This window comes from Neiella holothuriorum, from assembly GCF_019457915.1.
Lineage (GTDB): Bacteria > Pseudomonadota > Gammaproteobacteria > Enterobacterales > Neiellaceae > Neiella > Neiella holothuriorum.
Genome location: NZ_JAHZSS010000022.1, coordinates 1 through 82,782 on the forward strand (window position 1 = coordinate 1; position 82,782 = coordinate 82,782).

Consider the following 82,782-nt stretch of genomic DNA (forward strand, 5'->3'; position numbering starts at 1 on the left):
AACAAGTGCACAAAAAAGCCAGCGTTGAAGGAACGCTGGCTTAATAAAAACCGTCAACTTATTTTAGGACGGCACACGCGTTAAAGAGGATGAACCCGTCCTTGGGAACGATCCAAAACGCTAGTTGCAATAGCGTCAAAGGTTGAGCACATACTGTTCCAATTTAACTAAGCCACTCATTTAAAATGGTTATTTTTCCGGCAAGTGCGAGAAATCAGCCCAATTTAAAATTTAGCGAACGCTAATGTAAAAATTACTGACAAGTTTTCATCTACATAAGCTACGACTTACGACGCCTTCCCTGCCAGAAACTATCATCGTTAAGCACCTTGTATTCATCTACTTCAACATCAAAGGTTTCATCCACAATCAGCGCACCATTCAATTCAATGGTCATACGCCAGTTCCCGCCTTTGTCATCGATCGGCGCCCAAATACAATCGCCAAGATAAAAGTGCCAGTCATTGTCACTAATAAACTCCTCACCTTCGAATGGTGGCATTACGTCACCTTCGTCATTAACTAGGTTGGGATGTTCAATGCGCCACACGATGCGGTGTCCTTTCGCTTTGCTGATATTGACGATTAGGCCAAACTCGACGTCAAGCTCAGCCAATACATGGCGGGTGAAGGACTTAATTTTAGGCAGCTGCTTGCTGGATGCATCAAATCCGTCATAAATTCCAGCGCTAACAATTCGAGAGGAGAACTTTGTCTTAGCCATAACACCGTGCCACAAGAAGAAAACCCGGCAATTATAGCGATCACAGCGCCAATATGGCAGCTATCAAGAGTAAACGCGCAACAACTAAAAATCCCCTGCAAGGCCGATACAGGAAAATATTCTGTGTAACCAAAAGGTAATTTAACGAAGAACTATGGCGGGGTTAATGACCACGTAGAACAGCTAATGTTTGGAGTCCGTTTAATATATTGATAGCAAACCGAACTGCTTCTGCCGCTTGCTCCAATCAATTCAGGCCGACAACACCAAGGTAAACACCCCGGTGAGTAATACCCAAGCTGCAAACAATAACTTAACCAGCCGTATCGACAGGCGACTCACTAACGAACGAGCAAGCAACCCGCCAATAACTGCACAAGGGCCAGCAAATAATACGACACCCCATTGAATTTCTTGGCTAACAAGTACGTGGTACGGTATTGCGCTCCAAACCGTAATGGCCGAAACGATCACGGCTGCGGCAATCGACATCGCTAAGTGGTAGCCGCGCAATATCAAATAAACAGCTAACAATTCCCCAACGCCAACGGACAGCCAAGCGGTGACCATCCCGCCGGCCAAACCAATCCAACTAATCATCCAACAATCGACGGCATTAATTTGGTTTCGCCACACCCCAGCCCCCCGCTTACAGCTGTAGAGGGTCATTAAGCCAAGGATGATAGAAAAAACGCTGAAGACTAAATGGGTAGCGGCCGGAGCTCGTATATGGGCGTATTGGCTAATTAAGGCGCCACTCACCGACCCAACTATGCATAAACCAATGATTTTTCCGAAGCTCTGCCAGTTGGCATGTGTGCGTTGGTGCCGTTGATACCCTAACCACCAAGACAGTGCACCTGCGGTCATACCAAAGCATTGAATAGCGAAACTTGTTGCCACTGACTGCGCTCCGGAAAATCCCAATTGATGGAACGCCGGAATAAATACCACCCCGCCACCGGCCCCAGTTGCGTTGGCAAAGACGGCTCCAATCAGGCCAAGTAAACTGAACTTTATGTGCTCGGTGACAAGAACGATTGGTTCAGGCAGCAATGCAACGCAAATTAACCACAGCACAGTGAATGCGGCGGCAAGCCATTTACGATTAATGTGTGCCAGAGCAGCTATCATCCAAAACCAATGAAAACGTTTTCTTTGATGTCGAATCTATCAACTGGTAATCATTGCGCAAAGCGAACATTGGCTTTTTGCCGTTAAACTGTGACACTCAGCAAGCAGCTAACAACCCACCATTTGCTCAACTGGAACGAACCGTTTGTCAAAATTGCCGCTATTTAACCCGCCTCGCCTGCTGCGAAATCGCCACCTACAAACGCTGTGGACACGGATAAGAGCACGCCGAAACAGACTCAATTATCGACAACAAACCTTGCTCGCCAGCGATGGTGAGCAACTGTTGTTGCATTGGGCTGCAAACATCACGGCACAAACAAAGACTATCGTCCTTCTACTCCATGGCCTTGAAGGCTCAGCAGAGTCCGATTACATCAAAGGCATGGTGGCCAATTTAGCGTCGCCAGAGCGCGTGCCTGTGGTGTTTGAATTTCGCGGTTGTGGTCAAGCGCCCAATCAGACTGAGCGCAGCTACCATTCTGGTGAAATATCAGACCTAAGCTGTGTACTCAGTTTCTTGCAACAGCACTATCCCACAGCAGCCATTCATGCGGTTGGCTTCAGTTTGGGTGGTAATGTATTGGTGCGTTATTTAGGAACTACCGGTAGCAAGAGCTTGGTTGAGCGTGCTGCTGTCATTTCAGCGCCACTTGAATTAGCCGCTTGTGCCAAGCAACTGAGCCATTGGTCTGCCTATATCTACAAACGATATTTGCTTAACTCGTTGGTGAATAAAACCATAGCGGCCTATCAGCACAAAAGCTGGCAGCATTTTCGCCCGCCTCACCCCAATCAGGTTCGTCGAGTTCGTAGCTTTTGGCATTTTGATAATCTTGTCACTGCACCACTTCATGGCTTTGATGGTGCCGATCACTACTATCAGCAATGTAGCGGCAAGCAATATTTGAAAGGCATACAACGGCCAACCTTAATTCTGCACGCTCAAGACGATCCGTTTATGAACAACGAAGTCATCCCTACTGCGGCGGAATTATCGAATCATGTTGATTATGTTTTGACCCGTCACGGCGGTCATGTGGGGTTTATTCAAGGAAGTTTGCTCAAGCCGGAGCATTGGCTTGAGCAAGTAGTACCCGATTGGTTGGCACGCTAGGCCACACCAATCGGAGCTGTGAGCGCGTTACTCTGCGCCGTCCATCGAATAGATGCGGCTGATGTCGTCAACGCCAGAAACAGTCACTTTCATATCGCGAATCAGGCCATTATCAAGGCCATAAATCCAGCCATGAACCGATAGCTCTTGGCCTGAGCGCCAGGCATTTTGCACAATGGTGGTATGGCAAACATTGGCTACTTGCTCACGCACGTTTAGTTCACACATTAGATTGAAGCGCTTATCCGTGTCTTCAATAGCTTCAATTCGAGCCTTGTGCGCGCGGTACACGTCTTTAATGTGGCGCAGCCAATTGTCAATTAAGCCGAATGACTCATTGCCCATTGCAGCCTTCACGCCGCCACAACCATAATGTCCAACCACCATGATGTGCTTCACCTTCAACACTTCAACGGCATATTGAATCACCGACAGACAGTTCAGATCAGTGTGCACAACCACATTAGCAATATTGCGGTGAACAAACACTTCGCCTGGCAGCAAGCCGACAATTTGGTTCGCCGGTACGCGCGAGTCAGAGCAACCAATCCACAGGTACTCTGGGCTCTGTTGCTCAGACAAGTTATCAAAAAACTCAGGATCTGCGTCGCTAGTACGCGCTGCCCACTCTTCATTTTGTTTAAATAATTGTTTGATTACTGGCATAAATCACCTGTTTCTAGTGCGACACTCAGTATATTCTGCAAGCCGGTTAAGTCACGTAAATTCAGACTGGTCAGTGCTCCCGCTAATTATAAGGATAATTGCGCTAAGCAATGCCGATATATTTATGGGTTTGGACCGACAAGCGCCAATTTCGTGCGATGCACGTATCCATGCACAAGCGCGTCGCTCTGGCTTTTTGGCTGATCGGCTGCAAACAAATAAAAACGTCTGAGTCAGAAAGCTCCACTTGTGCCAGCAGTTCGTCAAGATTATCTACATCTTGCTGACGAGCGACTGGGTGCTTGATTTCGTCTGCGCGATGCATTGCTTCTGCTAACACCGGCATACCGCCTTTCATAGCGATTTTAGGCGAAACGGTCACCCAGCTTTGCTCTGCCACTTGCACAGCAAAGGTACCACTGGTTTCGATTTGTACCGAATAGCCCTGCTCGATCAGTTGCGTGGTGAGCGCGGTCAAATCATACATGCAAGGCTCACCGCCGGTGATCACCACATGACGAGCAGCATACTGTTGCTCGTTGAATAAGCTTATGAGCTGTTCGGCATCAAGCCGACTAAACTGCGGCGAATCGAGCTTTTTAGTGAAAATGACATCATGAGCCACTTCATCGTCAGGTTCGACATCCCACGTGTGCTTGGTATCGCACCAGGCGCATCCAACCGGGCAACCTTGTAGGCGAACAAAGATTGCAGGCACACCAGCATGCACACCTTCGCCTTGAATGGTCTGAAAAACTTCGTTGACGGGATACTTCATGCTGCCGTTGGCTCCGCTTTTATGTAGAATGCGCGTCTTGTACAGGATCCTAGCAGCTCAGGCAAGAATATGAGTAACAAAGTCGTTGTGATTTATTCCGGTGGGATGGACTCATACACCGTATTGAACCGTGCCATCAAAGATGGCAAAGAAGTCCATGCGCTGACCTTTAATTACGGTCAACGGCATGTAAAAGAAATTGACGTTGCCAGCGCGGTCTGCAAACGTCTTAATGTGCCTCACCAAGTCATCGATATTCGTGCAATCAATGCATTGCTCGCCGGCAGTTCGCTGACCGATGATATTGAGATCCCTGAAGGCCATTATGAAGAACAAAGCATGATGTCGACAGTGGTGCCAAATCGCAACATGGTGCTGTTATCGCTGGCTATAGCTTACGCCGTATCGATGAAGGCAGAGGCGGTATATTACGGTGCCCACAGTGGCGATCATGCCATTTACCCAGATTGTCGTCCTGAGTTCGTCCACAAGATGAATGAAGTATCGCTGCTGGCCAATTATGAGCCGGTGGCTATTGTTACCCCTTACTTAAATAACTCTAAGATCGAAATCTTAACGGACGGTTTAAGCATGGGGTTAGATTACTCAGAGACTTGGACTTGCTATAACGGCCGCGAAAAGGCCTGTGGTAAGTGTGGCGCCTGTGTCGAGCGATTAGAGGCCTTTACCGAAAATAAGGCCACCGATCCACTTAGCTACGAAGCATAACCAGCAAACTAATCTAGTTTGCTAGTCTAATTTACTGACCAATGGCAAGGCTTGTTCGCCTTGCCATTGAAACATTTCCACCCCAGCACTGCTGCAGCAACCACCATCACATGCATCTGCTGATAATCGCTTTATTCGCCCGCGTTTAACCAGCAAATTCAGCATATCAGCAACCGCAGGCTCACTGGCTTTCAGCTCGCGCGCGATCATGGCTTGGCTAAGCGGCCCTTTGTCTTGCAGCAAAGCAACAAGATCATGCAGCATGAGCCAACACCTTCTGTTGACCAAACCAAGCTTTAATCGCGCTTGTCCGCATCAACAAGAAACTCAGCGCAGGTACCACTAAGGCGAACACACACAACAAAACAGAGCCGGAGCCATCAAGGATCCAATAAGCGCCCTGATAGAAGGCTGTAGCGCTACAATACGCCAACAACGTACTCCAAACACCGATAAACACCGCCCACTTCAGGCCAATTTCGCGTGCAATAGTACCGGTAGCGCTGGCACACGGAATATACATCAGCACAAACAGTAAATAAGCGAAGGCGCCAATCGCACCATTGAAACGTTCTTGCATTGCGGTATAGGTAGACTTGCTAACCTCTTGTTCTTCGGCCGCTAATTCGATGTCTTCGACATGGCCAATATCAATACCGAGAGGATCGAGCAAGGCGCCGCTAATCGCAACTAAGTTGCCAGTCACCGAGCCAACCGCTTCTTCCAAAGACTCCATCAAGGTAGCGGCTTCTTCATCACCGGCTTCGGCTTGATACAAGTTATTGAGCGTGCCGACCACAACTTCTTTTGCAAACACGCCGGTAAAAATACCAACGGTTGCTTGCCAGTTATCGTCTTCAATACCCATTGGGTAAAACAGTGGCGTGATGGTTTGGCTGACTTTAGAGAGCAGCGATTTATTCGTATCTTGATTGCCGAGCGTACCGTCTGTTCCCAACGAGTTGAGCAGCCCGATACAGGTAACCATGATGACAATAATCTTACCGGCACCAACCACAAAGCCTTTCAGCTTTTGCCAGGTTTTAAGCAGTACTGGCTTTAAATGTGGCCGTTCATAATTTGGTAGCTCAAGCACTACGCTAGAACTCTCTCCCGGCAGCAATGAGTGACGCAGCGCCAACCCAGTGAGGATCGCCATTAAGATACCGAGGAGGTACAACAGAAACACCATGTTCTGGCCGGTGCTAGGAAAGAAAGCGGCGGCAAATAGTGCATAAACAGGTAAACGTGCGCCACATGACATGAAATGCGACATGGCACTGGTGATCACTCGCTCAGAGCTTTGCTCCAAGGTGCGGGTTGCCATTACCGCAGGCACAGAGCAACCAAAGCCCATGATCATAGGAACAAAAGCCTGCCCCGGCAGGCCAAGTCGATTCATTAAACGATCGACCACCACCGCGGCACGCGCTAAATAGCCCGATTGCTCGAGCACGGTTAAGAACAAGTACAAACAGCCAATAATCGGAATAAAAGTACTGACGGTCTGAATACCGGCACCAACACCATCGGCCAGTAATGCGATAACAATCGCCGGAGCGCCAATAGACTCAAGCACTGATGCGGTACCATCGACAGCAATTGCGCCAACTGCAATGTCAAAGAAATCAATAAATGCGCCACCAACGTGAATGGTGAACATAAACATCAAATACATCACGCCTAAAAATACAGGCAGCGCTAACCAAGGATTTAGTACCCAGCGATCAAGTTTGTGACTGAACTGCTCTGCTGCGATGGTTGGATCGGTCACCACACTGCGAGCCACTTGGTTACACAGCTGGTAGCGCTTGCTGGCAATGTCTAACTCGATATCACCGGCAACCGGTTGTTCGCCACGGTAATGACGATCAATCAAGTTAACCAAAGCGGTTAAACGAGACTCCACAGCTTGCTCTGCTAGCCAGCTTTCAACATGCTCATCGTAATTCGGGATTAGTTTGGCAAGCTGGGGCTTTGCCAATAATGCAACCAGCTGCTCGAGATAACTTTGCGGTTGGGTACCATCAATTTCTAATACAGGCACACCAAGCTTCGCTTCTAACCCATTGTGATTGATGACGATGCCCTGCTTGCGGGCCACATCAGCTCGCGTCAGGATCACCACCATAGGGCGACCTAATTCAGCAAGTTGGGTGGTTAAATAGAGATGACGCTCGAGACAGGTTGCATCTAACACATTGAGCACGACATCGGGCGTTTCGTGGATCAGGTAATCCAGGGTGACGCGTTCATCATCGGAGCTTTGTTGCTGTGGGATCAGAGAATAAACACCGGGCAAATCAACTAGTTCAGCGACATACTCGTTATAACTTAGCTTACCTTGTTTTTTCTCAACCGTAATGCCGGGGAAATTACCAACGCGTTGCTTTAAACCGGTTAGTCCATTAAATAGTGTAGTTTTACCTGCATTGGGGTTACCAACCAGGGCAATACGCGTCATTTGGTTCAAGCTTGCTGTACCTCAATTGCTGCAGCCAAATCGCCGCGCAGCATCAGCTGAGTGCTTTTGACTTCAATTTGGCAACCGGCACCATAGGGCGCAGGTCTAACATAAGTAATACTGGCGCCCGGGATCACACCTAAATCCATCAGCTTGCCACGTGATGGTTGCTTGCAATCAATCGCGCGGACGACTGCTTTTTGGCTTGGTTTGAGACGATCTAAAGTCATTGAGCACCAACTTAAATGTAAACAAGAATCGTAATCAGTTCGATACTATAATACAGCTGTCGCTGATTCTAAATAGTTGAACATGAATCAACTCGGTCATGTAGCGTGTCCCTCGCGTCGTAAAACACTTTCACAACACCTGAACTCGGCCGTTAACCAATTGAAGGGAGCGCGAGGTGTCGACCAACGCTTCAACCCACAAAGACCATGCGATAATAGAAATTAATTTCGTTATATACCGCACAATTCTGAGTATAAGAGCCGTTCAACTTCATATTTTTTGATTTAGTGCAGCTTTTACGACTTTAATTGGCATAGTTATTAAAAAGATCGTTTTCCAGCAATAGCTTGGTATCATTTGGCTTTCTTTGCGTTTACAGGCTGTGTCACTTGCGCATCAAACATTCCAACGTCCTCTGGCTCAGCCTCATACCGATCATAGCCATTGGCCTGCATTTCCGGTGGCCGTCTAACGCGCCTTATTTAGCCATACACGCGAACCAACCTCTGAGCAGTCAATGGTGGACACTGATCTCTGCGCCATTGGCCCATACTAACGGCTATCATCTCGTCATGAACTTGATGGCTTATGTCATTATCGCGCAGCTATCAGATACGGCCCTGAGATCTTGGCGCATGCCTTTAGTAACACTATGCCTAGGCGCGTTGAGTAGCCTTGGTTTTATAATGGGTGATAGTGGCTTGACCAGCTTGGTTGGATTATCTGGCGCATTGCATGGGGTGGTGGCCTACTTGGTGATCCGAGAATTTAACTCGGCTCGATTATTTATGGCCGTACTGGCAACGGGATTAGTGATCAAACTAATCGCTGAAGGGTATTGGGGTGGCAGTGAGGTAACAAGTCAACTCATTGATGCTCAGGTTGCAACATCAAATCATTTAGTGGGCGCCATTGCCGGCGCCCTACTCGCAATATTACTGCAGTTAATTGTTCGTTCGAAGCATCAAGCAAGTGACTGATTAATTTGGTCAAGCACTTCAAGTGGTTGTTTTGCTTGGGTGATTGGTCGTCCAATCACCAAATAACTGGCGCCTTGCTCGATGGCTTTTTCCGGCGTCATGATCCGCTGCTGATCGCCAGCATCAGCACCAATAGGACGAATGCCAGGGGTGACTAGCAAAAAGTCATCACCGAGCCGGCTGCGCAACATACGGGCTTCCCTTGCTGAACAGACGACCCCATCAAGTCCAGCTTCTTGCGTAAGCGAAGCAAGGCGACGAACATGCTCAAATGGCTCGACCTTAACGCCTATATCGCGCATATCATCTGCGCTCATGCTGGTTAACACTGTCACAGCAATCAATTTGGGGGCATTGTCTCCATAAGGCTCAAGAGCCTTGCGAGCGGCTTCCATCATGGTCTTGCCGCCACTGGCATGTACATTCACCATCCAAACACCTAACTCGGCAGAAGCCGCCACCGCTTTGGCGACGGTGTTGGGAATATCATGAAACTTCATATCCAAAAAGACATCAAAGCCTTTGGTAACTAATTGGCGAACAAAATCAGGACCGAACAAGGTGAACATTTCCTTGCCAATTTTAAGTCGACAACTCTCTGGGTTTACTTGGTCAACAAAGGCTAGTGCCTGCTCTTGAGTAGGGTAATCCAACGCCACAATTACTTTTGAATCTGTCATTTAATCTGCTCGTCCTAATTCTTTTTTAAACCTTATTCACCGTCTAGCCCACGCACCGGCTTGGTTTCGCCCCAGCTTTTACAGGAAGGGCATTGCCATTGCAAGACGTTGCCAGCAAATCCACAGGAAAGGCAACGGTACTTGGGCTTCACTGCAAGCTGTTGACCGACCAAGTGCTGCAACATGACAAGACTAGCTTTCGCTTCTTGATCCATGGCTTTTGCCAAATGGTAGTCCATGTAATGAAAGAAACCTTTGAGTGATGGGTAACGCCTGAGCTGAGTGAGCTCTAACAGCTCTGCATCTTCAGAAAGATCTTGTTGTTTGAGCAACTCGGCTAATGAAATCACCGTAGATGCGCCCGCGCCACGCTCAACCGCTGTCATGAGAAAATGCTGCAATTGGCTTGTTTCGCCCAATTGACGGTAGCAATTTTCCAGCGGCACAATCACTTCCGACACCATATTAACGTCTTGATTCAGTACATGCTGAAGTTGCTCGATGGCAGTTTGGTATTGCTCTCTTTGCAAATACCATTGACCGGCCATAATGCTGGCCCGAACACAATTCGGATCAGTTCGTAACGCACGTTTGAATAGCTTGATGGCTTGGTCTGATTTTTCGGTTGGTAGCTCTTCGCCTAGTTGGCAGTAAAGCTGAGCAATTTGCTGGCCCATGCCACAGTCTGCGGGCAATCGCTCGGCATATTGAATGGCGCTTGGCCAGTCGCGCATACTTTGATAGATCGATACTAATTCTCGAGTGGCTTTCTCACCAATGTCACGCTTACCAGCAATGGTTTTATAAAGTGCTTCGGCCCGATCAAGCAAGCCAACAGCAGAAAAGTCCCGCGCCAATTCAAACACCGCTAAGCGGTGCTGCTCCTGACTTAAGCTGGTACGTTCAAGAATGTTTTGATGGAGTTTTATAGCCCGCTCTACTTCTCCACGCTTGCGAAATAAGCTCGCTAGGGCCATATGGGTATCAATGGTGTCGCTGTCGACTTTAATCATTTCGATGAATAAATCGACAGCTTTGTCAGCCTCGTCTGAGAGTAGGTAATTCAGGCCTGATACATATTTCTCTGATAGTTGCTGCTGTTGATCTTTTTGCTGTTGCGCGGCGCTACGGCGCCCCATGTACCAGCCATAGGCAGCAGCAACAGGCAACAAGAGGAACAGTAGCTCAAGCATAAGAATTAATCAGCCGCATCAATTTTGCGCTGAAGTTTACGAGTTTTTCGGAGTAATTGGCCGTACTTAAAACGTTGAGAAAAATAGCTCAGCGCTGTGGTTGCCCAGCCGAGAACAAAGCCAATCAACAGCACAGCAGCAACCAATGCGGGCAAAGAGATAGTCCCTTGCGCAATCAGATAGTTGACGGTTACCTGTGTATCATTCTGAGCACCAAAAGCTAAGCCTAGTACCACAAGCAATACGATAACGACGATGGTCAGAAACAGTTTCATAGATAAGTAACGGCTTTGTTAATCCAACGGATGACCTTGATTATTGCAAAAAAAAAACGGCACGCCTATTAGGCATGCCGTCTTCGATTGATTTCAGTGCTAGAAGCCACTAACTAAACGTTATTAACTCGCTCGCGAAGCTCTTTACCCGGTTTGAAATGAGGCACATATTTGCCTTCCAGTTCAACCGAGTCCCCTGTCTTCGGGTTACGTCCGACACGAGGTGCTCGATAATGCAACGAAAAACTACCAAAACCTCGGATCTCAATGCGATCACCAGATTCTAAGGTCGTTGCCATTTGCTCAATGAGCTCTTTGATTGCGTTTTCGACTTCTTTAGCTGACAGCTGCAACTGCTTGCTGGCCAGACGTTCAATCAGTTCAGATTTAGTCATACCTAACGTCACCGTCCTGTAATTGCCAAGTAATTGTTGCTGCTAGGGGGAGTTGCCTCCCCCGACGCATTAGCCTTTAGCGTTTTTGAAGGCTTCAGCCATGGCGTTAGAGAAACCAGCATCGCTAGCTGCGCTATCGCTATTGACTTTATCGAGAGCCGCTTTCTCTTCTGCTTCATCCTTAGCACGGATAGACAGATTGATTTGGCGGTTCTTACGATCAACACCCATCAGCTTCGCTTCAACCGCGTCACCTTCGTTCAACACCAAAGAGGCATCTTCGATTCGGTCACGAGAGATATCAGCTACGCGCAGGTAACCTTCTACACTGTCGGCCAAAGCAATTGTTGCGCCTTTGGCGTCAACTGCAGCAACAGTACCATTAACGATAGCACCTTTTTTGTTATCGTTCAGGTATTTATTAAATGGATCTTCGGCTAGTTGCTTCACGCCCAAGCTGATGCGCTCGCGCTCTGGGTCAACTTGCAATACAACCGCGTTAACTTCGTCGCCTTTCTTGTATTCGCGAACGGCTTCTTCGCCAGCTGCGTTCCAAGAAATGTCAGACAAGTGAACTAGGCCGTCAATGCCGCCGTCCAAGCCGATGAAGATACCGAAGTCAGTGATAGATTTGATCTTACCGCTAACCTGATCGCCTTTGTTGAATTTAGTAGCGAACTCATCCCATGGGTTAATTTTACATTGCTTAAGACCCAGAGAAATACGGCGACGCTCTTCGTCGATTTCAAGAACCATAACTTCAACGCTGTCACCCAATTGTACGATTTTCGCAGGGTGTACGTTTTTGTTAGTCCAATCCATTTCTGAAACGTGTACCAGACCTTCAACGCCTTCTTCGATTTCAACGAAGCAACCGTAATCAGTTAGGTTAGTAACGCGACCAGTCAGGCGAGTGTCTTGTGGGTAACGGTTAGCAATTGCTACCCATGGATCTTCACCCAATTGTTTCAGGCCTAGAGATACGCGAGTACGCTCACGATCGAATTTCAGAACTTTAACATTGATTTCGTCACCAACATTTACGATTTCGCTTGGGTGCTTAACGCGCTTCCAAGCCATGTCAGTGATGTGCAGCAGGCCGTCAACGCCACCCAGGTCTACGAAAGCACCGTATTCGGTTAGGTTCTTAACGATACCTTTAACTTCTTGACCTTCCTGCAAGTTCTCAAGCAGAGACTCACGTTCTTGGCTAGTTTCAGACTCGATTACTGCGCGACGAGAAACAACTACGTTGTTACGACGCTTGTCGAGCTTGATCACTTTGAATTCCAGCTCTTTGCCTTCAAGGTGCAATGTGTCGCGTACTGGACGTACGTCAACCAAAGAACCAGGCAAGAATGCACGGATGTTACCTACATCAACAGTGAAACCGCCTTTAACTTTACCGTTGATAACACCAGTAACAGTTTCTGCGTCTTCGTAAGCTTTCTCAAGAACGATCCAAGCTTCGTGACGTTTGGCTTTCTCGCGAGATAGCTGAGTTTCACCGAAACCATCTTCAACTGCGTCCAGAGCTACGTCTACAGAGTCGCCCAGAGCTACTTCAAGTTCGCCTTCGGCGTTTTTGAATTGCTCTGCTGGGATAGCAGATTCAGATTTAAGGCCAGCATCAACCAGAACAACACCGTTTTCGATAGCAACGATGGTGCCCTTAACAATTGAGCCAGGACGGGTTTCAAGTTCTTTTAAGCTTTCTTCAAAGAGATCAGCAAATGATTCAGTCATGTTTAATTAACTTTATAAAATACAAAAGTACCACCTAGCATCCTGCTAGTTGGGGCTGCTTCAAAATTACCGTCTGCATCCTTACAAACAGTACCCATTCGTAGGAACGTTGCCCTACACAATGTTCGTACCCTTCCTAGCTCAATACACCAACTAGAAAGGTAAAATAAATATGCTTTAGCTGCTGGTGTTAACCAGCTTAGATTGCGCGTAAGCCACAACCTGCGCTTCAACGTCATCCAATGAGAACTCGGTAGAATCAAGCTCCAGCGCATCAACTGCAGGGCGCAATGGGGCAACACTTCGATTCATATCCCGGTCATCACGGGCTTGGATGTCGGCTAAAATTTGCGCGATGTTAGCACTCTGACCGGCACTTTGCAACTGACTCACCCTACGTCTGGCGCGCTCTTCAGCGCTGGCGGTCAGGAAAATTTTGACAGGGGCGTCGGGAAACACCACCGTCCCCATATCTCGGCCGTCGGCAATCAGGCCTTGCGCGGTACGAAAAGCACGCTGGCGCTGCAATAGAGCGGCCCGAACTTTAGGAAACGGCGCAACTTTTGATGCCGCAGCACCCGTCTCTTCTGTGCGAAGCGTGCCGCTGACATCTTCGCCTTCTAAAATGACGCTAACCACTTCAGAATCTTCTCGCGTCTCAAACACGACATCTAGATTGGTCGCTAAGGCCGCTAGGGCTTCCTCATCATCCAATGCGATGTTGTGGTGAATTGCAGCCAGTGCTAGCACTCGATAGATAGCGCCACTATCTAATAGCTGCCAACCAAATCGTTTAGCAAGTCGCTTGGCTAAAGTCCCTTTACCTGATCCACTCGGACCATCAATTGCAATCATAGGTGCGGATAAAGATTGCTCAGCCATGAATAATTCCTTTGTGAGTTAGCGATGACGCCGCAATGAAGCGCGTTACGGCGGCACATTATAGAGCCTTACCAGATGCTTACAATGTCAGAATGATGAATTTTAGGAATCAAAAAAAGGCAGTCCTTAGACTGCCTGATTTACATCAATTTATTCGGGATTATTGCTAACACGATAAACCGGCTAAACGATCAAAATAGTCCGGAAAGGTTTTTGACGTACAGCCCGGATCATTAATGGTGACAGGCGTATCGGACAGTGCGACTAAGGAAAAGCACATGGCCATGCGATGATCGTTGTAGGTATCAATGGCGGCATGTTTAAGTACTGCAGGCGGTGTGATTTGAATGTAATCTTCGCCCTCTTCCACTTCGGCACCGACTTTTCGCAGCTCAGTAGCCATAGCCGCTAAACGATCGGTTTCTTTCACTCGCCAGTTATAAACGTTGTTAATACGCGTCACACCCTTGGCAAATAGCGCGGCTGTGGCAATTGTCATGGCAGCATCAGGAATGTGGTTAAAGTCCATGTCGACAGCTTTTAAGTCACCTCGGCGAGCAATGATGTAATCATCGCCCCATTCAATCTCTCCGCCCATCGCAGCAATTGCATCGGCAAATTGGATATCGCCCTGAATGCTATTTTTGCCAATACCGGTCACTTTGATTTCGCCGCCTTTGATAGCTGCAGCCGCAAGAAAATAAGACGCGGATGACGCATCGCCTTCAACCAGTAAGTCACCTGGTGATTGATACTGCTGTCCCGCTTGCACGGTAAACGATTGGTAATTGTCATGGCTGACTTCAACACCGAACTGAGCCATCAAATGCAAGGTGATATCGATATAAGGCTTCGAGACCAGTTCACCTTTGATCTCAATGACTAAATCATCTTTCGCCAGCGGTGCAGCCATCAGCAATGCAGTGAGAAATTGGCTAGAAATAGAGCCGTCAATTTGTACAGAGCCGCCGTTAAGGCCTGAGCCGACAATTTTAACCGGCGGATAGCCTTCATTTTTAAGATAAGTGACGTCGGCACCGAGGGCCTGCAAAGCATCAACCAAATGTAAAATTGGTCGTTCTTCCATGCGCGGCTCGCCGCCCAACACGATTTCACCGGCGCCAAGGGTTAAAGCTGCACACAAAGGGCGCATGGCGGTACCGGCGTTACCCAAAAATAAATCGAGTGGCGTTGAAGTCGTCAGCGGGCCACCATTGCCTTCTATCCAACACTCAGTTTTACAGTCAGAAAGACGATAATTGACGCCTAGTTGTTGCAATGCGTTTAGCATGTGACGGATATCGTCACTATCAAGCAAGTTGGTCAGGTGAGTTTCGCCGTGAGCTAAAGCGGCAAGCAGCAACGCACGATTAGAAACACTTTTAGAGCCAGGTAAGTTAACGGTGCCGTTAACCCGAGCTATGGGTTGTAGGGTCAGAGAATCCATGGAGTCGAATGGCTCCTAATTATGTGGAGAACAGAACATGGGCCGAACATCGTTCGACCCATCGACAAATAAAATTGGGCTGAGAGCTTACTGCAAAGCAAGCACTTTGCAAAGCGCCTCAAGGAAGCGTTGGTTTTCGTTTTCTAAACCAACACTCACTCGCAAGTGATTTGGCAAACCATAACCGCCAATTGGCCGTACGATAACGCCTTCTTGCAACAGTGCCTGATACACTTCAGCGCCGTCGCGTCCAACATCCACCGTTACAAAATTCGCTTTTGATGGAATGTAAGATAAACCCAGCTCATCAAAACGCTCGGTAAGCTGCAACATACCAACGCGGTTAATTTCAACTGACGCCGTTAGGTAGTCATCGTCATCAAGCACAGTTTCCGCTGCCGCCAATGACAGCGAGTTGCAGTTAAAAGGCTGCCGTACACGATTTAATACATCGGCAACTTGTGGGCTCGACACCGCATAACCGACGCGTAAGCCTGCCAAGCCATAGGCTTTTGAGAAGGTGCGAGTCACGATTAAATTTGGATAATGAGTTAACCAAGCCACCGATGGCGCACGTTCAGCTTTGATCACGTATTCGTAATATGCTTCATCAAGCACTACCAACACGTTGTTTGGCACCTTGTCGAGAAAATGCTTAATCTCGGTCGAGGTCAAAAATGTACCGGTCGGGTTGTTTGGGTTAGCGATAAAAATGAGTCGCGTGCGATCGGTAATGGCCGCGGCCATGGCGTCTAAATCGTGGCCGTAATTTTTTGCAGGAACTTGTACTGCCTTGGCGCCAATGGCTTTAGTTACCAATGGGTACACCACAAACGCATGTTCGGAGAACAGCACTTCATGCTCAGGGTTAACATAAGCACGCGCAATCAACTCCAAAACATCATTAGAGCCATTACCTAAGGTAATTTGTTCAGCTTTGGCTGTTAGCTTTTGCGCCAACGCGGTTTTTAAATAGAAGCCGTTAGAATCCGGGTAACGCGACAACTCATCCAGCTCATCAACGAGCAATTGCTTCACGCGATTGCTGATCCCCAGCGGATTTTCGTTACTGGCGAGCTTGACGATATTGCTCAGCCCTAATTCACGTTCCAATTCAGAGGTTGGCTTTCCCGCCTGATAAGGTTGCAGGCTTTGCACACCCGTGTTGGCCAACGCCAAAAAATCACAATTCATAAAAACTCCCAAACGAGTCGAAAATAAAATTACCCGTGAGTTCGTTCGAACTCTTTCATGAAATCAACTAAGGCGATAACGCCTTGTTCGGGCATTGCATTGTAAATGCTGGCGCGCATACCACCGACGATACGGTGCCCTTTTAAGGCGCGCAGACCAGCCGCCTCAGATTGGACAAGAAAATCGGCATTAAGTGCGTCGGAAGCTAACTGAAACGGCACATTCATCCAGCTACGGCTATCTTTGGCGACTTGCGAGCGATAAAAATCGCTTTGGTCGATGTAGTCATACAAGATGTTGGCTTTGGCTTCATTACGCTGTGCCATGGCCGCCACGCCGCCTTGCTCGAGCAACCATTCAAACACCAATGCCGCCAAATACCATGAGTAAGTTGGCGGCGTGTTGTACATGGAATCGAATTCGTCGGTCAGTTGGTAATTCAAGATCGCAGGCGTTTCTTTGCGTGCATAGCCTACTAAGTCGTCGCGAACAATGGCCACGGCCAAGCCTGACGGCCCAATGTTTTTTTGTGCGCCGGCATAAATAATGCCGTAGTCACTCACATTGATGGGGCGGGACAAAATGGTTGACGACATATCTGCAATAACAGGGGCGCCATTGCTAGCCTGCGGGCAGTGATTGAACTCTAACCCTTCAATGGTTTCATTGGGGCAAAAGTGCAAATACTTAGCCTGGTCAGCAACCTCAACAACCGATTGCTGAGGCACATGCCACAAGCCTTGTTCATCTTGATAGCTGCTCGCCACCACATCGGTTTGAATAAAGCGGCTGGCTTCTTCAACAGCTTTTTTAGACCACACGCCAGTATCAACAAAAGCGGCTTGGTCGCCCGGTTTCGTCATATTGAGTGGTACGGCAGCAAATTGACCGCGGCCACCACCATGCATGAACAGGACTTTGTAATTTGAGGGGATGTTAAGCAGCGTACGTAGATCGCGCTCGGACTTGTCGGCCATTTCAATGAAATGTTTACCGCGGTGGGAAACTTCCATGACCGAAGTGCCCAGTCCTTGCCAATCCAACAGCTCTTGTTGGGCCTTACGCATAACTGGGGCCGGCAACATGGCCGGCCCCGCGCAGAAGTTATAGATATCAGCCATGTGCTGACGTTTCTCCTTGCTCGTCAGTCGCCGATGCTAGCCAGATGACGATTCGACTAGCATTGACGCTTATTGAGCTTCTAATCTTCGCTAGTTTCACCTTCAGCTGATGATTCGCCTGGCTCGTCGCTGCTGACAGTAACATCTGCATCTGACGCTACGGCTTCTTCACCGTCAATCGTTTCGATGTCGTCTTCGTCAACTTCTTCGATACGCTGCAAGCCAACCACCAATTCATCGTCAGCAGTTTTGATTAGGGTAACACCTTGCGTATTACGGCCAACCAAAGACACTTCGTTAACGCGAGTACGAACGAGCGTACCGGCATTGGTGATCATCATGATTTCATCATTTTCATCAGCCTGAACCGCGCCAACAACTTTACCGTTGCGCTCACTCACTTTGATGGAAACAACACCTTGCGTCGCTCGGCTTTTAGCCGTGTACTCCGCCAAATCAGTGCGCTTGCCGTAACCATTTTCGGTAACCGTTAGAATCGGCCCGTCGCTATGCGGCACAATCAACGAAACCACTTGCTGGCCAGGTTGGAGCTTGATGCCCCGCACACCAGTAGCGGTTCGCCCCATTGGACGCAGCGCTAACATTTCTTCGCCGGTTTCCGGATCGATCTTCACTTCACCCGTTTCACTGTCGCGTGCTTTCTCGTTAAAGCGAACAACTTTACCCGCGTCAGAAAACAGCATGATGTCATTGTCGCCTTCAGTCAGCGACACGCCAATGAGGTGATCGCCTTCGACCAAGTTGATGGCGCGAATACCCGAGCTTAACGGACGCGAATAGGCGCTCAACGGCGTTTTCTTTACGGTACCAGTTGCCGTAGCAAACAAGACAAACTTGTCATCGGTGAACTCTTTAACCGGCAAGATGGCGGTAATTCGTTCATCTTCATTAAGCGGCAAAATGTTCACGATTGGCTTACCACGTGCTGTTCGGCTAGCGAGTGGTAACTGGAACACTTTCAACCAATAGACTTTACCGATACTTGAGAAGCACAGAATTTGATCATGGGTAGAAGCCACCAGTAGACGTTCGATGAAATCTTCATTTTTCATCTTGGTAGCGGCTTTACCTTTACCGCCGCGGCGTTGCGCTTCGTAATCAGCCAGCGGCTGATACTTCACATAACCTTCATGAGAAAGCGTGACGACAACGTCTTCTTCGGCAATCAAATCTTCAATGTTGATGTCATGACTAGCGGCAGTAATTTCTGTGCGACGCTCATCGCCAAACTGATCGCGAATAGCTTCCAGTTCTTCAACGATCACTTCCATCAAGCGGGCTGAGCTTGCCAAAATGTGCAACAACTCTGCGATTAGCTCGAGCAATTCACGATATTCATCAAGAATTTTTTCGTGCTCAAGGCCTGTCAGTTTGTTCAAACGTAAATCAAGAATGGCTTGCGCTTGGGCTTCGGTTAAGAAGTATTCGCCGTTCTCGCGGATACCAAACTCAGGCTCCAACCACTCTGGGCGAGAGGCATCTTGACCGGCACTTTGCAGCATGGCCGCAACATTACCCAGCGCCCAACCACGATCCACCAGTTGAGCTTTTGCTTCGGCTGGCGTAGAAGAGTGACGAATCAATTCAATGACAGGATCAATGTTGGCCAGCGCAATGGCCAAGCCTTCAAGGATGTGAGTCCGGTCGCGCGCTTTGCGCAATTCAAACACAGTTCGGCGAGTTACCACTTCACGGCGGTGCTGAACAAATGCTTCCAAGATACCTTTGAGATTGAACAGGCGCGGCTGGTTTTTATCCAGTGCGACCATGTTAATGCCAAATACGGTTTGCATTTGAGTTTGAGCGTACAAGTTGTTCAATACAACTTCGCCCACTTCACCACGGCGTACTTCAATGACCATGCGCATGCCGTCTTTATCCGACTCATCGCGCAGACCACTAATGCCTTCGATCTTCTTGTCTTTGACCAACTCGGCGATTTTTTCAATCAAACGAGCTTTGTTAACTTGGTATGGCAGTTCATGAACAATGATGGTTTCACGACCATTGTCAGCCGTTTCAATCTCGGCACGAGCACGAACATAGATTTTGCCGCGACCGGTGCGATAGGCATCAATAATGCCCTTGCGGCCACTGATAATGCCGGCTGTTGGGAAGTCGGGGCCAGGAATATGCTCAATCAGCTCTTCAAAGCTAATGTCTTCATTAGCAATAAGCGCTAAACAACCATTGATCACTTCCGTGAGGTTGTGTGGTGGCATATTCGTTGCCATACCAACCGCAATACCACTAGCACCATTGACCAGCATATTCGGAACACGAGTCGGCATGACTTCAGGGATTTGTTCCGTGCCGTCGTAGTTAGGCACGTAATTGACGGTTTCTTTGTCCAAATCAGCCAGCAATTCGTGCGCGATGCGCGCCATTCGAACTTCGGTATAACGCATGGCTGCGGCAGAATCGCCGTCGACAGAACCAAAGTTGCCCTGCCCATCCACTAACATATAACGAAGTGAGAAAGGCTGAGCCATCCGAACGATGGTGTCGTAAACGGCGGAATCACCATGGGGGTGATATTTACCAATCACGTCACCGACAACACGGGCGGACTTTTTAAAAGGTTTATTCCAGTCGTTGCTCAGTTCGTTCATGGCGAACAAAACACGACGGTGTACAGGCTTGAGGCCGTCCCGTACATCAGGTAGTGCACGGCCTACAATTACGCTCATTGCGTAATCGAGGTAAGAACTTTTCAGTTCGTCTTCAATATTGACGGGGCTGATCTCTTTGGCCAGATCACTCATAGACGCAAAATTCCATTAACTAATAAATAGCTAAACCAATAGCTAAATTGATAGCGTTTTGGGCGGTATCCCAGATTCCAATCATGGGGTGATTGGAATTAAACAAGTGGCACAGCATATCACAAGCTTTTAGCGCCGTCTTGAGCTGTTGTAGGAAAGCTCAAAACCGCGTTTTACGTCACATTTAGCGGTTAAAAAAGCAGCAGGTAACTCTCTGTTTTTTAGCCGGAATATCGCCCTAAGCCACAACTCGGCAATTATGAGATAAATGGGCATTATCACAGTCTTACAGCAAATACCGGACAAACGGCGGCGAAAAGCGGTGAAATGGTACGTTTTATAAAAACGTCATGATATGCTCGGAGCGCTATCACAAGTCATCGCCAGAGCTTCGATTAGAGAGCTCGGTCAGAGTAAATCAGTCAAGGATCACCAACGTTATGAAGTCACTGCAACATTTAGCCAAGCGCTCAAGTATTGGCGTGGCGCTTTGCAGCCTACTCTGGCTACCCGCCAGTGCAGCGAATACCTCCGAGGCGGCAAGCCAAACAATCGAGCCAGTTGAAGTTGAAGCTGAATTCAACGGCACAACGCATCAGTTACAGTTCACCACTGACGAAGGCACTTGGCTAAACTTGGATGTTAGCCCCGATGGTGAACAAATCGTATTCGATTTACTGGGTGATCTTTATTTGCTGCCGATAGACGGCGGCAAATCCCTTCGTTTGACCACATCAACTGCGCAAGAAATTCAGCCACGGTTTTCGCCAGACGGCAAATCATTGGCCTATATCAGTGACCGTGAAGGCGGTAATAATGTGTGGGTGATGGATTTAGCCAGCGGTGAAGAGAAAGCAGTCACCAACGAAGATTTCCGGTTGCTGATGAACCCAACTTGGACGCCTGATGGTAAATCGATTATCGCTCGTAAGCATTATACTGGCACCCGTTCATTGGGCACCGGTGAAATGTGGCTTTATCATCTCGCCGGCGGTAAAGGGCTGCAATTAACAAAACAGCCGAATGAACAGCAGGACGTCAACGAGCCATCGGTATCGCCAGACGGCCGCTATCTATTTTTTAGTCAAGACACCACCTCGGGCCCTTACTTCCAATACAACAAAAATCCGCACCAAGGAATCTACAGCATCAAGCGCCGAGACCTTAAAACCGGCGAAACGATTACCTTGTTATCGGGTCCAGGCGGCGCTGTACGCCCAACTGTGTCACCAGATGGCCAATATTTAGCGTTTGTAAAACGCGTCAACAATGAGTCTGTGTTGTATCTGTACAACCGCGAAAGCGGTCTGCAAACGCCGCTATTTAGTGGGCTTGACCATGATCAACAAGAAGCCTGGGCTATTTTCGGGGTTTACCCCAACTTTGCTTGGACGCCAGATAGTGAGTCATTGGTATTTTGGGCGAAGGGTAAAATTCATCAAATCGATATTGAAAGCGCGCGCGTAGCGGAAATTCCATTTTCAGCCGACGTCGACTTGACGCTAACCCATGCCGTTAAAGCCAAGCCGCAAATTGATGCTGACCAATTCGATGTCAAAATGATTCGCGATTTAGCAACCTCGCCGGATGGCAAGTATCGTATTTTCCATGCACTGGGCAAACTTTATTGGCAACCAACCGCTGGCGGCAAACCTAAGCGCTTGTTCAGCATGGACGGTTACCAATACAGTCCATCGTTCAGCCCTGATGGCCGTCGCATCGTATTCACGAGTTGGCAAGATGGTGAATATGGTCATGTCTACGTTGCCAACTGGAAAGGCCGCCGAGGCGTATCGTCGCCATCGAAGGTAACCACTAAACCCGGCCATTATTTGAACCCACGTTTTTCTGCCGATAGCAGCAAAATCGTCTATCAAAAATCCGGCGGTAATAACTTACGTGGCTACGCTTACGGCACCGAGCCAGGTATTTACTGGCAGTCCGTTAACAGTAAGCAAGTCAATTTTGTAACCCGCAGCGGCCGCATTCCGATGTTTTCACCCAACGATGAACGTATTTGGGTGATGCAAGGTTATAACGACGACAAGAAGATGGTTAGCTATGCGTTGAGCGGCGGCGATCCCAATGATTTATTTAAACTCGGTTCAACCCAATACGTGGCATTGAGCTTAGATGGCGATTACCTAGCGATTCAGGACGGCTTTAAAGTCTTTTTAATTCCATATGTAGCCACCGGCGCCGTGCAAGACATAAATGACGACATCACATCCTTAGCTGTGACCTCAATGGATAACGCTGCTGGTAACTACCTGCACTTTTCAAACAAAGCGCTGCACTGGGGATTAGGCAACTCGGTCTATAGTTATCAACTCGCAGATGGCATGGCATCGGAACAAACCGTTGAATTTTATGTTGCGCAAGATAAACCGGAAGGCATGATTGCCTATACCAATGCGCGCCTCATCACCATGAACGGCGACGAAGTGATTGAACAAGGTACGGTAGTGACTGATGGCAACCGTATTTTAAGCGTTGGTCTCAACGCTGACGTGACGGTACCTGATGATGCAATCGTGATTGATTTAGCGGGCAAGACCATAGTACCGGGCTTTGTTGATGCCCATGCTCACGTCAACCATTTCGCCAGCAGCCCACTGCCACAGTCAAATCCGGCCTATTACGCCAACCTCGCTTTTGGCGTAACCACCACCCATGATCCGTCAGCCAATACCGAAACCGTATTTAGCCAGTCAGAGCTTGTTCGAGCCGGCTTAATGGTTGGCCCGCGGGTGTATTCAACAGGTGGCATCATTTATGGTGCTGGCGGTGATTACAAGGTTCAAATTGATAACCTTGATGACGCTAAGCTGCACTTAAAACGCCTACAAGCGCAAGGTGCTTTCTCGATTAAGAGTTATAACCAACCTCGCCGAGATCAGCGTCAGCAAATTTTGCAGGCCGCCCGTGAATTGGGTATTTCGGTTTACCCAGAGGGTGGCTCGACCTTTTATAACAACCTCACTCAAATCATTGACGGTTCAACCAGCGTGGAGCACAACTTACCAATTGCGCCACTGTATGAGGATGTATTAACACTGTGGCAAGCCGCCAAGGATGTTAGTTACACCCCAACATTGGTGGTGAGTTACGGCGGTGTGAGTGGTGAGTATTACTGGTATCAACACGATGATGTTTGGAACCACCCTTTGCTCAGCAAGTACACGTCTACTGCCGATTTGCGTGCACGCTCGATGCGCCGCACCAAAACGCCTGAACATGATTACTTTTATCAAACGGTCGCTAAGTCTGCCAAAGCACTCAGTGATCGGGGAGTGAAAGTCAATGTCGGCTCCCATGGTCAGTTACAAGGTATGGCCTATCACTGGGAAATGTGGATGTTGGCGCAAGGCGGATTTACGCCGTTGGAAATGCTGCGAGCCGCCACCATGAATGGCGCAGACTTCCTCGGTTTGGGTCACGAGTTGGGCTCCATTGAAGCGGGCAAACTGGCCGATTTAGCCATCCTCGATAAAAACCCTTTGGAAGATGTTCGCAATACCGACTCCGTCAGCATGGTGGTCATCAATGGCCGTTTGTATGAGACCAGCACCATGAACGAAATTGGCCATCGAGAAAAAGTTCGTGGGCCACTTTATTTCGAGCATGAAGGTAGCAATGTAACGCCGTCGTTTGCGACGTGGGGCATTAGCCTTGAGCACACGCACATGCCGACTTGTCCGGCACACAATCACTAACGAGAGCGATTTCAAACGCTCATTGGTGAACAAAAAAACGCTGGCATTGGCCAGCGTTTTTTTATGCTTGCAACGGCGCCCACAAAAAAGCCAGCACTAGGTGCTGGCTTCAAGGGTTAGCCTTTGTTCTGCTGCGCACAGATTATCGTTTTAATTTGCCTTTATTGTTTTGCCAACAAGTCACCAGGAACTTGCAGGTAATAGCCAATGTCATAGCACCGGCTTGGCAACAAGTGTAGACCATTATTTTTAGAGCAAATAATAATAATCAAAAAAACCACCAGCCTAAAAATAAAGGCTCAGCGAGACAGCCCATTTGATGGCCTACTCCTCCACAAAATCGGACTTACGCCATATCGCATGACGTGTCAGAATACTAAGCAGACCAACAACAAGAGCACTCAAAGGCAACTGAATGGCTGAACCAAACAATCAAGTCGTGCAACCTAGCGCGAAAGCACTACTCCCCTTCGCACTGTTTCTCGCACTATTTGTCGGCACGGGCATTGTTTTGACTCAACAAGATACCGCCTACGCGTTCTACCAGCTGCCTGCTCCCGTGGCGATTATTCCAGCCATCATCTTAGCGTTGTGGTTCAACAAAGGGCCGTTAAGCGATAGCCTCAATACCTTTATGGCTGGCGCAGGACAAAACACCATTATGACCATGTGCCTGATCTATTTGTTAGCGGGCGCCTTCTCGACCGTCGCAGAAGCAACGGGTGGTGTTGAAGCAACGGTAAATCTAGGCCTGGCGTTGCTGCCTGAGCCCTTTATTCTACCGGGTATTTTCATCATTGCTGGGTTTGTTGCCACAGCTATGGGCACGTCCATGGGCACCATTGCCGCCATCGCACCAGTTGCACTCGGCATTGCCCAAAGTGCAGGCATTAATCCTGCGTTAATGGCTGGTGCCGTGCTCAGTGGCGCCATGTTTGGCGACAACCTATCAATCATATCAGACACCACCATTGCTGCAGCTCGCACTCAAGGCAGTAGCATGCGCGACAAATTCCGCGAGAACCTACATATCGCAGTGCCCGCAGCACTCATTGCATTGGCCTTGTTCTATGGCATGCAACCCGATACCACGCCACCACCCGCATCACCCATAAATTGGTGGTTAGTACTGCCCTACTTGACGATTTTGTTGCTTGCTGTGGTTGGCTTAAATGTGTTTGTCGTACTTGCTGTTGGTATTGTGCTGGCTGGGGTGATTGGCTTTGTACAAGCCGATTATGCGGTGTTGCAATTCACCAAGGATATTTATCAGGGCTTTACCAAAATGCATGAGATTTTCATCCTCTCCATGCTCATTGGCGGATTAAGTCAACTCATCAAACAACAAGGTGGCCTAGCCTACATCACGCAACTGTGCCAAATACTGATCCACAAGCTAGGCAGTAAGCAGCAGCAAGGTGTTCGCGCTACCGAGTCTGCAATGGCAGGTATGGTTGCGGTGACGAACTGCTGCACAGCCAACAACACGGTTTCCATTATTGTGTGTGGTGATGTCGCGAGAAATCTGGCCCAAGAGCAAACAATCAGCCCGAAGCGAAGCGCCAGTTTATTAGATATTTTTAGCTGTATCAGTCAGGGCTTGATTCCCTGGGGCGCACAAGCGTTATTGCTCGGCTCTAGTTTTGCCCTAGCGCCAATGACCGTGGTCGCGAATAGTTATTACGTGATGCTGTTGGCCTTGGCCTCAGTTGTCAGTATTGTGGTTGGCCGCCGCCACTAGACCAGAATCAATCAAGTAGCGGCGGTCGCTCGTATTAAGGCGATTTGTCGCTAGCTTTCGGCGCAGGAATGGTCGGCTTGACACAGTTCGGTCTCTTGCCAGCCATTTTGGCCTGCTCATACAGTGGTTCAAATTGAACTAAACCGGCGGTTAAATCATTAATACGCGTCTCGTGCGATGGGTGGGTCGACATAAACTCTGGCGGCTGATTGCCACCGGATGCTGCCGCCATGTTACGCCATAAATCGACGGCCGCATGGGGCTGAAAACCAGCATTGGCCATTAATTCTTGCCCCATGTAATCTGCTTCGGACTCATGAACTCGGCTAAACGGTAAAATCACTCCATAAGCGGCACCTGCGCCAAGCGCTGCCATGTATAAGCCTTTATTCTTACTATCCCCAAGCGCAACGCCGGCAGCCAAAACGCCAACGGTAGTTAAAATTTGGGTACTCATACGCTCATTAGAATGCTTGGCCAACACGTGTGCGACTTCATGCCCGACCACAGCTGCAAGTTGATCGGCATCGTCAGCCACCCGCATTAAGCCTGTATAAATACCAATTTTGGCACCCGGTAAAGCAAACGCATTCACTTGCTCGCTGTCAAATACCACCACTTCCCACTCGTCCGGCGAATAGCCATAAGACGCAGGCACTTCGGCAACAATTGCTCGAGAAATACACTGGGCATAGTCGTTCAGTGGTTTGGAATGACTGACTGTTTCGTTGCTTTTTAGCTGTTCAAACGACTGTGCTCCCATTGCAGCCATTTTACTGGAGTCTTGAAAAGCAAGTTGGGATCGGCCTGTGGGCGACGAACTGCAGGCGGTTAGCAATAGAACTGCCGTTGTCAGGGCGATGGATTTCCGTGTCATAGTGCTCTCTCAAACATCTTTAACCCTGCCAACAAACTTCATCAATGAAATTGTTGCCATGATTACATCTCATTAGGACTTGGTTAACTACACTGTAAAAGCTGGTTAACGTAACTGATTAGAACCTGAACCATGCAACATTTGCCAACAATTTTCCAGTTGTCGTTCATATGGTTTTACAGCTAAAGTGTTTGATTAAGTGAGCAATTAAATGCTCTATCACGCTTTTCCACTTTTATCGTTACTAAATAGGCTCAAACAATGCGCTTAGTTATTATTGCAATTACTTCTCTCGCCGCACTGTGTGCGTGCGTTCCGTCTAGCCAAACTGGCCGGGATTACTCTCGGAGTGAAGCGCGTAAAGTTCAGCGCGTTGAAATTGGTACCGTGTTAGACATTCAACTGGTCAATATTGAAGGCACGAAAACCGTAGCAGGTACTGCCGCTGGTGGTGCACTTGGTGGCGTTGCTGGCTCTGCCGTAGGTGGCGGTAAAGGTAAAGATATTGCGACCGTGGTTGGTGCCATTGTTGGTGCTGCTGCGGGTGCAGCTGCCGAAGAAAAATTGACCCAACAACAAGGCTCTGAGTACACCATTCGTTTAGAGAACGGCAACGTGATTTCTGTGGTGCAAGCCAATTCCGAAGAAGAAGCGGTCATTCGTATCGGCGATACGGTGAAACTACTCAGTCAGGGCAACACGTATCGTGTCAACCTGCTGCCAGACCCATCGGTCATCAATCAAGCCCCTGCCGAAACGCAATAAGCACTATTTCACGCTTTTAAAAAACGCAGCCTTGAGCTGCGTTTTTTATTGCCTATTAATCGCCAATGCCGGCACGGGTACAGTTAAGCTTGCGGCTCAACGCTAGCATTATTCAGTCAAATAGCCCTATGATGAAGTGGATAATGCAATCAACAAGGATGCAATCACATGGATGTCATAGACTGGTGGGTTATCGCCATTTATCTGGTTTTAATGCTTGTTGGCGCTTGGTTCATTGGCCGCAAACAACACTCCCGTGATGATTACTACCTTGCCGGCAAATCACTTCCCAGCTGGACCTTAGCTACTTCCATTGTGGCAACACAATGCTCGACCAATAGCTTACTCGGCGCGCCCGCCTTTGTTGGCTTCGTCCTTGGCGGGGGTATGCTATGGCTGCAATATGAGCTGGCGGTGCCCATGGCGATGTTGCTGCTGTGCATTGTTTTTATGCCGATCAGACAAGCCGGCATCATCTCTATTTATGAATTTCTCGAACAGCGGCTGGGGCTAAGTTGTCGTCTCTTAGCCAGTGGCTGCTTTTTGTTTTTTCGCGGCGTAGCCACCGGCGTCACCATATACGGTGTTGCGTCAGTCATTAGTCTAGTGTCCGGCGTGTCGTACACCACGGCGGTTATCTTGCTGATGGGGATCACCATTGCCTACGATTTGATGGGCGGTATGAAAGCCGTTGTGATCAGTGATGTCATTCAAATGGTGTTGCTGTTTGGCGCCGTTATCATCGCCCTATTCTGGTTGTATGAGCCACTGACCACGCACTACTCAGCATTGACCCACAGAACCCAAACCTTAGTGGATGATTGGGGCATTCAATCGGGTCAACACTATGGTTTTTGGCCGATGTTTTTCGGCGGGTTATTTCTTTATGTCGCTTACTATGGCTGCGATCAAAGCCAGGCCCAGCGTTTACTGTCCGCAAAATCACCGGCAACCACACAAACGGTTCTTGTGCTAAACGGTTTAATTCGGTTCCCGCTAGTACTTTGCTATTGCTTTATAGGGCTTGGCTTAGCGGCTTATGCGATTGAACATCCGAATTTCGTGAGCCAGCTTCCGACCACGCAAGCCGGTAGCCCAAACTTCAACCTTGTGTTTCCTTCGTTTGTTAGCCTGGAATTCGCGCCTGGATTAGCAGGGCTCGCATTGGTGGGATTGTTTGCTGCCGCCATGTCGTCAATTGATTCGGCTTTAAATAGCTTGTCGGCCAGTAGCGTAGAAGATTTTATCGTGCGATTCCGGCCACTATCGGAAAAACGTCTGTTCTTGTTGTCCAAACTCACCACCTTAGGCTGGGGTGTTTTTGCCGTATTGTTGTCATACCAAGTGGAGCGAATAGCGCCAACCGTACTAGAAGCCATTAACAAAATTGGCTCGCTGGCGAATGGACCGCTACTTGGCATTTTTGCCATTGCGCTTTTCATGCCGTCACTGGGTAGTCGAGCCGCATTGCTTGGCTTTGCGCTTGCGTTGCTCAGTAACATCGCCATTTGGTTATTACTACCAACAGTCTCTTGGCTTTGGTGGAACTTAACTGGCCTCGCTTGCTGCTTAGTATTTTCCCTACTGATTGCCAAGTTGATGGCTCGCCCAATACGTTGGCAGCCCATGGCCTTTCAGCTGGCGCCCGTTAAAGTGGCATTACTGATATTGATGACCCTGTTGATCTTAGCCGTAAACCTATGGATTCAATGGTGATTTAAATTTTGCTGATTGCTAACGGCAATCGATTAAAATCAGTATGATGTAACGCAATTTTTGTGCGCTAAACGCATATCCACCATCGCCCAGGGCGAGATGCTTTGATATAATCTCGTTCCGGCTGTGTCTGGCCATCAGGCACGTCGGCAATTGCCGTATCCTCAGGGAAGCAGCATGACCAATCCGCTCTACCAAAAGCATATTATTTCTATTGCAGATCTATCGCGCGACGAACTTGAACTCATTGTCGCAACGGCCAAACAATTAAAACAAACCCCACGCCCAGACTTGCTTGCCAGCAAAGTTGTGGCCAGCTGTTTTTTCGAGGCCTCAACGCGTACCCGATTATCATTTGAAACCGCGGTGCAACGCTTAGGCGGCACTGTCATTGGTTTTGATTCCGGCGGCAATACGTCACTGGCACAAAAAGGCGAAACGCTCGCCGATTCGGTAAAGGTTATTTCATCCTATACCGATGCTTTTTTCATACGCCACCCGAAAGAAGGTGCCGCTCGACTCGCATCAGAGTATGCCAGCGTTCCTGTGATTAACGGTGGCGACGGGGCGAATCAACACCCAACTCAAACCTTGCTGGATCTGTTCTCGATTTATGAAACTCAAGGGACGTTAGAAGGCCTCAATGTTGCCTTTGTTGGTGACTTGAAATATGGCCGCACCGTTCATTCGCTGGCACAAGCGCTTTCGCTATTTGGCTGTAAATTTTATTTTGTATCACCGACCGCATTAGCCATGCCCGATTATTTATGCGAAGAACTAAATCAGGTAGGCGTTAATTTTGAAGTTGTTGATGATTTAGAGGCGGTGATCCCAAAACTCGACGTGCTCTACATGACTCGAGTCCAGAAAGAGCGCTTTGATCCGACCGAATATCAGCACATGAAGGCTAACTACATTTTGACGGCTAAAATGCTTGCTGATGCGAAGGACAATCTCAAGGTATTGCACCCCTTACCTCGTGTTGATGAAATTACAACCGATGTCGATAGCACACCACATGCCTATTATTTTGAACAGGCGGAAAACGGTGTCTATGCTCGCCAAGCCTTGCTTGCACTGGTGCTTACGGAGGAGTTTTCCTAATGCCACAACACAAATTACAAGTTGAAGCCATTGCGCACGGTACGGTGATCGATCACATCCCGGCCGGTATGGGCATTCGCATTTTGAAGTTTTTCCAGCTCAGCAATCAAGATCATCCAATTACCGTTGGTCTTAACCTGCGCTCAAAACATCAGGGCAAAAAAGACATCATCAAAGTAGAAGACACCGTATTTGATGTGACCCAAGCCAACCAGCTCGCGTTATTTGCTAAAGATGCCACCATTAATGTCATTGATGACTATGAGGTTGTGGAAAAATATCGTGTCACATTGCCGGATGCCATCGGCTCAGTGCTCAGTTGCCCGAACAGCAACTGCATCAGTCACGACGAGCCAGTTAGCACCAAGTTTCATGTGAGTGAAGCGGCTTCCGGTGTCATTCTAAAGTGTCATTACTGTGAGAAGAGTTTCAACCAACGCTTGTTTAACGAACTGAACTAGCGAGTTGACGCGCACTATGCCTCTGACGTTTATCGTTAGAGGCTTGCTTTAGTTTACGACCTTCGGCTCAACGTCCTTCCTCGGTGGTTGTGGAACGTTACCACCGCCTTTGTTACTCACTCAGCACGGGCCAATTTGATGATTAACGCTGTTATTGTTGCAGTCGCTTTAATGCTGTTGCTTAGTTTAATGAGAATTAACGTGGTTATTGCGCTGACCATTAGCGCCATGGTGGCGGGGCTAAGCGCCGGCCTGCCTCTACCCGACGTTGTTGCTGCATTTGAAAAAGGCTTAGGCGGCGGTGCGACCATTGCGCTTGGCTATGCCATGCTCGGCGCTTTCGCCGTGGCGTTATCGCGCTCAGGCATTACCATTTGGCTAGCCCACAGCATTATCAGTAAATTGGGGCATGAACCAACTGCTAAGCAAACATTCTGGGTTGAATTAATGATGTTAGCGGCACTCTTGCTAATGGCCGTCATGTCACAAAACCTAATCCCCGTTCACATCGCCTTTATTCCAATTTTAGTACCACCGCTACTGCGTTTAATGAATGAGTTTCAGCTCGACCGTCGCTTGGTCGCCTGTGTCCTGACCTTTGGTTTGGTCACACCTTACATGCTGTTACCCATTGGCTTCGGTAATATATTTTTGAATGACATTTTGTTGGCGAATCTCAATGGCAACGGTCTCAATGCCACCGCAGAATTAGTCATGCCTGCAATGGCGCTTCCCGCATTGGGGATGCTTTCAGGGTTACTGATAGCGGTGCTTTTTAGTTATCGTAAACGACGCGACTATAGCAGTGCCCATGTTGACGACAGCCCAACTCAAATTCAGTTGCCATCGGCCAAGCAACGTTGGTTAGCCTTATTAGCCATCGCCGCGACGCTGGCAGTACAGCTCTACACTGACTCGATTATTCTCGGCTCATTGGCGGGCTTAACGGTCTTTACCTTAACGGGGTTGGTGAAATGGCATCAGACCCATGATCTGTTTTATAACGGCCTTAAACTCATGGCGATGATCGGGTTTATCATGATTGCCGCTTCAGGCTTCGCCGAGGTCGTCAAAGCCACAGGCCATGTCACCACGCTCGTCGACAGCCTTACTCAGCACTTTGCTGACAATAAAGCGCTGGCCGCCTTTGCGATGTTAGTGGTGGGATTGTTAATCACCATGGGAATTGGTTCATCGTTCTCGACCATTCCAATTATTGCCACACTTTATGTTCCCTTGTGCATCAGTCTTGGATTTTCGGTTAGCGCCACCATCGCACTAGTAGGTACGGCAGCTGCGCTGGGCGATGCAGGCTCACCAGCTTCCGATTCAACGTTGGGGCCAACATCGGGCCTTAATGCCGACGGCCAACATGATCATATTTGGGATACGGTGGTGCCAACCTTTGTTCATTACAACCTGCCGCTGCTTGCTGCCGGTTGGTTGGCGGCGGTGCTGTTGTAATCGCGCAGAGGAAAAAACGGCAACAGGCACAATCAACAGAACATTCTCGCTAGCATTAATCGCTTAGCGGGCGAGAAGGCTCATCGCCCAACCTTGAGAATATCTGCTGGATCACCGCCTGCAATTGACCATGGGTATCTTGTTGCAACCCAGACAGCAAGATATCCGCATGCTGTTTGCTCGGCACAATGAAACGTTGATACATGGGCCTTACCGTCGCTTCAAATTGAGCAACAATGCTGCTTTCTGTTCTCCCCCGCTGTTGGCTATCGCGTGCCACTCGGCGCGCAAGGCAAAGCTCAATATCGGTATCAACAAACAAACTCAAATCAAATTTAGATCGCAGCTGTTCATTGGCTAGCAGCAAGATCCCTTCGACCAAGATGATTGGCGCAGGATGAATTGTTTGAGTTCTATCAGTTCGAGTATGGTGCTGATAACTGTAGATCGGGCTTTCGATACATTGCTGATCAGCGAGCTGAGTCAAATGTTCAAGTAGCAGTTCATCATCAAAAGCAGACGGGTGGTCATAGTTTGTTTGAGTTCGGCTAGCCAGTGCTAGGTGGTCTTGACACTTGTAGTAAGCATCTTGCTCAACAAGGGTAACCGCGCCCTGCCCTAGCTGCCGTTCAAGCTCCTTAACAATCTGCTGGCTCAGGAACGATTTACCTGAGCCAGATGGCCCTGAGATAGCAACAAAAAGTGGCATTAGTGACACCGGTTAATGAGCTGCCAGCGCTAACACTTTACCGACCAAAGCATCGATACCGGTGGCAACCGAGGCAATATCCGGCCCAAGCATATAGGCTGGTACGGTCACCAGCTTGTTCACCTCATCAACGACTGGTTGCTCAACTAGTGCATCAACATGCTCGCCGCCCATAGCGCTTATTGCGGTAGCAACTTCAGCATCACACCCTATGGTAACTTTAACGCCGGCACCGTAAATCAGTGGAGCAATAACCGGAGCAATACACAATAAGCCAACGGGCTTACTAACGGCAGCAAAACTCTTTAAGCTTCGCTCAAGCTCTTTTTCTAACACCATATCGGTGCCATTAAAGGCAAAATCACTTAAGTTCTTCGCTGCACCAAAGCCCCCAGGAACAATCACCGCATCGAAGTCTCCAGCATCAAGAGAGGCCAAGGCTTTTACTTCCCCGCGAGCAATGCGCGCCGCCTCTACCAGAACGTTGCGACGTTCTTCTGCCACCTCGCCGGTAAGGTGATTAATGACATGTGCTTGCTCAATATCGGGAGCAAAGCATTGATAATCGACTCCGCGTTTAGAAAGTGCCAGCAAGGTACACACGGCTTCGTGAATTTCCGCGCCATCGAAAACGCCACAACCAGCAAGAATAACGGCGACTTTTGCCATAGTTAGATTCCTCGAATTAGTTAACGGGTTAAATTGCCAGAACGATACTGATGCCAATACAAACTATACCAACACAAGAAAAGTACCAGCGCATTAAAGGTATGCCACAAGAAGTGAGTACCGATAGGCAAGACGTCACAGGTCGTATTATCAATAGTACGCATCGTCAACGACAGGGCAAATAGGCCCGCAGCAGATGCTAAATAGCGATCAAATTGACCATGCCGAGCTCGATAAGCGCCACTAAATAGTAACAGCGTGACGATGGTAGGCAGGTACATTTCTGAACCATTAAGAGTAACTGGCAAATGACCGCTGGCTACGGTAACGGCTGCGTAGGCAATAAAGAACAATGTTGTTTGCCAACGCGTCAAAGACAACGCTCGACGCGGGTATGCCCACAGGAAGATTATTTGGAACAAATAAATCGGATAGATATCGGCCAACATCGCCCAGTGAGTGGCCAAGGTATGAAACAAAAAACTACCTGTGCCAATGGCTATCATCACCCAAGCTAAGCAATGGAGTAGCTTGGCTGAGCCAAGTTCGCTTCGTCGCCACAACAAGTAAATGGCAATCAACCCCACGAGGATAAATCCGCCGTTGGTCATGGCATTAAGCGGCTCGGACCAAAAACTAAAATCCGTTCGCTCACAATAATTATCGTACTGGGCAAACAAATCCATTGTTAACTTCCTTTGTTCGTTATTGTTTAGGTAAACATATCAGTCACATGTAACAAGGGTAAAGTGGTGAAGTGAATCCTTAGGCTTGGCCGCTCTTTCGCTCTTATCCGCATCAAATCGGCCGCAGGGTACCGTCCCTCTTTGGACATAAAAAAACCACCGGCAAGCGGTGGTTTTTAAAATATTGATTAGTAATTAGCTAGTCTTCGAGATCGACCACAACATGCTCGTCAATCGCACGTAACTCGTTCATTAAATTCTCGGACGATTGCCCTTGAGGAACATTCACAACAAGCTTTGCAACAAATACATTGGTGCCCAGTGATTCAACTTGGATGCGCGAGCTATCCATGTGCACCAGTTCGGCAGACTGCTTGTCGATGGTGTTCGTAATATCATGGACGAGACCATATCGGTCATTACTGTGGAAGCTAATTTTTAACGATTCCGCAGGTGCCGTCGATGATGTATCTACATCGGTGATCTGAACAACCAAACCTTCTTGGTTGGCAAATTCACTCTTAACAGCGTCTACTTGTGCTTTAGGAACATCAACCTTGATATTGGCGGCAATGTGCCCATCTAAATAATTAACCTTACTACTAAGCCATTTGCCTTCGTGCTCATGAGTAAAGTGAGCTAACTGCTGTAACAAGTTCGGACGATTCAGCCCTGCAAAAGACACAATAAATGCGGTACTCATACGATTACTTCCTTTCATTATAATGACCACGAGCATTTACAAGTTATAGTACGGGGCGAACCTTGCAGCCAGCTAAACGAAGATCAATGAAATGACGAATCTCTAGAAATTTCTTGCAATTAGGTCTTCATCACCAATTTGAACATTTATTTGGAGTTTATTGTTGTCCGAATCATCATCCCCTTGGTATCTCTACATTATAGAAACGAGTAAAGGTCACCTCTATACAGGGATCACAACCGACATAGAGCGGCGATTTTCTGAACACTTGGCAACGAGTAATCATGAGCAAGGCGCAAAAGGTGCGCGTTTCTTCCGGAGCCAGCGTCCTGTTAAGGTCATTTATAGTGAGGCTCATATCAATCGCTCTGATGCATCAAAACGAGAAGCTGCCGTCAAAAAATTGACCAAACGTCAAAAACTGACACTTTTACGCACTTAGCCCATCATCAAATCTGCTTAATTTATCTAATCACTTAAAATGCCAACATGGCATTAGAAAATGATCGCCAATAAAAAGAACAAATTCTAATTTGACCAATAAATATGGCTAATCAAGAACATCAACAAGCATATAAACTCACCTCACGCATTAGAATAAATAACCCTAATGACGCATTATAATTGCGCCAGATCAACAACCAATCATTATCAAAACTAGCCTTCCCAAAAGTGTTACGAATCACATAAAAAAGTCTTGAATCTTGGTGTTAAATAGCCTCATCGATTTACGGCAACAAACGCCTAAATCACTTTGTCCTACTGAACCGGAGGATCGGGCAATGAAAACATTAATCATCTCAGCTGTTGTAACTTTTGGTGTACTGAACATGGGTGTAACGAATGCGGCAATGAATCCGGTTGTCGAAAAAGCCCTTCAAAACATTTGCTACAGCAGCGCGACTGACCGTTTACACAATTTCAAAAGAACGGTTAAACAATACAATTTGAGCATGGATAAAGTGGCCAACAATGTGGTCTGTAACGGTGAAGACATCGGCTCATTTGCTGCTGAGCATGGCGCTGCTCACAACGCTAACTACATTCGTGACCATCAACAAGGCCATGTGGAAGTTCGTGAGTTAGCAGTAACGGCTTCTGGCGAAGTGCCAAAAGCGTAAAGATTTCAAACTTTTATTTTCTCTCATTCTGTCGTTTGCCGCGGTTAATCCGCGGCTTTTTTTTGCCTTTTAAAAGTAACTCAGCGTTTCAGGCATAAAAAAAGCCACCTGTTAAACAGGTGGCTTTTTATCGTTAAAGCAATAACTTAAAGATCGCTAACGTCAACTAGTTCAACAGAGAAGCTGCATTGACCGTCATAGCTGATCTCAGCTTTGTCGCCCGCAGAAGCAATGTGAACACCTGTCACAACACCAGTAGAAACTAGAACACCAGCAGACGTATCGTAGTTATTCTTCTTCAAGAACTCGATGAGGAATTTAACCGCACCGAACGGACCGTCAAGACCTGGCTTTGGATTGCCTTTGTGTACTTCAGAGCCATTAATAGTTGTGGTCACGCCTTGAGACAAGATCTTCTCAGGAGTCCAATCAACCAGCTCTGGCCCAACGATAACGCCGTTGTTTAGGCCAAAGTCACTGATCGGGCCTAGTGGGCCGAAATCATTACCGATAGTCAGCGGGCTGCTGGCGTTTTCGTAACCCATGTAAACGCGATCAATCGCGCCAATGGCTTGCTCAACAGTCACACCTTCTGCAGGCAAATCAGATAGATCGCCTAGCTCCATAACAAATTCAACTTCAATAGCAGAACAACCGCCACCGAAAACTGGAAGCTTAACGTGGCCACCGTCCTCAACTTTGAACAGTGTTTTCTTCATCACTGGACCAGCTAGGCGGGTCTCTTGATATTTTTCACGAAGCTCTGGCGGCACACCACCAACTTTCCATGCAACGACTTCGTCGTCCCATTGCTTAATTTCTTCGGCCTGGATTGCATAGCCTAAGTCGAGCGTATCGGGAATAAAGCCACCTGGAAACTCGGTCAGCGCTGTATTTGATTTGCGGGCTTCGACGAATGCAGTTGCGATAGCTTTGACATCCAAATCACCGCTTTCTGGAGGAAGTACAATTGCCATTTATTATTCCTATTTGGTTGATTAGCTTCGGCCATTTATACCGAATCTTAGTCACTGCGTTTACTGCAGCTAGTAAAAACTTGTGTGTTGCTTCTAGCTTAGGCGGTTAAACCTGAACCTCAGCTTGCACTTGTGAGAGAAAATTTAGTCAACAAAGTGCATTTTGTAACTATCGAGATCAATGTTGCCATTCTTGCTGCAGATATTGTGCAACGTCATCGGCAAATTTAACTTCTCGACGTACTTCACTACCATCAGCTTGTACGCCGTAAAACTCATAAACAACGGTGCCATTGAGTTGATCGCTCTCGATAATACGAGCCGGCTGAAACTCTGGGAACTCAGCCCTTAAGGCGGTCATAACGCCATAAGGCGTTGCGTTCACCGTCAAATCCCGCTGCATTTCAACAACCACCCATTTGCCATCTTGAAGCAGCATGTCGAACTCAACGGCCACATCACCGCGTTTCACGCCTTCAAGATCTAAATAGGTTTTGCCATGCTTAAGCTCTTTTTCTGCTTCCTGCACTTGAAAGTCCGGTTGAATTGCTTTTGCCGCCGCTAATGCTTGTGGCGGAATATCCGATAGCGCTAATTCGACTTTCTCATTTAAGGTTGAGCCAATTTTCTGAGCGTCCGCAGCTTGTGCTAATCCGGTCACAAGACCTGCGCCCAAGAAAATTAAGGTTGGTAAGTAACGCATGACGTAATCCTTTTAAGAGCACCATTTTGGTGTAAGCAACTCTATGGCAATTGGCTATACCACTACAACGAAATATATCTCACAAATTGGTCATAATCGAGTAAATGAGACGTCATCAACCAGCAATTTATCAACCCAACACCAAACTAATCCTGCTTGATGATAAGTTGGCCAACTTGGTCGTTAATTTTGCGCAAAAAAAACCTTGCCACTAGAGCAAGGTTTTCAATTTAAGCCTTTCGCGTGATTAGAAAGTAACTTTCACTGCTTGACTTACTGCAACCGCTTTTTGTACTGCCTCATCAATCGAATCAGCTTTTGCCAATGCCACGCCCATTCGTCTTGAGCCTGCAATTTCTGGCTTGCCGAACAGGCGGAGCTGTGTGCTTGGTACTGCCAATGCGTTCTCCAAGCCATCAAAGCAAGTCTGGCTAGAGTGGCCGGTTGGTAAAATCACCGCCGAAGCGCTGGGGCCATAATGTTCAATGGAGCCAATGGGCAGCCCTAGAATGGCACGCACATGCAACGCAAACTCAGACAAATCCTGTGAGATTAATGTCACCATGCCAGTATCGTGTGGCCGCGGTGACACTTCACTAAAGAAGACATCATCGCCTTTGACGAACAGCTCTACCCCATAAAGGCCAAACCCAGCTAACTCTTCAATGACAGTCTTAGCCACCTGTTGTGCGTTCGCCAGCGCTTGCAGAGACATTTGTTGGGGTTGCCAAGACTCTCGGTAATCACCATCTTCTTGCCGGTGCCCTATGGGCTGACAGAAATGAATGCCATCAACGGCTAACACCGTTAGTAACGTGATCTCATAATCGAAATCGACAAACCCTTCGACAATGACGCGGCCTTCACCGGTGCGTCCGCCTTCCTGCGAATACGCCCAAGCATTGTCCACATCCGCGGCGGTACGAATAACACTTTGGCCCTTACCAGAAGAGCTCATTACCGGTTTAACCACACAAGGCATACCAATGTTGGCAACGGCCGTATCGAATTCTGTTTTAGTATCAGCAAATTCAAATGGTGACGTCGGTAAGCCGAGGGTTTCTGCCGCCAATCGACGGATCCCTTCGCGGTCCATGGTTAATGCTGTGGTACGGGCATTAGGTACAACGTTAACGCCTTCGGCTTCTAACGCGAGCAGCTCGTCAGTGGCAATGGCTTCAATTTCAGGGATGATGATGTCGGGCTTTTCTTTATTGACGATAGCACGCAGCCCTGCTCCATCGAGCATATCAAGCTGATAACTGCGATGAGCAACCTGCATGGCAGGCGCATTGCTATAGCGATCGGCCGCTATAACTTCGACACCAAAACGCTGCAATTCAATGGCAACTTCTTTGCCCAATTCACCAGAGCCTAACAACAAAGCTTTGGTCGCTGAGGGCGACAGCGGGGTTCCCAACATCATAATTTGAACTCCGAATTTTAATCCGGCCCAAGTATATGACAATTCTTCAGCAAGATATTGATCTGAAACTGAGCTAAAAGGTAGCTGATGATTGATTGACCAATGAGAGGATTAGCGATGGGGGCAAAGCGATTGGGGTTGTTGTGTCTATATAAAGAGTACAAATGAAAGCGGCTCCTAAAAAGGAGCCGCATCAAGATTGATTCTGGTGCTTGTCGATTAACGACCAGCTTGACGTTGGCTTTGCATAATCCGCTCAGCAGCCTGCTGAGGCGTTAATTGCTCAACGAAATATTGGTCTTGCAACGTTTTATCGTTTGCTGCATCTAAATTTTGCGCTCCAAGATCAGTTAAATGCTGAGTTTCTTGGGCTACGGCACTACGCCACGTAAAGTAATTTTCGCTCATGACTTCAATCCTCATGTTTGAAACAGCTGTGTTGCAGGCTAATCCATTATGGATGTCGGGTGGCCTCCCGTTAGCAACAGGCCGCTTAGTATAGACGCGTGCAAACCAATTTAGTTCAGTTTTTAACCAATAACTCTAAGCTGATCACGACTATGGAAAGTCAATATTGACCTATGAAAAATGGCGGGATAGACACGAAGTAGAATAATTATTGAATAGCCAACCAAGGCAACAATAACACCATTATCAAATAAAATCAGAATGATAAGATAATTATTTACCCAGAACCTAAAGCAAAAAAAGAATAAATATTTAAATTTTATGCACTGTAACGAGAATGCTTCTAAGTTAATTTGTGCCTGAATCGAATCGAATAGGACAATAATCAACTAGGGAAAGTCAGTACTTCCCCTAATTTTGAGTCGAGGTTTTTTAACAAATAACCGCTGCCGTGTTTAAAAACGAGCAAAAAAACCAACTGCTGCCTGATATTGCCACCACATACTGCCATCCACTGTCGCAATACAGCCGCCGTTACAGAATATTTTACTGTCGCTATCAATCACGGTACCAATCGCGCGCAAATCGAGGCGGGCTCCCATCGATTCAGTTGCAAACCACTTTACACCGGCATTGATCCCGAGTGAGAACTCCGTTTCTGAGTCGTAATCATCCGGCTTAAAGGCCGTTGCCCCAATGCTCGCGCCAAGGTAAGGCACAAAATCGGAGTTATCCGTTTCCACTTCATTGACTCCACCAATGTGAAAGTATTGGATGTCCATCGGCGACGTGGTTTTGTCATTACTCGCGGCATCTTTAATAACTAAGTCGGTTTCTGTTTGCGCAAGGTAAAGCTCATACTGCAATCGACTACCGTTTAAGTAACGTTGCAAGTAATTAAAACTAACCGCGAAATTGGTACCGCTGTCGGTATCGAGGGTGTAGTCGTCTTTATCTAACGATTCAAAACTACTGCTACCGCTTGTACCAGCAAGTATGGATACGTCAATCGTGGGTTGAAATTCGGCTTCTTCTGCGACAATAGTAGAAGTGTAAGAAAGCAGACTACATGCAAGGGCTATCGCTGAAACGCGGAAAAGCTTCATTCTTCGTCCTTAAAAACAGAGCAAAAATCAGCGACCTGATGATGTTATCAAGTCGCTTATCGGATAGCCGCAATTGTTTCAGATCGTTGACGAAATGTGAACAGACCTAAGTAGAGGTTAGAAACATTCCGTTGTTATTTTCCCGCCTCGCAATCGTTGAATGCATTATTAACCTCTCGATAAGTCGCTTTCGTCACGGAGCCTGCGGCAGTTGCTGGCAAGCGCTCTAATTCAACAATGGTTAACGTGCCAACAAGCTCTCTTAAATAGGCATACAGCTCTGGCTGCTGCTCAATTAACATTTGCTGTTTGGCTTTCATGTCAAAACTACAGTGGGCGGAATGGGTACTTGTCAATTCACAGTAGCGGTGATGGGCAAACTCATAATACAAGCCACCTTCCACTAGCTGAGCATCTTGCCATTCCGAAGCAAACTGCTCCTTAGCGGATGCTAAATCCTTAGCAAAGGGCTCACGCTGATAAGCAGAAAAGGTGACAATGCGACCATTATGTTTAAGAAATGAAATACCTACCTGACTCACTGGCGCCGATTGGTATTTTTTCTGGATCGCCTGTTGCAGCGGGTTTTGATACGTTTCGTTGGGTTGAAAATCAAAGTGACACACCACTAACTGATTTTTATCGGACCACTGGTGCAGCTGGCCATCATTCCATAGTGCATCTTGATAATGAGCAGCTGTTGCTTGATGTTCATCAATCGGCTCATCCAACTGCTCTAGTTCGACACTGACTTGCTCCGCTAGCCATTCATCCAGTGCCACCGTTTGCTCAATACTCTGCTGATAACAGTTATTAAGCTGCCCATCGGCAAAACCTTGGCTATCAATGCCAAAAGATTGCTTTATCGTCGTACCAAGCTCCACTTCAAGTAGCGAAGCAGAAGTCGCTTGGGTGCTGATTAAGACCACTGCGGCCGTTAACATGGGTTTAATCATGTCAATTACCTCCACATCCAAATTTGTGAGATATAGGTACTGCCGTGTGACGCCTTTGGCATGGTCCGCAGATCAGAGGGTTCGCATCCAACGCGCTGTTCATAAATTATACATCAAAACCACCAAACATTGATCACGATCAATTTTAACCGTGTCATACACAAGTGTTGCTACCTTCAATCAGAGCGATTTGTTTTAAACAATCAAATTTATACCAATAGAGGATTAAGTGGCGATTAACCAATAAGTTACAAAGCATCGAGCAACAACAAACTGATATTTTCAGTTTGTGCCACTGGGCAGTAAACATAAAGAAATGCGGCTTTCGAAAGACAAACACGGGTATAGCGGCATAGTTAGCCGCATAGCCAGTAAGCAAGGGAAAATTTTGTTGTGTTATTCAGGAGTTGCCGTGGGTGAAGGAGATTGATTCGAAGCACTAGTCGCCTGTTGTTCGCTTTGCTTAGCGACTGCTCGGGCTATTTGAGGTGTTAGCGCACGATTAGAATTTGGCGAAGGCTCTAGGCTATTGTCACGTGTTAACCGCACCACGACGCGTCGGTTTTTATGGCGACCAATGGGGCTATTGTTCGATGCAACATGGCGCCGCTCACCATAACCGGCCGTTTCAACCAAGCTGGCATTAACGCCTTGCTCAGTCATAAACTTCTGTACCACCGCAGCGCGTTTTTTTGATAATTCTAGGTTCAGCCATCGGCCGCCATAACTATCAGAAAAAGCGTCAATTTCGATTTTTACAATCGCTTCATCGTGGCGCACATAATCAACAACTTTGCGTAAACGTTTGAGCGATTCAAGCTCAAGTTCATCACTATTTAATTTGTAGTTCAGCACATTGATTGCGACGTCTTCATAACCATAAGGCAGTAAGCCGCCTATGCAGTCGACAAAATCATTTAACGTATTGCGGAAATTGGCAGAATTTAGAGCAACTTCAACATCAGAACGGCTGGTATAGCCATCTTGGTAATAAAAGGTTGGATTGAAGCCTTGTTCCAATTCAGTAAGAACGGTCCAAGACAACTGTTCACCAAGTATTGCATCAAAGCCATCGTGCACATTAATTTGCGCGAGGTGCCGGGCCGGCAACCCTGCTTTGTAACTTGGCGGTACCGCAAGTAAATGGGCTTTTCCTTGACTACGTGGGCGCCGCAACATTTCTAAGGCCATATTTAGCTGCTGGCTGGCGCCGGCTTTGTCAGTGAACACCGCAGTCCCAAAGCGCGGGATCGAATGTTCAAGTTGGCAAACTAAAGGAGAGTTACGTGTCAGCGTCCAATCAGAGTGAGCGATGGGAGCGGCATACTGGCGAACGCCGGCATCAGCAATAAAGCTGGCAGCGGGAATTCCAATAATACAAACTGCGGTCGCAACTGATTTTTTTAACATTTGAGTACGCTTAATCGAGGCTTACTTGCATTTGTCATCGGCGGAAACACAAATTTCTTTAGACATTTTTATCCGTCACTCGCCTTAGTACAAGATTTTCTGGAATAATAGCGCTCTTTTTTACCAAATAGAGCTGCACAATGACCCAATTAGAGGATCCTAAATCGACGCTAGCCAGCCGTTTCCGTGGTTATTACCCAGTTATCGTCGATATTGAAACGGCAGGATTCAACGCACAGACAGATGCGATGTTGGAAATTGCAGCCACCGCCATCAGTATAGATGAACACGGTCAAGTTTATCCCATTGAAACATTTGCCTATAACGTAGCACCGTTTGAAGGTTCCAACTTAGAAGCTTCGTCGCTAGCGTTCACTGGTATTGATCCATTTTGTCCAGATCGCCAGGCAATTGATGAAAAGTCGATGCTAAATCAACTTTCAAAAGCGCTACGACCACTGCAAAAAGCGCATGGCTGCCAACGCTGTGTCCTAGTAGCGCACAACGCAGCCTTTGATAACAGCTTTTTGAATGCTGCTATTAACCGCCACAACTTTAAACGCAGTCCTTTTCATCCATTCGTCACGTTTGACACAACAACCTTATCTGGCTTGGCGCTGGGTCAAACAGTCTTGGCGGATGCCTGCGCAGCCGTTGAAATAGAATTTGACCCTAAATCAGCGCATAGCGCCGCTTATGACGCACAAAAAACAGCTGAACTTTTCTGCGCTATTGTTAATCGCTACCAACAATTGGGTGGCTGGCCATTAGCGCCTTCCGAAGCCGCGCTTGAAGAGTCCAAATTTGAGGCAAAAAAATAGGCAGCCAAGCTGCCTATTTTAATTACTTTATTTCACACCAAGTGATTGCAACTCTCGGCCAATTTGGCAAAGGCGCTGCATAAATTTAGAACGATTCATTTCATCTCTCCAGAAAACCGTGATCAGCAACTCAATAATCGGCATATTAGCGCCTAATTTTCATACTGAACAATGAAATGATTTACCAGAAAATGATTAGATAAAGTAATTCGAAGTGGATTGTATTAGCAGTATATTAAGCTGCTGTTACAACAGCGAGAAGTGCTTGGTCAGCTTGCTGCCAAGTTGCAGGTATCCGCGCGGTATTATGCCCTTGAATTTTATGACGTTGCCATGGGGTTAGCAGCTCTAGTACGTCTCCAGCAATAACAGGCTCTTCAGCATGAAGGGTTAGTGGCTCAGGGGACATGCATTCTAAAAGACGGACATTATTCAGCCCACCTTGCTGAAAGGCTTCCGTTTGTGATGTTTTTTGCTCAGTCGGACGCTGATCATAAGTAGGTGCAGGATCGGCAATTTGTAATTGCTGGCGTAAATCTAACGCCGCCTGATTGGTTTCGCTGGCTAATTGGCTAAATTGCGGTTGATCACAGATATCTTCTGACAATAACGCCAATAACATTCGAAAGGTGTCGCCGTGGCCACGTTGGACAGCTTGGTTAACCTCATTCCCCAATTCATACTCATTGGAGATGGGTAAGGTTAGCGAGTCAGACAACACGTGAAATTAAGCTCCAGACGATAGACTTTTTGCGAGATATATTGCTATCGACCAGCGCTGCTTTTTCTTAAACAAAAGTTTCGTAAAATTTTTTTAAAAGGAGGGCTTTACAACGACTAATTTCTTCTTATAATTCACCGCCACATTGGAGGGGTTCCCGAGTGGCCAAAGGGATCAGACTGTAAATCTGACGGCTCCGCCTTCGAAGGTTCGAATCCTTCCCCCTCCACCATCTTTTCTTAAATCTTCAAATCGATCCCATTTGCCTAGCTTGTGGTACACTCGCTGAAAATTCACGTTTGAATATAGTGGGATGAAGCCAACTTTCGATTTCAAACGCGCCAAAGTCCTGATCGTTGATGATCAACGAGCGTTCCAGGTCACCCTCAAAGGGATGCTGGTCAATTTAGGTATCAAGGACATTCACTTCGTTGAGTCGTCCGAAGCCGCTATTCGTTCTTGCCGAAGTACTAAGTACGACGTGGTATTGGCCGACTATAACTTGGGCCCAGGCAAAAATGGCCAACAACTGCTAGAAAGCCTTCGAGCCAAAAAGCTACTTTCCGCGTCTGCAATTTATTTCATTATTTCCGGCGAAAGTACCCGTGGTGTTGTGTTGGGCGCCATTGAACGTGAACCCGATGACTACCTTGTCAAACCTTTCTCATTAAAACAGTTATCGACTCGGCTACGCCGCGCTTACCTAAAACACACCGAATTAGAAGACATCTACGCAGCTATCCACACCGATGACTTAGAAGCAGCCAAGGTTAGTTGCCGTGAACTGTTGTCGAAAAAAAGTCGCTATTCCGGCTTGTGTAACAAAATCTTGGCTGAGCTCTATATTCGTACAGGCGAGCCCCAAGAAGCCGAAAAGATCCTTCGAGCCATTCTCGAGCAGCGCGATCTGGTTTGGGCTCGAGTTTCTTTAGGTCACGCGCTCAATGCAGCGAAGAATCCGCAAGAAGCCTTATCGATGGTCGCGCCAATATTGAAGTCGAGCCCTCTTACCGTCGAAGCGCAGGACTGTATGGCCGACTCTTATATAGCCTTAGGCGATGAAGACAAAGCATTAGAGCTACTGAAAAAAGCCACTGATCTATCGCCGTTTCGGCCAGAACGACAGACGAAGTTAGCTCAGCTGGCGTTAGCCAATGATCAATACCAAATGGCATTGGATGCATTCAAACAGGTTTATGAACAAAGTCGCCGGGCGATGGAGCGTAATACCGAACATTTGTGTAACTACGTTCGTAGCACGGTTGAAGCGGCACTAAGCCTCGATGACAAAAAACAAGCGTCTCGTCTCGAATCAGAAGCATTCAGTACGCTGATGCGGGCTCGTCAAGATGCCCAGTTCAATGGTTTTGATTTTCAAAACTATGAAGACTTACTGAATGCCAGCAAGCTAGCCCGCCGTGGAGAGCTTATAAAAGCCAAAAAGCTCTATTACAAAGCGACTGAGCGGTACGATGACACCACCGCAGAAAGTAGCTTACCCAATGATTTCATTGCTGAATGTTTAGCAACGGTAAGCATGATTGGCGAGCTGGAAGAAGCCGAAAAAGTGCTGGTTAAAGCCGAAAAACTCGATTCCAAAAACCCATTTGTTCGCTCAGCGATTAACCTGCAAAAATGCGAAACAAATGGTGTTCAAGCTCGTTTTGATACCTTTCGCATCCATAGTAAAGCCGGCCAAAAAGCCTATGATGATGATGACTTCAAAACAGCGATTGAGGAATTTGAACAGGCATTACAAATTGCACCGACGAATACCGGTGCAGCGCTTAACTTATTGCAGACCCTAATCAAACGACTACAAGAGTCCAAAAAGATGAGCAATGGTCAACTGCGCCGCTGTGACGAACTGTTTAAATCGGTCGAGGGGGTTCGCTTGCCATCACAGCACCGAAGCCGTAAAAATGAGCTATGGAGTCAGTTTCAGCAACTTAAAAGTCGCTAAGGCAGCAGTTGCGATAAGTTTAATTGAATGTAACCGTTTGACACAGTTACACTAGGGCCAGCTTTTAAAAATAAAACAAAAAAAGGATTATCAATGCGCTGTTTGCTGCCGTTCACTCTTATTGTTGCAGCCTTAGTAACTGGCTGCTCTTCGTCCAATACTTGCGAAAACATTGAGGATATCAATGCCCAGCGTCGCGAGTGTGAAGAGTTATCCAAACGAATTCGCCAAACCGAATCTGTGGTTGTACGTACTAATCTGCAAGAAATTTACGAAAAGCAATGCGTTGACATTCGTTTCTATCGTGATGGCTTTGATGATAGCCATATTTGTTCAACACGAGACAGAGATGAGCAACAACCAACTGAAGAATAAATAAAAAAGCCGCATCTAATGCGGCTTTTTTATTGAAGGTTTAACGGTCTCGAAGCCGTTTTCTGATTTCATTGACGTAATCATCAACTGATAAATGGCGGTGAAAGTAAGCAAATTCCATATCTTTCACGAGTGCTGGATCCGTCAACTCAATTTCGACTCTATCTTGCTGTAGCGCCAATCCAACTTGCGTCTTCCAGCTAAAGAAGTTTGTACAAAACATCGTAACCTCCTCCCAATTTTGTTAAAGCGAATAAATTTGTGGGTACTTGTTTGGCTGCAAGGCGTTTGCGACAATCGTCGCTTCGTTCCTCGAAGCCGAATTCTTTTTATGACCGACTTTAAAATCGTTTCTTTTAATATCAATGGGCTGCGCGCCCGACTGCATCAGCTTCAAGCACTGATTGACAAACATAGCCCTGACGTCATTGGCCTGCAGGAAATCAAAGTGCACGATGATGCCTTTCCTGTAGAAGCCGTTGAAGCAATGGGCTATCACGTGGCTTATCATGGCCAGAAAGCGCACTATGGCGTGGCCATGTTGACGAAAGCGGAACCGACCAGTGTGGAAAAAGGCTTCCCCACAGATACCGAAGAAGCCCAACGTCGGATGATCACAGTAACAGTCCCCTTACCAAATGGCGAATCCGTTAAAGTAATGAACGGCTACTACCCGCAAGGTGAAAGCCGTGATCACCCAGTAAAATTTCCCTACAAGCAACAGTTTTATAGCGATTTGCAGCAATATCTCGAACAACATTGCAGCCCAGACGATAATCTCGTGCTAATTGGCGATATGAACATCTCGCCAACCGCTGCCGATATCGGAATTGGCGACAACAACGCTAAACGTTGGCTTAGAACTGGCAAATGTAGCTTCCTGCCAGAAGAGCGTGAGTGGCTAGCCACCCTACAGAGTTTTGGCCTTACCGATTCGTTTAGAGCATTACACCCCGACACCGACGACCGGTTTAGCTGGTTTGATTACCGCTCTCGCGGCTTTGATGATAACCGTGGATTACGAATCGATTTACTGCTGACCAGCGCATCAATGCAAGCATGCTGCGTTGAAAGTGACGTTGACTATGAGTTACGTGGCATCGAAAAACCATCCGATCACGCGCCAGTCTGGAGCTCATTTCAATTTTAATTGAGACTCAAAATAACAAACAGGGCTCCGAAGAGCCCTGTTCTGAATCATGAAATGGGTATTTAATTAGAGTAGCGCAGGAATTGCGTACTTAGGCTCTAACATACCAACGGCCAGCATTGCAGCTAAACAAATAAGCAACACAGAGCCTGGGATCAGCAAGCGATCGATTTTCGACAACTTCTTCGGGCGATCCTTATCACCGATTAAGCCATTGTTGTCCAGTAGCATCGTTAAAGCCCATGCCAATACTGGGTTGGTAACCGCCGCAGCGAATACACAAATACCGGCCGCTTGAGCATCCTTTTCATTACGAATCATCTGCATACCCGCTTCCAGCAATGGCAGGAAAACACCAACTAGCAATGCTACACGCATCACTGGTGGCCATACTGCAACATCCATTGGGAAACCTAGGATAGCCACAATAATACACAGTAACCCCAATAAGATAGCGCCCGCAGGAATTGGACGTTTAGCGATGGCGGCTGGGATCATATAAGTACCCCAAGATGATGTAATGTTACCACCACCCACTGCAGTACCAACGATTTGACGGAATGAACAAGCGGTCATGGTGTCATCAACATCCATTAATACACGTTCAGTCTTTTTCGGGTAGTTTAACTCTTGGAAAATACGGTGACCGAGGAAATCAGGCGACCACATAGCAACAGCCAACAACGCAAATGGTAATGATGCAATGAAGTGAGACACTGTTGGTAGGCCTAACATCCAACCTTCTTCAGTGCTTCCCCACCAATACATAGGGTTTAGGTTTGGCAGGCCCATTTGAGTTTCAAATCGAAGATCGAAACCTGCGCCAAATGCCAGCGCAATCACCAAGCCCGTAATCGCACAAGCAGGAATAGCTAACCAACGTTTTCCTAACCGCGCCAAAATGGCGTACATAATAACAGTAACGCCAAGCACAATGAGGCCGACATATCCCATGTCTCCCCCTGCAACCCCGGCTTCAGCACTCTCTAGGCCAACGGCCCAATCTTGAATGTTACCAATCATGCTCATGGCGCCGGTAAACCCAAGGAACACCAACAAGCCGCCAGCAACCCCTTCACTGGTTAGATTTACCAGCTTTGAGCCGCCTTTAAAGTAACTAAGCAACAAACCAAAAATACCGAGCAAAATAGCCAGCGCTAATGGATGCGCGCCAGCAAGTGCAATAGCACCAATCAGCGGGATCATCGGACCGTGGTTACCGGCCAAATTTGCGCGAGGGTTAAAGATACCGGATGCAAGCACACAGAACAGCAACGCAGGGATCAGCATTTCAACGCGAGCAACTTCAATGGCAAAATCTTTACCTAATTGAATGTGTTCCCATTTGGCAGACAAGCCATCAGCCCACGCCATCATTACGGCCGAGTACATGGCGATAATGCCGATCGTCCCCGCAATGGCAGGAACTAAATCTTCCCACTCAAAACGGAAGTCGCGGAAAGGAAGATTCAAACCCCAGCGCTTTGGCTGCATGATTTGCAGCTCGTGATCCAAATAGTCAGAGCGACTTTCAAATTCGCTAGCGGGCTTGTGAAGCTCCTGGTAACTCTTATTATCTTGCTGTTCCATAAGATTTCGCTTGTTGTTGCTCGAATGTATTGCCAAGTCAGCAGGCCTAACCTTACTGCATCGACGGCCAATAATTATGATGTAAAAATGACGTTTACACAGTCTAGAGAAGATCTACCATTTCGCGAAAAATGAATGTCTTGCAGTGGCACAAACTGTGTGGAGACGAACTAATATAACGCCAAACGCGCACACATTAGGGATTTTGGAACTTGTTTTCATTGATGAAAATCAATTACAAACAACTATCAAAATATTTAAATACGGCGCAAGGGCAAACAAAAACAATAATAAACAATAAGTTAACAACTCAACACCACCTTAACTTCGAACCTCACTTGATCACTTTATATTACGAAATAAAGGTAAACTGAAAGTGATATCTTTGTTAATGCTATGTTAACTCCGAAAAAAATACGAAATTTAATTACACCAACATTCACAATTGGTCTTACCAACCCCTATAACCTTCTTTATATAGTGGTTTTTAATTGTGTACTGAACTATGTAATTTTTTTACAAGATATGAATAAATCTGATCCAGATCAATCCGTATAATGGCGCATTTAGATACTTTGTTGCCACACAAATCGGCACCTTGCCCGAGTTGCATGTAACAACATGATAAACAAGACATTTTAATAAAAATGGTCATATTCTTCGATAGTTCATCATGTAGCGCATTGAAATAGCTGTAATTTGCAACCATATCTCTGATGGACTGCTAGAATTAGTTATCGATTTCAGCAGTAACCGCTCTGATTGAGGCTGAATGTGGTGACGTGTCGAAAGTAGCCCCGAGTGCTACACACTGTCAGGTATTTGTGTCGTACGTTGCACCAGTAGCTACGACTGTCATATTTCAAATCACAAGGTAAATAGCAATGGCTGATCAAACCGAAACATTTGCCACCGCTTGGGAAGGCTTCCTACCCGGCGACTGGAAAAATGAAGTAAATGTTCGCGATTTTATCCAAAAGAATTACAGCCCATATGAAGGCGACGAAAGCTTCCTAGCTGGCGCGACTGAAGCCACAACTCAGTTGTGGGACAAGGTCATGGAAGGTATCAAGCAAGAGAACTCGACTCATGCTCCGGTTGATTTTGATACCGATTTACCAGCCACCATCACCTCGCACGATGCGGGTTATATCAATAAAGATTTAGAAACCATCGTTGGTTTACAAACAGATGCACCGCTAAAACGCGGCATCATCTGTAACGGTGGTATTCGCATGGTTGAAACAAGCTGTGCAGTTTACGGTAAAGAACTTGATCCAATGATCAACAAAGTATTCTCTGAATACCGTAAAACACACAACCAAGGCGTTTTCGACGTTTACACAGGCGACATCCGCAACTGCCGTAAGTCTGGTGTAATCACCGGCTTGCCAGATGCATACGGCCGTGGCCGTATCATCGGTGACTACCGCCGTGTTGCTCTGTACGGTATCGACTTCCTCATGAAAGACAAAGTGCGTCAGCACAAGTCACTCGAAGAAGCTATGTACTCAGCGGTTGATTCTGCGGCTCTTGAGCGCGCGATTCGCCTGCGTGAAGAAATCTCAGAACAGCACCGTGCTTTAGGTCAAATGAAAGAAATGGCCGCGAAATACGGCTACGATATCAGCGGACCAGCTACCACAGCTCAAGAAGCTATCCAGTGGACCTACTTCGGTTACTTGGCTGCAGTGAAGAGCCAGAACGGTGCCGCAATGTCTCTTGGCCGTGCGTCTACCTTCCTCGATGTTTACATTGAGCGCGATATTGCTGCTGGCAAGATCAACGAAGAACAAGCTCAGGAAATGATTGACCATTTCGTTATGAAGCTACGTATGGTTCGCTTCCTGCGTACGCCAGAATACGATGAGTTGTTCTCTGGTGATCCAATCTGGGCAACTGAATCATTGGCAGGTATGGGCTTAGACGGTCGTACTCTGGTTGCTAAAACCAGCTTCCGTTTCATGAACACCCTGTACACCATGGGCCCAAGCCCAGAGCCAAACATGACCATTCTGTGGTCTGAAAACTTGCCAGATAACTTCAAACGTTTCTGCGCCAAAGTTTCTATCGATACCAGCTCTGTTCAGTACGAAAACGATGACCTGATGCGCAACGATTTCGAATCTGACGATTACGGTATTGCTTGTTGTGTGAGCCCAATGGTTATTGGTAAGCACATGCAGTTCTTCGGTGCCCGCGCAAACTTAGCTAAAACCCTGCTGTACGCAATCAACGGCGGTGTTGATGAGAAGTTGAAAATCCAAATTGGTCCTGTTGCTGACAAAGTAACCGACGAATACTTGGATTACGATGACGTAACGGCTCGACTCGATACGCTAATGGATTGGTTGGCTAAGCAATACGTTGCGGCGCTAAACTGCATTCACTTTATGCACGACAAGTACTCCTATGAAGCTGCCCTTATGGCACTGCATGATCGTGACGTACGTCGTACTATGGCGTGTGGTATCGCAGGCCTGTCAATTACTGCAGATTCACTGGCTGCTATTAAATACGCCAAAGTGAAACCTGTACGTGACGAAGACGGCATTGCTGTCGACTTCGAAATCGAAGGCGACTTCCCTAAATACGGTAACAATGACGACCGTGTTGATAGCATCGCTTGTGAGCTGGTTGAAAGCTTCATGAAGAAGATTCAACAGCTGTCTACATACCGTGATGCAGTACCAACTCAGTCGGTTCTAACCATTACATCAAACGTTGTATACGGTAAGAAAACTGGTACTACACCTGATGGTCGCGTTGCTGGTAGCCCGTTTGCACCAGGTGCAAACCCAATGCACGGCCGTGACGAAAAAGGTGCTGTAGCCTCATTAACGTCAGTTGCTAAACTACCATTTGCTTACGCCAAAGATGGTATCTCTTACACCTTCTCTATCGTGCCAAACGCACTGGGTAAAGAAGAAGAAATTCGTAAGAAGAACCTAGCAGGCCTAATGGACGGTTATTTCCATCACACACCTAGCCTTGAAGGTGGTCAACACCTGAACGTGAACGTGATGAACCGTGAAATGCTGTTGGATGCAATGGAAAACCCTGAGAAATATCCTCAGTTGACCATTCGCGTTTCAGGTTACGCAGTTCGCTTTAACTCGTTGACCAAAGAACAGCAGAACGACGTTATCGCTCGTACATTTACGACATCGTTCTAATGCATCTCAAGTAATGCATCTGAGCTAAAGCTCAGCTACACTAGGCCTTGCATTGTGCAAGGCCTTTTTTTTACCAATAAGAAACCACACCATATATGAGTATTACCGGACGAATTCACTCAGTTGAAACCTGCGGCACCGTTGACGGCCCGGGCATTCGCTACATTGTTTTCATGCAGGGCTGCTTAATGCGTTGCAAATACTGTCACAACCGAGATACGTGGGATGTGGATGGTGGCAATGAAAAAACCGTAGCCGATATCATGAACGACATGTTGAGCTACCGCCATTTCATTGAAGCGTCTGACGGTGGCATAACGGCATCGGGCGGCGAAGCGACATTGCAGGCCGAATTTGTCACAGAGCTGTTTAAAGCATGTCAGGCCGAAGGCATTCATACTTGCCTCGATACCAACGGCTTTGTTCGTCATCACAGTGAAAAAATTGAGCACTTACTTGATGTGAGTGATTTGGTAATGCTCGACATCAAGCAAATGGATGATGCTAAGCATATCGATCTGACCAAGGTCAGCAATCGCCATGCGAAAGAGTTTGCCTTGCGTCTAGCTGAACGTAACCAAACAACGTGGGTACGCTATGTTGTGGTGGGCGGTTACACCGATGATGAAGCTTCCGCCCATGAGTTGGCAAAATTCCTCGCTCCGATGAAGAATATTGAGCGGGTCGAATTGCTGCCTTATCACGAGCTAGGTAAACACAAGTGGGAAGCCATGGGTGAAACCTATGAGTTGAACGACGTTCACCCGCCAAGCAAAGAGATCATGGAAAAAATTCTGGCCATCTTTAAATCATACGATTTACCTGTCATCTATTAATGACTTGGAGTTTGGTGGGGATTGCCCTTTGGGCTTTGCTGTTGTATCAGCTAAGCCCGAGCTGGTGCTTAAGCCAGCTCCGTAACTCCTCTACCCTTTCTCGAAATTTCGCGACTTGCATTGCCGCTCTTGCCGTTCTTTGGCACCTAAAAATAGAATTGATTGAAGGCCTTGCCCTACACTTTCTGCTCGTAACCGCGGTGACCTTAATTCTTGGCTTTCGAATAAGCTGTATTGCAACGTCGTCTGCCATGTTGTTACTAGCCGCAACCAATCAAATAACCTGGCAACAATTGCCCGAACACTGGCTCATTCATATATTCCCGATTATTGTGATGAGCTATTTACTGCTGCTCATCAGCCGTAAGTACCTACCACGTCATCTATTTGTTTATATTTTTGTCAATGCGTTCCTAACCGCAGCAGTCGCTATCGCCTTGAGCATTGGTATTCAAGCGCTGTGGTACAACCTCACAGGGCAATACAGTAGCGACCAAATCAATCAATACTTACTTCGTATGCTGCCTTTGATGGTGTTTCCAGAGGCCTTACTCAACGGCATGCTAATCACCGTGCTTGCGGTGTACACGCCACACAACTTGTGCACTTATCGAGATTCGGAATATTTGAATAACTAGCGGCCGATGGCCTTTATCGTTCAATAGCTGCAAATGGCTATTCAGTTGGAGGGAGAAGACGAAGAAGAATCGAGCGGCTTCCCTGCAGGGAAGCTTAGGCGAACATTAATGTGAGGGGCGATCTACTTTAGCAAACTGCTCTAACGATTCGAAAGCTCGTTTGAGAACAAGCGCTAAATCGCGAAATTTAGGTGTAGCGCAGCGGCTAGGTATTTGCTTACAGCCTTGTTCGACCATCGACTGATGTAGCTCTCCGTACCAACTTCTCAGTCCGCCAGACAGAGGCGATTCGGAACGTTTACCCAACCAATAAAGACCTTGCAGCGGCAAACTCAGCATTAGTAACGCCGAGGCAACAGCGGGCGGTATAGCATCAGTCAAATTGAGCCCTATCGGCATAGAGACCGCAAGCACAGCAAAAAGCGGCACGAACAGTTGCGCTTTACGAGTCAGCTGAATAATGCGGTTTTCAGGCATCAATAGCGCTAGCTCAGGGCGCATTGGCCAAGCCCGCATATAATCCTGTCCATCTTTAAATACCTGCATCATTTTCATACTAACGACCTGTGACGTATTGCCGACAACCTATTCGACTACCTCTTCCATAAATAGTGCCGAAACCGCTTCATTTCAAGGCTAAATAACCTTCATTTGGCGGAGTTGAGATCTCGTACAGCCGCCTCCAATGAAAGTTTCCAACAAAATTTGATATAGATTAAGGTTAAAAGTGGAAAAAACAGTAAAAAAATTACAGAATTACCCATCGATTTGTTATAGCCCCGAAAAAAGGTAAATCGAGCCATCTTTGGCTACTATGTATTCACCTTATTGCGGCATCGCTTGTTATCTCCTACATCGAACATAAAAGGATACGTTTCGCCATGCAAACTAAGCTTGTTTTGGTTCTCAACTGCGGTAGTTCTTCGCTCAAATTTGCTCTAATCGACTCTCAAACGGGAGACGAACACCTAAGCGGCTTGGCTGAATGCCTGAGCCTTGTTGAAGCCCGTATGAAGTGGAAACTCAATGGCGAAAAAGTTGAAGAAGAGCTGGGCGCTGGCGCAGCACACCGAGAAGCACTAGAGCGACTAGTTAAGTTACTGGGTGACGAAGGCTTTAATGAGCAAATCGTTGCAATTGGTCACCGAGTTGTTCACGGTGGTGAGAACTTCACTGCATCTGCATTGATTACGCCAGAAGTGGTTAAAGGCATTGAAGATTGTGCAACATTGGCACCACTGCACAACCCGGCTCACTTGATTGGTATTCGCGCTGCTCAAGCGGCGTTCCCATCATTACCACAAACCGCCGTATTCGATACTGCATTCCACCAAACCATGCCTGAAAATGCTTACCTGTATGCGCTGCCATACAAGCTGTATAAGCAACATGGCGTGCGCCGCTATGGTATGCACGGCACTAGCCACCTATACGTAAGCCGTAAAGCCGCTGAGATGTTGGGCCAGGACGTTGCTGAAACCAACGTGATTGTGGCTCACCTGGGTAATGGTTCTTCTATTTGTGCCGTTAAAGATGGCAAATCCATTGACACATCTATGGGTATGACTCCGCTTGAAGGCGTTGTCATGGGTACCCGTAGTGGCGACTTCGATCCTGCGATCATCTTCCACTTGGTTGACAAACTTGGTTACTCACTTGATGAAGTCAACACCATGGTTCACAAGCAAAGTGGTTTATTGGGTCTGAGCGAAAAAACAAGCGACTGCCGCTTCATTGAAGAAGGCATGGAGCAAGGCCAACCAGAAGCGGAACGCGCCCACAGCGTGATGACGTACCGCTTGGCGAAACAAATTGCCGCCTACGCCGCAGCACTGCCACGCATTGACGCCATCGTATTCACGGGCGGCATTGGCGAAAACTCAGCGAATACCCGTAAAGCGGTTATTGAGCGCTTAGGCATCTTTGGCCTGAAACTGGATGAGCAAGGCAACCTAGATGCACGTTTTGGTGCCGACGGTTGTATCACCACCGAAGACAGTAACTTCAAAGCATTGGTTATTCCAACTAATGAAGAGTGGATTATTGCCCAAGACAGCGCCCGCTTAGCTGGCGTTTAAGCAACCAGAACAAGAATAAGAGGTATACACAGTGCAACGTACTATTATGCTGATCCCAATTGGCGAAGGCGTTGGTTTAACCACCATCAGCCTTGGCCTGCTGCATGCTTTCCAGCGCTTGGGCTTATCGAGCACCTTCTTCAAACCTGTTGGTCAGCCGCGTCCCGGCTACGAAGGTCCTGAACTCTCTACTCGTATCGTTGCCAACGCAACGGGTACGCCAGTTATTGACTCCATTCCGCTAGAAATGGCCGAAGGTTTAGTCAGTAGCGATAAAAAAGACATCCTGCTTGAAGATATCGTTGAACGTTATCAGCGCGACTGCTCTGAAGGCGACGTAGTGATTGTTGAAGGGTTGGTACCAACCCGTCGCCACACTTATGCAACTCGTCTGAACTTTGAAATTGCCACAGCTCTGAATGCTGACATCGTATTCGTTACCATCCCTGGCGATGACAAAGCGAAAGATCTGAAAGAGCGTGTTGAAATCACCTACAACAACTTAGGTGGTAGCAAGAACAAACGCCTGATGGGTGTCATTGTCAACAAAGTTGGCGCACCTGTTGACGAATTAGGTCGTAACCGTCCTGATCTGTCAGAAATGTTCGATGAAAACGAAGCAACATTGTCTGCCAGCATCGACAAAATTAACTCCGCATTTAGCCGTTCGAAGGTGCCGCTATTAGGTTGTATTCCTTGGAACTTCGATCTAATTGCACCTCGTGTTTCTGACTTAGCAGAGCACTTGGATGCGAAATACCTGAACAAAGGCCAAGCGGATACTCGCCGCCTGCGTAGCGTTACATTCTGTGCGCGCAGTATTCCAAACATGATTGAGCACTTTAAGCCTGGCTCATTACTGGTTAGCTCTGCTGACCGTTATGACGTCGTGGTAGCAGCTTGTTTGGCGGCCATGAATGGCGTTGAAATTGGTGCATTGCTACTTACCGGTGGTTATGAAACTAACCCACTGGTAATGGAGCTATGTAAGCAAGCGTTCAATAGCGGCCTACCAGTGATGATGATTAACACCAACACTTGGCAAACCTCGCTCACGCTGCAGAACTTCAACCTTGAATTGCCAATTGACGATGCTGAGCGTTTGCACTTGGTACAAGAGCACGCGGCTCAATTCATTCACAACGACTGGTTGATGGAGTTGATGGATGGCGTAGAAGCGACTCGTAAACTGTCGCCGCCAGCATTCCGTTATGAATTAACCGAGCTGGCTCGCAGCGCCAACAAGCGCATCGTGTTGCCAGAAGGTGAAGAGCCTCGGACGATTCGCGCCGCTGCGATCTGTGCCGAGCGCGGTATTGCTCGCCCAGTATTGTTAGGTAACCCGGAAGAAATCATCCGCGTTGCAGAGCAGCAAGGTGTGATTCTGCCACCATCGGTTGAAATCCTTGACCCAACGGATGTTCTAGAGCAATACGTTGGCCCAATGGTTGAGCTGCGTAAGCACAAAGGCTTAGAAGAAGTGGTCGCTCGCGAGCACCTTGAAGATACCGTTGTACTCGGCACCATGATGCTGCAAATGGGTGACGTTGACGGCTTGGTTTCTGGTGCGGTTCACACCACAGCCAACACCATCCGTCCGGCTCTGCAGTTGGTGAAAACAGCGCCAACTTCATCGCTGGTCTCATCAATCTTCTTCATGCTGCTGCCAGATCAAGTACTGGTTTACGGTGATTGTGCGATTAACCCAGATCCAAATGCTGAGCAATTAGCAGAAATTGCAATTCAATCTGCAGAGTCTGCCATTGCCTTTGGTATCGATCCGAAAGTTGCCATGATCAGCTACTCAACCGGCACCAGCGGCTCAGGCTCTGATGTTGAGAAAGTACGTGAAGCAACCAAGATTGCCCAAGAGCGTCGTCCTGATTTGATCATTGATGGTCCACTTCAATACGATGCAGCAGTCATGGAAAACGTGGCAGCAAGCAAAGCACCAAATAGCCCTGTAGCTGGTAAAGCCACTGTGTTCATCTTCCCAGACTTGAACACAGGTAACACCACTTACAAAGCGGTGCAGCGTTCTGCTGATCTCATTAGTATCGGTCCAATGTTGCAAGGCCTGAACAAGCCAGTGAATGACTTGTCTCGCGGTGCATTGGTTGAAGATATTGTGTACACCATTGCTTTAACTGCAATTCAAGCGAACCAAATGGAAGCTGCCAAGTAAGCGCTATGACGCTATTGGCAAAGCCCCATTGGCTTGAATTGAAATTACCACCGGTACTACTGGTGGTAATTGCAGCCGGACTGATTGTTATCAGTCCGGCTTTTTCATATTTTGAATCGGTTAACCAAGCCCGTCAGATGTCCAGTTGGATGCCATTGACGGCAACAGGCTTAATGGCATTGGGCATTATCGTTGCAATAACAGGTGTCTATCAATTTCGCCAATATCAAACCACCGTTAATCCAGTAAACCCTCATCACGCCAGTTCTCTAGTTACCACCGGCATCTATCGTTTTAGCCGCAATCCGATGTATTTAGGCATGCTAATCGCGTTGCTTGGCTGGTCAGCTTGGTGGCAGCAGCCATTTGGCCTTATCATCACCCAGTTATTTAACCTCTATATGAGCCGTTTTCAGATCATTCCTGAGGAGCGGGCGTTGCAAGGTCAATTTGGTCTGCAATTCGATGAATACTGCCAACAAACGAGACGCTGGCTCTAAAGACGCTTTTTGCTGCTTGCATTGTATACACTTTTGCCATTAACCTTGCCGGCCTAAAGTGTATTTAATCTTCACTGACAATTAGTTAATCCAATTATCGAGTACATCATGGAACGAGTACCTGTTAGATTGTTGTTCGAGCAAGGCCCCATGCTCAAATCCTTTGCCGGTGTGATTGGGCGCGAAATTCTGCCCTTCTCTATTGCCCGTAAAAACCCTGATCGTTTTCCTGTGCTAGAGGCAGAATTAGCCACGCCAAGCGAACGCCTATTAAGCCACTACATGGAATGGGCAGGTTGCGATAAAGGCCGCTACAGCACCCGAGTTCCGACTCATATTTTCTTTCAGCTGGCGATGCCAATGTGTATCAAACAGCTATCGCTGACTCGCTACCGATTGAGCAAAGTGATTAATCAAGGCTGTCGGATTAAAATCAGCCGCCCGATCCCATGGGAAGCTCCCGTAGTTGCCAAGGTCTCGCTATCCTCTATCAAAGAATTACCCGGTAAAGCACGGGTCACTCAAACCATCGCGATTTACTGTGATGACGAGCTGTCAGCTGAATTACAAGTTGAAACCCTGTTTCCAACCAGCGTTGCGAGCAAGCGACGCAGCCAAAAAGCAGAACCAAGCAAAGCGTTTAGCGTGATTGGCCACTGGCAATCCAATCAATATGACGGTCGTAATTTTGCCTTGTTAAGCGGTGATTTTAACCCCATTCATTGGAGCCGCTGGGTTGGCAAGCTATCGCCGTTTGGCACTCGAGTGCTACACGGCATGGGCACCTTTATTCGCAGCGTAGAAGTGCTGCAAAACAATATTCAGACCAACATCAGTGAAATTGATGTGCGCTTTACCGCCCCCCTCCGGCTGCCAGGCGGTGTTAACACGCTATTGCATCAACTGGATGCCAACGCCAAATGGCTGCAAGACATACCGCTTCGATTAGAAGACGAGAATGGTCGCCTATTAATGACTGGGCATTACCGACGTTAAGCTTATTATTAAGCCGCCTAAATGAAAAAAGCCCCTATTCAGGGGCTTTTTTGCATACGAACTATAGTGCTGCGCTATTTACTTAGTGCAGCGTCTAAGTCTTCAATCTTCGCTTTCCATAGCGCTGGCCCGCGAACATGAACATTTTCACCTGTGCTATCAACAGCAACAGTTACTGGCATGTCTTCGACTTGGAATTCGTAAATAGCTTCCATGCCCAAATCTTCAAATGCCACAACACGAGCTTTCTTAATTGCTTTGGCAACGAGGTAAGCCGCACCACCAACAGCCATCAGATACACGGCTTTGTGTTGCTTGATACTTTCCACCGCGGCTGGCCCACGTTCGGCTTTACCGATCATGCCAATCAAACCTGTGTCTGACAGCATCATGTCGGTGAATTTATCCATCCGTGTGGATGTGGTTGGGCCTGCAGGGCCAACAGCTTCATCACCAACGGCGTCGACAGGGCCAACGTAGTAGATAAATTTGTTAGTAAAATCGACACCTTCAGGCAGCCCTTCACCTTTGCTTAGCATCTCTTGCAAGCGTTTATGGGCCGCATCGCGTCCGGTTAGAATCGTGCCGCTAAGCAGCACCGTCTCACCGGTTTTCCATTCTTGAATATCGTCTTTACTGATTTCATCTAAATTAACTCGGCGAGCGCTGTCTCCGACTTCCCAAGTCACCTCGGGCCAATCAGAAATGCTTGGCGCTTTCAGCTCGGCAGGCCCAGAGCCATCGAGATGGAAATGCACATGGCGTGTTGCCGCGCAGTTCGGGATCATGCAAACCGGCTTCGATGCAGCATGCGTAGGCGCTGTCTTCACCTTCACATCAACCACTGTCGTCAAGCCGCCGAGGCCCTGCGCACCAATGCCCAGCTTATTGGCTTTTTCATAGACATCGAGCCTCAATTGCTCATCAGCATTTTCGGCACCTTTTTCAATCAGATCGTGGATGTCGACCGGATCCATCAGTGATTCCTTTGCCAGCACTGCCGCTTTTTCCGCGGTGCCACCAATGCCAATGCCAAGCATGCCCGGCGGGCACCAGCCAGCGCCCATGGTCGGCAAGGTTTTAAGCACCCATTCCACCACATCATCAGACGGATTGAGCATCACCATTTTGCTTTTGTTTTCCGAACCGCCACCTTTGGCTGCAATCATCACTTCAACATGGTCGCCCGCTACCAGTTCGGTATGAACGACAGATGGCGTGTTGTCTTTGGTATTGATGCGCTTGCCGTTGGGATCCGCAACAATAGAAGCGCGGAGCGGGTTGTCCTGATTGTTATAAGCTCGTCGCGTCCCTTCATCAATCATCTCTTGCAGGGTCATGTCGCCATCCCACTGCACTTTCATTCCGACTTTGACGAAGCAGGTCACAATACCTGTGTCCTGACAAATCGGGCGACGCCCTTCTGCCGACATTCGGCTATTAATCAAGATTTGGGCAATGGCATCTTTGGCAGCCTGAGACTGTTCTTTTTCATAGGCTTCAGCGAGTGCATTAACGAAATCGAGCGGATGGTAATAACTGATGTATTGTAGGGCATCAGCCACACTTTCAATTAAGTCGTCTTGGCGAATAATAGTCATTGTTATCTCCGGGATCGGACGCAATCCTTGGGCTGTTGGCCTTATGTACGTCCCGTTGGTTTTTTAGTGTTTTATAGGGTATAGATGTTTTTCACGCTGGGCCTATGATAACCTCCGGCTCCCAATGCGACTAGGGGACTTTAGTCGTTTGACGGGTGTTTTTTTATACCATACGAACTGGGTCACTCGAGTCACTAACTCAATCATTGGAATAGAGATTTTTGATGCCGCGCTGCGCCACAATTGAGCCTTTGGATTGGCACCGATTTGGTGATCCAAGTACCTTGGCTCAACGATTTTATAAACAGGCTGATTTTATCTGGCTCGATTCAGCCAGCCCTTCTCACAACAATAGCCAGTTTCATATTCTGGCTTGGCAGCCCAGCGTAAAAGTCGTCGCTCAGCAAGGCCATGTTGAACTGCACGACGCCCGCTCTTTTGTTCCGTCCCTACCCAGCGAACTCAGCCAGTTGCCGTTCGAAGCGCTACGTTGGCTGGCACAGCAGTTAAGTTGGCCAGCAACCAATCACCTGTTGCCATTCGTTGGTGGTTGGCTTGGTTATTGGGGGTATGATCTAGGCCGCTATATTGAGCGGCTTCCTAGCATTGCCGAAGCAGACATCAACTTCGCCGATATGTCAGTTGGCTGGTATGACGCCGCAGTGGTGATTGATCAATCAACGAAACAAGCTTGGTTGGTTGGCGAGAAAGCTGCTGTCGCTGGTTTAAAAAAACAGCTCTTCGAATCTCCCCCGTTGTCACAACTGTCGTTTCAACTAACCAGCGATTGGCGCTCGAATATGAATGCCAACAGCTACGCAAATAAATTTTCCGCGGTGCAAGATTATTTGTGCGCTGGCGATTGTTATCAGGTGAACTTAGCGCAGCGGTATCAAGCGCGCTTCAGTGGCGAACCATTTGCCGCTTACTTGGCGCTAAGAAGCGTTAATTCCGGGCCGTTTTCAGCTTATATCAATTCACCTCAGGGCCAAGTTTTAAGTCTATCGCCTGAGCGTTTTATCGAGTGCCGAGGCGATCGTATTGAAACCAAACCGATCAAAGGCACACGGCCGCGCGGCAGCACCCAGCAAGATGATGAGCAACAGGCCGCCGACTTGCTTCAAGCCGACAAAGATCGAGCAGAGAATCTAATGATTGTCGATTTGCTGCGTAACGATTTGAGCAAAGTTGCAACCCCAAGCAGTGTTCAGGTGCCCTTGTTATTCGGCATTGAAAGCTTCCCATCGGTACATCACTTGGTTTCAACCGTTCAGGCGCAATTGGCCGAGCAGTACGATGTGTATGATTTACTGAAAGGAGCATTTCCCGGTGGCTCGATTACCGGCGCGCCGAAAATTCGCGCGATGGAAGTGATTGACGAGCTAGAGCCGCACCGCCGCAGTATCTATTGCGGCAGCATCGGCTATATTTCAGTAAACGGTCAGATGGACACAAGCATCACCATTCGTACCTTACTAAGCGATCTCAACCACAACATTTTCTGTTGGGCTGGTGGCGGTTTGGTGGCCGATTCAGAATGTAACGCCGAATATCAGGAAACCCATGACAAGGTAAGCCGAATCTTACCAACGTTAAATCAATTGAAATGACGAGGACTCGCCAGCAATTTCTAACCCGATTTAGTTTGCAGCCTTTGCAAATCGATGACCACAAGGCGGAGTTCCAACACCGCGCAGCTGTGGTGATCCCGCTATTCGAACAACATCAGCAATTGCACGTTTTGTTTACCCAACGAGCTCCTCACCTGCGTCATCATGGCGGCCAAATTAGTTTTCCCGGCGGCCGCTATGATGCGGCTGACGGTGATTTAGCCACAACCGCTTGGCGAGAATGCCAAGAAGAAATAGGCGTCACACCCGACAACCTTATCGGCGCTTTGCCCAAATACGTGTCAAATAGTGGTTTTGCCATTAGCCCCTATTTAGGCTGGTTTAAGCAACCACCCAAAGTGCAACCCAACCCAAGTGAAGTTGACTTTACATTCGCCGTACCGCTGGTCCACTTGATGAACCCTCAACATCATATCCGTTACACGGTCACCCGAAATCAACGTAGCCTTGATGTCTACTGGATTCGCTGGCAACAGGACTATATTTGGGGCGTGACCGCAGGCATTATTCATACCCTATATAGCCACCTCTTTGGCCATACTCAGACAGCCGAACGCACCTGACAAGATTTGTTGCCAATGCTCGCCGGTATTTTTGTCCTTCGGCACTATCGCGATCGTTTAAGGGCAAGGTTACTATCAGTCTGTTCTGTAAGCTTCTAATGGAAAATAATGTTTGATGTTTAGCGTCCGCGAAATGTTCACTGTCGGGATTGGCCCAAGTAGTTCTCACACTGTTGGCCCAATGCGCGCAGCATATGATTTTATCCGCCAGCTTGAAGCTCAAAAGCAATTGACCACCGTCACTCATATTCGATGCGAGCTATTTGGTTCGCTCGGTCAAACCGGCAAAGGCCATGGCTCGGGTAAAGCCGTGATTTTGGGCCTGATGGGGTTACAACCTGAAACCATTGATGTTGATATGGTCGAAGACTTACTCGCTGGCGTTGATGAAACGGAACAACTAACCATTCTCGAGCAACACCAGGTGCAATTCCCACGTCGCGGCGCCATTGTGTTTCATCACCGAAAATCGCTTCCCGATCATAGCAACGGGATGCGGCTTGAAGCCTTGGTTGGCGAGCAGAGCATTTTTAGCCAAGACTATTACTCGACTGGCGGCGGTTTTATTGTGCGCTCAGAGGATTTTGCAACGCAGCAGCAAGCTAATCAGCAAACCGCATTGCCCTACCCATTTGAAAATTGTGCCGAGCTGCGCCAGCATTGCGATCAACAGGGCTTAACAATTGCTGCGCTCATGCAAGCTAATGAAGCCAGATGGTGCGACTACAGCGACGTATTGGCACACATTCGCAATATTGCGCAGGTGATGGAGCAATCCATCGTCCGCGGTTGCCGCACACAGGGCGTATTGCCCGGCGGGCTAAAACTCCCACGACGTGCGCCGCTTCTGGCACGCCAACTAAAATCCGAACAAAAAACGAGTCATGATCCGCTGCACGCCATGGATTGGGTCAACCTGTATGCGCTGGCAGTCAACGAAGAAAACGCCGCTGGCGGACGCATTGTGACAGCACCAACCAATGGCGCGGCTGGCATCATTCCGGCCGTACTCGCATATTACCAACACTTTGTTGGTGAATTGGATGATGACACCCTCGAAACATTTTTCCTCACGGCAACCGCCATTGGCTCATTGTACAAACACAATGCGTCTATTTCTGGTGCCGAAGTGGGCTGTCAGGGAGAGGTTGGCGTGGCTTGCTCGATGGCGGCCGCGGCACTCACAGCCATTTTAGGTGGCACTAATGGTCAGATTGAAAATGCTGCTGAAGTCGGCATGGAGCACAATCTAGGGCTGACCTGTGATCCAATTGGCGGCCTGGTGCAGGTGCCTTGTATCGAGCGAAATGCCATGGGCGCCATTAAAGCCATTAACGCGTCTCGGTTAGCCCTTCGAGGCTCGGGCCAGCATAAAGTGTCGTTGGATAAAGTGATCACCACCATGCGTGAAACCGGCCGTGACATGCAAAGTAAATACAAAGAAACCGCTCGCGGCGGTTTGGCAGTGAATGTGATTGAATGTTAGCGCCAAGCTCGGGTTATATTGCAAAGGGTCGCCGCTGCAGGTAATCCACAGCAACGTCCATTTCATAAATAATTCGAGTTTGTTCGATGTTTAGCGCCGCTCTCATTTGCGCTCGGTGCGTTTCATATTGTTCTGACATGGTCTGCTGGTTTGCCAATTCATAGGTCGCTCGGTCAGGCCATTGTGCATAGGCAATCAGCTCACCGTTTTTGGTACGGTGCAAGCGGGAGCCAAGGCTGCCTTTAAACATGTAAATACCCTGAGTGACCTTCGGCCAAGCATCTAAGAATGCCTGCTCACAGCCTTCTTTGACAACAAACTCAAACATTACAACAAACACAATGCTTCCTCGACTAACGAACCGGTAAGTCGATGCCTTCAAACAGCGCATCAGACTCTTCAGGCGACTGCGCAGCAATGGCTTTATCGACCAATTCAGGCGTCAAGTGCGGGGCAAACCGTTCAATAAAGTCATACATGTATTCACGCATAAAGGTACCGCGACGGAAGCAAATATTGGTGGTGCTGCGCTCAAACAAATGATCCGTTTTAATGGTCGCTAAATCATGGTCGACCACCCCATCAATTGCCATCGTGGCTATAACCCCAACGCCAAGTCCGAGTCGGACATAGGTTTTAATGACATCGGCATCAGTTGCAGTAAACGCAATGTGCGGCTTGTGGCCGGCGCGGGCAAACGCTTCGTCGAGCGCAGAACCACCAGAAAAACCAAAGACATAGGTAACCAAGGGGTATTCGGCCAATTCATCAATGGTGATGTTACTACTGCGTGCCAGTGGGTGATCGGGACGCACAACAATTGAGCGAGTCCAGTGGTAACACGGCAAGCGTACTAAATCGGCATACAAGTGCATGGCTTCGGTGGCAATAGCAAAGTCGGCTTCGCCACGAGCAGCCACTTCGCTGAGTTGAGCCGGTGTGCCTTGGTGCATGTTCAAGCTGACTTTCGGGTAGTTATCCATAAAGCCTTTGATAACATCTGGCAAAGCGTAACGTGCTTGGGTGTGGGTTGTGGCAATGTTTAGCAACCCTTCGTCAGGGCGCGTGTGTTCGTTGGCAATAGCACGAATACTGTCGGCTTGCTCAAGCATTGAACGAGCAACTTGGAGAATTTGTTGACCCGCTGGGGTGACATGACTTAAATGTTTGCCACTGCGGCCGAAAATTTGCACACCGAGCTCATCTTCAAGCATTCGAACTTGTTTGCTGATGCCGGGTTGAGAGGTGTACAGACTTTCTGCAGTGGCCGACACATTGAGGTTATGATTAAAGACTTCCACAATATAACGAAGTTGCTGCAGTTTCATTTAGACTCCTCAAGTTGCCAGCGAGGCATGCAGGCATAACAGATTGAATTGCTAACTAGATTTACATTGTTAGACTGAATGTATGAAACCGTATCCTTTTCTCCAAGTCATTGGAATCTTAATTTAATTACATGTACGACTTATTTAGTCAAAAAAAGGTACTTATCGTTGATGACTTTGCGGAATTTCGCTTGTCACTTCGTTCAATGGTAGATGGATTTGGTTGCGCCAGCGTCGACTTAGCCAAAAGTGGTGAAGAAGCCGTCAGCTTGTACCAGCAATCGCGCCATCAAATTGTACTGTGTGATTATAATTTAGGCGAACATCAGAACGGCCAACAAGTTCTCGAAGAAATAAGTCTACGCGGCTGGTTGAGTCCAGACACCATATTCGTTCTTATTACTGCTGAAACGTCACTCAGCATGGTCATGGGTGCCCTCGAATTCCGCCCAGACGATTACCTATCCAAGCCAATTAACAAAGCCAATTTAAAGACTCGCCTCAAACGCTTGCTTGAACAAAAAAGTGAGCTAAGCGACGTTTATAAAGCGCTTGGCCAACATGACTACAACTTAGCACGCCAACGCTGCGCTCATCATATAAAACAAAAAAGCCGCTACCGTGGCCAGTGCTATCGATTACTAGCAGAAATTTTATTGCGGCAAGATAAACCAGCCGACGCTAAAACGATCTATTTGCAGATGATCGAAGTTCGCGCTTCGCTCTGGGCATTGCAGGGGTTAGCCCAAAGTTTATTTATGCTCAACGAGTTCGATGCGTGTATTGACGCCGCACAGCAAGTTTTATCCGATAACCCTCGCGCGATCGATGCCATCGATCTGATTGCTCAATGCTACGTTGCCAAACATGATTACCGGCAAGCTTACGACTTCATCAAGCAAGCCGTTCATATTTCCCCCCGCTCGATTAAACGACAACGAATGGCCGCCTCGGTTGCTGCTCAATGTAACGACAAGCAAGTTGAATTAAGAGCCTTACGTCAAATCCATGAACTCGGCGCTCATTCGGTGCAAGCCGATCCTGACGATAACGTCAGGTACCTCAATACCCTTGTGGCGTACTCTGGCGATGCGACAGGAGTGGAGCGGCGGCGCATGGTTGCCGAAACTCAAGAGCAACTAACACGCTTTACTCGCGCCGCTAAACATGATGACCGATTGCGACAACAGAGCACCATATTGCAAGCTCAGCTCGCTTTAACTCAAGGCGATGCCAAAGTGGCGGAAAAATTACTCACTCAGGTGTTCGAAGACGCGCCGGAGATGATGCAGCACCAAGATGAGCTAACCATCAAGATGCTGCAACAAACGCTCACTGAAGCGAAAATGTCGGAGCATCAGCAACACATTGAGCAACAGTTGAAGGCGTCGCGCCAACAACACCAAGCCCGAGAGCAACAAGCTGCTCAGAGCGCCAGTAATGTTCGTGGCATTAAGCAATATGAAATGGGCGACTACATCACTGCGATCGACAGCTTTCGGGATGCATTAAGTGACAATGCCGACAGCACTGCAATTACACTAAACCTGGTGCAAGCCTTGTTAAAACACTTGCCACCCGGTACAGATCGGTTAAAAGTTCGGGATGAGTGCACAAGATTGTTGAACCAACAACGATTTTTGCAGCCAAATAATCCAAGATATAAGCGTTATCAGATGCTTAAAGCTAAAATCCATCAGTTGTAATTAGGAATATGTGATGTCGGAGCTATCGGACCAAATGTCGCCCTCACCTACAGCAACACCGCAACAACTTGATTTTTCAACGGTGCTCGCCGCTTGCGTCCACGACATGAAAAACAGCTTGTTTATGTTGTTGCAATCGATTGAACAATTGGCCGACAACAATGATTTACCGGCCGATCAGCAACAAGAGTTGGCGAAACTTCACTACGAAGCCTATCGCGTGAACACCAATCTAATGCAACTACTCGGCTTATACCGCATGGAGCGCGATCGCTTGCCGCTAACCATTGAAGAATATTTTGTTTCTGATTTGGTTGAAGAGTTAATTGTCAAAAACAGTTTGTATCTCGAGAGCAAAGGCATCGAAATCGAAACTGACGTTGATCCTGACTTGGTATGGTATTTAGATGGCGACTTGATCAATAACTTGTTAACCGATGTCGTTAATAATGCGTTGCGTTACTGTGATAAGCGTTTAATGATTCGAGCCCAAGTTTGTCAGCAAGGCTTGTTGAATATCACATTGGAAGATGATGGTCCGGGTTACCCTGAAAACATGCTGCAGTTTCGGGTCGATCGCGAAACACAGTCATTTGACGTCAAGAGCGGGCGCACCGGTTTAGGTTTGTATTTTGCCGGTTTAATCGCCAGCTCTCACAAAAACAAGTCAGTTCATGGTGACATCAAACTTGCCAATGGCGGTCAATATGGCGGTAGCGTGTTTACATTAACGCTACCCTAAAGAGCTGCTTTTCGATACAGTACAGAATTGTGAATTATTAATTAGTTAACGAACAGGATAATGGCCAAATGACTGGTACGGCAATCATCATTGTAGCGCTGATCGTAGCGCTCGTATTTCTTGTCATCATCGTCAACGTGATGCAACAGCAGAAGGAACGCCAAAATGCCGAGCGCCGTACCGAAGTAGCACGTCAAAAAGCTATCATCGACGAAACCGAAGACGTCATTTTGCTCAGCAGCAAAATGCCAATGAGCAAGCAGTTAATGCGCGTGCTTATGGCGCGGGTTGCCAATGCGCTGCAAGCTTGGCAAAAAGTACAGTCGTCCGACGATGTAAATAGGCGCTTGAAAGACATTAATAATCAATTATCGAATGTCGATAAGGGCTACTCAGAAATATCTGAACGCTCATTTCAAGTACCCGATAATGAACAGCATGCCATCGCATTGCTGCAAGGCCTGAAGAAACTACGTCTACTCATTCGGGCTGAGCATAATAAAGGTTTGGTTTCACCATCGATTTTTGTTGAAGAAGAAAAACGCATCGACCGTTTGTTGATTCGTATTAATCTCGAAAACCTGATGTCGCGCGCAACGTCTTCGTTGTTGACTAAACAGCACGGCTCTTGCCGCCAAATGTTGGATAAAGCAGAAACCGTCATCGCCAACGTGACTGTTCCTGATGAGTACATTGCGGGTAAAATCGAGCAAATTAATGGCATACGTAGCCAACTTGATGCCATCACCCGTAAAGTTGAAGAAGAAAATCAAGAAAAACTTAAACGCAAATCTGATGAAGATGATCTCATTTTCAACAAGAAAAAATGGTAAGCACTTCGCTGCCATTAGCGTTTATAAAAACGGGCCCAACGGCCCGTTTTTTGTTATTTGGTCAGTAAGTTCCGTTGCCAATTTAACTCGCAGTTAAGCAGGCCGCAGAGCAAGCTTGCGCTGTTACCAACTCGGGTTGAGCTAGTAATCTTTTTACGCCTTGGTTATTTTGATACCCCCTTACCCACTTTGCTAAAGCACAGTAGTCATTCGATAAAGGCTAGGAGTCTGATGATGTTGAAACCTAAAGATTTACTATTGACGCTTTGGAGTATTGCCGCTTCATTAATCTATGTCGGAGCGGTGAATGCTGATGATGTGAAATCCGAAGACATCTTGATCAATCAGACGGATACAGGGCGTCTTTGGTTAGATACCAGCATCAACGACTTTAGCGGAAAAATGCTTGTTGACACCGGCTCATCAGGAAGTGTTTTAGATCAGAAATACCTTCCTAGAATTGGAAAGTACAAAGCATTATCGATTGATAAAGGTTGGGGAATTGGTGATCAATCAACTCATATCGATAACCTTTCCATCGAAGTCAGCAGCTTTAGTGTCGCCGGTGAGAGCTTAAACAATAGGTTTATCAGCGTTCATAGGAACGTTCTGCCCGCCGACGAATTGATAGGCATTATTGGCATCGATACGATTAAAGAGTTAAGAGCTGGCATGCAGTTTTCTCCAGATAACATCGTGCTAAGCGATCGGCGTAAAGCGCAGTCTTCTAACTCCCAGAACACAGCCATTGACGTGAATAGCTCATCGTTAGGCATGATGTATTTGGAAGTCACCATGCAAGGTAAAAAAGTCGGCTTAATCATCGACTCAGGCGCCGACTACAGCATCATTAATAGTGAAGCGCTGGATAACTTGAAGCTTGAGTCAAGCGTGTTGCCGGGCGCTTACACGTCGGATATCAACGGTAAAAAACTTTCGGTACGTCGCGTCAAGCCAACGAATATTGAGATGAACGGCACAACAATACGTTTCGAAAAACTATTTGCGGTACCTCTGTCTTCTGCAATTAAAAACCAATCGTTTTCGACAGAAGTGATTGGCGTCATCGGTCTATTTGACCTGAAACGTTTGGAAGCTTATCTAGACTTCAACAATCACAAACTGCACGTTAGAAGCACACTCTAATAAACCTAGGAGCAGGCTAAATTGAAGGCGCTATTTCACGCTGAATATTCCAGAGCTATGTCTACACCAGTCAACAGATGCTAATTTGTTTCACTAGCTCACCGAAGCGCCCAACAAAAAAGCCGCTTAATAGCGGCTTTTTTTATCGTGAATCAGGTGAGTTATTTCTTTTTAGCAGGCGCCTTTTTCTTGGCTTTGGTTTGCTCTTCAACCCACTTGTTGTCGCGGTAGTGGGCAACCCAACCGGTCGCCTTGCCTTCCACTTCGCTCATCACATACTGCTCTTTGTTCTTACGGCTAAAGCGCACCATGGCAACATTACCGTCCGGATCAGTTGCGGGCGCATCAGCCAGGTAATAGAACTTCGGTGAGATGCGATCTCGGAAACGTGCTAATTCCTTCACCAACGGAGCACGAGTCTCGCGCGATTTAGGGAAAGTGCTGGCCGCCATAAAAATACCGGCAGCGCCGTCTCGCAATACAAAGTGCGCATCCGACTTGTCACACTTCAGCTCTGGCAGCATCACCGGATCTTCTTTCGGTGGCGCAGCTTCGCCATTTTTAAGCAGTTTACGCGTGTTTTTACAGGTTTCGCTGGTACAGGCAAAGTACTTACCAAAACGGCCTGAACGTAACTGCATGTCAGATTCACAGCGGTCACACTCGATTAATGGGCCGTCATAACCTTTAATCTTAAATTCGCCCTTCTCAACCACAAAGCCATCACAGCGTGGGTTGTTGCCACACACATGTAATTTGCGCTCAGTGTCAATCAAGTAGCTGTCCATCGCCGTGCCACATTTCGGGCAACGATGCTTCGCCATCAACGACTCAGTTTCGGATTCCAACGCCGACTCTGCTTCATCACCAGATGTCAGGTTCATGGTGTTATTACAGCGTTCTTTTGGCGGTAAAGCGTAACCCGAACAACCAAGGAATACACCGGTTCGAGCTGTACGAATGCCCATTGGACGCTCACAGCTTGAGCATGGAATGTCGGTCATCACCATTTGGTTATCAGACATTCCGCCTTCTTCGGCTGGTAATTCTGCGGTTTCGAGCTTGCCAGAAAAATCGCTAAAGAAGACATCAAGAACATCCAGCCAGTGTTGTTCACCGGAAGCAACCTGATCGAGTGTGCTTTCCATTTGAGCGGTAAAGTCGTAGCTCATCAAGTCATCGAAATTCTGTAGCAAGCGATCGGTGACAATCTCGCCCATCTTCTCAGCATAAAAACGGCGCGTTTCTAAACGCACGTAGCCGCGATCCTGAATGGTCGAAATAATACTGGCATAAGTCGACGGACGACCAATACCACGCTTTTCCAGTTCTTTAACCAAAGACGCTTCACTGAAGCGAGCTGGTGGCTTGGTAAAGTGCTGCTTTTGCTCTAGCTTATCTTTGTTAAGCGTTTGGCCTTTAGTGACTGCAGGCAAAATAATTTCGTCTTCAGCTTTACGAACCAACGGCGCCAGCACACGCGTCCAACCATCAAATTTCAATGTCCGGCCGGTTGCTCGGAATTCATAGTCGCCAGCATTTACGGTCAGTTTGGTCGCATCATATTCTGCAGGTACCATCTGACAAGCCACGAATTGCTTCCAAATCAGCTCGTACAGGCGTTCAGCATCACGTTCCATACCAGACAGCTGGGATGCAACTAGATTAACCTCAGAAGGCCGAATAGCTTCGTGAGCTTCTTGTGCATTTTCTTTACTGCCGTAAACATTTGCAGCTTGCGGCAAATACTTGCTGCCGAAGTTATCGCTAATGTAATCGCGACAGGCGCTCACGGCTTGCTGACTTAAGTTGGTCGAATCCGTACGCATATAGGTAATGTGGCCAGCTTCATAAAGGCGCTGAGCCAACATCATGGTCTTTTTAACGCCAAACCCTAAACGGGTACTCGCCGCTTGCTGCAACGTCGAGGTAATAAATGGTGCCGAAGGTCGTGAACGACTTGGCTTAGTTTCCCGATCCGCAACGACAAAGTCCGACGCATTAATGGCCGCGACCGCCGCGTTAGCCTGCGTTTCATTAACGGCTTTGAATGCTTTACCGGCATAACGCTGTAACTCGGCGCGGAATTGATCGCCACTCACCGACAAGTCAGCATGAATGCGCCAAAATTCTTCCGGCACAAACGCTTTAATATCGCGTTCCCGCTCGACCACTAACCGCACCGCCACCGATTGAACTCGGCCGGCAGACAATCCGCGCGCAACCTTTTTCCACAGCAGTGGCGAAACCATAAAGCCAACGACTCGGTCGAGGAAGCGACGTGCTTGCTGAGCGTTGACACGGTCGGTATTCAGAAGGGCTGGTTTGGAAAAGGCTTCCTGAATCGCAGATTTGGTGATTTCGTTAAACACCACCCGCTGGTACCGGTCAGGATCGCCACCAATAACTTCCTGCAAATGCCAAGCAATGGCTTCTCCCTCGCGATCCAAATCGGTTGCGAGATAGATGTGGTCGGCTTTAGCAGCAAGCGTTTTTAATTCATTGACTACTTTTTCTTTGCCAGGAAGGACTTCATAGTTGGCTTGCCAACCATGCAATGGATCAACCCCCATACGTGCAACCAGAGCTTTCTGCTCTTTCTGCTTTTTGAGCTTGGCCTTTTGCTCGGCGCTCATGCCAGCAGTTGAGGTGCGCTTGCGGCTCGTTGACGATGTGGTGCGCGAACCAGTCGGCAAATCACGGATGTGACCGACGCTGGACTTGACCACATAGTCCTTGCCTAAATATTTGTTGATAGTCTTAGCCTTGGCAGGCGACTCCACGATGACCAGCGATTTTCCCATAAAGATTACTGCTGTCCTTTAAAACGATAAGCGGCGGAAAAAGAAGCGTATATATAGAGGCATAACGGAGCAGATGCAAGGCTGTCAACTTTTCATTGCACATTTTTCTCAAAAAAATTGATTTGAAAACGAGTCAATCGTCAGTTGATCGGCCTTGTAGAAACCTGTAAAACAACCAGCAGTCACGCACTTAAAAAGCCAAGATGCAGGCTTCACAGGCAGTAGTAATGAACCACCAAGAATTTAATTTTGACGGACTCGTCGGTCCTAATCACAACTATGCAGGCTTGTCGTTTGGCAATGTTGCCTCTACCGGCAATGCTAACAGCCCATCAAATCCGCAACAAGCCGCGCTACAGGGTTTGCAGAAAATGCGCAAACTAATGGCGTTAGGCATTCCGCAGGGCGTGCTTGCCCCTCAGCAGCGCCCCCATGTTCAAGCGCTGCGCTCTTTAGGTTTTAGTGGCTCTGATGACAATGTGCTGACGACGGCCCAACAACAAGCCCCCGCCATATTCAATGCCTGTGTGTCTGCCTCTTCCATGTGGACAGCCAATGCCGCAACGGTTTCGCCGAGTGCCGACACCGCAGACGCGAAAGTTCACTTCAGCCCGGCAAACTTGATTAATAAGTTTCACCGCTCATTAGAACATCCGTTCACAGAGTCATTGCTGCGCCGCGTATTCCCCTCAGAGCAACATTTCAGCCATCACCATGCGTTGCCTATGAGCGATCATTTTGGTGATGAGGGTGCAGCTAACCACACCCGTTTTTGTAATCGTTACGGTGAAGCTGGCGTTGAGTTTTTTGTGTATGGCAAAGCTGCATTTGATAGCCGTCAGCCACAGCCGCAAAAATACCCTGCTCGGCAAACATTGGAAGCCAGTCAGGCGATTGCGCGCCGCCACGGTTTAGCTCCATCACAAACCGTGTTTGCACAGCAAAATCCTGCCGCCATTGATGCCGGCGTATTTCACAATGACGTTATCTCTGTTGGTAACGGCAATGCGTTGTTTTATCACGAATTAGCCTTTGCAGACGAAGCAAAAACACTGGCGGATCTGCAGCAAGCATTCGATCCGTTTGGCACTTTAGATTTCATTAAAGTCGCCACGGCACAAGTGCCATTACAAGACGCAATTTCAAGCTATTTATTTAACACCCAGCTGATTAGTGTGGGCGACCATATGGCGTTAGTTGCGCCCACCGAATGTGAGCAAACCGATTCTGTACATCGTTACTTGTCTGACTTGGTCACGCACAGCTCGTCAATTCAGCAAGTTGAATACATTGATGTGAAACAGAGCATGAGAAATGGCGGAGGCCCTGCTTGCCTGCGTTTACGCGTGGTTTTGAGTGAGCAGGAACAAGCCGCGGTAAACCAAGCTTGTATTATGGATGAGGCAAAAATCACCGCGCTCGAAGGCTGGGTGAAAGAACATTACCGTGATCGTGTTGATGTCGCAGATTTAGCCGATACGGCCTTCATTCAAGAATGTCATACGGCACTGGATGAATTGAGCCGTTTATTGCAACTCGGATCGATTTACCCGTTTCAGCAAAGCTAACTGTAAGTTGTTGCATTTAGGCATAAAAAAACCGGAGCTAAGCTCCGGTTTTTTTCTATTGAGATAATCTTGCGATTACAGCTCTTCAGCATTCTCAGATAAGTACTTAGCAACACCTTCTGGTGACGCATCCATACCTTTTTTACCTTCTTCCCACTGTGCTGGGCAAACTTCGCCTTCTTTCTCGTGGAAGTTAAGCGCATCAACCATACGCAACATCTCATCGATGTTACGGCCCAGCGGCAAATCATTCACGACTTGGTGACGAACGAGGCCATCAGAATCAATCAAGAACGAACCACGGAACGCAACGCCAGCTTCTGGGTGCTCAACGTCATATGCTTGGCAGATTTCATGCTTGATATCAGCTACGAGTGGGTATTTAACCGCGCCAATACCGCCGTCTTCAACTGCGGTGTTACGCCATGCGTTGTGAGAGAAGTGAGAGTCAATCGAAACACCGATCACTTTAACGCCACGCTTTTCAAACTCTTCAATGCGGTGATCGAACGCGATCAACTCAGAAGGACAAACAAACGTGAAGTCCAATGGGTAAAAGAACACTACAACCTTTGAACCAGCTGTGTACTCTTTGAAATTGAAGCTATCAACGATTTCACCATTGCCAAGTACCGCAGCAGCAGTAAAGTCAGGGGCAGGACGTCCAACTAAAACAGCCATGTTTTTCTCCATTTTTTATCCGGCTCCGATCCCCGTTGGATCAGATGCCATGGTTCAGATTTCGCTTACACTCGCCCTACTGGCCAGTGCATTCAGTATTATTCTGGCGCTGAATCACTTTCTTGATCGGCAAATTTGGCAGCAGTTTCTTTAATCATTGGCTGCAATTCGCCTTGTTGGAACATCTCAATAATGATGTCACAACCACCAATCAACTCGCCCTCAATCCATAACTGCGGGAATGTTGGCCAGTTAGCATAGGCTGGCAGCTCCGCGCGGATATCAGGGTTTTGCAAAATATCAACGTAGGCAAAACGCTCACCGCACTGCATCAATACTTGCGATGCTTGAGAGGAAAAACCACAGCTCGGTAATTTTGGTGAGCCTTTCATGTATAGCAAAATTGGGTTTTCAGCGATTTGCTTCTTGATACGTTCCAGCGTTTCCATAATATTCTCTATTGGCCTTTGAATTTATTCAGAGGCATTATTGTACGCAGCAAGTGTAGCGAATCAAACCGACAGTTGGAGTGGTTTTTGCCTATTAGTTTGATAGGTAGAGACATTCAAAAATAACTAAATGTAGCTTTTCACTTTGCGAATTCCCGTTAGAATAAGAAGCACACAAAAAAAATCATTACAAAAGGGCGCTAGCCCTGCCCATGGAGACTGGACATTATGGCATTTGAATTACCCGCTCTACCTTACGAGAAAGATGCACTAGAGCCGTTGATTTCTAAAGAAACTTTAGAGTATCACTATGGCAAACACCACAACACTTACGTGGTTAAGCTAAACGGTCTTGTGCCTGGTACGGAGTACGAAGGTAAGAGCCTGGAGGAGGTTGTGAAAACCTCTAGCGGTGGCATTTTTAACAACGCAGCGCAAATCTGGAACCACACTTTTTACTGGCATTGCCTGAGCCCAAATGGTGGCGGTGAGCCTACTGGTGCATTGGCAGAAGCTATCAATGCTGCATTTGGTTCATTTGAAGAATTCAAAGCAAAATTCACCGATAGCGCGATTAACAACTTCGGCTCTAGCTGGACTTGGTTAGTTAAAAAAGCAGATGGCTCGTTAGCCATTGTGAACACCTCAAACGCAGCGACGCCGCTAACCGAAGACGGTGTTACGCCAGTGCTGACAGTCGATTTGTGGGAGCACGCCTACTACATCGATTTCCGCAACCTGCGCCCAAGCTACATGGAAGCCTTCTGGAAGTTGGCCAACTGGGACTTCGCAGCAGAAAACTTCGTTTAATTAGCAAGTTACTTTCATTCATAAAGCCGCTCATCGAGCGGCTTTTTTTATGTCCAGGGATGGACGGTATGCCGCGGACGCATGGATGCGTAAGAGCGGCGATGTCCAAGGATGGACGGTACGCCGGTAATGCAGGAGCAATTAACGGCGATGTCCAAGGATGGACGGTACGCCGGTAATGCAGGAGCAATTAACGGCGATGTCCAAGGATGGACGGTATGCCGGTAATGCAGGAGCAATTAACGGCGATGTCCAAGGATGGACAGTATGCCGCGGACGCATGGATGCGTAAGAGCGGCGATGTCCAAGGATGGACAGTATGCCGCGGACGCATGGATGCGTAAGAGCGGCGATGCCAAGGATGGACGGTATGCCGAGGAAGCATATTAAGAACAGAAAATGTATGAGCGGTGATACGCAATAAACCAAAGCATCACCACTCACACAATATTATGGGGCTCAATCGCGGTCTTTGAGCACCGCAACTAATAACGCCGGTAAAAAGCTCAGGCTCAGGAAGGTGGACACGAAAATACCGCATAAAACAATCACACCAACACCGCGGTATAGCTCAGTGCCTTCCCCAGGAATCAACACCAACGGCGCCAAACCAAAAATAGTGGTCGCGCTAGACATCAAAATTGGCTTCAAACGCTTTTGCACCGCTTGCAGTACAGCCGCTTTCACTTTCATGCCTTGTTCGATAATGTTTTTACGCGTTTGATCAACAATCAAAATAGGGTTGTTCACCACGGTTCCAAGCAAAATAAGAAACCCTAGCATGGTGATCATATCGAACGGTTGCTGGTAGCTTGGCAGGCCTAACTTAGCAATAACACCATTAATGCCGTTAACCAGTACTAATCCCAGTAGACCACCTGCCATGCCAAGCGGCACCGTCGCTAAAATAAATAGCGGATAACGCCAGTGGGTAAAGATAGCAACCAGCAACAGATAACTGAGCACCAGTGCAATTATAAAATTACTCGATAGCGCAGATCGGGTTTGCTCCAATTGATCCGCAGCGCCTGTCAGGCTGATATGAATGCCTTGAGCAATTTTATTATCTCGCCACAGCGTGGGTAATAGTTCTTCGCGAACTTGCTGCTCTGCAGTTTCCAGTGCCACATCGCGCGGCGGAATAATGTACACAGTGACGGTTTTATTGCCATCCACCCGACGTATCGAATTGCTATCGTTGGTCTTGGTTAAATCAGCCAGTGCGTGTAATGGTAAAACACTACCAGACGGCGTCGCCAAAGGCGTTTCGGCTAATTGGTTGATGCTTTGCTCGTTGCCAGCTCCGCTGAACATAAACATGTCGACCTTATCATCGGCAAGGATAAATTCATCGACATAAGCACCATCACTCATTGCCGCAACCGCGTAGCCAAAGTCACTACTACTAAAACCAAGCTCTGCCAGCCTTGACCAACGGGGCTTAATTTCAATCAGTGGTTGATTGAGGCTCAACGAGCGTGGATCAGAATCGATTTGCGGGTTATCAAACACAACATTGGCTTGTTGATAAATCGCATTGGCAGCTTGGTAAAGATCGGCAACATTACTACCGGCAATATCGATAGCAACCGCTCGAGTCCCCCCGTCGTTGCCTGAAATAATCGAGCCTCGCGACGAAAATGCTCTCATACCGGGGTAGCTGCGAAACTTTTCGGTAACAGCAGCCATCATGTCATTGATATAAGCAGGATCGACAGGTGCACTGAGAAACCAAATTTGGCCAACGGAAATCGACATGGAGTAATAGTCTAATGGCGGCATCTTGGTGCGGCCGGCCAAGAAGTCTTCTTCATCAGCCTCGACCATGCCATCAAAATACACTTTTAGCTCTTCGCCAATTTTCTTCATCTCACTGAGGTTATAGCTCGGCGGCGCAATCATCCGCGAGAACGCTTTCGGCTCTTCCCCTTCAGGCAAATATTCAGCTGCTGGCATCAAACCATAAGCAGCCCCTAAAATAGCCACTAATGCAACGCCAGCAGTGAGTTGTGCACGGGCGCGGCTGTGCGTTGACCACTCGGCCAAGCGCAACCACCGTGGCGACAACTGCAGTGGTTTACGGCGAGGGTTAGTTTGTTTGCCCAAATGCGCTAATGCTACGGGCACCACAAAAATTGCAACCAACATAGACGCGATAATGGCGCCAGAAATGGCAATGGCAATATCAGAATAGAGCTGCCCAGCTTCTTGCTCGACAAACAGAATGGGGGCAAATACCAACACAGTGGTCATAGTTGACGCCAACACCGCAGGCCAGACATCGCTTACACCGGCAATGGCCGCTTCTAGCTTACTGCCTCCTTTGCGCTTGGCTTGAATGATGGATTCCAGCACGACAATGGCGTTGTCGACCGTCATACCAATCGCAAACGCTACACCAGCCATGGAGATGACATTAATGGTGCGGTCGAACGCCATGAGCGCAAAAAACGACGCAATGGTGCACACAGGGATCCCGAACACACCAACCAATGTTGCTCGCCCAGAGCGAAGGAAAAAATACATGACCAAGGTGGCCAACAACGCCCCCAATGCCAAATTCACCCACACGTTGCGTAGCGAGCTTTGGACGTACTTGACATCGTCACTGGTGAGAACCAGCTCTAACCCGTTGTTTGCGAGTAATTGCTTATTAATATCCGCAACAACATCAACCATTTGTTCTTTGATGGCCAGTACGTTAGAGCCACTCTCTCGGCGCACCGACATCATTAACGAGCGTTCACCATTGTTATAAGACAGCGAGCGAACTTCGAAGTGATCGAGGCTTACCGTCGCCACATCCCTGAGCAAAATATTGGCATTGTTTTTACGGCTAACAATGAGATTTTCAAGTTCATGAAGTTCATCAAAACGACCAATAACCCGAATCAGGTAACGGCTTTTACCACTTTCGATGTCACCAGCAGAAGTATCTTTGTTGCGGTCGCGAATGGCGCTTCGTAGCTCGGTTAGACTAATACCACGCTGCGCTAATTTAACCGCATCGACTTTGATTTGAATTTGCCGCTGGGCACCACCACGAAACCCGACTTCAGACACGCCAGGCACGCTTTCCATCCTTGGCCGAACGTAGTCATCGGCAAAGTCGAACAACATATCAACATCAAGATTAAGCGGGTTTCCTGATGTGGGTCGCAACACGTAATGCATAAATGCATTCGATGAAAACGAGCTGGAATATAACCGCGGCTGATCAACATTTTCTGGGTAGGCCGGCACCTGACTCAGGGCATTGTTGACCCGAATCAATGCCTCATTGGCATCCACACCAAAGGGAAATTCCAATTCAATAGTGGCGCGCCCCATTGATGCATACGAAATCATACGTTGGAGATTGGCTAAGCCACGTAGATATCGCTCTTGTTCAATCAGAATTTCTTTTTCAACATCTTGCGGTGTCGCACCGGACCAGCCAGTACGAACCGTGATCGTCCGAACTTCCAAATCGGGGATCATTTGAACGGGAATTTTAAGCGCGGCAACAATCCCCAAAATGGTGATGATCAGGGTAATAACCGCCACCAATGTTCCGCGTTGAACGGTATGACGAATCATGGCGCATCACCTGAGATTTGTTTAACCTCTACCGACATGTTTTGGTTTAACAGTTCGACGCCGCGAATAGCGACCGGCTGACCTTCAGGAACCCCTCTTACCGCCACTCTGCTCGGCTCACTTTTGACAACCTGTACTAAATGACGTTTTACCCGCTCATTGTTAACACTAAAGACACTGGTACCACCGTCCGGGTGGCGCTTTAACGCTGACTTAGGCAACCAAACCAAATTATCGGTCGTAAGCGGCAAAGCAATTTCAGCTTGCGCCGACATGCCGGCCAATAAGGAAGTACCGCGCGGCAAGTCGATCAAGGCCGTCAGCGTTCTACTGTTTTGATTAACCACGGTGACTAATTGACTGAGCTTGAGCTGGCTATTCGCGCTATCAACTGCATCCGTGAGCAGGCTTACGTCAACGTTTTCTGCGTGCCTTAAACGCTCATAGTATTCCTGAGGGATTTCTAGCGCTATCCGCAGATCTTGCTGAGCACTGAGTGTGAATACACGCGTTTGCACGGTCACCCACTCCCCAACATCAACATGCCGTTCAGCGATGACGCCAGCGAAAGGCGCATATAAGGTATGGCGTTCAACGATTTCCCGTTGTAGCGCTAATCCGGCTTGTAATCGCGATAATTCAGCTTCGGCAAGGGCAACAACTGCGCGGCGCTCTTCGAGTAATGACTGGGCGACGAGCTGCTTATGCGACAGCGCAAGCATTTCTTCAAACAAGCGCTTGGCTTCTTGATGGGAAGTTTTGCCGGCAGCTAACTCTGCTTCTGCTTGAGTCAGTGCTAATTCGGCAAGTTTGCTGTCGAGTTGAAGTAACTTTTGCCCCGCAGTGACTTGCTGGCCTTGATCAACATACAGAGATTTCACGACCCCGTGCTGCAACGGCGCAAGATCGGCGTGCTGCTTTGCTTCTACATCGCCGGTCAAAATAAGTTTTTGTTGAGTAGGCGTAAATTTAGGGTAGTAAATATCGACTGAGACTCGTTCTGCCGCCCCAAGCGGCGCAGCAACAGCGAGAAACATCACTAACACTTGAATTTTTTTAAACACGGTACTCTTCCTAACAATTCTAGTTACGATAAGTCAAAGCAGCACGGCGCAAGGAATTGAACACTAGCAGCGAGATTCGGCTATATTAGCACTTCATGCAAATAGTTTGCATTCTCATTAATTGAACATTTAATTCAATTTTATTAATAACCTGCTTGCGCCATCAGGCACTAGTTATTGTAGCGCCCCACTAAGTCTATGCGCGCAACGATAGCCTCTTTCATTTGCGCTAGGGCAATGAAGTACAGGTTGTTTTCTGTATGAGTGATCGATGAAAGTGTTTGCTAAGAGCGCCTTGTAACAAGGGTTTGAGACTGGCGAGTATGAGTTAGTGGCATAGCGCTGAATTGTTGAATGGCGCTGGTCCATTTACGGACATAGCCGCTCCTGCACATCCATGCGCCCGCGGCATACCGTCCATCCCGCTTCGGACATCGCCGCTCCTGCACATCCATGTGCTCGCGGCATACCGTCCATCCCGCTTCGGACATCGCCGCTCCTG

The 82,782-nt window shown here is 47.7% G+C and carries 73 protein-coding genes and 1 tRNA gene; 33 read left to right on the top strand and 41 right to left on the bottom strand.

Annotated elements, in window-relative coordinates; translation table 11 throughout:
- Positions 1-280: 280 nt before the first annotated feature.
- Both K0504_RS15075 and K0504_RS15080 read right to left on the bottom strand, forming a co-directional pair.
- A complete protein-coding gene (locus K0504_RS15075; protein WP_220104984.1) occupies positions 281-724 on the bottom strand; it encodes a DUF3859 domain-containing protein in 444 nt (147 codons plus the stop codon).
- Between the two features lie 252 nt (positions 725-976).
- Positions 977-1,858, bottom strand: a complete 882-nt coding sequence (locus K0504_RS15080; RefSeq protein ID WP_220104985.1) for a sulfite exporter TauE/SafE family protein — start codon at positions 1,856-1,858, stop codon at positions 977-979.
- 145 nt (positions 1,859-2,003) lie between these two features.
- Here K0504_RS15080 and K0504_RS15085 point away from each other — a divergent pair, with 145 nt between their 5' ends.
- Complete coding sequence (locus tag K0504_RS15085) at positions 2,004-2,975, top strand: hydrolase (protein ID WP_220104986.1); 972 nt, start codon at positions 2,004-2,006, stop codon at positions 2,973-2,975.
- 27 nt (positions 2,976-3,002) lie between these two features.
- Here K0504_RS15085 and can read toward each other — a convergent pair whose 3' ends face one another.
- Positions 3,003-3,641, bottom strand: coding sequence for a carbonate dehydratase (gene can, locus K0504_RS15090; protein ID WP_220104987.1), 639 nt, complete (start codon positions 3,639-3,641; stop codon positions 3,003-3,005).
- Between the two features lie 103 nt (positions 3,642-3,744).
- The gene (queE, locus tag K0504_RS15095; RefSeq protein ID WP_220104988.1) at positions 3,745-4,419 is read right to left on the bottom strand and encodes a 7-carboxy-7-deazaguanine synthase QueE; all 675 of its coding nucleotides are present in this window, start codon (positions 4,417-4,419) and stop codon (positions 3,745-3,747) included.
- 69 nt (positions 4,420-4,488) lie between these two features.
- On the opposite strand from queE, the gene queC reads away from it, so the two are divergent.
- Complete coding sequence (queC, locus tag K0504_RS15100) at positions 4,489-5,148, top strand: 7-cyano-7-deazaguanine synthase QueC (RefSeq protein ID WP_220104989.1); 660 nt, start codon at positions 4,489-4,491, stop codon at positions 5,146-5,148.
- Positions 5,149-5,169: 21 nt separating this feature from the next.
- Here the strand turns inward: queC and K0504_RS15105 are convergent, their stop codons facing one another.
- Genes K0504_RS15105 through K0504_RS15115 form a run of 3 tightly spaced genes read right to left on the bottom strand, consistent with a single transcriptional unit; the run spans position 5,170 to position 7,842 of the window.
- Positions 5,170-5,412 carry a FeoC-like transcriptional regulator gene (locus K0504_RS15105; RefSeq protein WP_220104990.1) on the bottom strand — a complete coding sequence of 81 codons (243 nt, stop codon included), beginning with the start codon at positions 5,410-5,412 and terminating at the stop codon, positions 5,170-5,172.
- Complete coding sequence (gene feoB / locus K0504_RS15110; RefSeq protein WP_220104991.1) at positions 5,402-7,612, bottom strand: ferrous iron transport protein B; 2,211 nt, start codon at positions 7,610-7,612, stop codon at positions 5,402-5,404. Before feoB ends, K0504_RS15105 begins: the two co-directional genes overlap by 11 nt.
- A gap of 5 nt (positions 7,613-7,617) precedes the next feature.
- On the bottom strand, positions 7,618-7,842 hold the full coding sequence (locus tag K0504_RS15115; protein WP_220104992.1) for a FeoA family protein: 225 nt from the start codon (positions 7,840-7,842) through the stop codon (positions 7,618-7,620).
- Between the two features lie 390 nt (positions 7,843-8,232).
- On the opposite strand from K0504_RS15115, the gene rrtA reads away from it, so the two are divergent.
- Positions 8,233-8,823, top strand: coding sequence for a rhombosortase (rrtA, locus tag K0504_RS15120; protein ID WP_220104993.1), 591 nt, complete (start codon positions 8,233-8,235; stop codon positions 8,821-8,823).
- Here the strand turns inward: rrtA and pyrF are convergent.
- The 10 genes from pyrF to gyrA all read right to left on the bottom strand — a co-directional run bounded on the left by pyrF (position 8,808) and on the right by gyrA (position 20,542).
- A complete protein-coding gene (pyrF, locus tag K0504_RS15125; RefSeq protein WP_220104994.1) occupies positions 8,808-9,503 on the bottom strand; it encodes an orotidine-5'-phosphate decarboxylase in 696 nt (231 codons plus the stop codon). The genes rrtA and pyrF overlap by 16 nt on opposite strands.
- Before the next feature lie 32 nt (positions 9,504-9,535).
- Positions 9,536-10,696 (bottom strand): lipopolysaccharide assembly protein LapB, encoded by a 1,161-nt coding sequence (gene lapB / locus K0504_RS15130; RefSeq protein WP_220104995.1) that lies wholly within the window; start codon positions 10,694-10,696, stop codon positions 9,536-9,538.
- 5 nt (positions 10,697-10,701) lie between these two features.
- Positions 10,702-10,971 carry a LapA family protein gene (locus tag K0504_RS15135; RefSeq protein ID WP_220104996.1) on the bottom strand — a complete coding sequence of 90 codons (270 nt, stop codon included), beginning with the start codon at positions 10,969-10,971 and terminating at the stop codon, positions 10,702-10,704.
- Between the two features lie 113 nt (positions 10,972-11,084).
- The gene (gene ihfB, locus K0504_RS15140; protein WP_220104997.1) at positions 11,085-11,366 is read right to left on the bottom strand and encodes an integration host factor subunit beta; all 282 of its coding nucleotides are present in this window, start codon (positions 11,364-11,366) and stop codon (positions 11,085-11,087) included.
- Positions 11,367-11,435: 69 nt separating this feature from the next.
- Positions 11,436-13,112 (bottom strand): 30S ribosomal protein S1, encoded by a 1,677-nt coding sequence (gene rpsA / locus K0504_RS15145; RefSeq protein WP_220104998.1) that lies wholly within the window; start codon positions 13,110-13,112, stop codon positions 11,436-11,438.
- Between the two features lie 177 nt (positions 13,113-13,289).
- On the bottom strand, positions 13,290-13,994 hold the full coding sequence (gene cmk, locus K0504_RS15150) for a (d)CMP kinase (protein ID WP_220104999.1): 705 nt from the start codon (positions 13,992-13,994) through the stop codon (positions 13,290-13,292).
- Positions 13,995-14,160: 166 nt separating this feature from the next.
- Complete coding sequence (aroA, locus tag K0504_RS15155; RefSeq protein ID WP_220105000.1) at positions 14,161-15,441, bottom strand: 3-phosphoshikimate 1-carboxyvinyltransferase; 1,281 nt, start codon at positions 15,439-15,441, stop codon at positions 14,161-14,163.
- A gap of 87 nt (positions 15,442-15,528) precedes the next feature.
- Complete coding sequence (gene hisC, locus K0504_RS15160; protein ID WP_220105001.1) at positions 15,529-16,635, bottom strand: histidinol-phosphate transaminase; 1,107 nt, start codon at positions 16,633-16,635, stop codon at positions 15,529-15,531.
- Between the two features lie 29 nt (positions 16,636-16,664).
- Positions 16,665-17,756, bottom strand: a complete 1,092-nt coding sequence (serC, locus tag K0504_RS15165) for a 3-phosphoserine/phosphohydroxythreonine transaminase (RefSeq protein ID WP_220105002.1) — start codon at positions 17,754-17,756, stop codon at positions 16,665-16,667.
- An 80-nt stretch (positions 17,757-17,836) separates the two neighbouring features.
- Positions 17,837-20,542 carry a DNA topoisomerase (ATP-hydrolyzing) subunit A gene (gene gyrA / locus K0504_RS15170; RefSeq protein ID WP_220105003.1) on the bottom strand — a complete coding sequence of 902 codons (2,706 nt, stop codon included), beginning with the start codon at positions 20,540-20,542 and terminating at the stop codon, positions 17,837-17,839.
- A 440-nt stretch (positions 20,543-20,982) separates the two neighbouring features.
- Between gyrA and K0504_RS15175 the strand changes: the two genes are divergently transcribed.
- Together K0504_RS15175 and K0504_RS15180 are read left to right on the top strand one after the other, a co-directional pair.
- Positions 20,983-24,258, top strand: a complete 3,276-nt coding sequence (locus K0504_RS15175) for an amidohydrolase family protein (RefSeq protein ID WP_220105004.1) — start codon at positions 20,983-20,985, stop codon at positions 24,256-24,258.
- Positions 24,259-24,673: 415 nt separating this feature from the next.
- On the top strand, positions 24,674-25,999 hold the full coding sequence (locus K0504_RS15180; RefSeq protein WP_220105005.1) for a Na+/H+ antiporter NhaC family protein: 1,326 nt from the start codon (positions 24,674-24,676) through the stop codon (positions 25,997-25,999).
- Positions 26,000-26,033: 34 nt separating this feature from the next.
- Here K0504_RS15180 and K0504_RS15185 read toward each other — a convergent pair whose 3' ends face one another.
- A complete protein-coding gene (locus K0504_RS15185) occupies positions 26,034-26,876 on the bottom strand; it encodes a M48 family metallopeptidase (RefSeq protein ID WP_220105006.1) in 843 nt (280 codons plus the stop codon).
- A 261-nt stretch (positions 26,877-27,137) separates the two neighbouring features.
- On the opposite strand from K0504_RS15185, the gene K0504_RS15190 reads away from it, so the two are divergent.
- The 5 genes from K0504_RS15190 (at position 27,138) to K0504_RS15210 (ending at position 32,386) form a co-directional block, all read left to right on the top strand.
- Positions 27,138-27,641, top strand: coding sequence for an outer membrane lipoprotein (locus K0504_RS15190; RefSeq protein ID WP_220105007.1), 504 nt, complete (start codon positions 27,138-27,140; stop codon positions 27,639-27,641).
- A gap of 168 nt (positions 27,642-27,809) precedes the next feature.
- Positions 27,810-29,357: a sodium:solute symporter family transporter gene (locus tag K0504_RS15195; protein ID WP_220105008.1), complete on the top strand. Its 1,548-nt coding sequence runs from the start codon at positions 27,810-27,812 to the stop codon at positions 29,355-29,357.
- Positions 29,358-29,534: 177 nt separating this feature from the next.
- Positions 29,535-30,461 carry an aspartate carbamoyltransferase gene (gene pyrB / locus K0504_RS15200; RefSeq protein WP_220105009.1) on the top strand — a complete coding sequence of 309 codons (927 nt, stop codon included), beginning with the start codon at positions 29,535-29,537 and terminating at the stop codon, positions 30,459-30,461.
- A complete protein-coding gene (gene pyrI / locus K0504_RS15205) occupies positions 30,461-30,922 on the top strand; it encodes an aspartate carbamoyltransferase regulatory subunit (RefSeq protein ID WP_220105010.1) in 462 nt (153 codons plus the stop codon). Before pyrB ends, pyrI begins: the two co-directional genes overlap by 1 nt.
- A 141-nt stretch (positions 30,923-31,063) precedes the next feature.
- The gene (locus K0504_RS15210; protein WP_220105052.1) at positions 31,064-32,386 is read left to right on the top strand and encodes a Na+/H+ antiporter family protein; all 1,323 of its coding nucleotides are present in this window, start codon (positions 31,064-31,066) and stop codon (positions 32,384-32,386) included.
- A gap of 55 nt (positions 32,387-32,441) precedes the next feature.
- On the opposite strand, the gene udk is transcribed toward K0504_RS15210, so the two are convergent.
- The 4 genes from udk to K0504_RS15230 all read right to left on the bottom strand — a co-directional run bounded on the left by udk (position 32,442) and on the right by K0504_RS15230 (position 35,153).
- A complete protein-coding gene (udk, locus tag K0504_RS15215; protein ID WP_220105011.1) occupies positions 32,442-33,095 on the bottom strand; it encodes a uridine kinase in 654 nt (217 codons plus the stop codon).
- 12 nt (positions 33,096-33,107) lie between these two features.
- Complete coding sequence (gene elbB / locus K0504_RS15220) at positions 33,108-33,764, bottom strand: isoprenoid biosynthesis glyoxalase ElbB (protein WP_220105012.1); 657 nt, start codon at positions 33,762-33,764, stop codon at positions 33,108-33,110.
- Positions 33,765-33,784: 20 nt separating this feature from the next.
- A complete protein-coding gene (locus tag K0504_RS15225) occupies positions 33,785-34,450 on the bottom strand; it encodes a ceramidase domain-containing protein (protein WP_220105013.1) in 666 nt (221 codons plus the stop codon).
- A gap of 199 nt (positions 34,451-34,649) precedes the next feature.
- Positions 34,650-35,153: a glycine cleavage system protein R gene (locus K0504_RS15230; protein ID WP_220105014.1), complete on the bottom strand. Its 504-nt coding sequence runs from the start codon at positions 35,151-35,153 to the stop codon at positions 34,650-34,652.
- A 163-nt stretch (positions 35,154-35,316) separates the two neighbouring features.
- On the opposite strand from K0504_RS15230, the gene K0504_RS15235 reads away from it, so the two are divergent.
- Together K0504_RS15235 and K0504_RS15240 are read left to right on the top strand one after the other, a co-directional pair.
- On the top strand, positions 35,317-35,595 hold the full coding sequence (locus tag K0504_RS15235; RefSeq protein ID WP_220105015.1) for a GIY-YIG nuclease family protein: 279 nt from the start codon (positions 35,317-35,319) through the stop codon (positions 35,593-35,595).
- Positions 35,596-35,935: 340 nt separating this feature from the next.
- Positions 35,936-36,274 carry a DUF3718 domain-containing protein gene (locus K0504_RS15240; RefSeq protein ID WP_220105016.1) on the top strand — a complete coding sequence of 113 codons (339 nt, stop codon included), beginning with the start codon at positions 35,936-35,938 and terminating at the stop codon, positions 36,272-36,274.
- A gap of 146 nt (positions 36,275-36,420) precedes the next feature.
- Here the strand turns inward: K0504_RS15240 and K0504_RS15245 are convergent, their stop codons facing one another.
- The 7 genes from K0504_RS15245 to K0504_RS15275 all read right to left on the bottom strand — a co-directional run bounded on the left by K0504_RS15245 (position 36,421) and on the right by K0504_RS15275 (position 43,260).
- A complete protein-coding gene (locus tag K0504_RS15245) occupies positions 36,421-37,251 on the bottom strand; it encodes a 2-keto-4-pentenoate hydratase (RefSeq protein WP_220105017.1) in 831 nt (276 codons plus the stop codon).
- Positions 37,252-37,429: 178 nt separating this feature from the next.
- The gene (locus K0504_RS15250; protein WP_220105018.1) at positions 37,430-37,954 is read right to left on the bottom strand and encodes a hypothetical protein; all 525 of its coding nucleotides are present in this window, start codon (positions 37,952-37,954) and stop codon (positions 37,430-37,432) included.
- Positions 37,955-38,201: 247 nt separating this feature from the next.
- Positions 38,202-39,377, bottom strand: a complete 1,176-nt coding sequence (gene purT, locus K0504_RS15255; RefSeq protein ID WP_220105053.1) for a formate-dependent phosphoribosylglycinamide formyltransferase — start codon at positions 39,375-39,377, stop codon at positions 38,202-38,204.
- A 222-nt stretch (positions 39,378-39,599) separates the two neighbouring features.
- The gene (locus K0504_RS15260; RefSeq protein WP_220105019.1) at positions 39,600-39,788 is read right to left on the bottom strand and encodes a hypothetical protein; all 189 of its coding nucleotides are present in this window, start codon (positions 39,786-39,788) and stop codon (positions 39,600-39,602) included.
- 455 nt (positions 39,789-40,243) lie between these two features.
- On the bottom strand, positions 40,244-40,894 hold the full coding sequence (locus K0504_RS15265) for an outer membrane beta-barrel protein (protein WP_220105020.1): 651 nt from the start codon (positions 40,892-40,894) through the stop codon (positions 40,244-40,246).
- A gap of 134 nt (positions 40,895-41,028) precedes the next feature.
- Positions 41,029-41,850 (bottom strand): hypothetical protein, encoded by an 822-nt coding sequence (locus K0504_RS15270; RefSeq protein WP_220105021.1) that lies wholly within the window; start codon positions 41,848-41,850, stop codon positions 41,029-41,031.
- A gap of 396 nt (positions 41,851-42,246) precedes the next feature.
- Positions 42,247-43,260 (bottom strand): flagellar protein MotY, encoded by a 1,014-nt coding sequence (locus tag K0504_RS15275; protein WP_220105022.1) that lies wholly within the window; start codon positions 43,258-43,260, stop codon positions 42,247-42,249.
- Between the two features lie 140 nt (positions 43,261-43,400).
- Here K0504_RS15275 and rnt point away from each other — a divergent pair, with 140 nt between their 5' ends.
- On the top strand, positions 43,401-44,081 hold the full coding sequence (gene rnt / locus K0504_RS15280; RefSeq protein ID WP_220105023.1) for a ribonuclease T: 681 nt from the start codon (positions 43,401-43,403) through the stop codon (positions 44,079-44,081).
- A gap of 235 nt (positions 44,082-44,316) precedes the next feature.
- Here the strand turns inward: rnt and K0504_RS15285 are convergent, their stop codons facing one another.
- Positions 44,317-44,802: a VC2046/SO_2500 family protein gene (locus tag K0504_RS15285; protein WP_220105024.1), complete on the bottom strand. Its 486-nt coding sequence runs from the start codon at positions 44,800-44,802 to the stop codon at positions 44,317-44,319.
- Between the two features lie 147 nt (positions 44,803-44,949).
- Here K0504_RS15285 and K0504_RS15290 point away from each other — a divergent pair.
- The 3 genes from K0504_RS15290 to K0504_RS15300 all read left to right on the top strand — a co-directional run bounded on the left by K0504_RS15290 (position 44,950) and on the right by K0504_RS15300 (position 47,140).
- Positions 44,950-45,034, top strand: a tRNA-Tyr gene (locus K0504_RS15290).
- 81 nt (positions 45,035-45,115) lie between these two features.
- Positions 45,116-46,765 (top strand): response regulator, encoded by a 1,650-nt coding sequence (locus K0504_RS15295; protein WP_220105025.1) that lies wholly within the window; start codon positions 45,116-45,118, stop codon positions 46,763-46,765.
- Positions 46,766-46,858: 93 nt separating this feature from the next.
- The gene (locus tag K0504_RS15300; RefSeq protein ID WP_220105026.1) at positions 46,859-47,140 is read left to right on the top strand and encodes a hypothetical protein; all 282 of its coding nucleotides are present in this window, start codon (positions 46,859-46,861) and stop codon (positions 47,138-47,140) included.
- A 40-nt stretch (positions 47,141-47,180) separates the two neighbouring features.
- Here the strand turns inward: K0504_RS15300 and K0504_RS15305 are convergent, their stop codons facing one another.
- On the bottom strand, positions 47,181-47,363 hold the full coding sequence (locus K0504_RS15305) for a hypothetical protein (protein WP_220105027.1): 183 nt from the start codon (positions 47,361-47,363) through the stop codon (positions 47,181-47,183).
- A 108-nt stretch (positions 47,364-47,471) separates the two neighbouring features.
- Here K0504_RS15305 and xthA point away from each other — a divergent pair, with 108 nt between their 5' ends.
- Positions 47,472-48,290: an exodeoxyribonuclease III gene (gene xthA / locus K0504_RS15310; RefSeq protein ID WP_220105028.1), complete on the top strand. Its 819-nt coding sequence runs from the start codon at positions 47,472-47,474 to the stop codon at positions 48,288-48,290.
- 66 nt (positions 48,291-48,356) lie between these two features.
- Here xthA and K0504_RS15315 read toward each other — a convergent pair whose 3' ends face one another.
- The gene (locus tag K0504_RS15315) at positions 48,357-49,880 is read right to left on the bottom strand and encodes a DUF3360 family protein (RefSeq protein WP_220105029.1); all 1,524 of its coding nucleotides are present in this window, start codon (positions 49,878-49,880) and stop codon (positions 48,357-48,359) included.
- A gap of 884 nt (positions 49,881-50,764) precedes the next feature.
- On the opposite strand from K0504_RS15315, the gene pflB reads away from it, so the two are divergent.
- The 3 genes from pflB (at position 50,765) to K0504_RS15330 (ending at position 54,530) form a co-directional block, all read left to right on the top strand.
- Positions 50,765-53,056 carry a formate C-acetyltransferase gene (gene pflB, locus K0504_RS15320; protein WP_220105030.1) on the top strand — a complete coding sequence of 764 codons (2,292 nt, stop codon included), beginning with the start codon at positions 50,765-50,767 and terminating at the stop codon, positions 53,054-53,056.
- Between the two features lie 95 nt (positions 53,057-53,151).
- Positions 53,152-53,892 (top strand): pyruvate formate lyase 1-activating protein, encoded by a 741-nt coding sequence (gene pflA, locus K0504_RS15325; RefSeq protein ID WP_220105031.1) that lies wholly within the window; start codon positions 53,152-53,154, stop codon positions 53,890-53,892.
- Positions 53,892-54,530: an energy-coupling factor ABC transporter permease gene (locus tag K0504_RS15330; RefSeq protein WP_220105032.1), complete on the top strand. Its 639-nt coding sequence runs from the start codon at positions 53,892-53,894 to the stop codon at positions 54,528-54,530. Before pflA ends, K0504_RS15330 begins: the two co-directional genes overlap by 1 nt.
- A gap of 105 nt (positions 54,531-54,635) precedes the next feature.
- Here the strand turns inward: K0504_RS15330 and yfbV are convergent, their stop codons facing one another.
- The gene (gene yfbV, locus K0504_RS15335; protein ID WP_220105033.1) at positions 54,636-55,085 is read right to left on the bottom strand and encodes a terminus macrodomain insulation protein YfbV; all 450 of its coding nucleotides are present in this window, start codon (positions 55,083-55,085) and stop codon (positions 54,636-54,638) included.
- Positions 55,086-55,411: 326 nt separating this feature from the next.
- Between yfbV and K0504_RS15340 the strand changes: the two genes are divergently transcribed.
- The 4 genes from K0504_RS15340 (at position 55,412) to K0504_RS15355 (ending at position 60,289) form a co-directional block, all read left to right on the top strand.
- Positions 55,412-56,608: an acetate kinase gene (locus K0504_RS15340; RefSeq protein WP_220105034.1), complete on the top strand. Its 1,197-nt coding sequence runs from the start codon at positions 55,412-55,414 to the stop codon at positions 56,606-56,608.
- A 31-nt stretch (positions 56,609-56,639) separates the two neighbouring features.
- Complete coding sequence (pta, locus tag K0504_RS15345; RefSeq protein WP_318837992.1) at positions 56,640-58,793, top strand: phosphate acetyltransferase; 2,154 nt, start codon at positions 56,640-56,642, stop codon at positions 58,791-58,793.
- 5 nt (positions 58,794-58,798) lie between these two features.
- A complete protein-coding gene (locus K0504_RS15350; protein WP_220105035.1) occupies positions 58,799-59,293 on the top strand; it encodes a methyltransferase family protein in 495 nt (164 codons plus the stop codon).
- Positions 59,294-59,401: 108 nt separating this feature from the next.
- Positions 59,402-60,289, top strand: a complete 888-nt coding sequence (locus K0504_RS15355) for a MaoC/PaaZ C-terminal domain-containing protein (RefSeq protein WP_220105036.1) — start codon at positions 59,402-59,404, stop codon at positions 60,287-60,289.
- A 74-nt stretch (positions 60,290-60,363) separates the two neighbouring features.
- On the opposite strand, the gene K0504_RS15360 is transcribed toward K0504_RS15355, so the two are convergent.
- A complete protein-coding gene (locus tag K0504_RS15360) occupies positions 60,364-61,890 on the bottom strand; it encodes a fumarate hydratase (RefSeq protein ID WP_220105037.1) in 1,527 nt (508 codons plus the stop codon).
- Between the two features lie 224 nt (positions 61,891-62,114).
- On the opposite strand from K0504_RS15360, the gene pabB reads away from it, so the two are divergent.
- The 3 genes from pabB to K0504_RS15375 all read left to right on the top strand — a co-directional run bounded on the left by pabB (position 62,115) and on the right by K0504_RS15375 (position 65,570).
- Positions 62,115-63,500 carry an aminodeoxychorismate synthase component I gene (gene pabB / locus K0504_RS15365; protein WP_220105038.1) on the top strand — a complete coding sequence of 462 codons (1,386 nt, stop codon included), beginning with the start codon at positions 62,115-62,117 and terminating at the stop codon, positions 63,498-63,500.
- A complete protein-coding gene (locus K0504_RS15370) occupies positions 63,497-64,084 on the top strand; it encodes a CoA pyrophosphatase (protein ID WP_220105039.1) in 588 nt (195 codons plus the stop codon). The genes pabB and K0504_RS15370 overlap by 4 nt, the downstream gene beginning before the upstream one ends.
- Positions 64,085-64,199: 115 nt before the next feature.
- Positions 64,200-65,570, top strand: a complete 1,371-nt coding sequence (locus K0504_RS15375) for an L-serine ammonia-lyase (RefSeq protein WP_220105040.1) — start codon at positions 64,200-64,202, stop codon at positions 65,568-65,570.
- Positions 65,571-65,583: 13 nt separating this feature from the next.
- On the opposite strand, the gene K0504_RS15380 is transcribed toward K0504_RS15375, so the two are convergent.
- Positions 65,584-65,910 (bottom strand): antibiotic biosynthesis monooxygenase family protein, encoded by a 327-nt coding sequence (locus tag K0504_RS15380; RefSeq protein ID WP_220105041.1) that lies wholly within the window; start codon positions 65,908-65,910, stop codon positions 65,584-65,586.
- Between the two features lie 13 nt (positions 65,911-65,923).
- Entirely contained in the window at positions 65,924-66,898 is a 975-nt protein-coding gene (gene cysB, locus K0504_RS15385; protein ID WP_220105042.1) for an HTH-type transcriptional regulator CysB, read from the bottom strand.
- A 131-nt stretch (positions 66,899-67,029) separates the two neighbouring features.
- Here cysB and K0504_RS15390 point away from each other — a divergent pair, with 131 nt between their 5' ends.
- From K0504_RS15390 to K0504_RS15405, 4 genes are all read left to right on the top strand, one after another.
- The gene (locus K0504_RS15390) at positions 67,030-68,604 is read left to right on the top strand and encodes a tetratricopeptide repeat-containing response regulator (RefSeq protein ID WP_225918179.1); all 1,575 of its coding nucleotides are present in this window, start codon (positions 67,030-67,032) and stop codon (positions 68,602-68,604) included.
- A gap of 13 nt (positions 68,605-68,617) precedes the next feature.
- The gene (locus K0504_RS15395; RefSeq protein WP_225918180.1) at positions 68,618-69,346 is read left to right on the top strand and encodes a sensor histidine kinase; all 729 of its coding nucleotides are present in this window, start codon (positions 68,618-68,620) and stop codon (positions 69,344-69,346) included.
- A gap of 68 nt (positions 69,347-69,414) precedes the next feature.
- The gene (locus K0504_RS15400) at positions 69,415-70,179 is read left to right on the top strand and encodes a hypothetical protein (RefSeq protein ID WP_220105044.1); all 765 of its coding nucleotides are present in this window, start codon (positions 69,415-69,417) and stop codon (positions 70,177-70,179) included.
- Positions 70,180-70,410: 231 nt separating this feature from the next.
- Positions 70,411-71,325: an aspartyl protease family protein gene (locus tag K0504_RS15405; protein WP_220105045.1), complete on the top strand. Its 915-nt coding sequence runs from the start codon at positions 70,411-70,413 to the stop codon at positions 71,323-71,325.
- 161 nt (positions 71,326-71,486) lie between these two features.
- On the opposite strand, the gene topA is transcribed toward K0504_RS15405, so the two are convergent.
- The gene (gene topA, locus K0504_RS15410) at positions 71,487-74,129 is read right to left on the bottom strand and encodes a type I DNA topoisomerase (RefSeq protein WP_220105046.1); all 2,643 of its coding nucleotides are present in this window, start codon (positions 74,127-74,129) and stop codon (positions 71,487-71,489) included.
- Between the two features lie 227 nt (positions 74,130-74,356).
- On the opposite strand from topA, the gene astB reads away from it, so the two are divergent.
- On the top strand, positions 74,357-75,697 hold the full coding sequence (gene astB / locus K0504_RS15415) for an N-succinylarginine dihydrolase (RefSeq protein WP_220105047.1): 1,341 nt from the start codon (positions 74,357-74,359) through the stop codon (positions 75,695-75,697).
- Between the two features lie 75 nt (positions 75,698-75,772).
- On the opposite strand, the gene K0504_RS15420 is transcribed toward astB, so the two are convergent.
- Entirely contained in the window at positions 75,773-76,378 is a 606-nt protein-coding gene (locus K0504_RS15420; protein ID WP_220105048.1) for a peroxiredoxin, read from the bottom strand.
- Between the two features lie 98 nt (positions 76,379-76,476).
- Positions 76,477-76,827, bottom strand: coding sequence for a Grx4 family monothiol glutaredoxin (locus tag K0504_RS15425; RefSeq protein WP_225918181.1), 351 nt, complete (start codon positions 76,825-76,827; stop codon positions 76,477-76,479).
- A 228-nt stretch (positions 76,828-77,055) separates the two neighbouring features.
- Here K0504_RS15425 and sodB point away from each other — a divergent pair, with 228 nt between their 5' ends.
- The gene (gene sodB, locus K0504_RS15430; RefSeq protein ID WP_220105049.1) at positions 77,056-77,637 is read left to right on the top strand and encodes a superoxide dismutase [Fe]; all 582 of its coding nucleotides are present in this window, start codon (positions 77,056-77,058) and stop codon (positions 77,635-77,637) included.
- A gap of 459 nt (positions 77,638-78,096) precedes the next feature.
- Here sodB and K0504_RS15435 read toward each other — a convergent pair whose 3' ends face one another.
- Positions 78,097-81,216 carry an efflux RND transporter permease subunit gene (locus tag K0504_RS15435; protein ID WP_220105050.1) on the bottom strand — a complete coding sequence of 1,040 codons (3,120 nt, stop codon included), beginning with the start codon at positions 81,214-81,216 and terminating at the stop codon, positions 78,097-78,099.
- Positions 81,213-82,280: an efflux RND transporter periplasmic adaptor subunit gene (locus K0504_RS15440; protein ID WP_220105051.1), complete on the bottom strand. Its 1,068-nt coding sequence runs from the start codon at positions 82,278-82,280 to the stop codon at positions 81,213-81,215. The genes K0504_RS15435 and K0504_RS15440 overlap by 4 nt, the downstream gene beginning before the upstream one ends.
- Between the last annotated feature and the right edge of the window lie 502 nt (positions 82,281-82,782).

Coding starts and splice junctions, on each gene's coding strand:
- K0504_RS15075 (WP_220104984.1), bottom strand. CDS start 724: ATGGCTAAGACAAAGTTCTCCTCTCGAATTGTTAGCGCTGGAATTTAT.
- K0504_RS15080 (WP_220104985.1), bottom strand. CDS start 1,858: ATGATAGCTGCTCTGGCACACATTAATCGTAAATGGCTTGCCGCCGCA.
- can (WP_220104987.1), bottom strand. CDS start 3,641: ATGCCAGTAATCAAACAATTATTTAAACAAAATGAAGAGTGGGCAGCG.
- queE (WP_220104988.1), bottom strand. CDS start 4,419: ATGAAGTATCCCGTCAACGAAGTTTTTCAGACCATTCAAGGCGAAGGT.
- queC (WP_220104989.1), top strand. CDS start 4,489: ATGAGTAACAAAGTCGTTGTGATTTATTCCGGTGGGATGGACTCATAC.
- K0504_RS15105 (WP_220104990.1), bottom strand. CDS start 5,412: ATGCTGCATGATCTTGTTGCTTTGCTGCAAGACAAAGGGCCGCTTAGC.
- feoB (WP_220104991.1), bottom strand. CDS start 7,612: ATGACGCGTATTGCCCTGGTTGGTAACCCCAATGCAGGTAAAACTACA.
- K0504_RS15115 (WP_220104992.1), bottom strand. CDS start 7,842: ATGACTTTAGATCGTCTCAAACCAAGCCAAAAAGCAGTCGTCCGCGCG.
- pyrF (WP_220104994.1), bottom strand. CDS start 9,503: ATGACAGATTCAAAAGTAATTGTGGCGTTGGATTACCCTACTCAAGAG.
- lapB (WP_220104995.1), bottom strand. CDS start 10,696: ATGCTTGAGCTACTGTTCCTCTTGTTGCCTGTTGCTGCTGCCTATGGC.
- K0504_RS15135 (WP_220104996.1), bottom strand. CDS start 10,971: ATGAAACTGTTTCTGACCATCGTCGTTATCGTATTGCTTGTGGTACTA.
- ihfB (WP_220104997.1), bottom strand. CDS start 11,366: ATGACTAAATCTGAACTGATTGAACGTCTGGCCAGCAAGCAGTTGCAG.
- rpsA (WP_220104998.1), bottom strand. CDS start 13,112: ATGACTGAATCATTTGCTGATCTCTTTGAAGAAAGCTTAAAAGAACTT.
- cmk (WP_220104999.1), bottom strand. CDS start 13,994: ATGGCTGAGCAATCTTTATCCGCACCTATGATTGCAATTGATGGTCCG.
- aroA (WP_220105000.1), bottom strand. CDS start 15,441: ATGGATTCTCTGACCCTACAACCCATAGCTCGGGTTAACGGCACCGTT.
- hisC (WP_220105001.1), bottom strand. CDS start 16,635: ATGAATTGTGATTTTTTGGCGTTGGCCAACACGGGTGTGCAAAGCCTG.
- serC (WP_220105002.1), bottom strand. CDS start 17,756: ATGGCTGATATCTATAACTTCTGCGCGGGGCCGGCCATGTTGCCGGCC.
- gyrA (WP_220105003.1), bottom strand. CDS start 20,542: ATGAGTGATCTGGCCAAAGAGATCAGCCCCGTCAATATTGAAGACGAA.
- K0504_RS15175 (WP_220105004.1), top strand. CDS start 20,983: ATGAAGTCACTGCAACATTTAGCCAAGCGCTCAAGTATTGGCGTGGCG.
- K0504_RS15180 (WP_220105005.1), top strand. CDS start 24,674: ATGGCTGAACCAAACAATCAAGTCGTGCAACCTAGCGCGAAAGCACTA.
- K0504_RS15185 (WP_220105006.1), bottom strand. CDS start 26,876: ATGACACGGAAATCCATCGCCCTGACAACGGCAGTTCTATTGCTAACC.
- K0504_RS15190 (WP_220105007.1), top strand. CDS start 27,138: ATGCGCTTAGTTATTATTGCAATTACTTCTCTCGCCGCACTGTGTGCG.
- K0504_RS15195 (WP_220105008.1), top strand. CDS start 27,810: ATGGATGTCATAGACTGGTGGGTTATCGCCATTTATCTGGTTTTAATG.
- pyrB (WP_220105009.1), top strand. CDS start 29,535: ATGACCAATCCGCTCTACCAAAAGCATATTATTTCTATTGCAGATCTA.
- pyrI (WP_220105010.1), top strand. CDS start 30,461: ATGCCACAACACAAATTACAAGTTGAAGCCATTGCGCACGGTACGGTG.
- udk (WP_220105011.1), bottom strand. CDS start 33,095: ATGCCACTTTTTGTTGCTATCTCAGGGCCATCTGGCTCAGGTAAATCG.
- elbB (WP_220105012.1), bottom strand. CDS start 33,764: ATGGCAAAAGTCGCCGTTATTCTTGCTGGTTGTGGCGTTTTCGATGGC.
- K0504_RS15225 (WP_220105013.1), bottom strand. CDS start 34,450: ATGGATTTGTTTGCCCAGTACGATAATTATTGTGAGCGAACGGATTTT.
- K0504_RS15230 (WP_220105014.1), bottom strand. CDS start 35,153: ATGAGTACCGCATTTATTGTGTCTTTTGCAGGGCTGAATCGTCCGAAC.
- K0504_RS15240 (WP_220105016.1), top strand. CDS start 35,936: ATGAAAACATTAATCATCTCAGCTGTTGTAACTTTTGGTGTACTGAAC.
- K0504_RS15245 (WP_220105017.1), bottom strand. CDS start 37,251: ATGGCAATTGTACTTCCTCCAGAAAGCGGTGATTTGGATGTCAAAGCT.
- K0504_RS15250 (WP_220105018.1), bottom strand. CDS start 37,954: ATGCGTTACTTACCAACCTTAATTTTCTTGGGCGCAGGTCTTGTGACC.
- purT (WP_220105053.1), bottom strand. CDS start 39,377: ATGTTGGGAACCCCGCTGTCGCCCTCAGCGACCAAAGCTTTGTTGTTA.
- K0504_RS15260 (WP_220105019.1), bottom strand. CDS start 39,788: ATGAGCGAAAATTACTTTACGTGGCGTAGTGCCGTAGCCCAAGAAACT.
- K0504_RS15265 (WP_220105020.1), bottom strand. CDS start 40,894: ATGAAGCTTTTCCGCGTTTCAGCGATAGCCCTTGCATGTAGTCTGCTT.
- K0504_RS15270 (WP_220105021.1), bottom strand. CDS start 41,850: ATGATTAAACCCATGTTAACGGCCGCAGTGGTCTTAATCAGCACCCAA.
- K0504_RS15275 (WP_220105022.1), bottom strand. CDS start 43,260: ATGTTAAAAAAATCAGTTGCGACCGCAGTTTGTATTATTGGAATTCCC.
- rnt (WP_220105023.1), top strand. CDS start 43,401: ATGACCCAATTAGAGGATCCTAAATCGACGCTAGCCAGCCGTTTCCGT.
- K0504_RS15295 (WP_220105025.1), top strand. CDS start 45,116: ATGAAGCCAACTTTCGATTTCAAACGCGCCAAAGTCCTGATCGTTGAT.
- K0504_RS15300 (WP_220105026.1), top strand. CDS start 46,859: ATGCGCTGTTTGCTGCCGTTCACTCTTATTGTTGCAGCCTTAGTAACT.
- K0504_RS15305 (WP_220105027.1), bottom strand. CDS start 47,363: ATGTTTTGTACAAACTTCTTTAGCTGGAAGACGCAAGTTGGATTGGCG.
- xthA (WP_220105028.1), top strand. CDS start 47,472: ATGACCGACTTTAAAATCGTTTCTTTTAATATCAATGGGCTGCGCGCC.
- K0504_RS15315 (WP_220105029.1), bottom strand. CDS start 49,880: ATGGAACAGCAAGATAATAAGAGTTACCAGGAGCTTCACAAGCCCGCT.
- pflB (WP_220105030.1), top strand. CDS start 50,765: ATGGCTGATCAAACCGAAACATTTGCCACCGCTTGGGAAGGCTTCCTA.
- pflA (WP_220105031.1), top strand. CDS start 53,152: ATGAGTATTACCGGACGAATTCACTCAGTTGAAACCTGCGGCACCGTT.
- K0504_RS15330 (WP_220105032.1), top strand. CDS start 53,892: ATGACTTGGAGTTTGGTGGGGATTGCCCTTTGGGCTTTGCTGTTGTAT.
- yfbV (WP_220105033.1), bottom strand. CDS start 55,085: ATGAAAATGATGCAGGTATTTAAAGATGGACAGGATTATATGCGGGCT.
- K0504_RS15340 (WP_220105034.1), top strand. CDS start 55,412: ATGCAAACTAAGCTTGTTTTGGTTCTCAACTGCGGTAGTTCTTCGCTC.
- K0504_RS15350 (WP_220105035.1), top strand. CDS start 58,799: ATGACGCTATTGGCAAAGCCCCATTGGCTTGAATTGAAATTACCACCG.
- K0504_RS15355 (WP_220105036.1), top strand. CDS start 59,402: ATGGAACGAGTACCTGTTAGATTGTTGTTCGAGCAAGGCCCCATGCTC.
- K0504_RS15360 (WP_220105037.1), bottom strand. CDS start 61,890: ATGACTATTATTCGCCAAGACGACTTAATTGAAAGTGTGGCTGATGCC.
- pabB (WP_220105038.1), top strand. CDS start 62,115: ATGCCGCGCTGCGCCACAATTGAGCCTTTGGATTGGCACCGATTTGGT.
- K0504_RS15370 (WP_220105039.1), top strand. CDS start 63,497: ATGACGAGGACTCGCCAGCAATTTCTAACCCGATTTAGTTTGCAGCCT.
- K0504_RS15375 (WP_220105040.1), top strand. CDS start 64,200: ATGTTTAGCGTCCGCGAAATGTTCACTGTCGGGATTGGCCCAAGTAGT.
- cysB (WP_220105042.1), bottom strand. CDS start 66,898: ATGAAACTGCAGCAACTTCGTTATATTGTGGAAGTCTTTAATCATAAC.
- K0504_RS15390 (WP_225918179.1), top strand. CDS start 67,030: ATGTACGACTTATTTAGTCAAAAAAAGGTACTTATCGTTGATGACTTT.
- K0504_RS15395 (WP_225918180.1), top strand. CDS start 68,618: ATGTCGGAGCTATCGGACCAAATGTCGCCCTCACCTACAGCAACACCG.
- K0504_RS15400 (WP_220105044.1), top strand. CDS start 69,415: ATGACTGGTACGGCAATCATCATTGTAGCGCTGATCGTAGCGCTCGTA.
- K0504_RS15405 (WP_220105045.1), top strand. CDS start 70,411: ATGATGTTGAAACCTAAAGATTTACTATTGACGCTTTGGAGTATTGCC.
- topA (WP_220105046.1), bottom strand. CDS start 74,129: ATGGGAAAATCGCTGGTCATCGTGGAGTCGCCTGCCAAGGCTAAGACT.
- astB (WP_220105047.1), top strand. CDS start 74,357: ATGAACCACCAAGAATTTAATTTTGACGGACTCGTCGGTCCTAATCAC.
- K0504_RS15420 (WP_220105048.1), bottom strand. CDS start 76,378: ATGGCTGTTTTAGTTGGACGTCCTGCCCCTGACTTTACTGCTGCTGCG.
- K0504_RS15425 (WP_225918181.1), bottom strand. CDS start 76,827: ATGGAAACGCTGGAACGTATCAAGAAGCAAATCGCTGAAAACCCAATT.
- sodB (WP_220105049.1), top strand. CDS start 77,056: ATGGCATTTGAATTACCCGCTCTACCTTACGAGAAAGATGCACTAGAG.
- K0504_RS15435 (WP_220105050.1), bottom strand. CDS start 81,216: ATGATTCGTCATACCGTTCAACGCGGAACATTGGTGGCGGTTATTACC.